88 protein-coding genes (1 of these 88 only partly in view) are annotated in these 115,343 nt (G+C 67.3%); 34 read left to right on the top strand and 54 right to left on the bottom strand.

Features of this window, described 5'->3' with window-relative positions:
* Together arsB and AC5P68_RS11670 are read left to right on the top strand one after the other, a co-directional pair.
* Positions 1 to 849, top strand: the 3' portion of a protein-coding gene (arsB, locus tag AC5P68_RS11675; protein ID WP_033834622.1) for an ACR3 family arsenite efflux transporter. It extends 183 nt beyond the left edge of the window; only the last 849 of its 1,032 coding nucleotides appear in the window; the start codon falls outside the window, past its left edge; the stop codon is at positions 847 to 849.
* Positions 850 to 1,339: 490 nt separating this feature from the next.
* A complete protein-coding gene (locus AC5P68_RS11670) occupies positions 1,340 to 1,714 on the top strand; it encodes a hypothetical protein (RefSeq protein ID WP_414497742.1) in 375 nt (124 codons plus the stop codon).
* Between the two features lie 60 nt (positions 1,715 to 1,774).
* On the opposite strand, the gene AC5P68_RS11665 is transcribed toward AC5P68_RS11670, so the two are convergent.
* The gene (locus tag AC5P68_RS11665) at positions 1,775 to 2,449 is read right to left on the bottom strand and encodes an Ivy family c-type lysozyme inhibitor (RefSeq protein WP_111109052.1); all 675 of its coding nucleotides are present in this window, start codon (positions 2,447 to 2,449) and stop codon (positions 1,775 to 1,777) included.
* A gap of 136 nt (positions 2,450 to 2,585) precedes the next feature.
* On the opposite strand from AC5P68_RS11665, the gene AC5P68_RS11660 reads away from it, so the two are divergent.
* Positions 2,586 to 3,041, top strand: coding sequence for a YybH family protein (locus AC5P68_RS11660; protein WP_049402854.1), 456 nt, complete (start codon positions 2,586 to 2,588; stop codon positions 3,039 to 3,041).
* Positions 3,042 to 3,165: 124 nt separating this feature from the next.
* Here AC5P68_RS11660 and AC5P68_RS11655 read toward each other — a convergent pair whose 3' ends face one another.
* From AC5P68_RS11655 to AC5P68_RS11635, 5 genes are all read right to left on the bottom strand, one after another.
* Positions 3,166 to 4,191, bottom strand: coding sequence for an NAD(P)H-dependent glycerol-3-phosphate dehydrogenase (locus AC5P68_RS11655; RefSeq protein ID WP_012478742.1), 1,026 nt, complete (start codon positions 4,189 to 4,191; stop codon positions 3,166 to 3,168).
* Positions 4,192 to 4,211: 20 nt separating this feature from the next.
* Positions 4,212 to 4,730 carry a protein-export chaperone SecB gene (secB, locus tag AC5P68_RS11650; protein ID WP_005407596.1) on the bottom strand — a complete coding sequence of 173 codons (519 nt, stop codon included), beginning with the start codon at positions 4,728 to 4,730 and terminating at the stop codon, positions 4,212 to 4,214.
* Positions 4,731 to 4,829: 99 nt separating this feature from the next.
* Complete coding sequence (locus AC5P68_RS11645; RefSeq protein WP_005411869.1) at positions 4,830 to 5,267, bottom strand: rhodanese-like domain-containing protein; 438 nt, start codon at positions 5,265 to 5,267, stop codon at positions 4,830 to 4,832.
* A gap of 57 nt (positions 5,268 to 5,324) precedes the next feature.
* Positions 5,325 to 5,750: a hypothetical protein gene (locus tag AC5P68_RS11640; RefSeq protein WP_005407594.1), complete on the bottom strand. Its 426-nt coding sequence runs from the start codon at positions 5,748 to 5,750 to the stop codon at positions 5,325 to 5,327.
* A gap of 32 nt (positions 5,751 to 5,782) precedes the next feature.
* Positions 5,783 to 6,250, bottom strand: a complete 468-nt coding sequence (locus AC5P68_RS11635; protein ID WP_005407593.1) for a YiiD C-terminal domain-containing protein — start codon at positions 6,248 to 6,250, stop codon at positions 5,783 to 5,785.
* 35 nt (positions 6,251 to 6,285) lie between these two features.
* On the opposite strand from AC5P68_RS11635, the gene AC5P68_RS11630 reads away from it, so the two are divergent.
* The 3 genes from AC5P68_RS11630 to AC5P68_RS11620 all read left to right on the top strand — a co-directional run bounded on the left by AC5P68_RS11630 (position 6,286) and on the right by AC5P68_RS11620 (position 9,479).
* The gene (locus AC5P68_RS11630) at positions 6,286 to 7,095 is read left to right on the top strand and encodes a uroporphyrinogen-III synthase (RefSeq protein ID WP_049402855.1); all 810 of its coding nucleotides are present in this window, start codon (positions 6,286 to 6,288) and stop codon (positions 7,093 to 7,095) included.
* Positions 7,096 to 7,199: 104 nt separating this feature from the next.
* Positions 7,200 to 8,177, top strand: coding sequence for a uroporphyrinogen-III C-methyltransferase (locus tag AC5P68_RS11625; protein WP_012478740.1), 978 nt, complete (start codon positions 7,200 to 7,202; stop codon positions 8,175 to 8,177).
* Positions 8,178 to 8,183: 6 nt separating this feature from the next.
* Complete coding sequence (locus AC5P68_RS11620) at positions 8,184 to 9,479, top strand: heme biosynthesis HemY N-terminal domain-containing protein (RefSeq protein WP_012478739.1); 1,296 nt, start codon at positions 8,184 to 8,186, stop codon at positions 9,477 to 9,479.
* 119 nt (positions 9,480 to 9,598) lie between these two features.
* On the opposite strand, the gene AC5P68_RS11615 is transcribed toward AC5P68_RS11620, so the two are convergent.
* Positions 9,599 to 10,894 carry an acetyl-CoA C-acetyltransferase gene (locus AC5P68_RS11615; protein ID WP_012478738.1) on the bottom strand — a complete coding sequence of 432 codons (1,296 nt, stop codon included), beginning with the start codon at positions 10,892 to 10,894 and terminating at the stop codon, positions 9,599 to 9,601.
* A 93-nt stretch (positions 10,895 to 10,987) separates the two neighbouring features.
* On the opposite strand from AC5P68_RS11615, the gene AC5P68_RS11610 reads away from it, so the two are divergent.
* Together AC5P68_RS11610 and AC5P68_RS11605 are read left to right on the top strand one after the other, a co-directional pair.
* Positions 10,988 to 11,875: a hypothetical protein gene (locus tag AC5P68_RS11610; RefSeq protein ID WP_033834616.1), complete on the top strand. Its 888-nt coding sequence runs from the start codon at positions 10,988 to 10,990 to the stop codon at positions 11,873 to 11,875.
* A 98-nt stretch (positions 11,876 to 11,973) separates the two neighbouring features.
* The gene (locus tag AC5P68_RS11605) at positions 11,974 to 13,041 is read left to right on the top strand and encodes a TonB family protein (protein WP_229295647.1); all 1,068 of its coding nucleotides are present in this window, start codon (positions 11,974 to 11,976) and stop codon (positions 13,039 to 13,041) included.
* Between the two features lie 100 nt (positions 13,042 to 13,141).
* Here AC5P68_RS11605 and AC5P68_RS11600 read toward each other — a convergent pair whose 3' ends face one another.
* The 18 genes from AC5P68_RS11600 to glnA all read right to left on the bottom strand — a co-directional run bounded on the left by AC5P68_RS11600 (position 13,142) and on the right by glnA (position 47,403).
* Positions 13,142 to 13,768, bottom strand: coding sequence for a superoxide dismutase family protein (locus tag AC5P68_RS11600; protein ID WP_012478735.1), 627 nt, complete (start codon positions 13,766 to 13,768; stop codon positions 13,142 to 13,144).
* Positions 13,769 to 13,799: 31 nt separating this feature from the next.
* Entirely contained in the window at positions 13,800 to 14,369 is a 570-nt protein-coding gene (locus AC5P68_RS11595) for a superoxide dismutase family protein (protein WP_005407586.1), read from the bottom strand.
* A 93-nt stretch (positions 14,370 to 14,462) separates the two neighbouring features.
* Complete coding sequence (ntrC, locus tag AC5P68_RS11590) at positions 14,463 to 15,911, bottom strand: nitrogen regulation protein NR(I) (RefSeq protein WP_062606390.1); 1,449 nt, start codon at positions 15,909 to 15,911, stop codon at positions 14,463 to 14,465.
* Complete coding sequence (locus AC5P68_RS11585; protein ID WP_005411862.1) at positions 15,904 to 16,965, bottom strand: two-component system sensor histidine kinase NtrB; 1,062 nt, start codon at positions 16,963 to 16,965, stop codon at positions 15,904 to 15,906. The genes ntrC and AC5P68_RS11585 overlap by 8 nt, the downstream gene beginning before the upstream one ends.
* 114 nt (positions 16,966 to 17,079) lie before the next feature.
* Positions 17,080 to 19,125 (bottom strand): TonB-dependent receptor, encoded by a 2,046-nt coding sequence (locus AC5P68_RS11580; protein WP_049402858.1) that lies wholly within the window; start codon positions 19,123 to 19,125, stop codon positions 17,080 to 17,082.
* 107 nt (positions 19,126 to 19,232) lie between these two features.
* Entirely contained in the window at positions 19,233 to 19,547 is a 315-nt protein-coding gene (locus tag AC5P68_RS11575; RefSeq protein ID WP_049402859.1) for a hypothetical protein, read from the bottom strand.
* A 108-nt stretch (positions 19,548 to 19,655) separates the two neighbouring features.
* Positions 19,656 to 20,822, bottom strand: coding sequence for a murein transglycosylase A (mltA, locus tag AC5P68_RS11570; protein ID WP_049402885.1), 1,167 nt, complete (start codon positions 20,820 to 20,822; stop codon positions 19,656 to 19,658).
* A 67-nt stretch (positions 20,823 to 20,889) separates the two neighbouring features.
* Positions 20,890 to 21,636, bottom strand: coding sequence for an N-acetylmuramoyl-L-alanine amidase (locus AC5P68_RS11565; RefSeq protein WP_322534883.1), 747 nt, complete (start codon positions 21,634 to 21,636; stop codon positions 20,890 to 20,892).
* Between the two features lie 258 nt (positions 21,637 to 21,894).
* Positions 21,895 to 22,302, bottom strand: coding sequence for a hypothetical protein (locus tag AC5P68_RS11560; protein WP_141097868.1), 408 nt, complete (start codon positions 22,300 to 22,302; stop codon positions 21,895 to 21,897).
* A 196-nt stretch (positions 22,303 to 22,498) separates the two neighbouring features.
* The gene (locus tag AC5P68_RS11555) at positions 22,499 to 23,317 is read right to left on the bottom strand and encodes a VENN motif pre-toxin domain-containing protein (protein ID WP_053451608.1); all 819 of its coding nucleotides are present in this window, start codon (positions 23,315 to 23,317) and stop codon (positions 22,499 to 22,501) included.
* A gap of 74 nt (positions 23,318 to 23,391) precedes the next feature.
* Positions 23,392 to 23,844, bottom strand: coding sequence for a hypothetical protein (locus tag AC5P68_RS11550; protein ID WP_033834609.1), 453 nt, complete (start codon positions 23,842 to 23,844; stop codon positions 23,392 to 23,394).
* A gap of 395 nt (positions 23,845 to 24,239) precedes the next feature.
* A complete protein-coding gene (locus tag AC5P68_RS11545; RefSeq protein WP_049452638.1) occupies positions 24,240 to 24,914 on the bottom strand; it encodes a hypothetical protein in 675 nt (224 codons plus the stop codon).
* 722 nt (positions 24,915 to 25,636) lie between these two features.
* Positions 25,637 to 26,188, bottom strand: a complete 552-nt coding sequence (locus AC5P68_RS11540; protein ID WP_197572800.1) for an imm11 family protein — start codon at positions 26,186 to 26,188, stop codon at positions 25,637 to 25,639.
* Positions 26,189 to 26,216: 28 nt separating this feature from the next.
* Positions 26,217 to 41,744: a hemagglutinin repeat-containing protein gene (locus AC5P68_RS11535; protein ID WP_414497743.1), complete on the bottom strand. Its 15,528-nt coding sequence runs from the start codon at positions 41,742 to 41,744 to the stop codon at positions 26,217 to 26,219.
* A 106-nt stretch (positions 41,745 to 41,850) separates the two neighbouring features.
* Positions 41,851 to 43,575: a ShlB/FhaC/HecB family hemolysin secretion/activation protein gene (locus AC5P68_RS11530; protein WP_414497744.1), complete on the bottom strand. Its 1,725-nt coding sequence runs from the start codon at positions 43,573 to 43,575 to the stop codon at positions 41,851 to 41,853.
* Positions 43,576 to 43,879: 304 nt separating this feature from the next.
* A complete protein-coding gene (gene amt, locus AC5P68_RS11525; RefSeq protein WP_033834605.1) occupies positions 43,880 to 45,310 on the bottom strand; it encodes an ammonium transporter in 1,431 nt (476 codons plus the stop codon).
* 21 nt (positions 45,311 to 45,331) lie between these two features.
* Entirely contained in the window at positions 45,332 to 45,670 is a 339-nt protein-coding gene (locus tag AC5P68_RS11520) for a P-II family nitrogen regulator (RefSeq protein WP_004134334.1), read from the bottom strand.
* Between the two features lie 323 nt (positions 45,671 to 45,993).
* Entirely contained in the window at positions 45,994 to 47,403 is a 1,410-nt protein-coding gene (gene glnA, locus AC5P68_RS11515; RefSeq protein WP_005407550.1) for a type I glutamate--ammonia ligase, read from the bottom strand.
* A gap of 223 nt (positions 47,404 to 47,626) precedes the next feature.
* Here glnA and AC5P68_RS11510 point away from each other — a divergent pair, with 223 nt between their 5' ends.
* The 3 genes from AC5P68_RS11510 to AC5P68_RS11500 all read left to right on the top strand — a co-directional run bounded on the left by AC5P68_RS11510 (position 47,627) and on the right by AC5P68_RS11500 (position 49,932).
* Positions 47,627 to 48,421, top strand: a complete 795-nt coding sequence (locus AC5P68_RS11510; protein WP_024956253.1) for an undecaprenyl-diphosphate phosphatase — start codon at positions 47,627 to 47,629, stop codon at positions 48,419 to 48,421.
* A 73-nt stretch (positions 48,422 to 48,494) separates the two neighbouring features.
* Complete coding sequence (locus AC5P68_RS11505; protein WP_005411853.1) at positions 48,495 to 49,322, top strand: META and DUF4377 domain-containing protein; 828 nt, start codon at positions 48,495 to 48,497, stop codon at positions 49,320 to 49,322.
* 142 nt (positions 49,323 to 49,464) lie between these two features.
* Positions 49,465 to 49,932, top strand: coding sequence for an META domain-containing protein (locus tag AC5P68_RS11500; protein WP_414497746.1), 468 nt, complete (start codon positions 49,465 to 49,467; stop codon positions 49,930 to 49,932).
* Positions 49,933 to 49,968: 36 nt separating this feature from the next.
* Here the strand turns inward: AC5P68_RS11500 and AC5P68_RS11495 are convergent, their stop codons facing one another.
* The 9 genes from AC5P68_RS11495 to AC5P68_RS11455 all read right to left on the bottom strand — a co-directional run bounded on the left by AC5P68_RS11495 (position 49,969) and on the right by AC5P68_RS11455 (position 58,938).
* Entirely contained in the window at positions 49,969 to 50,580 is a 612-nt protein-coding gene (locus tag AC5P68_RS11495; protein ID WP_005407546.1) for a YbhB/YbcL family Raf kinase inhibitor-like protein, read from the bottom strand.
* Between the two features lie 10 nt (positions 50,581 to 50,590).
* Entirely contained in the window at positions 50,591 to 52,660 is a 2,070-nt protein-coding gene (locus tag AC5P68_RS11490; RefSeq protein WP_049402862.1) for a tetratricopeptide repeat protein, read from the bottom strand.
* 56 nt (positions 52,661 to 52,716) lie between these two features.
* On the bottom strand, positions 52,717 to 53,706 hold the full coding sequence (locus AC5P68_RS11485; protein WP_024956257.1) for a YheT family hydrolase: 990 nt from the start codon (positions 53,704 to 53,706) through the stop codon (positions 52,717 to 52,719).
* 52 nt (positions 53,707 to 53,758) lie between these two features.
* Positions 53,759 to 54,550, bottom strand: coding sequence for a lysophospholipid acyltransferase family protein (locus AC5P68_RS11480; protein ID WP_024956258.1), 792 nt, complete (start codon positions 54,548 to 54,550; stop codon positions 53,759 to 53,761).
* A 120-nt stretch (positions 54,551 to 54,670) separates the two neighbouring features.
* A complete protein-coding gene (locus AC5P68_RS11475; RefSeq protein WP_005407542.1) occupies positions 54,671 to 55,105 on the bottom strand; it encodes a hotdog fold thioesterase in 435 nt (144 codons plus the stop codon).
* A 10-nt stretch (positions 55,106 to 55,115) separates the two neighbouring features.
* A complete protein-coding gene (locus AC5P68_RS11470) occupies positions 55,116 to 57,164 on the bottom strand; it encodes a phospholipase D family protein (protein ID WP_005407541.1) in 2,049 nt (682 codons plus the stop codon).
* Positions 57,161 to 57,778, bottom strand: a complete 618-nt coding sequence (locus tag AC5P68_RS11465) for a YceI family protein (protein WP_005407540.1) — start codon at positions 57,776 to 57,778, stop codon at positions 57,161 to 57,163. Before AC5P68_RS11465 ends, AC5P68_RS11470 begins: the two co-directional genes overlap by 4 nt.
* 4 nt (positions 57,779 to 57,782) lie before the next feature.
* The gene (locus tag AC5P68_RS11460) at positions 57,783 to 58,259 is read right to left on the bottom strand and encodes a SixA phosphatase family protein (RefSeq protein ID WP_005407539.1); all 477 of its coding nucleotides are present in this window, start codon (positions 58,257 to 58,259) and stop codon (positions 57,783 to 57,785) included.
* A 49-nt stretch (positions 58,260 to 58,308) separates the two neighbouring features.
* Positions 58,309 to 58,938: a nucleotide-binding protein gene (locus AC5P68_RS11455; protein WP_005407538.1), complete on the bottom strand. Its 630-nt coding sequence runs from the start codon at positions 58,936 to 58,938 to the stop codon at positions 58,309 to 58,311.
* A 123-nt stretch (positions 58,939 to 59,061) separates the two neighbouring features.
* On the opposite strand from AC5P68_RS11455, the gene AC5P68_RS11450 reads away from it, so the two are divergent.
* Positions 59,062 to 60,546, top strand: a complete 1,485-nt coding sequence (locus AC5P68_RS11450) for an AAA family ATPase (protein WP_049402863.1) — start codon at positions 59,062 to 59,064, stop codon at positions 60,544 to 60,546.
* Between the two features lie 122 nt (positions 60,547 to 60,668).
* Here the strand turns inward: AC5P68_RS11450 and AC5P68_RS11445 are convergent, their stop codons facing one another.
* Positions 60,669 to 61,304, bottom strand: a complete 636-nt coding sequence (locus tag AC5P68_RS11445; RefSeq protein ID WP_005407536.1) for a tetratricopeptide repeat protein — start codon at positions 61,302 to 61,304, stop codon at positions 60,669 to 60,671.
* Between the two features lie 171 nt (positions 61,305 to 61,475).
* Here AC5P68_RS11445 and AC5P68_RS11440 point away from each other — a divergent pair, with 171 nt between their 5' ends.
* Positions 61,476 to 65,162, top strand: a complete 3,687-nt coding sequence (locus AC5P68_RS11440) for an indolepyruvate ferredoxin oxidoreductase family protein (RefSeq protein WP_049402864.1) — start codon at positions 61,476 to 61,478, stop codon at positions 65,160 to 65,162.
* 73 nt (positions 65,163 to 65,235) lie between these two features.
* Here AC5P68_RS11440 and AC5P68_RS11435 read toward each other — a convergent pair whose 3' ends face one another.
* Positions 65,236 to 65,850 carry a DUF938 domain-containing protein gene (locus AC5P68_RS11435; protein ID WP_231522465.1) on the bottom strand — a complete coding sequence of 205 codons (615 nt, stop codon included), beginning with the start codon at positions 65,848 to 65,850 and terminating at the stop codon, positions 65,236 to 65,238.
* Positions 65,851 to 66,276: 426 nt separating this feature from the next.
* On the opposite strand from AC5P68_RS11435, the gene AC5P68_RS11430 reads away from it, so the two are divergent.
* From AC5P68_RS11430 to AC5P68_RS11390, 9 genes are read left to right on the top strand one after another with little or no spacing between them, the layout of a single operon-like run.
* The gene (locus tag AC5P68_RS11430; protein WP_231522466.1) at positions 66,277 to 67,908 is read left to right on the top strand and encodes a TldD/PmbA family protein; all 1,632 of its coding nucleotides are present in this window, start codon (positions 66,277 to 66,279) and stop codon (positions 67,906 to 67,908) included.
* Between the two features lie 30 nt (positions 67,909 to 67,938).
* Positions 67,939 to 69,573, top strand: coding sequence for a TldD/PmbA family protein (locus AC5P68_RS11425; protein WP_033834597.1), 1,635 nt, complete (start codon positions 67,939 to 67,941; stop codon positions 69,571 to 69,573).
* A 21-nt stretch (positions 69,574 to 69,594) separates the two neighbouring features.
* Positions 69,595 to 70,929 (top strand): TldD/PmbA family protein, encoded by a 1,335-nt coding sequence (locus tag AC5P68_RS11420; protein ID WP_005407529.1) that lies wholly within the window; start codon positions 69,595 to 69,597, stop codon positions 70,927 to 70,929.
* Positions 70,929 to 71,636: a DUF4159 domain-containing protein gene (locus AC5P68_RS11415; RefSeq protein WP_231522467.1), complete on the top strand. Its 708-nt coding sequence runs from the start codon at positions 70,929 to 70,931 to the stop codon at positions 71,634 to 71,636. The genes AC5P68_RS11420 and AC5P68_RS11415 overlap by 1 nt, the downstream gene beginning before the upstream one ends.
* Positions 71,637 to 71,652: 16 nt before the next feature.
* Positions 71,653 to 72,636 (top strand): AAA family ATPase, encoded by a 984-nt coding sequence (locus AC5P68_RS11410; RefSeq protein WP_049402866.1) that lies wholly within the window; start codon positions 71,653 to 71,655, stop codon positions 72,634 to 72,636.
* A gap of 7 nt (positions 72,637 to 72,643) precedes the next feature.
* Entirely contained in the window at positions 72,644 to 73,540 is an 897-nt protein-coding gene (locus AC5P68_RS11405; RefSeq protein WP_033834594.1) for a DUF58 domain-containing protein, read from the top strand.
* Positions 73,537 to 74,658 carry a BatA domain-containing protein gene (locus AC5P68_RS11400; protein ID WP_033834593.1) on the top strand — a complete coding sequence of 374 codons (1,122 nt, stop codon included), beginning with the start codon at positions 73,537 to 73,539 and terminating at the stop codon, positions 74,656 to 74,658. Before AC5P68_RS11405 ends, AC5P68_RS11400 begins: the two co-directional genes overlap by 4 nt.
* Complete coding sequence (locus AC5P68_RS11395; RefSeq protein ID WP_033834592.1) at positions 74,655 to 76,820, top strand: membrane protein; 2,166 nt, start codon at positions 74,655 to 74,657, stop codon at positions 76,818 to 76,820. The genes AC5P68_RS11400 and AC5P68_RS11395 overlap by 4 nt, the downstream gene beginning before the upstream one ends.
* Positions 76,817 to 78,625: a hypothetical protein gene (locus AC5P68_RS11390; RefSeq protein WP_049432538.1), complete on the top strand. Its 1,809-nt coding sequence runs from the start codon at positions 76,817 to 76,819 to the stop codon at positions 78,623 to 78,625. The genes AC5P68_RS11395 and AC5P68_RS11390 overlap by 4 nt, the downstream gene beginning before the upstream one ends.
* 59 nt (positions 78,626 to 78,684) lie before the next feature.
* Here the strand turns inward: AC5P68_RS11390 and AC5P68_RS11385 are convergent, their stop codons facing one another.
* Complete coding sequence (locus AC5P68_RS11385) at positions 78,685 to 79,359, bottom strand: hypothetical protein (RefSeq protein WP_033834590.1); 675 nt, start codon at positions 79,357 to 79,359, stop codon at positions 78,685 to 78,687.
* A 40-nt stretch (positions 79,360 to 79,399) separates the two neighbouring features.
* Positions 79,400 to 79,918 carry a hypothetical protein gene (locus AC5P68_RS11380; protein ID WP_049402868.1) on the bottom strand — a complete coding sequence of 173 codons (519 nt, stop codon included), beginning with the start codon at positions 79,916 to 79,918 and terminating at the stop codon, positions 79,400 to 79,402.
* Between the two features lie 211 nt (positions 79,919 to 80,129).
* Here AC5P68_RS11380 and AC5P68_RS11375 point away from each other — a divergent pair, with 211 nt between their 5' ends.
* Both AC5P68_RS11375 and AC5P68_RS11370 read left to right on the top strand, forming a co-directional pair.
* Positions 80,130 to 82,619: a DEAD/DEAH box helicase gene (locus AC5P68_RS11375; RefSeq protein WP_049402869.1), complete on the top strand. Its 2,490-nt coding sequence runs from the start codon at positions 80,130 to 80,132 to the stop codon at positions 82,617 to 82,619.
* Positions 82,616 to 83,653 carry a ribonuclease H-like domain-containing protein gene (locus AC5P68_RS11370; RefSeq protein WP_049402870.1) on the top strand — a complete coding sequence of 346 codons (1,038 nt, stop codon included), beginning with the start codon at positions 82,616 to 82,618 and terminating at the stop codon, positions 83,651 to 83,653. Before AC5P68_RS11375 ends, AC5P68_RS11370 begins: the two co-directional genes overlap by 4 nt.
* Before the next feature lie 27 nt (positions 83,654 to 83,680).
* On the opposite strand, the gene AC5P68_RS11365 is transcribed toward AC5P68_RS11370, so the two are convergent.
* Positions 83,681 to 84,232 carry a hypothetical protein gene (locus AC5P68_RS11365; protein WP_065428036.1) on the bottom strand — a complete coding sequence of 184 codons (552 nt, stop codon included), beginning with the start codon at positions 84,230 to 84,232 and terminating at the stop codon, positions 83,681 to 83,683.
* A 184-nt stretch (positions 84,233 to 84,416) separates the two neighbouring features.
* On the opposite strand from AC5P68_RS11365, the gene AC5P68_RS11360 reads away from it, so the two are divergent.
* Both AC5P68_RS11360 and AC5P68_RS11355 read left to right on the top strand, forming a co-directional pair.
* Positions 84,417 to 84,740, top strand: coding sequence for an I78 family peptidase inhibitor (locus AC5P68_RS11360; protein WP_049402871.1), 324 nt, complete (start codon positions 84,417 to 84,419; stop codon positions 84,738 to 84,740).
* A gap of 82 nt (positions 84,741 to 84,822) precedes the next feature.
* Complete coding sequence (locus AC5P68_RS11355; RefSeq protein WP_181454334.1) at positions 84,823 to 86,103, top strand: SGNH/GDSL hydrolase family protein; 1,281 nt, start codon at positions 84,823 to 84,825, stop codon at positions 86,101 to 86,103.
* A 67-nt stretch (positions 86,104 to 86,170) separates the two neighbouring features.
* Here AC5P68_RS11355 and AC5P68_RS11350 read toward each other — a convergent pair whose 3' ends face one another.
* Both AC5P68_RS11350 and AC5P68_RS11345 read right to left on the bottom strand, forming a co-directional pair.
* On the bottom strand, positions 86,171 to 88,159 hold the full coding sequence (locus AC5P68_RS11350; RefSeq protein WP_111173317.1) for a M56 family metallopeptidase: 1,989 nt from the start codon (positions 88,157 to 88,159) through the stop codon (positions 86,171 to 86,173).
* A gap of 3 nt (positions 88,160 to 88,162) precedes the next feature.
* The gene (locus AC5P68_RS11345) at positions 88,163 to 88,549 is read right to left on the bottom strand and encodes a BlaI/MecI/CopY family transcriptional regulator (protein WP_019661969.1); all 387 of its coding nucleotides are present in this window, start codon (positions 88,547 to 88,549) and stop codon (positions 88,163 to 88,165) included.
* 191 nt (positions 88,550 to 88,740) lie between these two features.
* Between AC5P68_RS11345 and AC5P68_RS11340 the strand changes: the two genes are divergently transcribed.
* Entirely contained in the window at positions 88,741 to 89,838 is a 1,098-nt protein-coding gene (locus AC5P68_RS11340) for a serine hydrolase domain-containing protein (RefSeq protein ID WP_033834629.1), read from the top strand.
* On the opposite strand, the gene AC5P68_RS11335 is transcribed toward AC5P68_RS11340, so the two are convergent.
* The 3 genes from AC5P68_RS11335 to AC5P68_RS11325 form a co-directional block, all read right to left on the bottom strand.
* On the bottom strand, positions 89,797 to 90,438 hold the full coding sequence (locus AC5P68_RS11335; protein WP_231522469.1) for a hypothetical protein: 642 nt from the start codon (positions 90,436 to 90,438) through the stop codon (positions 89,797 to 89,799). The genes AC5P68_RS11340 and AC5P68_RS11335 overlap by 42 nt on opposite strands.
* A 174-nt stretch (positions 90,439 to 90,612) precedes the next feature.
* Positions 90,613 to 92,028: an XVIPCD domain-containing protein gene (locus tag AC5P68_RS11330; RefSeq protein WP_049402874.1), complete on the bottom strand. Its 1,416-nt coding sequence runs from the start codon at positions 92,026 to 92,028 to the stop codon at positions 90,613 to 90,615.
* Positions 92,029 to 92,151: 123 nt separating this feature from the next.
* Entirely contained in the window at positions 92,152 to 93,270 is a 1,119-nt protein-coding gene (locus tag AC5P68_RS11325; protein WP_049402875.1) for an SDR family oxidoreductase, read from the bottom strand.
* A gap of 218 nt (positions 93,271 to 93,488) precedes the next feature.
* Between AC5P68_RS11325 and AC5P68_RS11320 the strand changes: the two genes are divergently transcribed.
* Positions 93,489 to 93,797, top strand: a complete 309-nt coding sequence (locus tag AC5P68_RS11320) for a putative periplasmic lipoprotein (RefSeq protein WP_005407511.1) — start codon at positions 93,489 to 93,491, stop codon at positions 93,795 to 93,797.
* Here AC5P68_RS11320 and AC5P68_RS11315 read toward each other — a convergent pair.
* Positions 93,775 to 94,830 (bottom strand): DNA topoisomerase IB, encoded by a 1,056-nt coding sequence (locus AC5P68_RS11315; RefSeq protein WP_049402876.1) that lies wholly within the window; start codon positions 94,828 to 94,830, stop codon positions 93,775 to 93,777. The two genes, AC5P68_RS11320 and AC5P68_RS11315, sit on opposite strands and share 23 nt — an antisense overlap.
* Before the next feature lie 111 nt (positions 94,831 to 94,941).
* Between AC5P68_RS11315 and AC5P68_RS11310 the strand changes: the two genes are divergently transcribed.
* The 3 genes from AC5P68_RS11310 (at position 94,942) to AC5P68_RS11300 (ending at position 101,491) form a co-directional block, all read left to right on the top strand.
* The gene (locus AC5P68_RS11310; RefSeq protein WP_005407509.1) at positions 94,942 to 95,331 is read left to right on the top strand and encodes an I78 family peptidase inhibitor; all 390 of its coding nucleotides are present in this window, start codon (positions 94,942 to 94,944) and stop codon (positions 95,329 to 95,331) included.
* Between the two features lie 174 nt (positions 95,332 to 95,505).
* Positions 95,506 to 99,960: a glutamate synthase large subunit gene (gene gltB, locus AC5P68_RS11305; RefSeq protein WP_111173318.1), complete on the top strand. Its 4,455-nt coding sequence runs from the start codon at positions 95,506 to 95,508 to the stop codon at positions 99,958 to 99,960.
* 85 nt (positions 99,961 to 100,045) lie between these two features.
* On the top strand, positions 100,046 to 101,491 hold the full coding sequence (locus tag AC5P68_RS11300; RefSeq protein WP_099530027.1) for an FAD-dependent oxidoreductase: 1,446 nt from the start codon (positions 100,046 to 100,048) through the stop codon (positions 101,489 to 101,491).
* Here AC5P68_RS11300 and AC5P68_RS11295 read toward each other — a convergent pair.
* On the bottom strand, positions 101,477 to 103,885 hold the full coding sequence (locus AC5P68_RS11295; RefSeq protein ID WP_111173321.1) for a response regulator: 2,409 nt from the start codon (positions 103,883 to 103,885) through the stop codon (positions 101,477 to 101,479). The genes AC5P68_RS11300 and AC5P68_RS11295 overlap by 15 nt on opposite strands.
* A gap of 167 nt (positions 103,886 to 104,052) precedes the next feature.
* Here AC5P68_RS11295 and AC5P68_RS11290 point away from each other — a divergent pair, with 167 nt between their 5' ends.
* Positions 104,053 to 104,919, top strand: coding sequence for a methylglyoxal synthase (locus tag AC5P68_RS11290; protein WP_033834579.1), 867 nt, complete (start codon positions 104,053 to 104,055; stop codon positions 104,917 to 104,919).
* Positions 104,920 to 105,140: 221 nt separating this feature from the next.
* Here AC5P68_RS11290 and AC5P68_RS11285 read toward each other — a convergent pair whose 3' ends face one another.
* The 3 genes from AC5P68_RS11285 to ttcA are packed head-to-tail and all read right to left on the bottom strand — an operon-like array spanning position 105,141 to position 107,842.
* On the bottom strand, positions 105,141 to 105,920 hold the full coding sequence (locus tag AC5P68_RS11285; protein WP_033834578.1) for a M48 family metallopeptidase: 780 nt from the start codon (positions 105,918 to 105,920) through the stop codon (positions 105,141 to 105,143).
* Between the two features lie 59 nt (positions 105,921 to 105,979).
* Positions 105,980 to 106,885: a recombination-associated protein RdgC gene (locus AC5P68_RS11280; protein WP_005411825.1), complete on the bottom strand. Its 906-nt coding sequence runs from the start codon at positions 106,883 to 106,885 to the stop codon at positions 105,980 to 105,982.
* Between the two features lie 36 nt (positions 106,886 to 106,921).
* Positions 106,922 to 107,842: a tRNA 2-thiocytidine(32) synthetase TtcA gene (gene ttcA / locus AC5P68_RS11275; RefSeq protein WP_171968688.1), complete on the bottom strand. Its 921-nt coding sequence runs from the start codon at positions 107,840 to 107,842 to the stop codon at positions 106,922 to 106,924.
* Between the two features lie 90 nt (positions 107,843 to 107,932).
* Between ttcA and AC5P68_RS11270 the strand changes: the two genes are divergently transcribed.
* Positions 107,933 to 108,136 carry a YdcH family protein gene (locus tag AC5P68_RS11270; protein ID WP_005411823.1) on the top strand — a complete coding sequence of 68 codons (204 nt, stop codon included), beginning with the start codon at positions 107,933 to 107,935 and terminating at the stop codon, positions 108,134 to 108,136.
* 88 nt (positions 108,137 to 108,224) lie between these two features.
* On the opposite strand, the gene plsB is transcribed toward AC5P68_RS11270, so the two are convergent.
* The 4 genes from plsB to AC5P68_RS11250 form a co-directional block, all read right to left on the bottom strand.
* Positions 108,225 to 110,861 (bottom strand): glycerol-3-phosphate 1-O-acyltransferase PlsB, encoded by a 2,637-nt coding sequence (plsB, locus tag AC5P68_RS11265; protein WP_005407500.1) that lies wholly within the window; start codon positions 110,859 to 110,861, stop codon positions 108,225 to 108,227.
* On the bottom strand, positions 110,861 to 111,814 hold the full coding sequence (locus tag AC5P68_RS11260; protein ID WP_049402878.1) for a hypothetical protein: 954 nt from the start codon (positions 111,812 to 111,814) through the stop codon (positions 110,861 to 110,863). Before AC5P68_RS11260 ends, plsB begins: the two co-directional genes overlap by 1 nt.
* 424 nt (positions 111,815 to 112,238) lie before the next feature.
* On the bottom strand, positions 112,239 to 112,964 hold the full coding sequence (pyrF, locus tag AC5P68_RS11255) for an orotidine-5'-phosphate decarboxylase (RefSeq protein WP_231522471.1): 726 nt from the start codon (positions 112,962 to 112,964) through the stop codon (positions 112,239 to 112,241).
* Positions 112,961 to 113,884, bottom strand: a complete 924-nt coding sequence (locus tag AC5P68_RS11250) for a 5'-nucleotidase, lipoprotein e(P4) family (RefSeq protein WP_049432499.1) — start codon at positions 113,882 to 113,884, stop codon at positions 112,961 to 112,963. Before AC5P68_RS11250 ends, pyrF begins: the two co-directional genes overlap by 4 nt.
* Before the next feature lie 101 nt (positions 113,885 to 113,985).
* Here AC5P68_RS11250 and AC5P68_RS11245 point away from each other — a divergent pair, with 101 nt between their 5' ends.
* Positions 113,986 to 114,642 (top strand): YceH family protein, encoded by a 657-nt coding sequence (locus AC5P68_RS11245; RefSeq protein ID WP_088470644.1) that lies wholly within the window; start codon positions 113,986 to 113,988, stop codon positions 114,640 to 114,642.
* 77 nt (positions 114,643 to 114,719) lie between these two features.
* On the opposite strand, the gene AC5P68_RS11240 is transcribed toward AC5P68_RS11245, so the two are convergent.
* Complete coding sequence (locus AC5P68_RS11240) at positions 114,720 to 115,244, bottom strand: GNAT family N-acetyltransferase (RefSeq protein WP_033834574.1); 525 nt, start codon at positions 115,242 to 115,244, stop codon at positions 114,720 to 114,722.
* Positions 115,245 to 115,343: the final 99 nt, after the last annotated feature.

The raw sequence follows: 115,343 nt of genomic DNA, 5'->3' as shown, positions 1-115,343 counted from the left end.
TTCACCGCAATGCGCCAGTTGCAGCAGCACTGGAAGGGCATCGGGGTAACACTGTTCATCAACTGGGCGGTCAAGCCGTTTTCGATGGCGCTGCTGGGCTGGCTGTTCCTGCGCCATGCCTTCGCGGACTGGCTGCCCGCAGCACAGATCGACAGCTACATCGCCGGGCTGATCCTGCTGGCAGCGGCGCCCTGCACTGCCATGGTGTTCGTCTGGAGCAACCTGTGCCGCGGCGATGCCAACTTCACCCTGAGCCAGGTGGCCTTGAACGACGCGATCATGGTGGTCGCATACGCACCGGTGGTTGCGCTGTTGCTCGGCCTGTCGGCGATCACTGTGCCGTGGGACACGCTGCTGTTGTCGGTGGGCCTCTACATCGTGGCGCCGGTGCTGGTGGCCGCCCTGCTGCGGCGCGGAATCCTGTTGCGTCGTGGCGAGGCAGCATTGCAGCGGGTGCTTCACAAGCTTGGGCCCGTCTCGCTGTCTGCGCTGCTGCTCACGCTGGTGCTGCTGTTCGGGTTCCAGGGCCAGCAGATCGTGAAGCAACCGCTGGTGATTGCACTGATTGCAGTGCCGATCCTGATCCAGGTCTATTTCACTTCCGGCCTGGCCTACCTGCTCAATCGTCGCCTGGGCGTGGCGCATTGCGTGGCCGGCCCTTCGGCGTTGATTGGTGCCAGCAATTTCTTCGAACTGGCGGTAGCCACCGCGGTGGGACTGTTCGGCGTGCATTCGGGGGCTGCGCTGGCGACGGTGGTGGGTGTACTGATCGAGGTGCCGGTCATGTTGTCTGTGGTGCGGATCGTGAACCGTACTCAAGCCTGGTACGAGAGACGCGAAGAGCACTGACACACCGGAGTGCGCCGAAGTCGATTTACGTTCTTCGCCCCGCACTGTCGTCATCGGCCTGGTGGAGTGCCCGTACGCCACGTCATCAACTTCGACCCATGTCGCATATTCCCCATGCCGCTACGGACGTTGCGGCGCCTGCGTCTGCGACGGCTTAACAGCATGCAAAAATGCCAGAAGCGTCTTTGATCCAGCGTTGAATGCAACTCTTCTGATTGGCGTTGCGCAGCGACGGCGGTACAGATGGTGGGCCGCCGGAAAATGGGTGGCCGGGCCTCGAAAACCCGTTAGATCACGAACGTTGTTTGCGCTTGCCAGCCGGCGTCACCCCGCGTGGCGCCGGCTGGCATTCCGTCTGCCGGCTATGGCGGGCGGAACGTGGAGGCCTTGCGCCTGCCGGTCTCGTTCGTGATCTCCCGGTTTTCGAGCCACGTCTCCGCCCGCCACCTCTATGTGGCGGTTACCGTCTGTCCTGCACGGAGCCCTTGCCATGAGCACACACGAATCCTCCCGCCTGCGCGCGCAGTCCGTGCCCGCCAACGCGGACGCGCCCTCGGAAGCACTGCACCCGCACGATCCGCACGGTTTCATCGCCACGCTCGACCGCATCGGCAAGGGCGCCGCCGCCGACGGCCAGCCCTGGCCGGAACGTCATCAGATGCCCGGCCGCCGCATGGCCTTGGCCGACGCGGACTGCGCATTGACCGGCCTGCGCGTGGCGCTGGAAATGCTGCTGGCTGCCGAGCGCGTGCGCCAGAACGGACCCGACGAGGAGTACGTGGGCGACCGGTTGATGGAGGGCCTGATGATGGTCAGTCTGTCGCTGACAGCACAGGTCAGCGCACGCATGCGGCCGGAAGGGTGATACGGGGAACAACGCTCACTGCAACGCCGGGCACGGCCCGGCGCTGCGGCGCGCGCCACATCACTCGCAGAGTGCGCTGTCCTCCTTCAACGCGGCATCCTGCAGTGGCTGGCGCTGTTCGATCTGCGCACGTTGTTCCGCCGTCGGCTCGCCCAGCCACCATACACGGCAGCGCGCGGTAAGACGGCCAACCATCTTCGACTGATCGGGCGAATACAGCATCGCCAACGCCGTGCCGGGGCAGTCGTGGGCCTGGCAGGCGGTGTAGAACCACCACGGCTCACCCTGCAGCACTACCAGTTCGCCAGGACCGCTGGGCCCGCTCAACAGGCGTTCGCGCAGCGATGGAATCTCCTTGTCAGCGGATTCGGCTGCGGCCGTGTTCTTCATCAGGGCGTTGAACGCGGCCAGCACCTTCGGATCCTTGCGGCCGCAGTCGTCCACGGTATTGCCGCCCACCAGGGTGAAGAAATGCGTCGCCAGCGGGTTGTCCGCGCAGGTGAGTTCCCCGCCGGCGCTCGGGTCTTCCGGTTCGCCTTCGTTGTCCCACACCGAGGGGTCCACACCGTCTTCGGCGGACGGTTCCTTCTCGACCACCGCCGCCGCGGCGGCCGGTGCTTCGGCGGTCGGCGCTGGCGCCACAGCAGGTGCAGTCTCGCCAGTCTTTTCCGGTGCCTGTCCGCAGGCTGCCAGCAGCGCGGCCATCATCGCCATCCCTGTGATTCGCATCTTCATTCCGTGTCCTTGTCTGATCTGCGCTGCGTCCGCCGAATCGGCGGCCGCGTGATTCTAACCAGCGGCGCGCTAGGATGCGTCTGAAGCCTTCCCGTCATCGCCAGAGCCTGGACGCATGCGCCGCACACGACTCGCCATGATCTTCTGCAGTGCCCTGCTGATGGCATCGCCGGCAACTGCCCACGATGCAGAAGGCGCGAAGCCCGCACAGCCGCTTCCCGATATCGCGCTGCCCGCACCACTGGACCGTGTACTGCGCGACTACGAGCAGGCGTGGCGCACGGGTGATGTCAAGGCATTGGGTGCGCTGTTCGCCGAGGATGGCTTTGTGCTGCAGAGCAACCAGCCGCCGGTGCGCGGCCGCAGTGCGATCGAGGCCGCGTATGCCGGCCAGGGCGGCAGCCCGTTGCGGCTGCGTGCGCTGGCGTATTCGATGGAGGGCAACACGGGCTACATCGTCGGTGCGTACAGCTACGGCAACAACGTGGGCGATACCGGCAAGTTCACGCTCACGTTGAAGCGCGTGGGCGATGGGCCGTGGCTGATCTTTTCGGACATGGACAACACCAGCGCGCCGCCACGAGCGCGGTGATTGCTGCCGCTGGTTGCCAACCAAGGTTGGCAGCTACCAGAAGCGGGGTCCGTCGTAGATCCACGCCATGCGTGGATGGGGCGCGCACAAAAAAAACCCCGGCATGTAGCCGGGGTTTTTCGATTCACTTGAACAGCGTGTCCGGGTATTCCGGTTTCTGTTCCCGCGCCAGCAATGCGCGCAGGCCTTCTTCCGGCGTCTGCTCGCCATGCAGCACGGCACGCACGCGGTCGGAGATCGGCAGGTCGATGCCATGGCGGCGCGCCTGTCGCATCACTTCGTCGGCGGTCTGCACCGACTCGACCACCTGGCCGATTTCGCGCACGGCATCCTGCAGCGTCTGGCCACGGCCCAGGGCCAGGCCCAGGCGGCGGTTGCGCGACAGGTCGCCGGTGCAGGTCAGCACCAGATCGCCCAGGCCCGCCAGGCCCATCAGCGTTTCCGGCTTGGCACCGATGGCAGCGGCCAGGCGCAGCATCTCGTTGAGGCCACGGGTGATCAGGCCGGCACGGGCGTTGAGGCCCAGCTGCATGCCATCGGCCACGCCGGTGGCCACGGCCAGCACGTTCTTCATCGCGCCGCCCAGCTCGGCACCAACCATGTCGTCGCCGGTGTAGGCGCGGAACGCCGGGCCATGCATCGCCTCGGCCACCATCTGCGCGAACTCGGGCACGTCGCCGTGCACGGTGATCGCGGTCGGCAGGCCCTGGGTCACTTCCTTGGCGAACGACGGCCCGGTGACAACGGCCAGCGGCACGTCCTCACCCAGCACTTCGCGCGCCACTTCATGCAGGAAGCGGCCCGAACCGGGTTCGAAGCCCTTGGTGGCCCAGGCCACGCCGGCACCGGCAGGACGCAGCGGCGCCAGCGCACGCACGGTTTCGCCGAAGGCATGCGAGGGGGTCACCACCAGGATCCAGGCCGCGCCCTCCACCGCCGACGCCAGGTCGGTGGTGGCACGCAGGCTGTCCGGCAGCGGGATGCCCGGCAGGTAACGCGGGTTCTCGTGGCGCTGGTCGATGGCTTCGACCACGGCAGCATCGCGCCCCCACAGCACGGTCGGATGACCGTGCCGTGCGAGCAGGCTGGCCAGCGCGGTTCCCCAGGAACCGGCGCCAAGCACGGCGATCTTGTCAGCGGTAGTGCTCATCCGTGACGTCGCGGCAGGAATCAGGCGTTGCCAGCCGGCTCGGAGTCAGCCAGCGACGGTGCGTCGCCCTGCTCCTGGCGCTGGCGCAGGGTTTCTGCGTACAGGCCTTCGAAGTTGATCGGCTGCAGGAAGAACGGCGGGAAGCCGCCGGCCTGGATCAGGTCGCTGATCAGCTGGCGCACGTACGGGAACAGGATATTCGGGCACTGGGTGCCGAGCAGCACGTCGATCGACTGCGGGTCCAGGCCGACCAGGCCGAACACGCCGGCCTGCTTCACTTCGGCCACGTAGGCGGTGCGCTCACCGGCCTGGCAGGTCAGGGTCACGGCCAGCACGACTTCGAAGGCGTTCTCACCCAGGCGCTGCACCTGCTGGTTCAGGTTCAGCTGCAGCTCCGGCTGCACCTGGTCATTGAAGATGGTCGGGGCGTTCGGCGACTCGAAGGAGACGTCCTTGACGTAGATCTTCTCGACGGTGAAAGCGGGGCCGGTGGCGGCATCGACCGGCGCAGCAGCGCCGTTGGTGATCTCTTCGGACATTTCCAGTAACTCCAATGAATGCAATGAAAACGATGGTCGAATTACTGCGATGGGGGCGGGATCAGGCCCATACAAGGCCGGATCCGCCACCCGCGGCAATCAGTTGCGGCCCTTGACCAGCGGCAGTTCGGCCTGCTGCCAGGCGGGAATGCCGCCGTCGAGCACGTAGACCTTCTCGAAGCCGGCCTTCTTCAGCGCCTTGGCGGCGGTTTCCGAGGCGTTGCCGCTGCGGCACACCAGCACCACCGGCGACTGCTTGGCGTTGGCCACCAGCTTGTGGTCCGGGCCGAAGGCACTGGCCTGGGCGTTGCGGCTGCCGGCAATGTGGCCCTTCTCGAAGTCACCGCTGGCCGACAGGTCGACCACCACCGTGCCGCCCGCGTTCATCAGCTGGGTCAGTTCGGCGGGCTTGATGCCCTTGAAGCCCCGGAACAGGCGGCGGATCTCGGTGACGATGATGGCCACGGTCAGGCCGACCAGGGCCGCGGACAGCATCGGGTTTCGGCCTGCAAAGGCCAGCAACTCTTCGTAATTCACTCAGGTCACGGGTCGATTAAGCGGGCGCCGATTGTCGCACAAGCCGGACGCGGCCCGTCACTGCCCCTTCCACAGGTCCGGCAGGCCGGCGGTCTGCCACCAGCGCTTGGCCTCCGGATCCCAGCGCCAGCGCTCGACCACCATCACGGTGCGTTCGGCCTGGGTGTTCTGGTTGATCACCCCGATTTCGACCCGGCGCTCGACCAGGCCGCCTTCCAGCGCCGCGCTGCTGCGCTCGCGGTAAGACGACACGCGCAGCTGCGCGTAGCGGTTGAGCTCGAACTCGGTAGGCGGCTTTTCCTTGCGCAGCTTGGGGTCCAGATAGCCGATGGCATCGTCCATGCTGCCCCAGCGGATGGTGGCGCCGTAGGCGATCTGGGTCTCTTCCAGCAGCTTGCGCTGCTTGCGGCTCAGGTCGTCGGCCGAAGCCACGGCGCTGACCAGCAGCAGGGAACACATCAGGAACTGGATGAGGCGGCGCATCGGTGGTTTCCCCAGAACGTCAGCCTGCCATCCTACCCTTTGGCGAAGGCAACAAAGCGACCGCTGAACTCTGCGGCAGGCTTGCCATCGGCACCGGGCTGGGTGGCGATGATGCTGATGCGGGCCTTGCGGCGCTGGCGGAAGGTGTTCAGGAAGGCGTCCCAGCCGGTGGCCTCGGCCGCTTCGGCGTGGGCGTGCAGGTCTTCGTAGACCGGCGCCAGGTAGCGCAGGTTGCTGTCGGCCACGTAGACCTCGGCATCGTGGCCGGCCAGGCGCAGGCGCAGGCTGACCAGCGCCCAGCCGGACAGGGTCAGCACCGAGGCCAGGCTGCCACCGAAGGCGTTGCCCTTGTCGTTGACGTTGGCGGCCAGCGGCGCGGTGATGCGCAGCACGCCATCGGCATAGCCGTCGAGCTGGATCTGCATGGCGCGGACCGCCGGCATGCAGTCCAGCACGTCCTGCAGGGCGGCCAGCGAGGAAGTCAGAGCATCAACGGACATCGGAGCAGAGACCACGACAACGAAGGGCCCGCATAATGCAGGCAATGGCCGACCATACGATACCCACTGGCGCCGCCGGTTCCGAGCCGGGCTGGACCTTCATTTCGCTGCGACCGCAGGGCCAGAATTCCGCGCTGCGCCGCGCCGTTGCTGGGCTGGGCGGGCATGTGGTGGCCCTGCCACCCTGGCGCCTGCAGCGCTTGAACGGCATGCCAGTGGTGCGTCAGCTGCAACGCGCGCTGAACTGCGATCGGGTGGTGTTCACCAGCCCGGCCGCCGTTGCCGCAGCCGCGTCCCTGCTGCCACTGGCCGAGGCGCAACGCAGCCCGTGGCTGACCGTGGGCGAAGGCACCGCGCGCGCACTGCGGGCGCAGGGCGTCGGCGAGGTGCATGCACCGCAACGGATGGACAGCGAGGGCCTGCTGGCGTTGCCGGTGCTGGCCGAGGCGCGGGGCCTGCGCATCGGCCTGGTCACCGCGCCCGGCGGACGCGGGCTGATTGCTGCACACCTGCAGGCCGCAGGCGCCACGATCGAACGTGCCGATGTCTACCAGCGCCGCCTGCTGCGACTGCCCCCGCGAACGCTGGCGCGATTGGCGCATTCAGCACAGCCGTGGGTACTGGCCGTGAGCAGTGGCGAAGCGCTGCAGCATTTCTGGCAACAGCTTCCGCCGGCCGGGCAGCAGCGCCTGCGGGCGTCTGCCCGCGTGGTGGTTGCCAGTGACCGCCTCGGCGAACAGGCGCAGGCGCTCGGCCTGCAGCGCATCACACGCAGCGCCGGCCCCACCGCTGCGCAGCTGGTGGCCGCTGCACACGCCACGCTCACCGTCCCGGCAGCGACCTGAACAGGGACGTGGGTCACGCTTGCCGCTGTGGTCGGCAACAGTGATGCTGTGCACAACGCGGCCTGCCGGATCCTGACCGGCGACGTTGCCGACAAGGAAGCCCCATGAACGAGACTCCGCCCGTTTCCCCGCCCCGTCGACCCGTGCGCTGGCTGCTGCCGCTGGCCGGGGTGGTCGTGCTTGGCGTGGGCGGCTATGCCGGCTGGTACGTCTGGCAGCAGCAACAGCACGAACAGGAGGCGCAGGCACAGACCATGGCCGTGCAGCTGCAGGGCCTGGAGGCGACGCTGGATGCACTGCGCCGCGACCAGCGCGCGACCAGCCAGCGGCTGCAGGATGCGGCGACCACCAACCGCGTGCTGCGCGACGAGATGCTGGGCCTTTCGCAGCGCAGTGCGCTGCTGGAAGAGAACCTGGCCAAGCTGGCCGACAGCGCCAACCAGGGCCGCCAGGCGGTACAGCGCGATGAGGCCGAACTGCTGCTGACCCAGGCGGCGCAGCGGCTGAATTATGCCGACGACGTGGAAGGCGCGCGCCGCCTGTATGCACAGGCCGCCACCGCGCTGGCCGATCTGCCCGACAGCGATGGCCTGAACCTGCGCCAGGCATTGGTGCAGGAGCGCGATGCACTGGATGCGCTGGGCGCCGGCCCGCGCGTGCAGTCGCTGCAGCGGCTGGACGCCCTGGCCAGGGCACTGCAGGGGCTGCCGTCGCAGGTGACCGGCAACGCTGCGACCGACACCGCAAAACCGTGGTGGCAATCGACGCTGGCCCCGTTCGTGGACATCACCCCGAGCCGCCAGAATGGCCCGCTGACCGCCGCCGAACGTCGCAATGCCGACGACGCCCTGCAGCTGGAACTGACCCTGGCGCGCGCCGCGATCGAACGCGGCGACCGCACGGGCCGCGATACCGCACTGGAACGCGTGGAGCACTGGGCACAGCGGCGCTGGCCGGATTCACCGGCCCTGCGCGCGCAACGTGCTGAACTGAAGGCCTTGCGCGAGCTTCCGCTGCAGGCCAGCAACACCGTGCTTGGCAGCACCCTGCAGCAACTGCGCACCCAGACCGACCGGAGGTAATCCCGCATGAAACCCCTGCAATCCCTGGTTGTGCTGTTGCTGGCGGTGGCCATCGGCGTGGTGGCCGCGCAATGGCTGGGCGCCGATGACCTCAACCGTTTCGGTGAAGTAACCCTGCGCTACGGCGGTTACGACTACCACAGCAACCTGCCGAAGGTGGCGCTGCTGTCGGTGATCGCAGTGCTGGTGCTGTGGCTGCTGTGGAGCCTGATTGCCGCACCGTTCCGCGCCTGGGGCCGCTACCGCCGCAAGCAGGGCCGGGTGCGCCTGATCGACGGCCTGCAGGCCTACGAGCACGGCCAGTGGCAGCGTGCCGAGAAGCTGCTGGATGGCGCTGCCAAGGACCCGGAAGTGAGCGCGGTGGCGCTGGCCAATGCCGTGCGCAGCGCACAGGCACGTGCCGACGGCCCCGCCGGTGAAGCGCTGCTGCAGCGTCTTGGCGAGAGCGATGCCACCCTGCAGGCGCTGCTGCGCGCCGAACAGCTGCTGGCGCGCGATCTGCCGGTGGATGCGATCAACGCATTGGACGTGGCGGCGATCCAGCCGCTGCCGCCGCGCGGCCTGTGGCTGCGTACCGAAGCGCTGGCGCGTGCCGGCCGCGCACACGAGGCCTATGGCCAGCTGGGTGCGCTGCGCCAGAGCAAGGTACTGCCGGCCGAATCGAACAGCGAACTGGAAGCCCGCCTGGCCGCACAGGCGCTGCTGGAAGCGGCCGACGTCAATGCATTGGCCGCACAGTGGGAAGCCACGCCGAAGGCGCTGCGGCCGACCCCGGACGTGGTGGGCGCCTATGCCAGCCGTGCGGTGGCCCTGAACTGGGATGAGCCGGCGCTGCTGGCGCTGGAACAGGCGCTGGACCAGCGCTGGGACGACGAACTGGTCGCGCTGTACGGCCGCCTGCCGGCCGAGCGCCTGGCCACCCGCCAGGCCAACCTGGCGCGCTGGCGCAATGTGCATGATGGCTCGGCCGCACTGCATCTGGCGCAGGGCCGCGTCGCCCTGGCCCAGCAGCAGTGGGATGCTGCCGATACGTTCCTGCACGAGGCCATCGCCGCCGGCGCCGGTGCCCCGGCGTGGGAGGCACTGGGTGAACTGTTCGCGCAGCGTGGCGAGCACGCGCTGGCCGCGCAGTGCCTGGCCAATGCGCTGCGACTGCAGCGCGGCGAGGACAGCGTGGCGCTGGTGCGCGGCAGCGAGGCACCATTGCGTGCCACGGTGGAAGAGCAGCCGATCGCGGTGCAGCCGCCGGTGTATGACGCCAATGAAGAGCGCGACGAGTTCGGCAACCCGCGGTTGCCGTGAGGCGTGCCGACCAACGGTCGGAGCCCACCGGAGCAACAAAAAAACGCCGCCCATTGGGCGGCGTTTTCATGTGTGGAACCCGGTAGTCGCCAACCTTGGTTGGCGCGCGGTCGCAACGATCAGCGTTCGACGATCGCCACCACGCCCATGCCGCCGGCGGTGCAGATCGACACCAGCGCGCGGCCGCCGCCACGTTCGGCCAGCTGCTTGGCTGCGGTAGCGATCACGCGGGCGCCGGTGGCGGCGAACGGGTGGCCGGTAGCCAGCGACGAGCCCAGCAGGTTGATCTTGTCCGGGTCGATACGGCCCATCGGCGCATCCAGGCCCAGGCGGTTGCGGCAGTAATCCTCGCTCTCCCACGCACGCAGGGTGCACAGCACCTGTGCAGCGAAAGCCTCGTGGATCTCGTAGATGTCGAAGTCCTGCAGGGTCAGGCCGTTGCGCTTGAGCATCTCCGGCACGGCCACGGTCGGTGCCATCAGCAGGCCTTCGCCATGCACGAAGTCCACCGCAGAGACGTGCGCATCGCGCAGGTACGCCTGCGGCTCATGGCCGTGCGCACGCGCCCACTCTTCACTGGCCAGCAGCACCGCGGCGGCGCCATCGGTCAGCGGCGTGGAGTTGGCGGCGGTCAGGGTGCCACGGCCGGAGACCTTGTCGAAGGCCGGCTTCAGCGTGGCCAGCTTTTCCAGCGAGGTATCCGGACGCAGGATGTTGTCGCGCTCGACGCCACGGAACGGTGCGATCAGATCGTTGAAGAAACCGCGCTCATAGGCAGCGGCCAGCTTCTTGTGCGAGGACACCGCCCACTCGTCCTGCGAGTCGCGCGAGATGTTCCATTCCTTGGCCATGTCCTCGCAGTGGTCGCCCATGCTCTTGCCGGTGCGCGGCTCGGCCACACCCGGGAACTCGGGCTTGAGCTCGGAGAACTTGAAGCCGGAAGTGAGCGCGCGGATCTTGTCGCCGGTGCTCTTGGCACGGTTGGCGGCCAGCAGGCGCGCGCGCAGCTTCTTGCCGTAGACGATCGGCACGTCGGAGGTGGTGTCCGAACCGCCGCCGATGCCCGATTCGATCTGGCCCAGCGCGATCTTGTTGGCGACAGTGATGATGCTGTCCAGCGAGGTGCCACAGGCGCGCTGCAGGGTGATGCCCGGGGTCAGCGGCGACAGGCCGGACGACAGCGTGGCTTCACGGCCCAGGTTCCAGTCGCTGGAGTGCTTGATCACCGCACCCATCGCCACTTCACCCAGCTGCTGGCCGTGCAGGCCGAACCGTTCGACCAGCGCGCCCAGCGTACGGACCGACATGCCGAGGTTGCCGACATCCGAATACGCGGTGTTCTGGCGGCAGAACGGAATGCGGACGCCACCGAGGATGGCGACGGGACGAGCGTTGGGCATGGAGATACCTGGCATGGATGAGGGTGTCTGCAACATGGCCTGCACGGCGGAGCAGGCATAATGGAGCCAAGTGTAGCTGCCGCCCTGTGATGGGCCAACCGTGGAACCATGAGCAAACCCGACCCCGCGATGAATGCCCTTGGCGTGCTGGCCCTGGAACTGGCCGGCGGTGAAATCCCCCGCCAGGCGGTACTCAGCGCCGAACAGGCCGGTGAACTGGCCGATCGCGTCGGCCGCGACCTGTCCAAGCTGGTGCCGCAGGTGGCCGAGCTGGACCTGGTGTTCGCCGCCGCCCATTTCGACCCGGCCGAAGTGCTGCGCCCGGGCTGGCCGATCCACCGCCGCCTGGAAGAACTGCAGATGCGTGCCCCGGGCCGCAACCAGGGCCCGCGCCTGCTGGCCTTTGGTACCGACGCCCAGGGCGACGTGCCGCTACCGTTCCAGGCCGACGCCAGCCTGGTGGGCGGCGGCCTGCGCGTGGTGCCGTTCCTGCTGACCGGCAGCGACGTGGCGACGACCAATGCGGTGGCCGAGGCGCTGGAAGACACGCTGCTGGCCAACGGCATGGCCCATGCCGACACCGCGTTGATGGCGCAGAACACCTTCGGTGCCCGCATCGAGCACGCGCGCTATTTCACTGTGAATGATCTGGCCGCGATGATGTCGATGCAGTACGACAACCAGGGCCTGGCCGCACTGTGGCCGCTGATCGAGACCGCGATCATGGCCCCCGGTGAAGACGAATGGCTCAACGCCGCGCCCGAGCCGCTGCTGCGTTACACGCATGGCGAAGCACGCATGGCGCTGTTCGATCCGGCCGGCTGGTGCGCGCACTACGATTACGGCAAGAACGATTGCGACCGCCTGAAGGGCATCTACGAGCAGTTCCTGATGCGCCAGCGACAGATGGCCGCGGTGCTGGAAGCACATGGCGTGCCGGTACTGTTCGTGCACTGCGAGGCCGGCCAGGACGCGCGCGAACTGCTGGCGCGCTGATCAAGCCGCACCACGCGCCGCCAACCGGTTCGGCGGCGCGATGTGCCACCATTGCGGGCTTGTGCATGGATACTCATGCGCGATCAAGGACGAACTGCATGCTGTATACACTTCAATGCGCAGGGCTGACCCTGCTTGCCACAGCCGTCTGTGGCCTTCCGATCATGGCCCAGGCAGCGGCACCGGTTGCCGCGACACCCACCTGCACAGTTGCGCCGGCCTTCGCTGCTGCCGTGGCGGAGCCCGAGGTCTATGACAGCCATATCAGCTTCAGCAACACGGTCAAGGTGCAGGTCAACGTCGATGCGCAGGGCCGCGCCCACGATGCGCGCGTGCTGAACGGCTCCCGCAACCGGGTGCTGGATGATGCAGCCCGGCAGGCGGCCCTCAGCTGGAAGTATCAGTGCACGGGCCCGGGCGGCATCGCGCAACCGGTCGTGCCTGTTCCGGAACCGGCTTGCCGGCTGGACCGCCTGAGCTGGGCGGACAACGAACCCAGGTTCTCCAGCGCAGTGCGGTCCAGCGGTTTGCGCGGCTCGGCGGAAGTCTGGTTGCGCCCGGTGGCCGGCGATCCGGCAAAAACGGAGGTGAAGATCGGCCGGAGCAGCGGGGATGCACGCATTGATGACACGCTGCTCAACGCCGCACGGAACTGGCGGCTGACCTGCCCGCCGGACGCGCCCGTGAAGCACCCCTGGATCAGCTTCACCCAGTCATTCAACTTCGAACCGCGGCGCCAGCCAGCGGCCACGGAGGCATCAGAGCCGGAGCCAGATGATGTGGTGATTGCAAATGATGCCCTGCTGGAATTCGGCACCGTCGCCGGCTTCGTCGAAGCGCTGCCGAAGATGAAGGGTGTAGATCTTGCGCCGGATCAGTCGAGTCAGCCGGGGATGACGCTCTACAACACCAGTCTTGGCGCGATCATGCGGGAAATCGAGATGACCGAGGGACGGTTGAAGCCGGTGACCATGACCCACTGGCTGGTGATGGTGCCGCCCCACCGCACGGCACCGGCCGTGGTGCGCACCTTCAAGCGCGAAGTGATCGATGCCAAGACGGGCAAGGCCCACATGCAGACCGATATCTCGATCCTGTGTGAAAGCGGCCCTGCCGAATGCGCTGAACTGCGGCGGCGACGCGACACATTGCTGCGATCCCCCTGACCGCAGCAAAGGCAGCCGAGCATCGGCTCGGCTCTACAGGAAGGGATGCAAGAAAAACGCCGGCTTGCGCCGGCGTTTTCCATTTCCAGCAGGAGCGCGCTTACTGCGCCTTCTGGATCACCGCACACGCCAGGCGCGCGCCGGCATTGCCGGTCGGCTGGGTCTTGTAGTCATCCGCATCGGCGTGGACGATCAGGCCACGGCCGATGATGTCGAAGTCATCACCCTTGCCGATGTTGACGTTGCTCGACACCGGGCCGTCGATGGTGGCCACGCCCTTGTCGTCGGCCTTGATGTTGGGCATGTCGCCGCCGTGGTGCGGATCGGTGGCGACATTGCCGTGATCCTGCTTGCCCGGGTTGAAGTGGCCACCGGCACTCATGCCGTCCGGGGCGCTGCAGTCGCCCTTCTCGTGGATGTGGAAGCCGTGCTCGCTGCCCGGCTTCAGGCCGCTGATCTGGCCGGTCACGTGGACCTTGCCATCGACCACCTTGAAGGTGACGCTACCCTTGGTCTCGTTGCCCTGGGTCGGTGCCAGCTCGGCGCTGGCCGTAGCATCGGCAGCCGGTGCAGCCGCCGGGGCCGGCGTTGCAGCCGGTTCGGTGGTGGCACCGTCGGCCGGCGCGGCCGGCGGGGTTTCAGCCTGCGGCGCGGCCGGCTGCTGGTTGCAGGCCGCCAGGCCCAGCGCAGCAATGGCTGCGAACAGCGAAGTGTGGATCAAGCGCATGGAATCTCTCCCTGGATGATGCCTGCAGTGATCAGCGGACAACCCGGATCACGCCACAGGCGATGCGGACGCCGGCATTGCCGGCGGGCTGGCTGCGATAGTCGTCGGCGTTGGCATGCACGACCAGTGCACGTCCGGCGATATCGGTGGCGGCGCCTCCGCCAAGGGTAACGCCCTTGAGGTGGATATCGACGTTGGCGCGGCCTTGGGCGTCGGCACGCAGATTGTCCATGTCGCCCAGGTGGTGCTTGCCGGTGCCGGCGCGGCCATGCGCAGCGCCACCGGGATTGAAGTGATTGCCGGCACTGCTGGCATCCACCGCACTGCAGTCGCCGCGCTCGTGGATGTGGAAGCCGGCCTGCTGCATCGGCTGCAGGCCACCGATCAGGCCGGTGATGTGGATGCCGCCGGGCTCCACCATCAGTGCGATGCGGCCACTGACAATGCTGGCCGAGGCCGGCGCAAGATTGGCCTCGCCCTGCTTCGCTGCGCTGACCACGGTCGGCGGCGGCGGAGTAGGTTCGGTCTTTTTCGGCGCGCTGCCGCAGGCAGACAGCAGCACGGCGGCGGACAACGGCAGGATGGCAAAGGACAGACGCATCAAAGACTCCTTGCAGATGACACTAAGCGTTGCATCGTCCATGAACGATCAACAGTTCGGCAAGCGGGCGCGAGGATCGCGTGCAGGGGCCGTTCAATGGCCCCCGCGGCGGCGTCCGGCGCCCAGCTTGCGGGTAAGGGTATTGCGGCCAAGGCCCAGGCGGGCCGCGGCTTCGGCACGGCGGCCGTGGGTGATCTGCAGCGCGGCCTCCAGCAGGGCATGGTCGACCCGCTCGCGCACCTGCGCGTGCAGCCCTTCCACGCCTTCGGCCAGCTGACGGCGTGCCCATTCGGCCAGCAGCGCTTCCCACTGCCCTGGATCGGCGCTGGTGGTGCTGCTGCGACGACCGCGCGTACGGTTGAGCGCGGTATCGACGTCGGCCACGCCGATGGTGTCGGCGGCCGCCAACGCCGCCATCCGCCAGCACACGTTTTCCAGTTCGCGCACGTTGCCCGGCCAGTCGTGTTCGCGCAGCGCCTGCAGTGCGGCCGCGGTCAGCCGCTTCGGCGGCGTATCCAGCTTGCGCGCGGCGGCGGCCAGGAACGTACTGGCCAGCTGTGCGATGTCCTCGCGGCGCTCGCGCAGCGGTGGCAGCTGCAGGCGCACCACGTCGAGGCGGTGCAGCAGGTCGGCGCGGAACTTTCCTTGTGCAACCAGCCCTTCCAGGTCCTGGTGGGTGGCGGCGACCACGCGCACGTCGACGCGGATCAGTTCACGGCCACCGACGCGGAAGAACTCGCCCTGCGCCAGCACGCGCAGCAGCCGGGTCTGCAACGGCAGCGGCATGTCGCCGATCTCATCCAGGAACAGCGTGCCGCCATCGGCCTGCTCGAAGCGGCCGATATGGCGGCGCTGTGCGCCGGTGAAGGCGCCGGCTTCGTGGCCGAACAACTCGCTTTCCAGCAGCTCGGACGGGATTGCAGCGGTATTGAGCGCGACGAAGGGCCCCTGCGCGCGCGGTGATTCGCGATGCAGCGCATTGGCCACCAGCTCCTTGCCGGTGCCGGTCTCGCCGGTGATCAGCACCGCCAGCGGTGCCTGCGCCAGGCGACCGATGGCGCGGAACAGCGCGCGCATCGGCGGGGTATCGCCCACCAGTTGCGGCGGTTGGTCGCTATGCGCTTCGGCCGCAGGTGTGGCCGCCGCCAATGCCGGTGCGACGGCCGGCAGCACCCGTTGCGCCAGTGCCACCGCATCGTCCAGATCGAACGGCTTGGACAGGAACTCATGCGCGCCACCGCGGAACGCGCCGGCCGTGCTGGCTACATCGGTATAGGCCGACATCACCACCACCGGCAGCTGCGGCAGCGCGGCCTTGAGCTTGTCCAGCAGCACCAGGCCATCGTCGCCGGGCATGCGCACATCGGTGAACAGCAGCGCCGGTGGCGGGCCTTCGCTCAACGCCTGCAGGGCGGGTGCGGCGCTGTCGAAATCGACGACCTGGTAGCCCGCCTCGCGTAGCGCGGTGCACAGCACGAAGCGCACGGCCCGATCGTCATCGACCACCCAGATGCACTGCGGGGACGAAGAGGACTCAGACATCGCGCGGGGCCTCCTCGGCCGGGGCGGCGCCGCTGACGATCGGCAGCAGCAGGGTGAACACGGTATGGCCCGGGCGCGAGCGGTAGGTCAGCGTGCCGCGATGCTCGCGCGCCACCTGCTGGGCCAGCGCCAGACCCAGGCCAGTGCCTTCGGCACGGCCACTGACCAAGGGCAGGAACAGGTGTTCAGCCAGTTCCTCGGGAACGCCACGGCCGTCGTCGGCGATTTCCAGGCGCAACGCCAGCGTGTGCAGCTGTTCGGCAATGCGCACGCCATGCTCCACGCGGGTACGCAGGGTGATGTTGCCGGCGCCGGCCTGGATCGCGTTGCGCACCAGGTTCCAGACCGCCTGGGTGAGGCGGTCGGCGTCACCATGGAATTCGGGAATGCTGGGGTCGTAGTCGCGCTGCAGGCGCACCGCCCAGCCGGCTTCGCTCTCGGCCAGGCGCAGCACGCGCTCCAGCGCGGCATGGATGTTCAGTTCGGCGTGGGGCGCCGCCGGGGCCGGCGACAGCAGCTGGTCGAGCAGGCCGTTGAGGCGCTCGATCTCCGAGCCGATCAGTTCGATCAGCTCACGTTCGCTGGCGTCGCGCTGCGCCGCGCGGCGGGCCAGCAGCTGGGCCGCGCCCTTCAGCCCGGCCAGCGGGTTGCGCAGCTCGTGGGCCAGCCCCTTCAGCGCCGCGCTGAGCGCGCTGGGCAGCGCCTGGGTGGGATCGAGTCCTGGGAACTCATCGACCGGATGCGCCTCCAGCAGCCAGCCGCCATCGTCGCGCCGGCTCATCCAGCCCTCGGCGAAGCGCGGCGCCTCGCCGGGCACCGCCAGCGCCAGCCGGTTCAGGCGCAGGCTGTCGCGCTCGTCGCGGGCCAGGAAATGGGCCAACGCCTCGCCCTGCACTTCCAAGGCGGCCAATGGCCGACCCAGCAGGCGCCGGACGCTGACGCCCAGCCAGCGGGCGAAGGCCGGATTGCAGCCGGCAATGCAGCCATCGGCCCCGGCCCAGGCCAGCGGCGTGCCCAGGGCATCGAGGGACGGCGGGGGTGCGGGGTCGGACATTGCACCAATGTAGTGCAAAACGCGGATCCGGGGTCGGATCCCATTCCGTCAGGAAAGGGCTCTGACCCCTGCCGCAGGTCGAGCAAGCTCGACCACTACCAGATGCGTGGCCGGTTACAGCTTCATGTTCAGGCCGACGAACACGCTGCGGCCCGGGGCCGGCGAGAACATCGGGCGGGCGCTGTCCCAGAAGAAGCTGTCGTACCAGGCGTAGGCGTACTGGCGGCCGGTGACGTTCTTCAGCTGCAGGTCCACGCTGAAACGCGGGGTGAGCTGATAGGCCGCACTGAGGTCGAGCACGGCGAAGCCACCGAACTTGCCGGCCACGTTGCGTTCTTCCAGGTAGTAATCGCCCTGTGCACGGGCCTGCAGGCCCAGCCGCAGCGCATCAGCGGCGCGGTAATCCACACCCAGATTGCTGATATGGCGCGGGGTGGCAGCCACTTCGCGGCCCTGCAGGGAAATGCCGGCATCGCGGTCGTCGCGGGTGATCTTCGCTTCCTGGTAGGCGTGCGAGGCCCATACCGTCCAGTCGTCGCCCAGTTGCAGGCTCAGCTGCGCATCCACGCCGCGTCGGCGGGTCTTGCCCAGGGTGACCGTGGTGCCGGTGGCCGGCATGTTGGATACCTCGTTTTCCGCGTCCTGCTGCCACACCGCCAGGCGTGCCTGGCTGCCGGCAAACGGCTGGAATTTCAGGCCCAGCTCCATGCCGGTGTTGGTGGACGGCTGCATCGGTGCCTGCCCGGGGGTGAGGTAGGCCGGCGCGGTGGACCCGGTCAGTACCTGGAAGGTGCGGCCCCAGTTCGCGTAGACGTGGGTGGTCTGGCCCAGGCTGTGGATGACGCTCAGCTTGGGCTGACCGATGGTGCCGTAGTCCTGCAGGCGTCCGCGGACGCCATTCATCAGGTGCGTGCTGCCACTGAAGCGATCGATACGATAGGCCGGCACGATCTTCCAAGCCTCGACCGGCTGGTAGACGGCCTGCACGTAGGCACCCCAGTTGTCGAAGCTGTGGCGATCGTTGTTCTGCACCCGCGCCGGCGGCTGGCTGAAATCGGTGGGTTCGGCGTAGGCGTAGCGCTCGCGGATATAGCCGTTGTCCTGCTGCTCGTAGTTCAAGCCGCCTTCAAGGGTAAGCGCTGGGCTGGCCTGCCAGGTCAGCGTGCTGAACAGGCCAGTCTGGCGCTCATCCCACACGCGGCGCTGACGCGGCAGGTTGCCGGTGGGCAGGTCGCTGAAGGTCACGCGGCGGTCGTCTTCATAGCGGTTGTAGTAGAGCCGCGTGCCGAAGGTGAGTGCGTCGGACAGCTTCAGGTCGACGTGCGCGGCGATCTGCCGCATGTCGCGGTCATCGCCATCATTGCCGTTGCGCAGCTCGCTGCCACGGCGGTGCGTGCGCAGTTCCTCGGCGGTCATGAAGCCGGGTTCGTCGGCCTCATGGTGATAGGCGCGCGCCGTCAGGCCCACGCGCAGCCCTTCGTCCAGCGTGCCGAAGAACCACTTGCCGCCCAGCGAGTACTTCTTCGAGGTGTCGTGGTCGCGATAGCCATCGCTGGCCTGGGTGCCGACGAAATAGTTCTGCGCGAAGCCATTGGCTTCGCGGCCAACCGCCAGCTGTGCATCACGGGTGTTGTAGCTGCCGTAGGCCAGGCGCGCATCGGTGTAGCTGCCGCCCTGACGCGTACCGAAGTTCACGTTGCCACCGATGTTGTGCAGCCCATAGCGCGGGTCGTTGGTCCCGCGCACCACTTCGATGTAGCTGATGTCCAGCGGGAACAGCATGTCGATGAAGCGCTGGTTGCCACTGTTGACGTTGCTGGGGATGCCGTCGATGAGGGTCTTGATGGCGTTGAGGTAGCCCTCGCCGTTGAAGGCGCGGAAGCTGACCTTGCCCGATTCGGCCCCCTGCCGCGTTTCGGTGAGCTGGATGCCGGGCATCTGCCCCAGCAGCTCCCAGCTGTGCGAGACGTTGCGGTCTTCGATCTGGTCCGCGCCGAGCACGTCCACCGAAGTCAGCACCTGGCGCGCGCTGAGCTGGCCTTCGCCATGCTGGTGCACCTGCACCTTGCCGAGGGTGAGCGCGGCATCGGCGGACTGTGCGAAAGCTTCAGGGGCGAACGGAGCGGCCGCGAGGGCGGCCACAAGGGTGGGAGTCTTCATGGGAAGGGGCGGCTGCGGTGAAATGTAATCATATAACATTTCACATGCCCGCTTTTGCAGCGTCGAGCAAGGCTCGGCGCTACAAGGGCGGGTGCCGGGGGCTGGGATTACACCGGGTAGCCGGTGGCTTCCCGTGCCTTCTTCCAGGCGGCTTCGAATTCACGCGCGGAGATTTCGTCGTCCTCGTCGAAATCCAGGAACGACACTGGCTGGTCGGCCAGCAGGAAGCGGTCGTCGCTGTGGGCCTGCTCGTCGGCCCAGACCATCTTGGTGCCGTAGATTTCCACCTGGCGCACGATCTTCTCGCCACGGGCTTCCATCAGCACGTTGCCCTTGCCCAGGCCCGATTCGGCCCAGTGCTTGTAGTACTTCTTTGCGGCGGACTTCGCGCCGGGTTTTGCGTTGTGCTTTGCGTAGGTCATTGCAGGGGTCCTGGCCGCAGGCGCGGCCGGAAAGTTCGGAATGGCGCCATTATCAGGCATCCGGGGTCAGAGCCCTTCCCTTTGGAAAGGGATCCGACCCCTGCTGGTTCAGTTCGGGAGGGGCACGCCCTTCGGCCACAGCATCCAGATATTGCCCTTCTGCTTCATGTCGCCGGCCAGCTTGCCGGCGGCATCGCCGCTGCCCCAGTACAGGTCGGCGCGCACCTCACCGGCGATGGCGCCGCCGGTGTCCTGCGCGGCCACCGGGCGCACCACCGGGGTGCCGTCCGGGCGCGTGGTGGAGAGCCACAGCAGGCTGCCCAGCGGCACCACGCTGCGGTCCACCGCCACGCTGTAGCCGGCGGTGAGCGGCACGTTCAGCGAACCACGCGGGCCTTCCGGGCTGTCCGGGTTGCGCACGAAGAACACGTAGCTGGGGTTGCTGCGCAGCAGTTCCGGCACGCGCGCGGGATTGGCCCGGGCCCAGGCGCGGATCGCGTCCATGGTGACGTCTTCCTTCTTCAGCTGGCCCTGGTCGACCAGCCAGCGCCCGACGGCGCGGTAGGGGTGGCCATTCTGTTCCGCATAGGCCAGCCGCACCTGCTTGCCATCGGCCAGGCGCACGCGGCCGGACCCCTGGATCTGCAGCAGCTGCAGGTCCATCGGGTCGGTCAGCCAGGCCAGCACCGGGGCGTTGGCGCCCTTGGCCGCGATGGTGCCGGCGTCGTCATAGGGCTTGAGCACCTTGCCTTCGACGCGACCGCGCAGGCGCTTGCCCTTCAGTTCCGGGTAGAGGCTCTCCAGCTGCACCACCACCAGATCATCGGGAGTGCCGTAGACCGGCACCGTCGCCTTGTCGGTGCGGGTCAGGCTGCCGGCATAGATCGGCTCGTAGTAGCCGGTAATCAGTCCGTCGGCCTGGTGGCCACCGGCACGCAGCGCATAGGCATCAAGGTCGCGCTGCAGGAACTGGCGGATCGCGGCCGGGTCCTTGTCTGATACCGCAGCGGCCGTGGCGCAGGGTCTGGCCCAGACGGCATCGTTCTTCAGGCGGGTGCAGCTGCTGCGCCAGGCAACGAAACCGGCCTGCAGATCGCTGTTGGAGACCGCTGGCAGGGCTTTCCAGTCGACCCTGGCGTAGGTGGCCGCCGGCGGTGAGGTCGGCGTGGGCGCTTCGGAACCCGTGCGGGGAGCGGTGGTGGCGCAACCGGCGAGCACCGCCGCTGCCAACAGGGTCCAGTGCCTGCGCTTGAAGAAGGTAGCGGAATCGATCATGCCGCCATGGTGGCGGGCCGGCCGCTGGGCGGCAACCCAGCGCGGGGCCAAGCGTTCATGCGCGGGGTCACGGCGTCTGCAGCAGCAGCGAGTACAGGATGCGCGCGTCTTCGGCATCCAGCGTCTTCGGCAGGTCGTCGCGGCCACGGAAACGGCGGTGGAAGGCGGCGACGGTGGCTTCGCGGTTGTCCAGTGGATAGCCGAAGCGGGCCAGCGCATTCCACGCGTCGAAGCCTTCCGGTGCTGCCCCGTCGGCCGCGCGCGGCCAGACGCCGAAGCCGGCCTCGGCCAGCTCCTGCCACGGGAAGAAACGGCTCGGATCCTGCTTGCGCGTCGGCGCCAGGTCGGCATGGGCGATGACCTGGCGCGGCGGGATGTTCAAGCGGGTGGTGAGGTCGCGCAGCAGCACGATCAGCGATTCGATCTGCGCCGCACTGAACCGGCTGCGGCCATCGTTGTCGAGCTCGATGCCGATCGAAGCCGAGTTGAGATCGGTGATGGTGCCCCAGCGCCCGGCACCGGCGTGCCAGGCACGGCGCTCATCGGCGACCAGTTGATAGCGATGGCCATCGGCGCCGATCAGGTAGTGCGCACTGACCGGCCCACCACTGTTGGCGGTACGCAGCGTATGCAGGCTCTGCTGCACCGACTTCTGCTCGGTGTGGTGGATGACGATGATGAGTGGCGTGCGCGCGTTCTGGTTGGGTGACGGCACCCAGGTGGCGAGCGGGTTGTGCTGCACGGGCGCGGTGGCGGTGCAGGCCGTCAGGGCGAGCGCCAGCAGTGCGGAAACCAGAAGGCGGGGGCTGATCATGGACGGATTGTAACCATGGACTGCAGCAGTCGTTCGGCGCGAAGTGCCGATCTCCCAGACACCCCTTGGCCCTGAAACCGGATATTCGACAACCACAATTCGCCTAATGACCCGCACGAGCCCATAGAAACAATTGCACGCAAACACCTCGCCCGACACTAGACACAACCCCACTCTCCAATGACAACCAAAATAATCAAAAACCCACAACCTCAATCAGACCACAAAGTACCAATCAGTATCCGCAAACAACCAACATCAAACTATCACTTCAAACACCAATTCATCCCTGAAAAGTGTAAGTCTTGAAACTTCCGCAATGGACGCAAGGTCTCTCCGGGTCGTCGCTTCGCGAACTACTCCCGATATGAGGATCTCATCAAAGTATGAGGAAACACCACCAACCCATCCCCCCACTGCCTCATCAAGCAACCTTTCGAGACCAGGTGAACACACATCCATCCTAAGATCAGAAAATTGATGATCACGACTATCCACCAGAAAGCATTCCCTACCACGAACAACAAGAAAAGCCCTCAACGAAACCACACTTCCATACAGAGCCGTAAAATCAATGCAAGAGAATTTTTCGAAACTATCCGACATTAAAAGCCACCCACTTTCCATTAATAATTTCTTCGCCAGAGAATTTTCTTCCAAACTCATCATCGCAGTGCTTCAGAACTGCCCGCCTTCGCACCCTTCCCGAGGCCTCCGCTCCCTTCGATTATGGTAACAGCGCCATATTTTCGAAGCAGTACCTTCGAAAGTCCAAGCCCCAGCTCAGCTGATGATTCCTTCGAGAAGAGGCCGTACTGATCAATCGTCCTGTCAAGATTCCCGGCCTACTCCGCCAGTGCAGCTACAGTGTGTTCTTGAGGCAGGATATAGACCGGCTGGAGCCCCCACTCTCAAAAATCAGCTCACGATAGGCACGTCCGTTCAGGGAGTGGCCGAACGAGGAAAGCGCCTCGCTACTGTGACCAAGTTCATCGAACAGCCCAAGCACTCCGGGCCACGAGCCGTACTTGTAGGAGACGGCCGCATTGACAAACACCTGACACGCAGGGCTCGACGAGTTCGCGCTACACACCGATAGCAGCCCGTAGTCCATTCGCTCCGACAGTTGCTTAACAACATCACGCACCGTCTTCTGGCATGAAGTGTCGCCGCCGCACTCGTCGAGCTGCTGCTTCATTGCACGAGCCTGTTCTTCCGCAAGGAAGTTGTTCTCAACCGAATTCTTGGCAATCCCCGCATTCAACGTGATCCCAGCCAGATCCTGCGCTAACAAGCCACCCGCCAGTACTCCGACCGCGTGCGACAGCGCCAGCGCCACCTCCTTCTGTTCCGGGCTCAGCTTGGCGGGGTTTCCGCCGGTCAACGAATTGGTCAGCACTCTCGCGGCCAACTCGCCGCCGGTCGCGGACACCGCTTCGGTTCCCGCGCTGCCTCCATTGGCTTCCGCCAGCGGCGCACCCAACACCGTATGCGACAGAAAGTGCAGAGTCGCATTGGGATCGCTGCCGTGGCTCGGGTCCAGCTTGCTGCCGATGAAGTAAGCGGCATATGGCGCCAGTGCATTGGGCGCGACCTGACCAGCGCCCTGTCCCGCCACACCACTCACCAGCGCCGTCGTCACTGCGTTCAGTGCACGGTTGTAGTCATCGAGGCGCCCCACTTCCCCGCGCCGCTGTATGCCTGGCTGTCAGCCGCCGCCACCTTGCTGCGCACAGGCACCCGATTCCATCGCCCTCAATCACAGGCCGTGTTGACCTTCATCATTCGTCCAATCCGCGGCCAGATCAACATGTAGAAGGCACCCGCGGCCAACCCAATGAAAAGCATGATGCCAGCGCGCCTGGGAGCCCACTCAAGCCAAAAGGAAGGACTGGTCCAGACCTTTATCCAAGCGCCAGGAGAGAAGGCACCCTCGAACGCGAGCCACGCCAACAAGGCACAGACTGGTGCAGCTACAACATGGCGAGCTTTGAGCCGCGGAAGAAATTTATCCACAAGCATAACCCCAGGCACACCGAAGATGAGGCCCAACACAGCAGCTATGGCGCAAACCAGCGATGCGAAAATTGCAGCCTGCGAAAGACTGCCTATCCGATAACTCAGCGGAATGCCTATGAATAAAGCCCCTCCAAGCGCGGAACTGGCAATCACGGACACAATCTTTGCCCCCAACTCACGCTCACTCACTGGCAGACCTCCACCATCTTTCCATCAGGGCCCCGGTAGCTCATGCGTTTCTGCCTCGAGGGAAAAGTACTCCAAAGCCACTGCAACTTGCCAATTTCGCTACCAATATCGCGCGTACTGGAACTCCACACTTGTCTATCGGCCCACGAATTCTAGTTGAACATTGGACTCGAACCCGTACCCCAGCCTCTGGTTGAGACTGAGAATCCACCGGATCCATTCGTATGCACCTGTCGGATCACAAAGCCCGGATCCAATGCATGTGCTCCAGGCACCGTGATGTTGATCAGACTACTGGTGCTCGGATCGATGAGGTGCGTTACGTAACCCGTCGGGTCATCCCGTCACGCTCCGGACTACTGCAAACCCAGAAGCGCTTTTGCGCGGCGATTGAACTACAGATACTCCTCATAGGAAAGATCAACCTTGTCACTCAGGAGAATGTAGACACCACTCGCTGTCAGTTCCACCTTATCAACCTTACCTTCAAGGCGGGAGGAAACCTCCTCGGGTCCAAATCCAAGTGCGTCGCTGCAAAGCCGGGCATCCCAGAACTGGGCAGGGTACATCGTCAGGATGTTCTTCCTGCCGTCGAAATCCTTGACTCCAGCAGCTTTCAGATCCTCAAGGGTTGGCCCCTCTCGGCCCACACCGTCCTGATAGTCCATCGAATGCATGCCGTACGTGACCTTCACTCTGTACGCACCGAACGCCTCGGCAACAGAAGCGACGCAGTTCGTCAGAACGCTCGGATAGTCCCGTGCCTTGTTGCTGCTTCTGAACCCATACAGAATGATCTCGTCCAACGCAGCCACATCCGCGTAGTCGTACCCGGTCCCCCTGAAAGCGTATGTACCGATGATCGACAGACCTTTCAGTCCAGTCTTGATCTCATAGCTTGCCAGCAATTCTCCTCCACAGTCGGGTACAGGCGGCAGCTCGAGAGCATGGAATCCCAATGGGCACTCGATTGCCGACATCCTATCCATGACATGGAGATGCCTCTCGGCAATCGAGATGGCTCTGTCAGGCCGTGCCTGAAGATGGATTGCAATGCCCTCAGTACTCACTGATTCCTCGTCCTCACAGAAATCACATCATCCATTCCATCCGGCGTGTGCGCGTTCTGGTTCGGCGACCACACCCAGGTGACGAACGGGGTGTGCTGCACCGGCGCGCTAGCCGCGCAGGCCGCAAGGGCCAGTGCCAGCGGTGCGGAAACAGGGAGGCGGGAACTGATCATGGACAAATCGTAGCCAGTACACTGGCGATTGACAGAAGCGCGATCGACCACTTCGTCATCTTGCCCACATTGCTCATATCGCTACTGCCGAGCTGATTGAACCTGTTTCATTCATATGGAGTCTGCACTTGCCGGACGCCGATCACCCGAAGCACCGCTGCCCCCCCCCTTGGCCCTGAGCGGATATCCAGCAGGAAGTGAAGTACGTCGCGGAAAGTCCGAAAACAACCAACGAACAAATAAGCAAAATAGTTCAGGACGCCCGCAGCTGCGGTGCCGCATGAAGCGCACGATCGCCACGATACTCAGGACAGGTAGGGTGACCAACCCAAGCATGAGGATACAGCGAACCAAACCCCACAGTAGATCACATGGAATGAGTGCCACCACGCGCATCTGACCGCAGCGGAGGGAGCTGATTCGGAACTCAGAATCGAGGAAGACAATCGCCCCTGCGACCAAGCACGCCGACCAGATGGATAGATACATACCCATAACAGGTCGGTAGCGCCACGCATTTTGTCAACTTTCCATGTACTGATTGATTACTCATTCAGTAACAGGATCGTAGACCGCACCAACCACCCCAGCCTCATCCAGGCGACGCCTCACCTCTTCACTCACGATCAACGCGCCCATGAATTTCTCGATTCGGAAAATATGCCTCGCGCCGATCCTCTCTCGATCGACAATGAGTTTCGTGAACGCCCTGTACTGACCCGCGAGATCCGGTCTGACCGGATCATCCTCTTCAAACTTCATGAAATCGGAACGACCTTCGTCTACGCAGTCAACGCGCGTCTCCACGATCAATACAGAGTACTCGCCACGAACATCCTGACCCTCGATGATCAATGGTTCGACAACGACATTCATATAGGGCTCATCGAACTCAGGCAAGCCAACAAGCGCATCTCGAAATCTCGCACTTACCACTGGAACACTTGCATACCCGGCAAGAGAGTAATCGACCTCAACCCCACAATTCACGAGATCAAGGCTGTAGGTCCCAGGTTCCATGAAGTTGACGGGAGGATCTATGAAGAGCCAGTTATCCACATGATTGATATTCCCTAGAGTCCATCGCTCTGCAATGCTCATGTCGGGCCTGATGCGAAAGTATTTCAACTCAACTCCTCGTCAACCACTTGTTGACCTGACTTCCCACGATAACCGCTTCTGCCTTCATCCTCTCCAGCGTTCTTGTGACTGCAGAGTTGTACGCTGCCGTGCCAGGCTTCAAGCCACTGGTCGCTCTGTCAAGATTATCATATACGTACTGATGGTATGCCTCAGGGTGCGGCCCACGATGGCCCTTGACTGCAACCAGATTCTCTACAGACTTGTTTATATCAAGCCCTGCGCCTTCGAAGAACCGCATGTACTCTTTGGTCCACGCGACCTTTCCATTGGCCCCCACAAGACATTTATTGGTGCAAATATGATGCTTGGGAGCAGACTCGAAATCGACGGGAGCGGGGACCGATGAACGCGCACCATCCAAGGTGACGTAACCCCCACTATTGTCTTTGAAGATCGGCTTGCCTTCATCCGTATATCTCCCGGTCGAGGTGTAGGTTCCTCCTCGCGGACCAGTAACGCTGGCCGTGCCATCGGCGTTCTTGACCAGCGTGTAACCGTTGGGAACATTGAACTCTGGCGAAGGCAGTGCCAACGGCTTGTTCACAGGCGCCGGGACGTCTGCCGGCTGTCGCGGGGGGACCAGATCGGGTGCCACCGGCTTTGCAGCGGCGCCTGACTCCAACGCCGCCAGTTTCCTGGCCTTCGCGGCCGCCCGCATCGCGGTGACATCACCCAGGCTGATCACAGCCAATGCGACGTCCAGCCCCATGTCACCCTTGGTGAATCCGTTTGCGGCCACATCGGCCAGGTTCCATTTCTGGTTCAGGCCCAGCTCGTAGGTCGCCGCATCCCAGCCGTTCCCGAAGTAGCCTGAAATGGACGACCAGGCGCCGGCGCCCTTTTCCTTCATGACACCCCAGCCGCCAATTTCACCGATGCGCTGGAAGTCGTTCAAGGCCTGCTTGGTGCTCTCAATGGACATGTAGATGGCATTCATCTTCGCCATGTCCATGACCATTCCACCCGCGTTGGTCACCACGCCTGCTCCCGAGCCCGCCTTGTCGAACAGCAGATTCAGTGCCGCGTTGGCCGCCGCCTCCTGTGTCTTCCCATTCAACGCGAGCATGCCGGCGGTGAATGGATCGCAGCGCCCTGCCGCTGCACAGGTGATCTTGTAACGGGCATCCAGGGAAGACGTATGCGTCAGCAGATCGGAGGCGAGCTGGCCACCATTGCCCTTCGTCAGTGCCGCCTGGGCCAGATCAAGGCCATTGTCGTTGATCCATCGCAGATAGGTGGAATCATTCTGGGTAAGTGACCAATAGGCGTCACCCAGTTTCGACTGCTCTGCGCGGCAGGCAGGCGAATCGGCAGCCGCGGTACATGCTGCAATCAGTGCCGTATTGCGCGCATCCGACAGCGCTGCCAGCTCCTTCTGTTCGCCGCAACGCTCCCCGCTCTTCATGCAGCTAAGCATGGCGTCCAGGAACTGCATGCGCTCTGCATGATTCAGGTAGTTGTTCTCGACGGAGTTCTTGGCGATGGTGGCTCCCAACGCCGCACCCATGGCTCCGTCTCCACCAATCCCACCAGCCATCGCGCCGACCGCCTGGCCCAATGCCTTGATCTGCTGTTCCTGCTCCGGAGTCAGCTGCCCGCCATTCTGCCGCGCGTAGTAGTCACCCAGGAATTTGGCTGCCAGTTCACCACCTCCTGCAGCAGCGGCTCCGGTACCCGCCGAACCCCCATTCGCCTCCGCAAGCAGCGCGCCAAGAAGCGCGTGCGAGAGCATCTGCATCGCCTCACTTGGGACGGCGCTCTGCTTGTTTGGATCGAATGTCTTTCCAATCAGCTCAGCGGCGTAGGGCGCGAGTGTGTTCGGGATGACCTGACCACCTGCCTGCCCTGCCACGCCGCCGACCAGCGCGGTGGAGACCGCGTTGAGCGCACGGCCGTAGGTACCGTCGGGTGCCCACTTCTGCTGCGTGACCAGTGCATCAGGGTAGGAGCTGTCAAATCCGGCAAGGGCGGCGTACTGGTCCTTGGAACTGAGGTTGGCAAACGCCTCCTTCTCTGCGGCGCTCTTCCCTTCCAGGTAGGCATCAGTGATCTTGTTGATCCCGTAGCTTCCAATGTCCGATGCGATCTGCTTGCTGGTGGCCAGTACCGTGCCTGCTGCATTCGCCATCGCCTGCTGATCGGCCAGCATCTTGTTGGCATCCGGCATTGCCTCCAGCGCGCGGTGTGCCGCAGCTGCATCGGTATTGACACCAAGTTCGGCCGCTGTGGTCTTCCTGCCGCCGATGGTGATATTGCCCTCGGTCAGTGTTGCACGCGTGCTTGAACTGTCGCTGCCACTTTCATGCATCGGCAGTCCACCGCCGAACCCGACACCATCCACGCCGCCGAACGTTCCGGATTTGATGCTGCTGCCGATACCCTGCAGCTGCTCAACCGCTCCCACACTCTTGTCCGTCGGGCCCTTGCCACTGCTGCCGAAGCCACCGCTGATGCTGCCCGACGTGGCCTTGTAGTCCATATGGTTCTGCAGGTCGGTAAACGTCAGCGAATCCGCAGTCAGCTCGCTGTTTCCTGCATTGGTGCTGGCGATCGCGCCGCCCACCAGATTCACGTGGCCAGCATCCACGTGATAACCACCATTGCCGGCAAACAGGCCGCTCTGCTGGCCAACGCCCTGATAGCTACCGTTGGCCTTGCCTCCGCTGGCGTAGCCGTCGGCGTTCCACGCGGTGCCGAACGAGACCTGCACGCGGCCGCCCACCTGGCTGTTCTTGGACATGCTCTCGGCGACGTCCTGCAGCGATTCGATGGTCAGCGTGCCCCCCGTCTTGACGTCGATGCGGTCGGCGGTGGCGGTCGCGCCGCGAAGGGTGGTATCGCCCTCGGCCTTCATCGAGATGTTCTTGCCGGTCAGCGTGGTGTTCTGCCAGGTGCTGCTCTCGGCATTGGACTTGCTGCTGCCCACACTCGCTTCGGCGTAGACATACACACCGGTCTGCGCACCCACCGCAACGCCCACGCCGACTTCGGCGCCGGCATTGCTGCTCTTGCTACGGTCGGCCACATGCGCCTTGCCGGCTTCCAGCAGGATGTCACCGGCCGAATCCAGACTGAGCGTGTTGCCCGCGCTCAGGTTGCCCTGCACCACGTGGATGTCGCCCTGGGTGCTGGTCAGGTTGACGTTGCCGCCGCCCTGGATGGTAGAGCCACGCGAGACCTGGCTGCTGCCGTCGGCACTGCTGCTGGAGGTCTTGAAGCCAACGCCGGCCTCGGCACTGATCAGTGCCCCGCCTCCGCCCTTGCCGGCCATGCTGGAGATGGCACTGGCGGCCTGATAGGCATTGGCACCAGCAGCAAGCCCCTGCATCTTCTGCAGGCGGTCGTCGGACTTGCGGGCGGCGTCGACGTTGTTGAGCAGATCGATCAACGGCGATTTCACCCGCGCGAAGGCGCCGATCTTCAGGTCCTTGTCGCTCTGCGAGTAGTGACCGCTTTCGTCAGCGGTCAGCAGCTCGATCTCAGCGGCAGTGATGTTCACGTCCTTGGCCGCCACCACATTGCTGGCGCTCTGCGTGTACTTGCCACCGGCGGTGAGGTTGACGTTGCCGCCGAGACTGCCAATGGTGCTGGCTACCTGCGAGACCTGCGCGCTGTCATCGCGATGCTGCTCGCGATGCCAGCCGGAGAACTTCTCGGTATCGGAGATCTGCACAGTGCCGATCGCCTTGCTGTCCGAGCGGTTGGCATTGCTGACCGTGTCCTGCCCACTACGGATCGTCAGGTCGCCCGCAGCGCGGATGCTGACGTCCTTTTCCGCCGCAATGTTGGCGGCGGTCAGGCTGATATCGCCCTCTGTGGTGGCCATGCGTACACCGCCACCCACCGACAGCTGTGTGCCGGTGATGGTATCGCTCTGGCCGGCGCCCTCGCTGCGCGAATTGTTGGTGCCAAACGGCAGACCGGCGGAGTTGGTGGCGATACCCCAACCCTTGCCCCGGCTGTCGCTGTCACTGCGCTCGGTGTTGTGCGCGACATCGAACACGATGTCCTTGGTGGCCAGCAGGACAGCATTGCCCTCGGCCGTCATCTGCGCACCCTGGCTGGTGATCGAGCCGCCATTGGCGATCAGCGAGAGATTGCCGCCAGCATTGAGGTTGCTGACCCGGGCGTCACTGGTGGAGTGGCTCTGGTTGCTGTTCGAGCGCTGGCTGCCGGCCGTGATCGCCGGCAGCACGGCCGCCGACACGCCGGCCGCTACGCCTTCAGCGGTACGCGTGATCCGGCCCATCATCGTGCCACTGTCGGCCATGCCTTCGGTGGCGTTGTCGCGTGCAGTGCGGTACGCCTTGGCCGGGTCGTAGGTGACGCCCACCGAGAACCCGCTGGACTTGCTCGACTGGCTGGCCTGGGTATCCACCGTATCCTGGCGGGCAATCAGGTTGATGTCCTTGCCGACCAAGGTCAGGTCCTTGCCTGCGGCCACGTCGGACGCGGCGATCGTCAGCTGGTTGCCGGCGTTGATCAGCACGCTGCCTTCGCGCGAGGCGATGGCGGAGCCGACCTGGGTGGTCGACTGCTCGGCAGAACTGCTGCTGTTCTTCGAGCTGCCGTAGCCGATCGAAGCGGTTCCATTGGAGAAGCCACCGGTGAAGCCGGACTTCTTCCTGGTCTCGCTGGACTCACTGCTGTGATGGTCTTCCGCAGAAGTGATCAGCACATTGTTGCCCGCACCGAGGACCACTGTGCCGGTGGCATCAACCACCGCGCCTACGGCGGTCAGATCGCGGCCGGCGGTGACGCTCACGCTCTCGCCCATCAGGCCGGTGCCAATGGCGTAGCTGTCGCTGCTCTCGGCGTGGCGGGTGGTGGTGGTGCTCGACAGGGTTTTCTTTTTCTTGTCGTAGCTGTCCAGGCTGAAGTCATGCGTTTCGTTGGCCGAAAGCAGGTTGACGTCGCGACCGGCCGCCACACTCAGCGTGCCATCCGAGCTGGCAACCTGGGTGGCAGTCAGGTTGATATCGCGGTTCGCTCTCAGCACTACATTGTCGCCAGCCTGCAACTGGCTGCCACGCACGGTCTCATCACTCTGGCTGATCTGCAGCGAGCTGCGCTTGCCACCTGCATTGAAGTCGCTGCTGCGGCTGTCCACCAGCGCCTGGCTGTTGATATCGCCACCGGCCTGCAGGGCCATGCCGCCATCGGCCTTGATGCGGGTTGCAGCCAGGTTGATGTCCTTGCCCGCCGCCAGCACCACATCGCCAGCGCCCTCAATCGACGTCACCGCATGCGTGGTCTGGCTGTTGCTGGTGTGGTTGCGGCTGTCGTGGTTCAGCGCACTGCTCTGGCCCAACGTCTGCGCACCCAGGTCCAGGTTGCCACCGGCAACCAGCTGGGTGATGCCGTGGCTGCCGGCATTGCGGATCTCTGCAGCCTTGAGGCCGATGTCACCGCCGGCCACCACCGACAGCACGCCATCGCCACCGGAGTTGGTGACATACAGGCCCGCCACGCGATCCAGCGTTGTCTTCTGCTGCGACAGGCGGTCGCCCTGATCCTTCCATTCCGTGGTGGTCGAGGCCACGGTGATGTTGCCGCCGGCCTTCAACGCCAGCGCATCGGTAGCCTTGACGGTACTGCCGATGATGTCGATGTCCTGCCGCGCCGACAGGCCCACCTGGGCACCGCTGATCTGGCCGCCGGACAGGTTGCGGATGTTGCCGGCATCGATGCTGACCAGCTGCCGGCCGGCAATCGTGCCGCTGTTGACCAGGTCACCGCGCAGTTTGACGTCCACCTCCGCGCCGGCCAGCAATGCGCCATCGTTGCCAAGGTCGCCCGGCAGCACCCGCAGGTAGACCTGCGGGACCAACGCGCGAACCACCGAGCCATCGGCCAGGGTGACGTCCTTTTCCACCAGCCAGACGATGTCGCTGGTCAGGCGTGCCATCTGCTCGGCGGTGAGCGCTACGCCTGGGCGCAGGCCCCATTCGCTCGCCACCGTGGCACCGGCCTCGAGCAGCGCGCGGTACTGGTCCTCGTCGCTGGCATGGCCGGTAAGGAAGCGGCGGCCGGTGAGTTCGCCGATCTGCTCGCGCACCAGCTTCTGCTCGTAGAAGCCGTCGCCCAGGCGCTTCTGCGTCTGCGAGGGATCGAAGCCTGCGCGCTGCAGCAGGTAATCCGAGCTGAGCCAATCGCGATAGCTGGCAAAGCGCGGGTCGGTTTCCACGATGTGGTTGCCACGGTTGGCGTCCACATTGAACAGGCTGGCGGTGGGTGCACTGGCATTCGGGCTGGTGGTGATCACCACGCGCGGATCAGCACCGGTTGTCGTCGTGGCCTGCTTGCCATCCACTGCGGCATTGCCACCACTGCCGGCATGCTCTCCGGCGCGCACCGCCGCCGGGCCGTTGGCATTGGCCTGCCCGGCCTGGGCGGCATTGATGTCCTGCGCCGTGCCAGCACCCGCCCCGGCGTTGCCGGCCTGGCTCGGGCCCTGGGCACCCGTCGCGTCCGCGCGCACGCCGTCGGTCTGGGCGACCGCCTGCTGATGACCACCGTTGGCGCCCTGCGCCGCGCCAGCGGTGCCCGGCCCCTGTGCGTCCACGCTGCCGGCACCCTGGCCTGTGCTCTGGCCGGGCCCCTGCACGCTGCCCGCGCCGGGGCCGACCGCACCTGCACCGCGGCCGTTGGTATCCAGCTGCGCGGTGCCCTTGCCACCACCGGCGTTGGGGTTGCTGCCCCCGTTGTTGTCGTTGCGCAGGTTGCCGACATCGATGGTGAGCTTGCCACCGGCGGTTATCGACGAACCCAGCGCGCCGGTCTTCTCGGTGATCGGTGCCGCCTTCCAGCGGCTGGAGGAGCCACCGTAGGTGATGGACTGGTTGTCGAAGGTGCTGGTACGGGTCAGCTGCTCGGCAGCATTGATCACCTCGGACTGATCGCGGTTCAGGCCGACGATGGCCAGGTCGCGACCCGCGGCGATGTTGGCGAAACGGTTCTCCAGCCGATCGGTGCTGATCCGCATGCTGCCGCCCGCGTTGATCACGGCGTTGTTTCCTGCCGAAACCACCACGTCTTCCACGGTGGTGCGGGTGGCAATGCGGGTCTTCTCGTTGCCGCTGGTCTCCTGCGGGTGACGCTGCATGTTGATCAGCGTCGCGTCCGGATTGTCATAGTCCGGATAGGTGATGATCTGCACGCAGGTCGTGGTGCAGGTGCCGTAGGCGTTGTTGTACCGAAGGGTATCGGTCACGTACTCGATCGGCGGCGACCCCGGACCACGGGTGGACAGATCGCGGAAGGGATCTTCCGCGCCTGCGCCAAGCTGATCGGGATTGTTGCGGTTGTCGGCGCGGCTGACGTAATAGATCGTGACCGTGCCGTCCTGCACGCTCAGGCGCTCACGTGACGCGCGTGCGCCATGCACGCCACCGCGGGCGAACGCATAGGCGCTGGTGTTGCTGGACAGCCGGATCACCGCCTTGCGGATCTGCTGGCCATCCGGAGTGACATAGGGGGTGTCTTCGAGGATGTCCGCCGGGTTGAGGTAGTAGATCTCATACGGCTGGTAATTCGAGGTAGCGCGGAAATCCCGGTTGTTGTTGTTGGCGTTCTTGAACCAGCCGGGTTGTTCCAGCCGCACCGGTGCATGCACGGTGGTGACCTTCTCCACGACCACGTTCTCGCGGATGTTGTTCACCGCCAGCGCGGACAGGTCCAGGTTGCCGCTGACCTCGATGGTGGAGCCGATGTTGTCCACCTTCTGGGCGCTGCCTACCGCGCCCAGGCCGTTCAGGGCACCGCCGATGGCAGCGTCGCCATCGCTGAAGATCAGGCTCTTGCCGCTGTTGGTCAGCGTGCCGACGCCGAGGTCCAGGCGCTGGCGCGCGGCGATGGTACCTGCACGGTCCACGCCGCCGATGTTGGCTGCCAGGTTGTTGAGCGAACTTGCCTGGATGGCGACGCGGTCACCGTAGATGCGGCCGCTGCCGATGTTGTCGACGGTCGCGGCGGTAATATGGGTGACGTTGCCGTCCAGCAGGCCGTAGTTGACCAGTGCGCCGCCCGCTGCAAGGCGGGTCAGGCCGATGCTGCTGATCTCGCCGGTGGAGGCGTTGGTGATGTTGCCCGCATTGATGTTGACGTTGGCGCCGGCCAGCTTGCCGGTGTTGTCCAGGTTGCCCTGGATGGACAGGCTCAGCGTGCCGTTGGCCACCATCTCGCCACGGTTGGTGTGGCTCTGGCCCAGCTCCAGAGTCATGTCACCCTGCGACATCAGCCGGCCATCACCAATGATCTCGCGGGTGCGGAGGGTCTGCTGCCTGCCGGCCACCAGGGTGCCGCCGCTGTTGACCAGGGTATCGGCGCGGACATCGGAGCCCAGCGCCGCCGACACCAGGCCACCGCTGTTGTCCAGGCGCTGGTTCACCTGCAGCACGAGGTTGTCGGCAATCACCTGGCCGTTCTGGTTGTCCAGGTTGCTGGTGGTCACCTGCAGGGTCTTGCCCTGCAACCCCAGTGCAGGACCATTGCCCGGGCTGAGCGTATTGCGGTTGTCGACATGGCCGGCCTGCAGGTCGAGGCGGCCGGTCGCGGCCACCAGGCCGCCACTGTTGAGCAGCGCGCCCTGCAAGCTGATGTCGGCATTGCCACCGGCGGTCACGCTGCCACCGGTGTTGGCCAGCTGCTGCGCGCGCAGCAGCAGGTCGGCCGCACTCACCAGCGAGCCGCCGCCACTGTTGTCGATGTTGATGGCCTGCACGTCGGCACCGGCCTTGGCGGACACCGCGCCACCACGGTTGTCCAGATCGCCGCTGCGGATCTGCAGCGTGCCACTGCTGACAATGCCGTTGCCGTTGGAACCGGCATTGATCAGCCGCTGTCCGGCGGTGTTGATGCTGAGGGCTGCCGCCGACTGCAGCAGGCCGCCTGTGTTGTCCAGGGCACCGCTGCGCAGCTCTGCGTTTCCGGAAAGGCTGGCAATGATGCCGCTGCGGTTGTCCAGTGCCTGGCCGCGGGTATCCAGCTGCAGATCGTTGGCGATGATCCGGCCACTGTTGTTGTTCAGGCCGCTGGCCGAGACCTGCAGGTGCTTGCCGGCCTGGACCAGGCCGCCCTGGTTGCGCAGCGCATCGGCGCTGGTCAGCTGCATGTCCTGACCAGCAGCCACGGTGCCACCATCGTTGTTGATGGACTGTGCCTCGGCCAGCAGTGCGCCTCCGGCAGACAGGGTGCCCTTGTCGCTGTTGTCGAGCAGGCCGTCGACGCGCACGGTCAATGCGCTGCTGCCATCGCTGTGCACGATGCCGCCGCGATTGTCGAACGCGCCTGCGGTGAGGGTGGCGTCTCCTGTGGTCAGGATGCGGCCACCGCGATTCTCCAGCGCGTGGATGATCGCCAGGGTGCTGATACCGCCGCCGGCAGCCTGGATCGTGCCCCGGTTGTTGAGCAGCTGCGCGCTGCGCAGATCCAGCGTGCCATTGCCGGCAAGCGTGCCACCGCTGTTGTCCAGCCTGTCGCGCGCGGACACCTTCAATGCATCGCTGCCAGAGGCGATGATCGAACCGCCCGCGTTGAGCAGCGTGCCTGTATCCACGGCGATGCGGGTAGCCGACAGCGTGCCGTCACGCAGGTCGGTGGTTTCGCCGGTCAACTGCAGGGCGCCATTGCTGAGCAGCTTGCCGCCCTGGGCATTCAAGGTGTGTGTGTTGATGGCCAGCATGCCGGTGCCAGCTTGCTGCACGGTGCCGCCGGCATTGCCGAACACTGCACTGGTCAGTGTCAGGTCGCCATTGCTGGCGATCAGGCCGTTGCCACCGTTGTCCAGTGACGTGGTGGCCTGCACGGTACTGGCCTGCGCGCCCGTCGCCAGCAGCTTGCCGTTCTGGTTGTCGAAGCGGTCGACGTTGAGGGCGAAGTGATCGGCAGTGAGGGTGGCGCCGCGATGGTCCACGGTCACTGCATCCAGCTGCAATCCGCCTGCCGTGGCGATGCTGCCGCCGGCGCCGTCCAGCTGGGTGGCCTGTACGGTCAATACGCCCTTCCCTGCATGGACGATGCTGCCCGCGGCATTGACCAGTTGCCCGGCATCGACACGCAGGTTGCCGGCATTGCTGGCGAGGGTGCCGCCGCCGTTGTTGAAACGGCCGGTGACGGTGATCCGGCTGTCGGACGTACCTGCCGAACTTAAGGTACCGCCCGCATTCGACAGCGAACCGGCGCTGATCTGCTGCGCACCGTTGGCAGCGATGGTGCCGCCGTCATTGCCCAGCGCGCCGCGTACCTGCAGCGACATCGCCTGGTTGCCGGTAGCGGTCAGCGTGCCCGCCGTGTTGTCCAGCTGGCCGGCCTCGACGCTGACCTGCTGCGCGGCCGTGGTGCCCGCACTGAGATCGATGGTCTCGCCCTTCAGTTGCAGCTCGCCATTGCTGACGATGCGGCCGGCATGACCCTGCAGCGTGTCGGCATCGATCTGCAACAGGCTGTCGCCCGCCTGCTCGATGCTGCCGGTGCGGTTGTCCAGCGAAGCCGCTGACACGCGCATGCCCGCACCGCTGGCGATGACACCCTTGTTGCTGTTGTCGAGCAGGCCATCGGCCTTTGCCACCAGGCGTGCTGCGCTGTGCAGCGTGCCGCCCTGGTTGTCGATGCTGCCTGAGGTGATGCCGAGCCCACCGTTGGCCAGAATGCGGCCGCCACGGTTGTTGAGGTCCTGGCCGATGCTCAGCTGGCTCGCTGCGGTGCCGGCGGACTGCAGCGTACCGCCAGCATTGACCAGCACGGCGCTGCGCAGGTCCAGCCCACCGTTGCTGGATACGGTGCCGCCGCTGTTGTCGATGCGTTCGCGCGCGCTCAGTCGCAGCATGTCGCCGCCGGTCGCGGTCAGCGTGCCGCCGGCGGTGATCAGGGTGCCGGTATCCACCTCGATCCGCTTGGCCGAGGTGACACCCGCCCGCAGGTCGGTGGTGGTGCCCTTGAGCAGCAGGCTGCCATTGCTGACCAGCGTGCCGCCCGTACCGTTGAGCGTTCCAGCATTGATCGACAGCACGCCTTCGCCAGCGTGCTGCACGGTACCGCCGGCATTGCCGAACACCGCCGCCTGGATGCCCAGGTCGCCATTGCTGGCCAGCAGGCCACCCCCGCCGTTGTCCAGGCTGCCGACCACGTCGATCCGGCTGCCCTCCGCACCCGTCGCCATGACCTTGCCGGCCCGGTTGTCGAAGGACTGTGCGTCCAGCGCGATGCGCTCGGCCTGCAGGGTGGCGCCGCGATGGTCCACGCTGCCCGCCTGCAGGGTGATGGCGCCCGCGCTGGCGATGGTGCCGCCCTGGCCATCCAGTTGCCCGGTGCGCAGCAGCAGGCCCTGGCTGCCGGCATGGCTGAGCGTGCCCTTGACGTTGGCCATGCTGCCGGCGTCGATCTTCAGCGCCGCACCATTGCTGGCCAGCACGCCGTTGCTGTTGTCGAACAGGCCATCCACGTGCAGCTCGGTGGAAGCGCTGCCTGCCGAACTGAGCGTGCCGCCGCGGTTGGAAAGCTCGCCGGCTTGAATGTTCTGGGCACCGTTGCTGGCGATGGTGCCAGCGTCGTTGGCCAAGCGACCGCTGATCTGCATCGCCAGCGTTCCACTGCCCGTAGCGCGCAGCGCACCCGCACTGTTGTCCAGGCTGCCGGCCACGATGTCGAGCTGCTCGGCCGCCACGGTACCGCCGCGCAGGTCCAACGACCCGCCCTGCAGATCCAGCGCGCGGGCAGTACCGATGCTCCCGCCCTGGCCCGACAGTGTTTCCGCCTCGATGTGCAGGTTGCCGTTGGCAGAGATCGAGCCGCTGCGGTTCTCCAGCTGTGCAGCCCGGATCGCAGAGGCCGCTTCACCGGCCGCAATCAGCTTGCCATGGTCGTTGACAAAGCGCCCTGCGCGTACGTCGATGGCGCCATTGCTGCCCAGCGTTCCGCCGGTATTGTCTAGCAGGCTGCGGGCCTGCAGCTGAAGGGGCTGGGCGCCCAGCGCGCTCAACTGACCACCTGCCGTGATCACGCTGTCACCATCGATGCTGATGCGTTGCGCCGTCGTGGTGCCCTCGCGCAGATCGAGGCTGTCGCCCTGCAGGTCCAGCGAACCATTGCTGAGCAGGGTGCCGCCGGCACCGGTCAGGTCCTGCGTGGTGATGGCCAGGCTGCCGGAACCGGCCTGCTGCACGGTTCCCCCGGCATTGCCGAAGGTGCGCGCGTGGATATCCAGGTTGCCGTTGCTGGCGAGGGTGCCGCCATTGCCGTTGTCCAGCGTGCCCTGCACGCGCAGCGTATTGCTGCCGGTGCCAGTGGCGACGATGCGTCCGCCCCGGTTGTTCCACCCGGCTGCCGTGATGTCCAGTTGCGTGGCGGTCAGCGACGCGCCCTGGTGATCGACTTCGGCCGCGTTGAGCTGCAGTGCGCCGGCGGTGGCGATCTGTCCCTTCGCGCCGTCCAGGCGCCCGGTGTCGATGTCCAGGCCGGCGGTACCTGCATGGCTGAGCGTGCCACCTGCGTTCATCAGGGCGCCGCTCTGCAGCTGCAGGTTGCCCGCATTGCTGGCAATGCTGCCGCCGCTGTTGTCGAGCGTGCCGTCGACCCGGATCTGCGACGCCGCGGTACCGGCCGAGTTGAGCGCGCCGCCGCGGTTGGACAGCGCGCCCGCGTGGATCTGCTGGGCGCCGTTGGCACTGATGCTGCCGCCGTCGTTGCGCAGCAGGCCCTGCACCTGCAGCTGCATCGCATTTTCGCCCAGTGACAGCAGGCTGCCGCCACTGATGTCCAGCCCGGCAGCATCGATCTTCACGTCATGGGCGCGGGTGCTGCCCTTCTGCAGGTCCAGCTGCTGCCCGCTCAACTGCAGCTGACCGTTGCTGGCAATGCTGCCACCGGTCCCCTGCACCGAGGTCGCGTTGATCTTCAGCGTGCCGGTGCCGGCGTGGTCGATGCTGCCGCCCTCGTTCAGCAGGCCATCGGCCGTGATGTCCAGGTCGCCATTGCCGGACAGCAGGCCGCGCTGGTTCTGCAGCCGCTGGCTGGCATGGATGCGGCTGGTGCCGGTGCCTGCGGCGATCAGCTTGCCGCCATCGTTGATGACGGTGCCGCCGTTGATGTCCAGCGCACCATTGGCACCCACGGTGCCGCCGCTGTTGTCCAGGGTGCGCGCGACCTGCAGGCGCAATGCATCACTGCCCGTCGAGGTCAGCGTGCCGCCCGCGGTGGTCAGGTCGCCGGCACGTACATCGATGCGCTGTGCAGCGGTGGTGCCATTGCGCAGGTTGAGGGTATCGCCGTGCAGCTGCAGGGTACCGTTGCTGAGGACGGTGCCGCCCTGGCCCTGCAGGTTGGCGGTGGTGATGCGCAGGTTGCCGGTACCCGCCTGCTGCACGGTACCTGCGGCATTGCCAAAGGATGCTGCGTCGATCTGCAGGTCGGCATTGCTGGCCAGCAGGCCACCGTCGCTGTTGTCCAGATGATTGCGCACGCTGAGCGTACTGGCCTGCTGGCCGGTGGACAGCACGCGGCCGCCACGGTTGTCGAAATCCCGTGCCGTCAGCTCGAGCTGGCGGGCGACCAGCTGCGCGCCGCGGTGGTCGGCACGGCCCAGCAGCAGGTCTGCCGCGCCTGCGGTAGCGATGCTGCCCTGTACACCCTCCAGTACCTCCGCTCGCAGCAGTAGCCCTTCGCTGCCGGCGTGGTTGATGTTGCCCTTCGTGTTGACCAGGGTGCCGATGTCCAGACCCAGGCGCGTGGCATTGCTGGAGATGCTGCCCTCGCCGTTGTCGAGCTGACCGATCGTCCAGGTCGTCGCCGCGCTGCCACCGTGGGCAAGGCTGCCGCCACGATTGATCGCCGACTGCGCCTTCAACTCGAAGCCACGGGCGAAGGTCATGCGGCCGGCGCTGTTGTCCAGCTGCTGCACCTGCGCGCTGGCCGCACCCTGGACCTGCAGGGTGCCGCGCATGTTGCGCAGCGCCTGTCCCTGTACCTGCAGGGTACTGGCGCCCAGCGTACCGTCGCTGTTGTCGAGGCTGTTGCGGGCGCTGAGCTGCAGGTCACCGCTGGCTTCAATGCGGCCACCGTCGTTGCTCAGGGTTCCGGCGATGTTGAGCATGCCGGTTGCCAGGGGCGGGAGCGGCGTGACCGGCGGGGTGCCGGTGCCCGGAGAGCCGGTGCCCGGGGTACCCGTGCCGGGCGTGCCGGTGCCCGGCGTCCCGGTTCCGGGCGTACCGGTGCCAGGCGGGGTACCGGTGCCGGTACCCGGCGAGACGCTGGCCACGTTGCCGATGCGGCCCTGCAGATTGCTGACATCGGCCGCCTGCAGCTGCAGCGCCTGCGTTCCGAGCTGTTCAATGCTGCCGCCACGATTGCGCAGCGCATCGGCGTTCACTTCGATGCGGCGCGCATTGAGCGTGCCACCACTATTGTCGACGTCTACCGGGGTCTGCACGCGCAGCTCGCGCTCGGCACTGAGCGTGCCGGCATTGGCAATCCCGCCGCTGGCGTCGATGCGGGTGTCCTGCTGCGCATGCATCGCGCCGACATTCTCCAGCCAGCCATCGGCGGTGACCACCAGTTCACCGGCCTGCGCGCCAATCTTGCCGGCGTTGCGCACGCCCACGCCGTGTTCGTTGCCGACCAGCCAGATCCGATTGGCGTACATGCCGCCCAGTGCGCCCACGTCCAGCGCGAAGACGGGCGCCGCAGAAGCCGGCTTCTGCGCCTGGACACTGCTGTGATCGGCACTGACCACGTTGCTTCCCAGGCTGGCCTGCAGCTGGTTGGCCCAGATGCCGGCGTTGACCTGCAACGAACGGGTGATGATGTCGGTGTAGTCGGCGCGACTGGTATCCAGGCCTGCACCACCGACTCCGATGCTGCCGCCTTCCACGCGATACCCGTCCAGCACGCCATTGGTAACGATCGGCGTGCCGGTGGTGAGGGTCACCCGGCTGGCGTTGAGGAAGCCTGCGCCATTGACCTGGATGCCGGCCGGGTTGGCGATGACCACCTGCGCCCGCGCACCCGCGACCTCCACGTAGCCATTGAGGTGGCTGGGGTTGCTGCTGTTGACCTCGTTGAGGATGACACGCGCGGTACCGGTGGCCAGCCACGGATTGCCCTGCACCCAGCCACCCAGCTGGGTCTGCACGTCGCCGCGCGAGTTGTTGAGGATGACACCCTGCTGGCCGACGTCGAACTGCTGGTAGGTGTTGCGCGACACACCGCCGGCGCTGGGCGTGGTGATGTTCACCTGCGGCGTGCCGTTGGCCGAGGTGATCACCGTCGGGCGCTGGTTTGCCGGTGCGCCGGGGTCGGCGGCAATACGGCCGCGATCAGCCGGCGCCTGCTGCGCGGACAGCGGCTGCACCAATCCCACCCAGCCCAGCACCAGCCAGAGCGCGAAACTGATCGGCCGCAGGGTGCCGACGGTATTGCCGCCGTGGTGGTCTATCCCGCCGTGCGCAGCGTTGACCAGCTCGGAGGCGACCTGCATGACGCCGAGCGTACGGTTGAAGACCAGACGGTAGACTTTGTTCACGGCGCTGATTCCTTTCGGTGCTGTTGGGTTGTATGCGCAGCAGGCTGCGCGGTACCGCATCGTGTTGGCCGCGCAGGGGACTGCGCAGGCCGGTCATGTGCAGGCGTCAGAACGAGACGCCCAGGTTCATTCCGAAGGTGGTGTAGGCGGTCTGGAAGCCACGCGGCTTGGACAGCGGGCTGCCGACGAACGCATCCCAGTTGATGTGGCGGGTGCCACCGCGAAGCCCGAGGGCCGTACCGGTGAGCCGGTCGCCCAGCAATCGGGCCGTGGACGGGCCGGCGACACGCCCGTGATCAACGGCGACGTAGGCCTCCACACCGCCGCCTAGGGGCACGCCCACTTCATTGCGCAGCAACCAGCCACGCTCACCGGTCAGCGACATTTCGCCATCAAAGCCACGCACGGTGTGGCGGCCACCAATGGAGAACCGGTCCTGCGGCACCAATGGCGAGCGGTTCCACTGCGCACGCCAGCTGCCGATGTAGCGCAGGCTCTGCTTGCCCCACTGCAGCGGCAGGACCAGCTGCGCGTCCGCGGTATAGATGCGGCCATGCGCCGTGCCTTCGCCGAACGCCTCTTCCGGCGCACGCAACGCGTTGAAGGCACCGGTACCCTTGCGGTAAGCCAGGTTCACATCCAGTGTCGCCTTGCCGATGAAGTGACGGTGGCCCAGGCCCAGCTCCCAGCCAGCCATGCGCCGGCGCTGCACTTCAATCTCGGTATCGTTGATGAAGTTGTCCGATTCGCGGTACCAGCCACGCGCGTACATGCTGGTCTTGGCATGCGCGTTGCGGAACAGCATGCGGGTCAGCCGCAGTTCCGCATTGCGGCTGGAGCCGCTGTAGACGTAGTTCTCGAACGCACCGGCAACGGTCTGCTCATAGTCGTACTTGCTGGCGTTGGCACCCAGCAGCCAACCGCCCAGCGGTACGCTGTAGTGCGCCGCCCAGCTGTCGGTGCCACGTTCGCTGCCGTTGAACACCGATCTGCCCACGTTGACGTAGAACAGATCGCTCAGGCCCGCAGGGTTGTCCACCGACACCGTGGCACCGGCCTGCATCTTGCCCGTGCTCTGGCTGCCGGCATCGTCCAGGGTCAGGTTGACGCGTACCGGACGCGCCTGCTTCCAGCTGATCACCAGGTCGCTTTCGCCGGGTTTGGCGGCCGCGCCATCGGCCGGTGGCGCGATCTGTATGTCCACTGAGGCGGTCGGCACGCGCTGCAGGTTCTCCAGCGCCTGCTCGATGTCACGCAGGTTCAGCACCTCGCCACGCTTCACCGGCATCGCATTCCAGAGGGCGGGGGTACGGCCTTCTCCGTCAGCGAAGCGGATGGCGTTGACGCGCCCTGGCACGACCGTGAGCGTCAGCACGCCGGCCTTCAGGTCCTGCGGTGCGGCAAGGATGCGGGTGGTGACGTAGCCGCGCTCGATGATCGCGTTCTGCACGCGCTTCATCACGATGTCCACGCCCGCCGTACCCAGGCAGCGCCCGGTGGCGGGGTTGCTCCGGGGATCGGCTGCCGCCAGCGCCCAGCGGAAGCGGTCGGCAAGCTCGCCCTGCAGCGCGATGGTGGTGATGGTGAAACAGGGCGACTCATCAACCGGCAGGCGGCCGAGGTCTTCGGTGGCTGGCTGCAGGCGCACATCCGGTGTGGATTCCTGCTGTTCACGCAGCACGCGCTCGCGCTCCTGCTGCCGGAGCAGTTCCTGCTCCGGTGACACCGTCTGTGCCCATGCCGGCGCTTGGAGGCCAGTAATGGCCAATGCCACGCCCACGGACAACCGCCACTGCAACACCCGGCTGCGTACTTTACGTCCCTGTTCCACGATGCTTTTCCCTGCTGATGACTGCCAGACCGACGAAGATGCGGCTGGAAGAGGCAGCACTGTAAGGGAATCGTGTGGCAGGAAAAAGCACCAGCGAACCACGCTGGCGCAAGCCTTCAAGGCAAAGTGTGATGTCTGACGGAGGGCATTCCGCCAGCGGGCAGAGTCCTGGATCTACACTGGAACCAGCAGAGCTCCGTCATTGCGTCCACTGATGCCGGTGGCACAAGGAAAACCTGTACCTGACGCCCGCCACTGCGTGCAGCGCAGCAGTGGCGGGACGCCCTTGAAACCGTGAAACCGGTCAGGCCTCGTAGGCCGATTCACCATGCGAAGTCACATCCAGGCCGGTGCGTTCGGCCTCCTCGGTCACGCGCAGGCCGACCACGACCTTGACCACCAGCAAGATGACCGCGGTCACCACCGCCGACCACACTACGGTGAGGCCGACGCTGACCACCTGCACCCAGACCTGATGGGCGATATCCAGATCCGCCTTGGTACCACCCAGCGACTGTGCACTGAACACGCCGGTGAGAATCGCGCCGACGATGCCGCCGACACCATGCACACCGAACACGTCCGCCGTGTCGTCCACCTTCAGCAGGCGCTTGAGGCCGGTCACCCCCCAGACGCAGACCACGCCGGCGACAAAGCCGATGATGATCGCGCCGAGCGGGCCGACGGTGCCGCAGGCCGGGGTGATGCCGACCAGGCCGGCCACCGCACCCGAGGCAGCGCCCAGTGCCGACGGCTTGCCCTTGCTGATTGCCTCCACCAGCGTCCAGCCCAGCACCGCTGCGGCAGTAGCCAGCACGGTATTGAGGAAGGCCAGCGAGGCCACGGTATCGGCCGCTGCCGCCGAGCCTGCGTTGAAGCCGAACCAGCCCACCCACAGCAGCATCGCGCCGATGTAGGTGAACGGCACGTTGTGCGGCTTCAGCGCGGTCTGGCCGTAGCCCAGGCGCTTGCCGACGAACCACGCGGCGACCAGGCCGGCGACGCCCGCGTTGATGTGGACCACGGTACCGCCGGCGAAGTCGATGGCACCCAGCTCACCCAGGTAGCCGCCACCCCAGACGATATGTGCCATCGGGATGTAGCTGAGGGTGAACCACAGCGCCGAGAACAGCAGCACCGCGCGGAACTTGATGCGCTCGGCGAAGGCACCGACGATCAGCGCGGTGGTGATGCCGGCAAAGGTCGACTGGAACGCGACGAACAGATAGTCCGGCAGGCCCTTGATCGGTGTGTTGCCGACCGACTCGGGGGTGAAGCCCTTGAGGAAGGCGAACTCGGTGAACGACCCGAAGAAGGGATTGCCCGCGCTGAACACCGCGCTGTAGCCGTAGGCCACCCACAGCAGCAGCACCAGCGAGAACACCACCAGGATCTGGCTGAGTACCGACAGCACGTTCTTCGAACGCACCAGGCCACCGTAGAACAGGGCCAGGCCCGGCACGACCATCAGCAGCACCAGCAGGGTGGAGGTGAGCATCCAGGCCACGTCGCCACGATCATAGGCGGCGGCCGCTTCGGCCACGGCCGGCGCAGCGGCTGCAGCTGCAGGGTCCTGCAGCGGTTCGACCGCAACGGTTTCGCTCGGCAGCGGCGACACCTGCGCCTGGGCGTGGGCATTGCCCGGCCAGGCACCCGCGGCCAGCGCACTCAGCAGCATCAACAGCCACACGACATGGAACCGGGCTTGCCACCCGGTGAGAAGGCGCATCTTCATGGGGGAGTCTCCGGAAAGGGGTTACAGCGCGTCGGCACCGATTTCGCCGGTGCGGATGCGGATGACCTGTTCGACGGCGGTGACGAAGATCTTGCCGTCACCGATCTTGCCGGTGCCTGCCGACGATTGGATCGCTTCGATCACCGCATCGGCACGCTCGTCGGTGACTACGGTTTCGATCTTGATCTTGGGCAGGAAATCGACGACGTACTCGGCGCCGCGATACAGCTCGGTGTGGCCCTTCTGGCGGCCGAAGCCTTTCACTTCGGTCACGGTAATGCCCGACACGCCTGCGTCGGACAAGGCCTCGCGGACCTCGTCGAGCTTGAACGGCCGGATGATGGCGGAGATCAGTTTCATGCGCATGTCCCGATGGTGGATGGGGCCAGCGCGCCAGCGCGCGTTGGCATCAGGCAACCACGGGTCATCAGGATGATGACCGTGGCTGTTGCACCGGACACGTACAGGGCCGGGACGGCCGTGCCTCTCTCCTTGCACGACCGACGCGGGAGGGAGGGCGGCCCTGGTCGCGTATCCGGTCTCTCTCTTGCCCCTGGATCAGGGGTCAGAGCCCATTCGTAAACGAACTGGATCCGACCCCGACCTGACCGCGGCTCCCCAGCCGCGAAAACGGAAGCGATGGCGGCGGGTGGGAGGGGGAAACCCACCGCCATCGCATCCGGTCAGCTGGCGTAGTACAGCTGGTATTCCAGCGGGTGGGTGGCCGCGCGGAACTTGGTCACTTCCTGCATCTTCAGCGCGATGTAGCCGTCGATGAAGTCATCGCTCATCACGCCACCGGCCTTCAGGAACTCGCGGTCCTTGTCCAGCGCTTCCAGCGCCTGGTCCAGCGAGGAGCAGACCTGCGGGATCAGCTTCTCTTCTTCCGGCGGCAGGTCGTACAGGTCCTTGTCGCTCGGTGCGCCCGGGTCGATCTGGTTCTTGATGCCGTCCAGGCCGGCCATCATCAGCGCAGTGAAGGTGAGGTAGCCGGACTGGATCGGGTCCGGGAAGCGCATTTCGATACGGCGCGCCTTCGGGTTGGAGACCCACGGAATGCGGCACGAGGCCGAACGGTTGCGGGCCGAATAGGCCAGCATCACCGGCGCTTCGAAGCCCGGCACCAGGCGCTTGTAGCTGTTGGTGCCCGAGTTGGCGAAGGCATTGATGGCCTTGGCGTGCTTGAAGATGCCGCCGATGTACCACAGCGCCAGCTGGCTCAGGCCGCCGTAGCCGTCACCGGAGAACAGGTTGGTGCCGCCCTTGGACAGCGACTGGTGCACGTGCATGCCGCTGCCGTTGTCGCCGACGATCGGCTTGGGCATGAAGGTGACGGTCTTGCCGTTGCGGTGCGCGACGTTCTTGATCACGTACTTCATGCGCAGCAGTTCGTCGGCCTTCTGCACCAGGGTGCTGAACTTGGTGCCGATCTCGCACTGGCCGGCGGTGGCCACTTCGTGGTGCTGCACTTCCACTTCGATGCCGACCTGTTCCAGGGTCTTGCACATCTCGGCGCGCAGGTCGTGCAGGGTGTCGGTCGGCGGAACCGGGAAATAGCCGCCCTTCACGCCCGGACGGTAACCGCTGTTGGCGCCGTCGTACTTGGCGCCGCTGTTCCAGGCGGCTTCTTCGGAATCGACCTTGAAGAAAGTGTTGCCCATTTCATTGGCGAAACGGACCGAGTCGAAGATGAAGAATTCCGGCTCCGGGCCGAAGAACGCGGTTTCGGCAATGCCGGAGGACTTCAGGTAGGCCTCGGCGCGCTTGGCGATGCCGCGCGGGCAACGGCCATACGGCTGCATGGTGGCCGGGTCGAGGATGTCGCAGCTGATCACGATGGTCGGATCGGCGTAGAACGGGTCGACGTAGGCGCTGGCGGTATCCGGCAGCAGCACCATGTCCGACTCGTTGATGCCCTTCCAGCCGGCGATCGAGCTGCCATCGAACATCTTGCCTTCTTCGAACAGCGACGGTTCGACGATGCTGACCGGGAAGGTCACGTGCTGCTCGACACCACGCATGTCGACAAAGCGCAGATCGACGAATTCGATCTGGTTGTCCTTGATCAGCTTCTCAACGTTTTCCACGGACATCGGTACGACCTCGGATGGGGATGAATGCCTGCTGAGGTAGAGCAACGACCGTGCCAACTTTTCAGATGCCGCAAGTCATTGATTTCATGAGGGCCGCCCCGTGCGGGTGCAGAACGCGGCGCACCAAACGAGTGCACCGACCACCAGACGCACCCGTTTGGTGCAGCGCGGATCGTCTATCCTCTCGCCCTTCCTCCTTCCGCCGCGCGTGCACGCACCGTCCATGTCCGACCTGCTCTCCGCCCTGCTGCTGGGCATCCTCGAAGGCTTGACCGAGTTCCTGCCGATCTCCAGCACCGGCCACCTGCTCATCGCCCAGCACTGGCTGGGTGCCCGTTCGGACTTCTTCAACATCGTCATCCAGGCCGGCGCCATCGTGGCCGTGGTACTGGTGTTCCGCCAGCGCCTGCTGCAGCTGGCCACCGGCTTCAACCAGCGCGGGAACCGCGAGTACGTGTTCAAGCTGGGCGCGGCGTTCCTGGTCACCGCGGTGGTCGGCCTGGTGGTACGCAAGGCCGGCTGGTCGCTGCCGGAAACGGTCAGCCCGGTGGCCTGGGCGCTGATCATCGGTGGCGTCTGGATGCTGCTGGTGGAGGCCTACACCGCGCGCCTGCCCGATCGCGACCAGGTGACCTGGACGGTGGCGATCGGTGTCGGCCTGGCGCAGGTCGTGGCCGGCGTGTTCCCCGGCACCTCGCGCTCGGCCTCGGCCATCTTCCTGGCCATGCTGCTGGGCCTGAGCCGCCGCGCGGCCGCCGCCGAGTTCGTGTTCCTGGTCGGCATTCCCACCATGTTCGCCGCCAGCGCCTACACCTTCCTGGAAATGGCCAAGGCTGGGCAGCTGGGCAGCGAGAACTGGACCGACGTGGGCGTGGCCTTCCTTGCCGCGGCCGTCACCGGCTTCGTCGTAGTGAAGTGGCTGATGGGCTACATCAAGTCGCACAGGTTCACCGCCTTCGCCATCTACCGCATCGCGCTGGGCGCGGCGCTGCTGCTGTGGCTGCCGTCCGGCAGCTGAACAGCACTGGGGCACGGCAACCCCGTTGCCGGCCCTACCCCGTTTCCCCCACGGTTCCCCAAGGAGAATCACCATGAACCGCAAGCTCACCCTGCTCCTCCCGCTGGCCCTGATGGCCGCCTGCAGCCAGACCCCGGCACCGGCCGGCACCGGCGGCGACGACGTGGCCCCGGCCGCGGCCAAGGCAGCAGACCAGCAGACGCTGGCGCACCTGGATGCGCAGCGCCTGCAGAGCCAGCACTGGCTGCTGCAGCAGGCCACCGGCGCCGACGGCAAGCGCATCGACGCGCTGTTCGCCCGCGAAGACAAGCCGGTCACCCTGGACTTCGCTGATGGCCGCCTGTCGGTCAGCAACGCCTGCAACCACATGGGTGGCGGCTACACCCTGGCCGACGGCAAGCTGACGGTCAGTGCGATGGCCTCGACCATGATGGCCTGCAACGACAAGGCGCTGATGGCGCTGGACGAGGCTGTGTCGAGCCGCCTGCAGGGCGAGCTGAAGGCCGAGCAGGATGCCGATGGCAAGCTGACCCTGACCACCGCCAAGGGCGACGTGCTGGTGTTCAACCCGGAACCGACCGCTGAAACCCGCTACGGCGGCGCCGGCGAAACCGTGTTCCTGGAAGTGGCTGCGAAGACCGAGAAGTGCTCGCACCCGCTGATCCCGGACTACCAGTGCCTGCAGGTGCGCGAAGTGAAGTTCGACGACAAGGGCCTGAAGCAGGGCGAGCCGGGCAAGTTCGAGAACTTCTACGGCAACATCGAGGGTTACACCCACGAAGACGGCGTGCGCAACGTGGTGCGCGTGAAGCGCTACGAGGTGAAGAACCCGCCGGCCGATGCGCCGTCGCAGGCGTACGTGCTGGACATGGTGGTCGAGTCGGCCATCGAGAAGAAATAAAACGATGGAAGGGCGGCCGCGAGGCCGCCCTTCTTCATGGTCGGTAGGGCCGGCCGCTGGCCGGCTGCCCTGCGCGGCACTGCCAACACACGGATGCGGCCGGCCAGCGGCCGGCACTACCCGGATGCATCGGGAGATCGGCATGAAGCACGTCCCCGTCCTCATCATTGCTGCGCTGCTCCTCATGTCCGCGAATGTGGCCGCTGCCAGCACGCCCAGCACCGATCAGCTTGAAGCACACCTGTGGCAACTGGTGCGTGCCACCAACGCGCAAGGAAAGCGCATCGACGCGTTGTTCGTCCGCGGTCGCGCGCCCTACACACTGCGCTTCCAGTCCGGTTTCATGAGCGAGTTGAACCTGTGCAACCACGTCAGCAACGAGTACCGGCTGCAGGGCAACCTGCTGATCCTGCGCAACGGCGTGCAGACCACAGCGCTATGCGTCGATCAGAGACTGCCCACGCAGCAGAAGCTCGCCGGAAAGCTGATGCACGGCGAAGGCTCGGCACCGACGCTTGCGCTTGACGACCGCGGCGCGCTGGTGCTGCGCAACGCGAGGGGCGACACCGCAATGTTCGAACCGGCGGCGCTGCAAGCGGATGGAAGGTAGGGCCGGCCGCTGGCCGGCATCTTCCCTGTGTGCTGCTCAGCCCAGCGCCGGGTTCAACGTGTAGGTGCCGTGCAGTGCGGCTTCGGCCAGCACGTGGCCGTGCATGGCGCGGTACGCGTCGGCGGCGGTGAAGCGCTGCGGCAGGTCCAGCGACGCCACGTCCAGCGCGAATACCCGGAAGAAATAGCGGTGCATGCGCTCGTCGTTGAACGGCGGATACGGGCCGTCATAGCCCAGGTAATCACCGGCCATGTCCGGGTTGCCCGCGAACCAGCCGGTGAAGTCGTTCAGGCCCTGGCGGCTGCCGGCTGGGCCGGCGGGTGCGGGCTTGCCCTTCACCACGAAGCCGTCGCTGCAGCTGCCGGCGGCGATCTCCTGCACCGTGGCCGGGATATCGGCCATCACCCAGTGCACGAAATCGCAGCGCGGCTGGTCGCGCGGCACGCTCATGTCGCTGCGGCCAACCGTCTCCGGCACGGTCGGTACGTCCGGGTCCACGCATACCAGCAGGAACGAACGGGTGCCGGCCGGCGCCCCGCTCCAGGCCAGGTGCGGGTTGCGGTCCGGGGCGAAACCATTGGCGTCGCCCGCGGCGAACTCACGATCGATCGGTGCGCCGTTGGTCAGGCTGTGGCTGGTCAACTGCATCGGACTCTCCTCACTCTTCCGGGTAACCCAGGCGCACCGCAACCGGGGTGAGCTGGGCGAAGGCGGCGCTCATCACGTCGCGGTAGTTGCGCCAGTGGCCGGCCGGCAGGCGCGGGGCTCCCAGCTGTGCCGCCGGCGGCATCGGCCGCTCGAACAGGCGGCCCAGCAGTTCGGCCATCGCCTGCGGATCGTTGCCGATCTGGTCGATGCGCAGCAGCACGTGCGGGTACAGGTCGTCCTCATGCAGCGTGGCGATCTGGGTCAGCGCGCGGGTCAGCCATTCACTGGCTTCGGCCAGCGACGTCATCGCCAGCGGCGCGGCGGCACCGTAGGCCACCCAGTCCAGCAGCATGTCGCGCGGGTCGCGCAGCACCAGCACCAGGCGGCCCTGCGGCAGCTGCGGGCGCAGCGCCCACAGCAGGGCGTTGTCCCACCACAGCAGCCAGTCGATCACGGTGTCGCTCTGCAGGCCACGTGCCGGCAGCTGTTCACGCCAGCGCTGCACCAGCCGCTCCGGCGTCAGCACGCCTGAGGCCAGGTCCTGCAATGTGTTGTAGTTCTGGAACGCATCATCGGGCGGCGTGTTGGTGTAGCGGTCGCTGCGCAGCACCGGGCTGGCAGCAGCCAGGCCGGTCGCCACCCGCTCAACGCCCGAACCCGGCGGGCCCCAGAGGAAGATCGGCGCGGAGCTGGCATCGCCGTCGATGCTGCCCTTGTCCGGCCAGCTCGGCGGGGACTTGGCCTGTGGCGGCAGTGGCAAGCGCCGCGGCGCCTGGTCAGCCTGCAGCGACAGCCAGGTGCGCAGGGCGTCCTGCGGCTGCCCGGCGCGGTCCTGGATCTCGCCCATCCACGTCCGCAGGTCGGCGCGATGCTCTTCCGGCGCCAGCTCGATCAGCGCCTGCACGCGGGCCACGGCGGCGGCGGGATCGCGCTGCAGCAGGCCTTCGACCAGCCGGGTCTCGCCGCTGACGCGGCCCGGTTCCAGGCTGACGATGCGTTCGGCGATCGCTTCGGCCTGAGCATGTTCGCCGGCCATGTCATGCAGGCGCAGGCGCGCCTCCAGGGCCGGCAGATGCGCGGGCATCGCCGCCATCCAGCGCTCGACCACGGTCACGGCGCTTTCACTGCCCACCTGCTCGATGGCCAGCCGTGCCAGCCACACATCGTGCAGCTGGTCATTGGTATCCAATACCGCATCCAGGCGTGCACGCGCTTCATCCTCGCGCCCCAGGCGCTGCCATGACATCAGCAGCAGCTGCAGCACCTGGCGGTCTTCCGGCTGCGTCTCCAGCAGCGGCAGCAGGTAGTCCAGGGCCTGCAGCGGCTGGCCATTGCGCAGCGACAGTTCACCCGCCAGGCGTCGCATCGACGGTACGTCCATCTCCGGCTGCTGCAGGGCCACCTGCATGGCTTCGGCGGCGGCCGGTACGTTGCCCTGGCGCAGTGCCAGCTGCACCACCAGCCCATGCAGCGAGGACAGCGACGGATTGAGTTCCAGCACGCGGCGGAACGACTGCTCTGCAAACGCCAGCATGTCCTTGCCCAGGTAGGCAAAGCCCAGCGCGTACAGCACGCGGGTATCGTCCGGCAGTGCCTTGCTGGCAGCCGACAGCAGCGCCAGTGCACGGTCGGCGTCACCGCGGCGCAGTGCAACCATGCCGTCGATGGTCAGCAGTTCCGGATGGTCCGGCTCCACGCGCGCGGCCAGGGTGGAGATGCGCTGCGCTTCGTCGAAGTCATTGCGGCCGATCGCCAGGTGCGCCTGCATCAGATAGGCGGAGAACGAGTTCGGATCGAGGCCGGTGGTGCGCACCAGTGCTTCGTCGGCACCCTCGAACTGGCGCAGTGCCAGCAGCAGGCCGGCATGCTGCAGGTGCAGCTGGGCGTCGTCCGGGGCCAGCCGCAGCGCCTGCTGCAGGGCCTCCATCGCCTCCTCGGCGTTGCCCTGCTGCTGCAGCGCAAGCGCCAGCCAGCGGTGGGCGTTGGCCTGGCCGGGTTCGTCACGGGTCCACGCCTGGGCCAGCTGCACGGCCTGGTCGGCCTGGTTCTGGCGCAACGCTTGGATGATCTGGTCTTGCATGGCAGTCCGGTTCAAGTGCAAAGCCGCATTGTAGCGGGCTGCGCGCTGTCGCCGGTTCAGGCCTGCAGGACCCGCTGCAGGCGCTGGGCGACCCAGCGCTCGGAGAAGCCGTCGCCGCGCCAGTTTTCGATGAACCCGCAGTGGCCGCCCCAGCAGGCGGTTTCCAGGCGCGCCTGGCCCGGCAGCTGCCAGTTGCTGAAGGTCGCGTACGGAATCACCGGGTCATCCTGCGCCATCAGGATGTCGGCCGGTACCTGCAGGGACGACAGGCGGTCGCCGGCGATCGAGTAGCCGTCGAAATAGGCCTGCAGCGAACCGAAGCTGGTGTGGCGCTCGACCAGCCAGGCGGTCAGCGCGCGGATGTCCAGCTTCAGCACGCGGTCGTCGCAGTCGCTCAGCTCGGGGAACAGATCGCGCTTGCGGCGCAGCGAGCCGGCCCATTTGCGGCGGAAGTACCAGTCGTACATCGCCGGGCCGTTCTCGATGCTCTCCATCGTCAGCGCCGGGTCCAGCACCGGGCACACCGAGGCGACGCGCAGCAGCGGCACGCCGGCCGCCGGCGCGCGCAGGGCCAGGCGCAGCACGAAGTTGCCACCCAGCGAATAACCGGCGGCCACCAGCGGCAGCTGCGGCCAGCGCTGGGCGATATCGCCCGCGGCGTGCACCACTTCATCGATGAGATTGGAGTGGAAGATGCCGGGGTTCAGGTGATGGGTGTTGCCGTGGTCGCGGAAGTTCAGCCGCACCACGTCGAAGCCCTGCTCGATCATGCGCGCGGCGGCCATGCGCATGTAGCTGGATTCGGCACTGCCTTCCCAGCCATGCAGCAGCAGCGCGATGCCCTTGGGCTCGCGGCCTTCGACATGGCTGTGCCAGCCCTGCAGGCGCACGCCATCACCACCATCGAGGATCAGCTCTTCGCTGACCGCACCGGTGGCCGCCAGCAGCAGCAGGCCGCGCTGCAGGCGCATGCGGCTGGAGCTGAGCATCGACTGCAGGTGCGGATTGCGCAGCCAGCGCGGCGGCTGATAGTCAGCCGCATGCAGCGTCGGCGTACCGGCGTCCAGGACAGGTGGCGGGATCAGGGCCACCGCAGCCTCACCCGGCGCTCATGGCCGCCACGATGCGCGCGCGCGAGGTTTCCGCGATGCGCCGACGGCCTTCCAGGTCCTGTGCACCGATCGGCGCCAGGAAGTGCACTTCCGCACGTCGCGCCGGCTCGCCGAGCAGGCGCAGGAAATTGGCAAAGAAGCTCTCGTTCGGACCGAACGCGACGATGGTCTGCGCGTCGCCCTTCGCCCCGTACACCAGAGCCACCGGCTGCACCGGCACGCCGGTCTCGACCGCGGCCTGGAAGATGCGGGCGTGGAACGGACCCACTTCGTGACCGCCGCGGGTCCGCCCTTCCGGGAACACGCCCACGGCCTTGCCCTCGCGCAGGCGGTCGGCCATCACCTGCATCACGCCACCGAGCGATTCGGTGTTGCCACGCTGGTGGAAGATGGTCTGGCCGCGCGCGGCCAGCCAACCCACCAGCGGCCAGCTGGCGATCTCGCGCTTGGCGACGAAGCCCATCATGCGCTGGCTGTGCAGGATGCAGATATCGACCCAGCTGACATGGTTGGCCACGAACAGCACGGCACCGGGCAGCGGCGCGCCGACCTGCACCAGGCGGAAGCCGAAGATCCACATCAGCCCGCCCTGCCACCAGTTGACCACCTTGGCGCCGAAGGTCGCCTCGCCCACGCGCAGTTCGCCCCACGGCGGAAGCATGCCGATCAGGATGAGCGGCAGGAACACGATGATGTGGACCAACAGCAGCGGTACGCGGTACAGGTAACGGCACACACGCGCCACGCCGCCACGGGGGGCCGGAGTGGGGGAAGTCATCCGCGCACGATACCGGAGGGCCGTCATCGCTGCCAGCCGATTTAGGCCATAACCGCCATCGACCGGGGCAATCGGCGGGGAACGCTGGGTTCCGCTGCCGTCAACGAGCCCCAGGGGGGCTCAGCCGTGACCGGCAGCCACCACCGCCAGGGTCAGCCGCGAAATGCATACCAGGCGGCCCTGCTCGTCCTCGATGCGGATCTCCCACAGCTGGGTGCTGCGGCCGACGTGCAGCGCGCGGGCGGTGCCGGTGACCGTGCCCGAGCGCACGGCACGCACGTGGTTGGCATTGATCTCCAGGCCCACGCAGACCTGCTTGCCGGTATCCACGCACAGGTTGCCGGCGCTGCTGCCCAGGGTCTCGGCCAGCACCACCGAGGCACCGCCGTGCAGGATGCCGTAGGGCTGGCGGGTGCGCTCATCCACCGGCATGGTGGCCTGCAGCCAGTCCTCGCCGGCGGCACTGAAGACGATGCCCAGGGATTCAATCGCCGTGTTGCGGCTGAGCGCGTTGAGCTGCTCGATGGAAACGGCTTCGCGGAACACCTGGGCCATGCGGGTACCTTCAGAGGATGGGAACGAGACCGGCGCCGAATGCGGTCAGCATGCGCACCAGCAGCCACTTCGGGCCGACGTTGACTTCGGGGAAGTCGCCGACGGCGACGTAGCAGCGATGGAAATCAGGATCCTGCCGCGGCAGCGGCTGCGGGCACTCCGGGCCGGGCTTGAACTCGTAGTCGGTGGCGTAGCGCCAGGGCCAGAAATCAAGGATGGGCAGCGCTTCGGAGGCCTTGCCGACGCTGTAATTCAGCCCCGACAGCACCGGTGGCTTCGCCCGTGGCGCCACCGTCCAGGAGTTCTGTGGGTGGGTGTCACGCAGGATGCTCTGCGCCAGTTCCTCGGCAAAAACCGGGTCGTCGATGATCACCGCGCCTTCGGTGTTGTAGTTCTCGCTGCGCGGATCGAAGTTGTGGGTGCCGACCACGCCGATGCGGCGGTCGACCACCAGCGACTTGGCGTGCAGGCCCATGCGCGCGCCCTTGCGGGTGACCGGCAACGGCTTGTTGACCGCCTTGCTGCCCAGGAACGACGGCCGCGTCTCGGTGCGCAGCAGGCGCGTTTCCACCTCGCTGCCGGCGGCGCGACGGCGTGCGCGTGCGTTGTCGTAGGCACCATCGCTGTGGCGATTCAACGGGCCCTGCCTGCTGCCGGCATCCGAACCACTGCTGCTGCCACCGCGTGCGTTGCTGCCGGCAGCACTGCCACCGATCAGCGGATTGCGACCGCCTTCGTCTTCCCCCCCGGGCGCAGCGATCGGGTCGGGCAGCAGGTTGCGGTAGTCAACCGGCGCGTCCAGCGGGAACGGCTTGTATTCGAAGATGTTGAAGCCCAGTTCGCGCATGTTGCGCCGCTTGTACTTGTACGACAACGCATACACGATCGGGTTGTCAGTCGCCGCCAGGCTGTTGCTGGACACCACCACGCGCGGTGGCTGCGGGCGCTTGCGCAGTTCACGGAACAGCTTCTGCGCCGGCTTGGACAGCACCAGGTACGGCGTCTGCAGGATCACTTCCTTCTGCGCACTGGCGATCAGCGCATCCAGCTGGGGCTCGGTCACATGCTGGCCGGCCAGCGGTGCATCGGCCTTCTCGCGGCGATGCTTGCGTGGCAGGTCGGCCACGTAGCGCACCGAAGCCACCGGTAGCGCGGTATCCACGAAGGAACGGGTGACGAACTCGGTGTCGTTGGCTTCGGCACTGACCCGCTGTACCCGTTCCGGGCGGCGGAAGCTGGCCGGCGGCAGCGTTGGCACGCCCTCGCGCAGCAACGTGCGGCCCACGTCGTTGAGGCGCTCGGCCGGCACGCTGCGGTGTGCGCGCCAGAACGCGTCGAAGTTGGCCGCCATCGCACGTGCTTCCGGGCCGGCGATCAGTACATCGCGGTCGCGGAAGTTGTACTCGCGGTCCCAATCGTAATAGTCGTCCTGGTAGTTGCGGCCACCGACCACGCCGATCGCATCGTCGATCACCAGCAGCTTGTTGTGCATGCGCTGGTTGAACCGGCGGAAGCAGCACAGGACGCTGCCGGCATAGTCGAAGTAGTTCAGCCGGGCCTTGCCGAAGGTCGGGTTGTAGACCCGCAGCTGGAAGTTCTGGTGGGCGCCGGACAGGGCGCCGAGGATCTGCAGGTCGGAGATCGCCGAGAGCTGGTCGATCAGCAGCCGCACCTTCACCCCGCGCCGCGATGCGGCCAGCAGTTCGTCGATGACCAGACGGGCGCTGTCGTCCTTGTCGAAGATGTAGGTCTGCAGGTCGATGCTGCGGGTGGCGCTGCGCAGCAGGTTCAGGCGTGCGACCAGGGCGCCCTCGCCCTCATCGAGCAGGGTGGCGTAGTGGCGCGGTCGTTCCGGGGTGGATTCGGTGAACGCCCGGCCGGCCAGCGCCCGCAGCGGCGAATCCTGTGCACAGCGGTCTGCACGCTGGCAGTCGACCACGGTCGAACGTGCCTGCACGGCGATTGCCTCGGCGCGGTCGCGCTCGGCATTCGACAGCGATGCACAACCGCTGCCCAGCAACACGGTTGCCAGCGCCAGTACACGCAGCAGGAGGTTCACGGTTTCGGCGCCTCGCTCAGACGCGCACGCAATACGAAAGTCACTCGGTCACTCAAGGCAAGCTGCCAGCTGTCCATGCCATACCGGCCTCGCTGCACGGTACCGCGGCTGACGACGTCGCAATCATAGCCGGGTCGGGCGCACTCCGCCTTCTCGACCTTCAGTGTCTCGGGGTGGCTGATCCCGCGCAGGGTCAGCCGGCCGTTGATGTCGCCACCGCTCTCCACGGTTTCCGGCCAGTACGGCAGCGAGTCGAACTCGACCACCGGATGGCGGCCGGCATCGAAGAACTCCTCGCCGCGCATCCATCCGGTATAGCGCGCCTTGCCGGGGATCTCGACCGAGCGCGTGAACATCTTCAGATGCACCTGGTGGCGGCCGTCGGAGAGGATCTCGATGCGCCCTTCGAAGTGCGGGAACAGGCCTTCGATACGCTGCCCGAAACGGGTGCGCACCTCGAAGCCGATCTGCGAACGCTGGGTATCCAGGCGCATTACCCGGTGCGCTTCGGCGACCACCGGTGGCAGGGTGGTCGGCGTGGGCACGGCCGCCCAGGCCGGGCCGAGTGCCAGCAGCGCGGGCAGCAGATAGCGGCTGCGCCGCGCCAGGCTCATCGGATCACGGCCACCAGAATGCGTTCAGGCTGGCCACGCCTGGCTCGATCGAGGCCTCGCGCGGGAAGCCGAGCACGGCGATGCCGGCCGGCGGCATGCCGCGGTAGTCGCTGCTGGTGCCCTCGGTCATCAACGCCACCAGCCGCTCCAGGCCCGGGTTGTGGCCGACGATCAGCACCCGGTCGAGATCACGGCGGTCGTCCACCAATGCCGCCAGGGTGCCGGGGGTGGCTTCGTAGATGCGGTCTTCCAGGCGCTTTTCCACGTAACCGATGGTGCCGAGCACGGCTTCCAGGGTTTCGCGGGTACGCCGCGCCGGTGAGCACAGCACGCAGTCCGGCAGCAGGTTGTTCTCCTTCAGCCACTTGCCGGCGGCTTCGGCTTCGGCGAGCCCCACCGGCGACAACGGCCGGTCGAGGTCGGCCTGGCCGGGGGTAGCCGGTTCGGCATGGGCATGGCGCAGCAGGATCAGTTCACGCATCGCGGGTTTCCATGAAGAAGAGGATGCAGCAGGAAGAGTGACGCAGGCATCAAAGCTTGAGCCAGGACAGCAGCGGCTCCCAGTCGGCCTGATGCTCCCGCACCTGGGCCGAGCGGTAGTCGAACAGGCTGCGGCCGAGGCCGGTCATGACCACGTAGCTCTGGCTGTCACGCAGCTGCGCGACCACCGGGTACGGCCATTCGGCCAGCATCTGCAACGCCTGCTGCGAGGTCTGGGTCCAGGGCTTGGTGCGGTTGAGGACCAGCCCCACCGGCAGCTTGCGGCTGTGCACCCGCGGGTTCTGGGCCAGGCTGTTGAGGAAGCCGACGATGGCTTCGATGTCGAGCGCCGAGGGCAGCACCGGCACCACCACCGCGTCGGCAGCGTCAAGGAAATGGGGGATATCGTCGGCCAACGCGCCCGCCGGTGCGTCGATGATGACGGTTTCGGTGCCATCGGGCAGCTTCTGCGCCCACTGCTTCTTTCGATACACATCAATGGGGAGCACCGCGCTTTCCAGCCCGGCCCGCCGTTGCGCCCAGCGGGTGCTGGAGCCCTGAGGGTCGGCGTCGGCGATCACCGTGGCCCTGCCCTGCAATGCCGCGTACGCGGCCAGGTGGGTGGCGACGGTGGTCTTGCCCACCCCGCCCTTGGAACCGGCCACCAGGATCGTCTTCATGCCAGCCTCGCTTCCGGGTACGTGCCCCGAGCGTACACCGGCGGTGGTGACGGGAGGTAGCACCGCGCTGAACCTGCGGCCATCGCCTTTGCTATCGTGGCGCCCCCGAAGGATCGAACCGGCATGAGCGAGCTGCAGGACCTGAGCGCACTGATCCGCGCCAACACCCCCCTGATCGTGATCGAGACCCAGGACGAGGGTCGCATCGTCGACCTGTTCCGGCAGACGCTGATGCACGTCTGGCGGGCGCTGCACCGGTGGTCGATCACCGAGGGCCTGCGCCGCATCGACCTGGACAGCGAAGATCCGCCGGCCGGGCCACCCGACGCCAGCGCGGCCCTGCAGATGATCCGCCAGGCCGGGCAGCGCGGGGTCTACCTGCTGCTCGATTTCCACCCCTACCTGGGCTATGCCAGCCACCAGCGCGCCCTGCGCGACCTGATCCAGCGCCGCCACAGCGAACCGCACGTGCTGGTGCTGATCGGCGCCAAGGTCGAACTGCCGGCCGAGCTGGAAGCGCTGGCGGTCCGCTTCAACCCGCGCCTGCCCGATGCCAACGCCCTGCTGAAGATGCTGCGCGAGGAGGCCGATGCCTACGCCCGCGAACACGGCGGCCGCCGCGTCGAAGTCGACAGCGAGGCGGTGAAGAAAATCCTGAAGAACCTGCAGGGCCTGAGCCTGGTCGATGCCCGGCGCATCGCCCGGCAGCTGATCTACGCCGACGGCGCGCTGCGCGACGACGACCTGCCGCAGCTGGCACGGCTGAAGTTCGAGCTGCTCAACCGCAGCGGCCACCTGTTCTTCGAGCATGACAGCGCGCGGTTCGGCGACGTGGCCGGCGCCAACCGGCTCAAGCGCTGGATCAACCAGCGGCGTGTGGCGTTCATCGCTGGCTCCGCACCGGCCGGGCTGGACCCACCGCGCGGCATGCTGCTGCTGGGCGTGCAGGGTTGCGGCAAGTCGATGCTGGCCAAGGCCACCGCCGCCGGTTTCGGCGTACCGCTGCTGCGCCTGGACGTGGGCGCGCTGTACAACAAGTACCACGGCGAGACCGAGGCCAACCTGCGCCAGGCCTTGACCTCGGCCGAGCAGCTGGCGCCCTGCGTGCTGTGGATGGATGAAATCGAGAAGGGCCTGGCCAGCGGTGGCGAGGACGGTGGCGTGTCACGCCGCGTGCTGGGCTACCTGCTGACCTGGATGGCCGAGCGCAAGGCACCGGTGTTCATCGTGGCCACCGCCAACCAGGTGCACGAGCTGCCCGCCGAGCTGCTGCGCAAGGGCCGCTTCGACGAGATCTTCTTCGTTGACCTGCCTTCGCCGGAGGTACGCGTGGAACTGCTGCGGCTGCATCTGGGTCGGCGCCAGCTCAATGCCGACGACTTCGCGCTGCCAGCGCTGGCGGCCGCGGCGAATGGTTTCTCAGGTGCGGAGATCGAGCAGGCGATCGTGGCCGGGCTGTATGCGGCGCACGCCGAAGGCCGGCCACTGGATACCGAGCTGCTGATGAACGAGATCCGTGCGACGCGGCCGCTGTCGGTGCTGATGGCCGAGCAGGTCGAGGCGCTGCGGGCGTGGGCATCGGGGCGGACGGTTTCCGCGGACGATTGAGGGGTTTCCAGCGAACGGCGCAGCCCCTCGTGGCGGCTGGTTGGCTGTGAACATCAAAAGCCGCGCTTGGCCGGGCGGGGTGGATTCGCGGGGGACGCCGTAAACCCGGCCGAACCCCTCCCTCAGGGCCACGCAGGCGGGGCCGCCGCCCAGGCCTGCTGCACCTCGGCCAACGACGCGCGCTCATCCTCGCGCCACTGCGGCAGCAGCTGCGCGTAATTGGCACTGGTGCTCCATTGCGACGGCTCGGTACGCACTGCTGCGGCATACCACTGCACGGCCTCCTGCTTCTGCCCCATCCGCCATAGGGCCAGCGCGTACGTGGGTGGCACCCAGCTGGGCTTGCTGCGCGCATTGCCGGCCGACGACAACCATTGCTCCAGCGCCGCCTCCGGCTTGCCCTGGCGCAGCAGGTCCCAGCCATAGTTCCAACGCACGCTACGGCCCGCGCTGCTCTGTGCGGGCGCCTCCTTCAGGGCCTCGCCATACAGCTGGTCGGCCAGCTCGGCACGGCCCTGGGTGCTGGCCACCGAAGCCAGCTGCACGGTGGCTTCCACCGCGCGCCGGCCGCGCTCGCGCAACCTCACCAGCTGGGTGACCAGCTCATCGCCTTCGCCCTGCATCGCCACCATCGGTGCCGCCGCCAGGTCGCTGTCGAAGTAGAACTCCTGTGGTGCCGGCATGGCCGGCGCGGCCCACGCCGTGGCCGCTCCCGAGGCCAGCAGCACGCTGGCCAGGATCTTTCCTGGAACTGACATCCCTTCTCCCCAGGCTGCACAACCGCAGCCTCCCTCTCTCGCCCCGATCCTAACCCCAGCAGCGGCGCGGGCGCGAGTGCCGGGCCCACCACGGCCCCGCTGCTACAATTCGCGCCTTTCCCGCCGCGTGCCCGCACGCGGCCGGTGCCAGCCGATCCTACCGGGCCAGCCATGACCAGTACCGCGCAACTCACTTCGCCCTCCTCCGCCGACCTGCTCGACCGTGATTACACGCTCGACCACAAGTACACCCGCAACGAGGGGCGGATCTACCTGAGTGGCGTGCAGGCGCTGGTGCGGCTGCCGCTGATGCAGCGCCTGCGCGATGCCGCCGAAGGCATCGACAGCGCCGGCTTCGTCAGTGGCTACCGTGGCAGCCCGCTGGGTGGCTTCGACCTGGAACTTTGGCGCGCGCGCAAGCATCTGGAAGCGGCCAAGGTGAAGTTCACCCCCGGCCTGAACGAGGACCTGGGCGCCACCATGGTATGGGGCACCCAGCAGACCAACCTGTTCCCCGGCGCCAACGTGCAGGGCGTGTTCGGCATGTGGTACGGCAAGGGACCGGGCGTGGACCGCTGCGGCGACGTGTTCAAGCATGCCAATGCGGCCGGCACCTCGCGCTATGGTGGCGTGCTGGCACTGGCCGCCGATGACCATGCCTGCCGCAGTTCGACCCTGCCGCATGGCAGCGAGGACGAGTTCGTCAGCGCGATGATGCCGGTGCTGAACCCGGCCGGCGTGCAGGACATCCTCGACATGGGCCTGCTGGGCTGGGCGATGAGCCGCTATACCGGCCGCTGGGTCGGCTTCAAGACGATCGCCGAGACGGTGGAATCGTCGGCGTCGGTGCAGGTCGATCCGATGGCGCGCCGCATCGTGCTGCCGGAAGACTTCGAGATGCCGTCGGGTGGCCTCAACATCCGCTGGCCGGACCCGCCGCTGGACCAGGAAATGCGCCTGCACCGCTATGCGGTGAAGGCCGCGCAGGCCTTTGCCCGCGCCAACGGCATCGACAAGGTGGTGATGGATGCGCCGCGCGCGCGGCTGGGCATCGTCACCACCGGCAAGAGCTACCTGGACGTGCTGCAGGCGCTGGAGTACCTGGGCCTGGACGAAGCCGCGTGCGCCGACATCGGCATCCGCGTGTACAAGGTCGGCATGACCTGGCCGCTGGAACCGCAGGGCATCGCGCGCTTCGCGCAGGGGCTGGAAGACATCATCGTGGTGGAGGAGAAGCGTGCCTTCATCGAGCGCCAGATGAAGGAACAGTTCTTCAACTGGCCGGCCAGCTGGGGCCAGCGCCCGTCCATCGTCGGCAAGTACGACGAGAGTGGCGAATGGATCCTGCCGTCCACCGGCGAACTGACCCCGGCCACCATCGCCGGCGTGATCGGCCGCCGCATCCAGAAGTTCTTCAACAACGAATCCATTGAACAACGCCTGCAGTGGATGCAGCAGAAGGAAGCCGAGCTTGCGTTGCCGCGCGCCAGCTTCCCGCGCGTGCCGCACTACTGCTCCGGTTGCCCACACAACACCTCCACCCAGGTGCCGGAAGGCTCGCGGGCACTGGCCGGCATCGGTTGCCATTACATGGTGACCTGGATGGACCGCAGCACCGACACCTTCACCCACATGGGCGGCGAAGGCGTGACCTGGGCCGGGCAGGCGCCGTTCACCGATACCCCGCACGTGTTCCAGAACCTGGGCGACGGCACCTATTTCCACAGCGGCTCGCTGGCGATCCGCCAGGCGGTCGCGGCCGGCGTCAACATCACCTACAAGATCCTCTACAACGACGCGGTGGCGATGACCGGCGGCCAGCCGGTGGACGGCCCGCTGAGCGTGCCCGACATCGCACGGCAGATGCGCGCCGAAGGCATCCACACCATCGTGGTGCTGTCGGACAACATCGGCAAGTGGACCGGCCAGCGCGAGCACTTCCCCAGCGACGTGGAGTTCCACGACCGCAGCGAACTGGAGGAGGTGCAGAAGCGCCTGCGCGAAGTGAAGGGTGTTTCGATCCTGATCTACGAACAGACCTGCGCCACCGAGAAGCGTCGCCGCCGCAAGCGCGGCAAGCTGGAAGATCCGCAGAAGCGGGTGCTGATCAATTCGCTGGTCTGCGAAGGTTGCGGCGACTGCGGCAAGAAGAGTTTCTGCGTGTCGGTGCTGCCGAAGGAAACCGAGTTCGGGCGCAAGCGCGAGATCGACCAGTCCAACTGCAACAAGGACTATTCGTGCGTGAACGGCTTCTGCCCGAGCTTCGTCACCGTACACGGTGGCCAGCCGCGCAAGGGCAGCAAGCGCGATGCCTCCACGCTGCTGGACAATCTGCCGGCACCAACCATCCGCGGCACGCTGGAACAACCCTGGAACATCCTGATCACCGGCGTCGGCGGTACCGGCGTGGTGACCATCGGTGCACTGCTGGGCATGGCCGGCCACCTGGAAGGCAAGGGCGCGACCGTGCTCGACCAGACCGGCCTGGCGCAGAAGGGTGGCGCGGTGACCACGCACATCCGCATCGCACGCCGCCCGGATGACATCCACGCCGTGCGCATCGCCGCCGGTGAAGCCGACCTGGTGCTGGGCTGCGACATGGTGGTGGTCAACGACTACTGGGCGCTTTCGAAGGTGCGCGCCGGCCGTTCGCAGGTGGTGCTGAACACCTACGAAGCGATGCCGGGCACGTTCACCACCCGTCCGGACATGCAGTTCCCCGCCGCCGACATCATCGCCGGTGTGCGCGTAGCCCTGGGCGGCCAGGAGCCGCTGCTGCTCGATGCCACCCAGCTGGCCACCGCGCTGCTGGGCGATGCCATCGCCGCCAACCTGTTCATCCTCGGCTACGCCTGGCAGCAGGGCCTGGTGCCGCTGTCGTTCGAGTCGCTGATGCGCGCCATCGAACTCAATGGCGCCGCCGTGGCGATGAACCAGCAGGCCTTTGCCTGGGGCCGCCTGGCGGTGGTCGACCCGCAGGCCGTGCAGCAGGCCGCCGGCCTGGTGCGCAACCGCCACACCGATACCGAGTCCACCCCCGGCCCGTTGCACCCGCTGCCGCCGGGCGAGTGGGAAGGCAATGAATGGGGTGCGACCGCGGCACCGCGCAACACCGGCGACGAACGCGAGCTGCGTGGCCTGCCCTCGCACGGTGGCGACGTGGCATTCCTGCCGCTGGACGACGCACGCCTGTCGCGTTCGCTGGACGAAATGATCGAGCGTCGCGCCGCCTTCCTGGTCGATTACCAGGATGCTGCCTATGCCAACCGCTACCGCAGCCTGGTCGAGCGCGTGCGCGCCGCCGAAGCCGAGCGCATCGGCGGTTCCACTGCGTTGACCGAGACGGTAGCCCGCTACCTGTTCAAGCTGATGGCCTACAAGGACGAGTACGAAGTGGCCCGCCTGTACACCAGCGGTGACTTCCAGCGCCGCCTGCAGCAGCAGTTCGAGGGCGATTACCAGCTGCGCTTCCACCTGGCGCCGCCGCTGTTCGCGAAGAAGGACGAGCAGGGCCGGTTGCTGAAGAAGGAATACGGCCCGTGGATGTTCAAGGCGTTCGGCCTGCTGGCGAAACTGAAGTTCCTGCGTGGCGGCCGACTCGACGTGTTCGGCCGCACCGAGGAACGCCGCATGGAGCGCAAGCTGATCGGTGACTACGAGGCGACCGTGCAGGTGCTGCTGGATGGCCTGGATGACGACCGCCTGGCGCTGGCGGTGGAGATTGCCAGCATCCCCGAACACATCCGCGGCTTCGGCCACGTCAAGGAAGCCCACTTCGCGCAGGCCAAGGCGCGGGAAGCCACGCTGCTGGCGCAGTGGCGGAACCCGAAGGCACTGCACATCGTGCAGGTGGCCTGATGGTCGTGCCGGCTGCTGGCCGGCATCCCTCCTGGCAATCGGTTGCCGGCCAGCGGCCGGTACTACCGGCGGTTCAGCCCAGCCGCCACAGCAACAGGCGGTTGTTGGCCGGCATCGCCACATCCCCCAGTCGGGTGAATCCGTGGTCGGCGGCCAGCGCCTGCACCGCTTCGCTATCGCGGATGCCGCTGCGCGGATCACGTGCCTTCAGCCAGGCATCGAACTGCGCGTTGCTGTCGCTGGTGTAGCGGCCGCCGTAGTTGAGCGGGCCATACACCGCCAGCAGCGCACCATGACGCAGCGCCGGTGGCAGCGCGACGAACAGTGCCTGCACGTGTTCCCAGCTCATGATGTGCAGCGTGTTGGCGCTGAATGCGGCGTCGAACGTGCTGCCCTGTGGCAGGCTGAGCCCAGGCGCCGGTGGCAGTTCCACCTGCAACGCCAGCGGCGGCAACAGGTTCAGCAGCGCGGTCTCCGCACGCCAGGCCTCGATGCCGGGCAGATGGTCCGGATGATCACTGGGCTGCCAACGCAGCCACGGCCAGCGCTCGGCGAAGAAGGCCGCATGCTGGCCGGTGCCACTGCCGATCTCCAGCACCCGACGGCGGTCGCCCATCCACGGGTCGAGTGCGGTGGCGATGGGTTCGCGGTTGCGCTCGCAGGCTTCTGAATACGGCTTGCTCGACATCAGGACGGGGTCCAGGCGGGGTCGGCTCCATTGTGCACGAGGGGGTGTTGCTCGGCAGGGCTGCGCCCTGCACCCGCAGAAGCCGGAGCAACGGCAACAGCCAAAGCAACAGCAACAGCGGACTTGCTGTGGGATGGCGGGGTAGGTGGGCAGGACCGTTGGCGCCATGGAGGGCGCCATCGAGCCCCAGGGACGGGTTTACGGCGTGTCCTGCCCACCCACACCGCCCCGCCATCCCTCAGCAAGCCCGCTGTTGCTGTTGCTGTTGCTCCGGCTCTGAGCAGGTGCAGGGCGCAGCCCTGCCGAAACACCCCCAACCATGACTGCAGTCACTTGTCCCCACGCCCCGCGCTGGCGAAAGTCGAGGAGTTGACGTGATCGGTCCGGCCCATTGCCAACCGCACGCAAGCGAGAGAGAGAAGCGCTGTGCAACGACGTGAGTTCCTGGCTTTTTCCGGTCTGGGCCTGGCGGGCCTGCTGCTGCCGCATTCCCGTGCCATCGCCGCCGAGCAGCTGCTTGCCCCGGTCGATACCGCCCAGCGCAGGCGCCTGGCGGACGTGGCGCTGGCCGCCGCACGCACCGCCAAGGCCAGCTACTGCGATGTCCGCATCGGCCGCTATCTCAACCAGTCGGTCATCACCCGCGAACACCAGGTCGGCAATGTGACCAACCGCGAGTCGTCCGGCGTGGGCGTGCGCGTGATCGTCAACGGCGCCTGGGGCTTCGCCGCGACCCATCAGCAGACCGAGGCCGCCGTACGCGCTGCGGTCGAGCAGGCTGCGGCGATCGCCCGTGCCAACGCCAGCATCCAGACCCGGCCGGTGCAGCTGGCGCCGACACCCTCGGTCGGTGAGGTGCGCTGGCAGACGCCCGTCCGCAGGAACGCAATGGCGGTGCCGATCCAGGACAAGGTCGAACTGCTTCTGGCGCTCAACGCCGCCGCGCTGAATGCGGGTGCCGACTACATCAATTCCACCCTGTTCCTGGTCAACGAACAGAAGTACTTCGCCTCCAGCGACGGCTCGTTCATCGACCAGGACATCCACCGCATCTGGCTGCCGTTCACCGCCACCGCCATCGACAAGGCCAGCGGCAGGTTCCGTACCCGCGCTGGCCTGTCCTCGCCGATGGGCATGGGCTACGAGTTCCTCGATGGCGATGCGAGTGGCAAGGTGCAGCTGCCCGGCGGCATCACCGCCTACCGCGATTCCTACGACCCGGTCGAGGACGCCATCGCGGCCGCCCGCCACGCCCGCGAGAAGCTGAAGGCGCCGTCGGTAAAGCCCGGCAAGTACGACCTGGTGCTGGACCCGTCCAACCTGTTCCTGACCATCCACGAGAACGTCGGCCACCCGCTGGAGCTGGACCGCGTGCTCGGCTACGAAGCCAACTACGCCGGCACCAGCTTCGCCACCCTGGACAAGCGCGATGCGGGTTTCCGCTGGGGCAGCGACATCGTCACCTTCTTCGCCGACAAGACCCAGCCGGGCAGCCTCGGCGCCGTCGGCTACGACGATGAAGGGGTGAAGACGCAGCGTTGGGACCTGGTGCGCGACGGCATCCTGGTTGACTACCAGGCCACCCGCGACGAGGCCCATATCCTCGGCCGCGATGCATCGCATGGCTGCAGCTATGCCGATTCCTGGTCCAGCGTGCAGTTCCAGCGCATGGCCAATGTCTCCCTGGCGCCGGGCAAGCAGCCGCTCAGCGTCGAGGACATGATCAAGGACGTGGAGAACGGCATCTGGATCCACGGCCGCGGTTCGTATTCGATCGACCAGCAGCGCTACAACGCGCAGTTCGGCGGCCAGCTGTACTACCAGATCAAGGACGGAAAGATCGCCGGCATGGTCGAGGATGCGGCCTACCAGATCCGAACGCCGGAATTCTGGAATGCCTGCACCGCCATCTGCGATGAACGCGACTTCCGCCTGGGCGGTTCGTTCTTCGACGGCAAGGGCCAGCCCGGCCAGGTCTCGGCGGTCTCGCACGGTTCGTCCACCACCCGCTTCAACGGCATCAACATCATCAACACCGCGCGCAGTCTCGGCGCTTGAGCCACCCATCCTTCGACATGGAGAGCAGCCTTGCAAAGACGTGACTTCCTGGCCCTGACCGGGCTTACCGCGGGCGGGCTGATCGTGCCCTCCTTCTTCGGCAAGGTGATCGCCGCCGAACAGCTGCAGAGCTCGCTGGACCTGGGGCTGAAGAAGCGCCTGGCCGATGCGGCGCTGGCCGCCGCCCGCCAGGCCGGCGCCACCTACTGCGACGTGCGCATCGGCCGCTACCTGCGGCAGTTCGTGATCACCCGCGAGGACAAGGTGCAGAACGTGGTGAACACCGAGTCCACCGGCGTGGGCATCCGCGTGATCGTCAACGGTGCCTGGGGCTTTGCCGCCACCAATGCGCTGGGTACGGCCGATGTGGCCAAGGCCGCGCAGCAGGCGGCGGCGATCGCCAAGGCCAATGCCGGCGTGCAGACCGCGCCGGTGCAGCTGGCCAAGGCGCCGGGCGTCGGTGAGGTGAGCTGGCGCACGCCGATCCGCAAGAATGCGATGGACGTGCCGATCAAGGACAAGGTCGGCCTGCTGCTGGACGTCAACGCCGCCGCAATGGGCGCCGGTGCCAGCTTCGTCAACTCGATGCTGTTCCTGGTCAACGAGCAGAAGTACTTCGCCTCCACCGACGGCTCCTACATCGACCAGGACGTGCACCGTATCTGGGCGCCGATGACGGTCACCGCCATCGACAAGTCCAGCGGCAAGTTCCGCACCCGTTCGGGCCTGTCCTCGCCGATGGGCCTGGGCTACGAGTACCTGGATGGCGCCGCCGCGGGCAAGGTGGTCGGCCCCAATGGCGTGGTCAACTACAGTTCTTCCTACGACATGAAGGAAGACGCCATCGCCGCTGCCAGGCAGGCGCAGGAAAAGCTGAAGGCACCGTCGGTGAAGCCGGGCAAGTACGACCTGGTGCTCGACCCGTCGCACACCTGGCTGACCATCCACGAGTCGATCGGCCATCCGCTGGAGCTGGACCGCGTGCTTGGCTACGAGGCCAACTACGCCGGCACCAGCTTCGCCACCCTGGACAAGCGCGAACAGCATTTCCAGTACGGCAGCGAACTGGTCAACATCTTCGCCGACAAGACCCAGCCGGGCAGCCTCGGCGCAGTGGCGTACGACGATGAAGGCGTGAAGTGCAAGCGCTGGGACCTGATCAGCAACGGCAAGCTGGTGGACTACCAGACCATCCGCGACCAGGCCCACATCCTCGGCAAGACCGAGTCCGACGGCTGCTGCTATGCCGACTCGTGGTCCAGCGTGCAGTTCCAGCGCATGGCCAACGTGTCGATGGCACCGGGCAAGAAGCCATTGAGCGTGCCGGACCTGATCAAGGACGTGGAGAACGGCATCTACATCATCGGTGATGGTTCGTTCTCGATCGACCAGCAGCGCTACAACGCGCAGTTCGGCGGCCAGCTGTTCTACGAGATCAAGAACGGCCAGATCACCCGCATGCTGGAAGACGTGGCCTACCAGATCCGCACGCCGGAGTTCTGGAACGCCTGCACCGCCGTGGCCGACGAGCGTGACTACCGCCTGGGCGGTTCGTTCTTCGACGGCAAGGGCCAGCCGGGCCAGGTCTCGGCGGTCTCGCACGGTTCGTCCACCGCGCGCTTCAACGGCATCAACGTCATCAACACCGCACGCAGCCTCGGCTGATCGGTCAGGAGCCCTTACACCATGAGTATCTTCACCGAAGCCCAGGCCAAGGCCATCCTCGACAAGGTCATCGCCCTGTCCAAGGCCGACGAATGCACCGCCGTGCTGGCCGGCGCGATCGACGGCAACATCCGTTTCGCACTGAACAATGTCTCCACCAGCGGCATCGTCGACAACACCGAACTGGCGGTCACCGTTGCCTTCGGCAAGCGCGTCGGCACGGCCTCGATCAACGAGTTCGACGATGCCGCGCTGGAACGCGTGGTGCGCCGTGCCGAAGACCTGGCCCGCCTGGCCCCGGAAAACCCGGAGTTCATGCCGGCCATCGGCAAGCAGACCTACCGCGCCAGCCCCACCTTCAGCGAATCCACTGCCGCGATCGATCCGGCGTTCCGTGCCAAGGTTGCCGCAGATTCAATCGCGCCCTGCCGTGGCCATGGCCTGATCGCCGCCGGCTTCCTCGAAGACGGCCAGGGCTTCCAGGCCACTGCCAACAGCAACGGCAACTTCGCCTACCAGCGCACCACCAACTTCAATTACACCTGCACCGTGCGCACCGAGGATGGCCGTGGTTCGGGCTGGGTCGGCCGCAACCTGAAGGATGCGGCTGACTTCAAGGCGGACCAGGACATCCGCATCGCCATGCGCAAGGCCACCGAATCGGCCGAAGCCAAAGCGCTGGAACCGGGCAAGTACACGGTGATCCTGGAGCCGGCTGCGGCGGCCGGCCTGATCAGCTTCATGATGAACTTCTTCAGCGCACGCTCGGCCGATGAAGGCCGCAGCTTCCTGTCCAAGAAGGGCGGCGGCAACAAGCTGGGCGAGCAGGTCTACGACCCGCGCGTGACCATGATCGCCGACCCATGGCACCCGGACGCACCGGTGCTGCCGTGGGACAACGAGGGCCTGCCCCGCGAGCGCATGGCCATCATCGAGAACGGCAGGATCGCCAACCTGGACTACTCGCGCTTCTGGGCGCAGAAGCAGGGCAAGACCGCCAAGGCGTCGCCGGGCAACCTGCTGATGAGCGGTGGCGACAAGAGCACCGCCGAACTGGTTCGCGGCACCCAGAAGGGCATCCTGGTCACCCGCACCTGGTACATCCGCATGGTCGATCCGCAGACCGTGCTGCTGACCGGCCTGACCCGCGACGGCACCTTCTACATCGAGAACGGCCAGATCAAGCATCCGGTGAAGAACTTCCGCTTCAACGAATCGCCGGTGATCATGCTCAACAACATCGAAGAGCTGGGCAAGCCGGTGCGCGTGGCCGGTGATGAATCCAGCTACGTGATGATGATCCCGCCGATGAAGCTGCGCGATTTCACCTTCACTTCGCTGTCCGACGCGGTCTGATGGATCGCCGGGCCTGCCTGCGCTGGTTGGCCGCTGCCGCTTCGGCGGCGGCGCTGCCAACCTGGGCACAGGCAGGCCCGCGCAGTTCGCGCTACGACTTCTGGTTCACCCGCCTTCAGTACGACTCCGGTGACTGGGACGTGGACGCGCGCATGCCGTCCAACCTGATCACCTCGCTGATCGACTACACCTCGCTGCGCGTGGACCCGCAGGAACACGTGGTGGCGCTGGCCGACCCACGCATGCTGGAAGCGCCGTTCTGCTACCTGGCCGGGCACACGCTGGTGGAGTTCAACGCCGCCGAGCGGCAGAACTTCGTGCGCTACGTGCGCAATGGCGGCTTCGTCTTCGTCGACGACTGCAACCACGATATCGACGGCCTGTTCGCTACCTCGTTCGAGGCGCAGATGGGTCGCCTGTTCGGGCCCAGGGCATTGCAGAAGCTGCCCAACAGCCACCCGCTGTACCGCAGTTTCTTCCGCTTCCCGGATGGCCCGCCTGCCACCAGCTTCGAACTCAACGGCTGGGGCGACGACCTGGTGCACGACTACCTGAAGGGCATCGAGGTCGAGGGCCGCCTGGGCCTGCTGTACAGCAACAAGGACTACGGCTGCGAGTGGGACTACGACTGGCGCAACAAGCGCTTCCTGGCCGAAGACAACACCCGCTTCGGCGTCAACATCGTGATGTACGCGTTGAACAACTGATAGGACCTGCACGCCCATGACCTCCCCCGACCTCGATTCCCTGCTGCCGCGCCTGGATGAGCTGCGCGCCGCGCTCGCACGCGCCGTGGTGGGCCAGAACGCCGTGGTCGAGCAGCTGCTGATCGGCCTGCTGGCCGGCGGTCACTGCCTGCTGGAAGGCGCACCCGGGCTCGGCAAGACCCTGCTGGTGCGCTCGCTCGGCCAGGCACTGGAGCTGCAGTTCCGGCGCGTGCAGTTCACCCCCGACCTGATGCCCAGCGACATCCTCGGCACCGAGCTGCTGGAGGAAGACCACGGCACCGGCCATCGCCACTTCCGCTTCCAGCAGGGCCCGATCTTCACCCACCTGCTGCTGGCTGACGAACTCAACCGCACCCCACCCAAGACCCAGGCCGCACTGCTGGAAGCGATGCAGGAACGCACGGTCAGCTACGCTGGTACCACCTACGCGCTGCCCGCGCCGTTCTTCGTGCTGGCCACGCAGAACCCGATCGAGCAGGCCGGAACCTACCCGCTGCCGGAAGCGCAGCTGGACCGCTTCCTGCTGCACGTGCTGGTGGATTACCCCAGCGAAGACGAGGAGCGGCAGATCCTGGAACAGACCACCGGCGGTGCCACCGACGCGGTGCCGACGGTGATGGATGCCGACGCGGTGATCGCGCTGCAGGCCGCGGTGCGCCAGGTGCATGTCAGCCCGGATGTGCTCGCCTGGATCACCCGCCTGGTGCGCGCCAGCCGGCCCGGCGACGGTGCTCCGGCGGCGATCAACCAATGGGTGAAGTGGGGCGCCGGCCCGCGTGCCGGCCAGTCGCTGGTGCTGGCAGCGAAGGCACGCGCGCTGCTGCAGGGCCGTTTCGCCGCCACCCGCGAGGACGTGCAGGCGCTGGCCGCGCCGGTGATGCGCCATCGCCTGCTGCTGTCGTTCGCCGCCGAGGCCGAGCAGAAGCGTGCCGACGACGTGGTCGCCGCGCTGCTGCAGGCCGTGCCCTTCCCGGGTTGAGCCACGCGTGAACGCAGGTACGCCGTTGACCCTGCCGCCGGAACTGCGTGCGCGCTTGCGCATGTTGCGGCTGCGACCGCGCCTGGCCAGCGGTGCCAGTGGCATCGGCCAGCACGCCAGCCGCAGCCGCGGTGCCGGCCTCGAATTCGCCCAGTACCGTGCCTATGAGCCTGGTGACGAACTCCGCCAGATCGACTGGAAGCTGTATGCACGCTCGGACCGCTTCTTCGTGCGTGAGTCCGAGCGCGAAAGCCCGATCACGGTCTGGCTGCTGCTCGATGCCACCGCCTCGGCCGGCCAGGCTGATCGCGCGGTACCGCAGCGCACGCGCCTGGACCACATGCGTGGCGTGGCCGCGTGCCTGGTTGAACTGGCCCTGCAACAGGGTGATCGCTTCGGCCTGCTGGCGATCAATGGCGCTGGCCTGCAACTGGTGCCTGCGGCGAACGGCGCGCGCCAGCGTGATCGCGTGCATCTGCAACTGCACGCCCTGCAGGCGCGCGGCGCCTGGCCTGCGGCCGATCGCCTGCGCCCGCTGTGGGAGCGCGTGCGCCCGGGCGACCTGCTGCTGGCAATCGGTGATGGCTTCGACGACGCCGGCATCGTGCTGCTGGAACAACTGGCCAGCGCGCGCCGCGAAGTGGCACTGCTGCAGATCCTCACCGCCGACGAGCGCGACTTCCCGTTCGACGCCGGCCACCGCTTCCGCGACCCGGAGACCGGCGAGGAACTGCTGGGCGATGGCGCGGCGATCCGCGCTGACTACCTGCAGCGCTTCGCCGACGCACGCAGCGCATTGCATGCGCGCCTGCAGGCCAACGGGATTGCCAGTGCCACAGGCTGGCTCGACCAGCCGCTGGACCAGGCGCTGCAGGCGTTGTTTGGCCGTGGGGGCGATGCATGACCCTGCTGTTCCCGCTCGGCCTGGCCGCGCTCGCTGCAGGGTTGCTGCCGCTGCTGATCCACCTGGCCCGTCGCCATCCCTACACGCCACTGGATTTCGCCGCGCTGCGCTGGCTGCGCGCGCAGATGCGGCCGCGCCAGCGCATCCGCTTCGATGACTGGCCGTTGCTGCTGGTGCGCCTGCTGTTGCTGGCCGCGCTGGCCCTGCTGCTGGCACGACCTGCGTTGACTGGCCCGACGGCGCCTCCCGCTGCATGGACCGTGGTAGCGCCGGGACTGGATGCTACGGCCCTGCGTGGAACGGCCGAGGATGGCAACTGGCACTGGCTGGCACCCGGCTTCCCCGGCATCGATCAGGCGCCATCTGCATCAACCGCCCCCCTGCCCAGCCTGTTGCGCGAACTGGACGCGCAGCTGCCCGTTGGCACCGCATTGACCGTGCACGTTCCCGATCCCCTGCCCAGCCTGGATGGGGCCCGCCTGCAGCTGTCGCGCGACGTGCAATGGCACACGCAGCCGATACCGGTCACTGCGCAACCGAGTGCCGCGACGTCGCCGCGCCTGCGCGTGCACAGCGATGCTTCGGCCACTGCCCAGCGCTGGTTGAACGCACTGCAGCGCGGGTGGGGCGTGCAGGCACCGCTTGCTCCGCTGCCGGCGGATGCCCTGCCGGAGCGCGGCGAGATCGGCGTGTGGAGCCGCAGCGATGCACTGCCGGCGAACTGGCAGGCGTGGCTGCGCGGCGGCGGTCGTGTCATGACTGCCGGCAAGCCTGCTGCCAGCACGAGCATCCTGCTGCGCGATGCCGAGGGCGCACCGCTGCTGTGGCAGCAACGCATCGGCCACGGCTATCTGCTGGCGCTGCCGGGTGGCTGGAATGCCGCCAGCAACCCTGCGCTGCGCGATCCGCGCCTGCCACGTGCCCTGCTGCTGGCGCTGCAGCCGCCTACGGCCCCGCGCCTGGGCGATGCACGTGACCAGGCACCGCAGCGGGCCGCATTGCCTGCTGCAACACCACCGCTGCGTGAGCCCACGCCTTGGCTGTTGCTGGCCGTCGTGCTGCTGTTCGCGCTGGAACGCTGGATGGCCAGCAGCACCCGGCGCAGGGTGGCCGCATGAACACCCTGCAGCACGCCTGGCAACGCGCACGCCGCCGCCGTGCGCTCATCACCCTGCTGTTGGGCCTGCCATGGGCATTGGCCGCCGCGGTGCTGGCCCTGCGTCTTGCAGGCTTCGATATCGCCTGCGTCGTCGGCACGGTCAGCCTGCTCACCTGCGCGGTCTTCGTCACTGCGCGTGCCCGCCAGCTGGACCGGCAGTGGCTGCAGCGCCAGCTCGATGGCAGCGGTGCCAGCGAGGACAGTGCCGATCTGCTGTTCGCCGACACAACCACACTCAATCCGCTGCAGCAGCGCCAGCGTGTGCATGTGCTGGCCATGCTGGAACACGCGATGCCGGAGCTGCGTCCGCGCTGGCCGCGTGGGGCACTGGCGCTGTACTGGATCGCAGGCCTGGCCATTGTTGTGCTGGCATTCGGCTGGCCACTTTCCAGCCCCGGCTCCGTGCCTGTCCGCACGCCGACGCCTGGCAGCGCTGCTGCTGCGGGCCCGCTGCGCCTGCAGTCCACCCGCCTGCGCATCGACGCGCCGGCCTATACCGGCCAGGCCACGCTCACCCAGAATGCGCTGGATGCGAAGGTTGCCGCCGACAGCCGGCTGTCCTGGTCCCTGCGCTTCGACCGCGCCCCGGACAAGGCATGGCTGCAGTTCCACGATGGTCGCCGGTTGGCACTGAGCGAGCGCGAAGGACAGTGGCAGGCGCAGGATGTGGCACGTATGCCGCTGCTGTACCGCGTGGTGAGCGAACCGGCACTGGCAGAGACCCGCCTGCATCGGCTGGATGTGGTGGCCGACCGTGCACCCAGCGTGCGCGTACTGGAGCCCACGGCCAGCCTGGTGCTGGGCACGCCGGGGCAACGGCAGTGGGCACTGCGCTTCGAGGCCAGCGACGATTACGGTGTCGCGGCGCAGGCAACGCTGTCGATCACCACTACCCAGGGCAGCGGTGAGAACATCACCTTCGTGAAGCGCAGCGTCACGCTTGCCGGCAGCGGCGAAGCCACCGCGCGGCGTTTCGCCCACACCCTTGATCTGGCTGCGCTGGGCGCGCAGCCTGGCAACGATGTGATCGCCCAGCTGGAGGTACGCGACAATCATGCACCCACCCCGCAGACCGGGCGCAGCAGCAGCGTGATCCTGCGCCTGCCCAGCGCCGAAGTCGCGCTCGGTGCAGAGCTCGAGGGCCGCATCAAGAAGACCCTGCCTGCGTACTTCCGCAGCCAGCGGCAGATCATCATCGATGCCGAAGCGCTGATCCGGCAGCGACGCAGCCTGGCCGCCGAGGACTTCGTGAAGCGCAGCGATGCGATCGGTGTCGACCAGCGCATCCTGCGCCTGCGCTACGGCCAGTTCCTGGGCGAGGAAAGCGAAGGTGCGGCGAAGCCGCCGCCGACCAGCGACCTGCCCACCAGCGATGCGCCGACCGCAGACGGCCACAACGACGATCACGGACACGACCATGGCGCGCAGGCCGGCGCGCAAGACGACCATGGCCACGATCATGGCAGTACAGCCAACGCAGATATCCCGCCGGTGTTCGGCAGCGAGACCGACGTGCTTTCCGAATACGGGCACACCCATGACCACGCCGAGGCGACCACCCTGCTCGACCCGCAGACCCGCGCCACGTTGAAGGCCGCGCTGGACCAGATGTGGTCGGCCGAAGGCGAGCTGCGCCAGGGCCGCCCGGAGCAGGCGCTGCCATTTGCCTACAAGGCGCTGGGCTTCATCAAGCAGGTGCAGCAGGCCGAGCGCATCTACCTGGCCCGGGTCGGGCCGGAGCTGCCACCCATCGATGAAAGCCGCCGGCTGGGCGGTGATCGCGCCGGACTGGCCAGTCGTGAACTGCCGTTGGCCGCGCGAACCCCGCCGGACCCGGCCATCGTTGAAGCCTGGCAACGCCTCGGTGAAGACAACGGCGCACCGGATCTCGATGCGCTGGCGGCCTGGCAGCAGCGCAACGCCGCCTACCTGCCCGATGCACTCGATCTGGCTGCGGCCATCGAGCAGCTGCGCATCGAGCCCGACTGCGGCGACTGTCGCCAGCGCCTGCGCGCACAGTTGTGGCGGGCGCTGCAGCGTCCGCTGCCACAGGCGATGCGGCGCAGTGCCGCCGATGCGATGGGCCAGCGCTACCTCGACGCGCTGGAGGCGCAGCCATGAACGCCTCCGCTGTGAACCTGTGGATTGCACCGGCACTCGCCCTGATCGTGGTCATCGCCAGCGTGCGCCAGCTGCGTGCGGACACAGCGCACCCCGGCCGCCGGTGGGTCGTGATCGCACTGCAGATCGTCGTCGCCACGCTGCTGTATTTCTGCCTGGCGCCCCCCAACCGCCAGCAACCCGCAGGCGGGCTGGTCGTGCTTGGCGTCGATGCCGGCAAGGCCGGCGCACTCCCGGCCAGCGAAGGCCCGCTGTTGCTGTTGCCGGAAGCTGCCGATGTGCCCGGCGCACAGCGCGTACCCGACCTGGCCACCGCGCTGCGCCAGCATCCGGCCGCCACGCTGACGCTGGTCGGTGCGGGCCTGGTCGCACGTGACCGCGACGCGGTGCTGCCGCCGGATGTGCGTTGGCAGGCTGCACCGGAGCCGCGCGGCTGGATCGCGCTGCAGCCGCCGGCCGATGTCGCACCCGGTGCCCGCTTCGACGTGCAGGCACAGGCGCGTGGCGCGGCCAAGGCGAAGGCCGAACTGCTCGACCCGGCCGACAGCGTGGTCGATCGCACGGAGGTTGCCGACGACGGCCGCGTGCAGCTGAGTGGTATCGCCCGCGCCGAAGGCCGCAGCGTGTTCCAGCTGCGCCTGCTCGATGCCGACGGCCATGTGGTGGACAGCGTACCGGTGCCGCAGCAGACCCTGCCGTCGGCACCGCTGCGCCTGCTGGTGCGCGCCGGCGCGCCGGGTCCAGAGCTGAAGTACCTGCGGCGCTGGGCAGCCGATGCAGGCATCCGTGTGCAGGTGCAGGCGGATACCGGGGCCGGACTCAGCATCGGCGATGGCGCGGTGTCGATCAATGCAGCATCGCTCACGCGCAGCGATCTGTTGCTGCTGGACGAGCGCAGCCTGGCGGCATTGAGTGCGGGCCAGCTGGCCGCCGTGCGCCAGGCGCTGCGCGATGGACTGGGCGTGCTGGTGCGCAGTGCGGGCGCACCTTCGGCCAGCGCGCGGCAACGCCTTCGCGATCTGGGCCTGCCAGTGCAGGGTGATGGCAGCAGCCACCCCCTCGAACTTCCCGGCGATGGCGAAAGCGCGATCCTCGCCGCACGCCGTGGCCCGCTCGCCGCTGGCACATTGCCGACCGGCTACGGCGAAGAGGCCGACCGCAGCTCGCACAGTGCCGCGCTGCCTTCGCTGGAAGCACTGGCGTTGCAGGCGCCGGGCAGCAACGCGCTGCTGCACGATCGGGGCGGCCAGGCCGTCGGCGGCTGGCGCGCGGTCGGCAAGGGCCGCATCGGCCTGCTGCCGCTGACCGACAGCTGGCGCTGGGTGCTGGCAGGCCGTGATGACCGCCACGGCGAACTGTGGAGCGACGTGGTTGCCACGCTGGCACGCGCGCAGGGCAGCGGTGATGCGCTGTGGTCACCACAGCCCATCAGCTGGGCAGGCGAACGGCAGGCGCTGTGCGGCGTGCAGGCGCCGCTGCAGGCCTTCAACCCGCGTGGCGACAGCGTGCCGCTGATCGCCGATGATGCAACGTCGGCGCTGCGCTGCGCCGGCTGGTGGCCCCGTGAGGCAGGCTGGCAGCGCCTGCAGCATGGCGACAGCGTTGTCTGGCGCTATGTGTTCGACCCGAAGCACGCACCCGCACTGCATCGACAGGCGATGATCGATGCGACCACGCAGGCGTTGGCCTCCAGCACGTCGGCGAACGCGTCGGTGATGCAGCCCGTGCCGGGCTCACGCTGGCCGTGGTGGCTGGCGTTCGTGTTGTGCGCATCGCTGCTATGGTGGCTGGAACGGCGGCGCTGACCCGGGGTCGGATCCCTTTCGCCCGCGAAAGGGCTCTGACCCCCTCCGTCAGGCGTTCTTCAACGCGAGCCCGCGCGCCGGTACACGCCGTTGAAGCGCACGTTCATGCCACCGCATTCGCTGTTGTCGGCCACGATCAGCACCTCGCCCAGCGAATGCACGCGTACCTTGCAGGTATCCTCGACGAACTCGACGTCGGCACCGCGCGGCGCGGCGCGCGCTTCCACCTGGCCCATGTTCGGTCCGTAGGGACGCTGCTCCGGCGTGGGGTTGGCGGAGGGCCAGTAGGCGTCCCCCTCCACATGCAGTTGCCCACCCTGCACGGTGATGCGCAGGCCGTTGTCGCCGTCCTTCCAGTTGCCCGCCCAGTCCTGCAGCGACGGCACGGCCACCGGCAATGGCTGCAGCTTGCTGCGGTCCACCCAGCCGGCACTGCCACCCACCCTGTTCGGGAAGAACGCGCAGCGATAAGCGCCCAGGTCGCGCCCGGTCACCACCGTATCGCCGTTGACCACATAGCTGCGCTGTCGGCAGGCCGGCTCGCCCTTGGCCGGGCAGCCGTCCATGTCGCCAAGCAGGTACAGGCGCGGTGCATCGACCACCCGCGCCAGTGCAAACCGGCTCTGTTCGGACGGGAACGCGCCATTGCGGCAGGCGCCGTCATCGGCGATGCCGGAAGCGAAGGCGGAGGCCGGCAGCAACGCGGCCATCAGGCAGATCGAACGCAGGAACATGGCAGCACTATTGGTGGGGAAGCCGGCAGGATATACCGGCCTACTTCACCGGCGACGCATCACCCGCACCTTGCTCCTGGGAGAACCGCAGCGCACGCTGCTGCTGTTCGGCACTCAGCTCCGGCGGTGGCCGCGCCACCGCGGCCTGGATCTGCGAAGGCCCGCCGGTGAGTTTGTTGATCCCCTTGGCCGCCGCCATCACACCCTTGACCACGCCCATCATGATGTAGCCGCCGCCCATGCTCACCTGCTCCGGCGATGGCGGTTCGCTCCAGTCACGGCTGAAGCGGTTGTCGCCGAACTTCACCGGGTTCTTGAAGCGGTAAAGATCCAGCGGCTCCTCTTCCGGCTTGAGCGCACGCACTTCGCCGAGGGTGGTGACGTTGTCCTGCGGCAGAGCGGTGGAGATCGGTGCGGTGGTTGCCGCCGAAGCATCCACCGGGGGAACGGGCGCAGGATCGGGCACCGCCACCGGCGTGGCCTGCTGCGCCTGCGCGATGCCGGCCAGCAGCATGCCGGCCAAGAGGGCTCCCTGCGTTCCACGTCGTGCCACAGCCATCCACCTGTTGGTTGCGTCCAGCGCCCAAGGATACGGATGCCGGCTTCAGATTTCGTTGCTGCACTGGCAGCTGTTCAGCCAGGGGAGATGCGGCGACGCCACGGGACGCGGGCACTGAACGGTTCACGCCCTCCGTGTGCGGTGTCTCACATCCTGAGACGTGAGTGTGGTGCCATGTGACCCCTCGCAATCCGTCCCGGCTCCATCTTCCATGGCCTACGAACTCGCCAAGCGCACCGCCGATGCCGAGCAGAAGCTCGCCACGCGCGACGGCCTGCCCGCCCGCGACGGCGCCCTGCTCAGCGCGCGCCTGCAGCGCCGCTACCAGGACCGCATCACCGGCAGCTTTGCCATTCCCGGCCGCGAAGGCCGCTATGCGCCCATTCCCGATTCAGTTCCGCCTGCCCTGGCCGCCGCCCTGAAGGCGCGTGGCATCGAACAGCTCTACAGCCACCAGGCCGAAGCCTGGGAGGCCAGCCAGCGCGGCGAGCACGTGGCCATCGTCACCCCCACCGCCAGCGGCAAGTCGCTGTGCTACACCCTGCCGGTGGTCAGCGCGGCAATGCAGGACAAGGCCAAGGCGCTGTACCTGTTCCCGACCAAGGCACTGGCCCAGGACCAGGTGGCCGAGCTGCTGGAACTCAACCGCGCCGGCGATCTGGGCGTAAAGGCCTTCACCTTCGATGGCGACACGCCCGGCGATGCACGACAGGCCATCCGCCTGCATGGCGACATCGTGGTGTCCAACCCGGACATGCTGCACCAGGCCATCCTGCCGCATCACACCAAGTGGGCGCAGTTCTTCGAGAACCTGCGCTACATCGTCATCGACGAAGTGCATACCTATCGCGGCGTGTTCGGCAGCCACGTCACCAACGTGCTGCGCCGGCTCAAGCGCATCTGCGCGTTCTACGGCGTGAAACCGCAGTTCATCCTGTGCTCGGCCACCATCGGCAACCCACAGGCGCATGCCGAGGCGCTGATCGAGGCCCCGGTGACTGCCATCACTGAATCCGGTGCGCCCAGCGGGCCGAAACAGGTGCTGCTGTGGAACCCGCCGGTGATCAATCCGGACCTGGGCCTGCGCGCCTCGGCGCGCTCACAGAGCAACCGCATCGCGCGCATCGCGATCAAGTCCGGGCTGAAGACCCTGGTGTTCGCGCAGACACGTTTGATGGTGGAAGTGCTGACCAAGTACCTGAAGGACATCTTCGACCACGACCCGCGCAAACCGCCGCGCATCCGCGCCTACCGCGGTGGCTACCTGCCCACCGAGCGGCGCGAGACCGAGCGCGCGATGCGTGCCGGCAACATCGACGGCATCGTCAGCACGTCGGCGCTGGAACTGGGCGTGGATATCGGCAGTCTGGACGTGGTCATCCTCAACGGCTACCCCGGCAGCGTGGCGGCCACCTGGCAGCGCTTCGGCCGCGCCGGCCGCCGCCAGCAACCCGCACTGGGAGTGATGGTGGCCAGCTCGCAGCCGCTGGACCAGTATGTGGTGCGCCACCCGGACTTCTTCGCCGAGGCCTCGCCCGAGCACGCGCGCATCGCGCCGGACCAGCCGCTGATCCTGTTCGACCATATCCGCTGCGCGGCCTTCGAGCTGCCGTTCCGGGTCGGCGATGGCTTCGGCCCGATCGATCCGGAGGTATTCCTGGAAGCGCTGGCAGAGACAGAAGTGATCCACCGCGAAGGCGAGCGCTGGGAATGGATCGCCGACAGCTATCCGGCCAACGCGGTCAGCCTGCGTGCGGTGGCCGACGGCAACTTCGTGGTGGTCGACCGCAGCGATGGCCGCCAGCAGATCATCGCCGAGGTCGATTACTCCGCCGCCGCGCTCACCCTGTACGAGGGCGCCATCCACATGGTGCAGTCCACCCCGTACCAGGTGGAGACGCTGGACTGGGAGGGGCGCAAGGCCTACGTCACCCGCACCCACGTGGACTACTACACCGACAGCATCGACTTCACCAAGCTCAAGGTGCTGGACCGTTTCGATGGCGGCGTGGCCGGCCGGGGCGATTCGCATCATGGCGAAGTGCACGTGGTGCGCCGCGTGGCCGGCTACAAGAAGATCCGCTATTACACCCACGAGAACATCGGCTACGGGCCGGTGAACCTGCCCGACCAGGAACTGCACACCACTGCGGTGTGGTGGCAGCTGCCGCAGGCGCTGCTGCTGCGCGCGTTCGCCAGCAAGCAGGATGCGCTGGATGGCTTTCTCGGCGCCGCGTATGCACTGCACATCGTCGCCACCGTGGCGGTGATGGCCGATGCGCGCGACCTGCAGAAGTCGGTGGGCAACGGCGATGGTTCCTGGTTCGCGATCGCCGACCAGAGCGGCCGCGGCCAGCTGCGCGGCAGCGAGGGCGATCCCGGTGGGGTGGAGCTGCTGCAGGAGTTCGTGCCGACCGTGTACCTGTACGACAACTTCCCCGGCGGCGTCGGCCTCAGCGAACCGCTGTGGCAGCGCCAGGCCGAACTGGTGCAGCGCGCGCGCGAACTGGTGCAGCGCTGCGACTGCAGGGCCGGCTGCCCGGCCTGCGTGGGCCCGGTGCTGGCCGCGCAGGAAGACGATGAGACTTCGCCGCGCGCGCTGGCGCTGCGTGTGCTCGACCTGTTCGATGCCGACGCCTGCCAGCACGTGCCCGACGTGGTGGTGACCACGCGCGACCCGATGGAGCTGCTGGCACCGTGAGCCTGAGCCTGGACAAGCTGCGCCTGCTGCGCCGGCAGGCCGGCGACCCGAAGGCGAGCACACCGGCCGCGCCGGACGTGCCCCCTGCACCACCGGCACCCGTGGCCGCGAACGATGCGCGGCAACCACCGGCCGAACGTTCGGTGTTCGCCTGGGTCGAACAGGAGATCCGCCACAAGCCGACCGGCGCTGCGGTTTCCACACCGGCACCCGCACCGCTGCGTCGGCCGGAAGTGGGCGGTCTGCATCGCCTGCTCGGCCTGCGTTCGCGCGGTGGAGCCGCGCCGGCGCGCGCCAGTGCACAGGATCGTCAGCTGCCCGGCGAGGAGATCGCGCCGGGCCTGTTCCTGATCGAATCGCTGCAGCCGCAACCAATCCCGACTGCGCCGCTGTCATTGGCCTTCGCCAAGCGCGAGGACCAGCACGTAGCTGCGCGCGACCTGCTGTTCTTTGATACCGAGACCACCGGCTTGGCCGGTGGCACCGGCACGCGTGCCTTCATGATCGGCGCGGCCGACTGGTACGTGTGCCCGCAGCGTGGCGCAGGCCTGCGCATCCGCCAATTGTTGATGTCCACCATGGCCGCCGAGGACGCGATGCTGGCCACCTTCGCCAGCTGGCTGCAGCCCTCCACCGTGTTCTGCAGCTACAACGGCCGCAGCTACGATGCGCCGCTGCTGAAGGCGCGCTACCGGCTGGCGCGCCAACGCGATCCGATCACCGCGCTGGACCATGTGGACCTGCTCTACCCCACCCGTCGCCGCTATCGCGGCACCTGGGAGAACTGCAGGCTGTCCACCATCGAGCGCCAGCTGCTGCGCGTGGTGCGCGAGGACGACCTGCCCGGCTCGGAAGCGCCCGGCGCATGGCTGCGCTTCCTGCGCGGCGGCGACGCGGTGAACCTGCGCCGGGTGGCCGACCACAACCACCAGGACGTGGTAACCCTGGCCCTGCTGCTGCAACGGCTGGTGCACGAGGAGCAGCGCGAGCGCGAGACGCTGGCGCTGGTCGCCAGGCAGGACGACTCGCGTTGACCGCAGCGCCCGCTTTTTCCCCGCGATTCACTCAGTCAAGAACTTCCGCAGTCGTCCAGCAAACCCACTGGGCGCGGGCACGTCGCTGCTGGACGAATCGACAGCGGCGGCCTTGATGCGCTCGGCAATGGCGAAGTGATCCAAGGTCGCTTCCAGGTTTGCGGCCCGTTCGTCTACGGCGACCAGCAGCCGTTCCAGGTCCTGCTGTGGGTCAGCATGGAACCAGTCGACGGTGAACTTCAGGGTCTGGCCAAACTGCTGCTCCAGGGGGGGCAACGCCAGGCTGCGCAACTGCATCAGTGCTCCACTGCGCGCAGCGTCACGCACCCACCACGACAGAAACTCCAGCGCCAGCAAGCCTGCCGGGCCGCCGTCCAGTTCAAACTCGATCCCAATCAGCACCTCATGCGACAGAGTACCTTCGCTACGCCGCAATACGGCCAGCGGTAGATCCGCGTAGGGCAATAGCGACAATTCGTCTACAGCCAGCTCCGACAAATCCTGCTTGGTCACCGAAGCGGTGCGCACGCCAGGAATGGACGAAACCGCATTGATCAGGCGTTGAACGCGCTCAACCATCGGACATGCGCCTTGAGTTGACTGGGTGCAAGACACTAACCGCTGCCCGCACAGGCATCAATCCGCTGCTCTTCGACGACTTCACACACTGTGGCGCTTGCCAGGCACGGATTCAGGCCGCGTTGACACCACTGACACGCGCAGCGGCGACACTGCCCCCTGTCCCTTCACCGGAGCCGTGCCCATGCGCCCTACCACCCTGTTGCTGCTGGCCAGCATCCTGCCGCTCGCGGCCTGCAGCCATGCCGGTGCCAACGGCACCGCCGATACCGGCAGCCTGCCGGCCAAAGTCTCCGATGGCCCGCACGAATGCCGCCCCGAGGCGCTGGAAGCGTTCACCGGCAAAACCGCCGACGAAGCCACGATCAAGAAGCTGGTGGCTGACAGCGGCGCGCGCGGTGCACGGGTAGTCAAACCCGGCATGGCGGTGACCATGGACTTCCGCCAGGACCGCGTGACCGTGCAGGTGAATGCGCAGAACCGCATCGAGCGCGCCAGCTGCGGTTGATGTTCCTTACCGATCCCGCTGGCACCGGGTATCCACCCGCGCCAGCGGGATAAGCTTCCAGCCACACTGCAAGGAGTGCTGTATGCCGAGGTTCCGCAACGGGAAACCGTATCGACGGTGGTTGGGCTGTCTGTTCGCCACTCTGCTGTGCGTGGCCGCCCCCCCGCTGGCGGCACAAGAGGGCCGGCCCCCATGGTCCGCCACCTGGTTCGCCGCCCAGCAGGACTACGGCGTTACCTTTCCGGACAACATCGTTCCCCCGCCCCCACCCGTCACCCTGGCCGACCAGACCGTACGCATGACCGTACGTCTTTCGCGCGGCGGAGAAACACTGCGCGTTCGCTTCTCCAATCGGTTCGGCAAGGCCCCGGTCACATTGGAGGACCTCCGTATTGCGCCAAGCATGGGCGCCGATGGTATCGTCCTCCACAAGCAGCGCTCATTGCGTTTCAGTGGTGCAGCACGCTTGACGCTCGCCCCCGGCGAAGAGCGCTGGAGTGATCGGATCAACCTGCATGTGGCTGACCAGACGGAACTGTCCGTCAGCCTGTACGTCATGGCACCGACGCCGGTGGTCACCACGCATTCGGTCGGCCTGCAGACCAACTACCGCGCGCCCGGCAACCAGGTCGGCGCGGCCCTGCTGCGCTTCGCCGACCCCATGCGGGCCTATTATTGGCTGGACGCCATTGACGTTGCCGGAAACCAGCCATCGGCGGTACCAGCAGCTGGCGGCAAGCCGGTGGTCATGGTCGCCTTCGGTGACTCGATCACCGATGGTGCCGGCTCTACAGTGGATCGCAATTTCCGCTGGCCCAACCTGCTTGATGACCGTGTCCGCAGTGCAGGCCTGCGCAAGGTCAGCGTAGTCAATGGCGGCATTGCCGGCAATCGCTGGCTGCATGATGGAGTCGGGCCAGCAGGCGTGTCGCGCTTCGGGCACGATGTGCTGGCGGTGTCCGGTGCCAGCCATGCCGTGCTGCTGCTGGGCATCAACGATATCGGCATCGGCCAGCTGCATCCGCCGCAGGCGGTGTCTGCAGCGCAGTTGATCGACGCCCTGCGCACGTCGGTGCAGCGAGCCCGGCAACGTGGGATCAGGGTGATGCTTGGAACGTTGCTGCCCTATGGAGGATCAGGCTACTTCGACGCCGCCGGAGAAACCAAGCGGCAAGCCGTGAACGATTGGATCAGGGCAGCACAGGGCGTCGATGGTGTCATCGACTTCGATCGCATCATGCGCGATCCACAGCGCCCGACCCATCTGCGTCCCAGCTATGACAGCGGGGATCATCTGCATCCCAGTGATGCCGGCTATGCAGCGATGGCGGACGCGTTCCCGATACGCTGGCTGCAGCACTGATTGCCCCAGGGTAGTGCCGGCCGCTTGCCGGCACCCCCCATTGCCGGCCAGCGGCCGGCACTACCGATCAGAGTCGGTCGGCCTTGCCACTGGCCAGTGCGCGCGCGATCACCTGCTGCGCCTGCTGCGATGCCTGCGCATGCACGCGTGCCTGGCGCTCGCCCAACGCGGCCTGTTGGCTGCCCAGCGCCGCCTGGCGGCTGGCCAGTTCAGACTGCTGGCTGGCCAGGCGCTGCATGGCGCGGGTGCGGCTGGCACGCGCGGTTTCGTTGTCCACTTCCTGCATCGCACGACGCGCCTCGGCGGCAGCCTCACGTGCGGCCTCACGTGCAACCGCCGCGTCGTTGGTCGCGCCCCGCGCCGCCTTCGCCGCTTCGGCCGCCGCTTCGCGGTTGATGTCATGCGCGGCCATCGCACTGCGCGCGGCCTCCGCTGCGGCCAGTGCCAGGCGGCGCGCCTCTTCACCCTGCAGACGCCCCATCTCACCCATCTGCTTGCCCAGGTCGCCCTGCTGGCGGCCCAGCGCACTCTGCTGGCGGCCCAGTTCGCTCTGCTGGCGACCAAGGTCCGCCGCACCGGCATAGGCGCGCTGCAGCGACTGGATCAACATCGGGTCGCGCACCACATAGCGCTTGTCGCCCTGGCGGAACCACAGCGCCGGGCCCTTGCCGAGCTGCCGGCGGGCCACCATCACGTCGTCCATGCCGCCGTTGGCGAAGGTCGAATCACCATCGACCAGCACGAAGGCCTCCCGGGGCGACTTGCCCAGATCGAGGCGACCGTAGGTCGTGATGGAGGAGGTGGTGGTCGTGCCGTCATGGTCCTCATCCATGCCAGCGGCATCGTCGACATCGGCCACATCGGCATCGTCAGGACCGGAGGGTTCTTCCATATCGGCCGGTTCTGCGGGCGGTGCGGGAGCCACCGGCTCGGCCGGAACGCGCGCGGCCGAGGCTGGTGCGGGCGGCGCTTCCGGGGCCTTCGGCGGCCGCGGCACAGCAACCTTCGGTGCGGCCGGAGGCGCAGGCGGTGCCGGCGGCACCGGCGCTGCGACCAGCCGCATCGGCGCCACGCCCACCACCACCACGACGGCGGTCAACGCCATCGCCAGCAGACGCGGGCAGGACCGGTGCGACTGCAGCGAAAGCAGGCGACGCTTGAGGCTGGTGGTGCTCGGTGCGGCACTGGCCACGCCCAGATGCGGCTGCGCTGCCACGCCCAGCTGCAGCAACAGGCGGCCATAGGCCTGGCGGCTGGCGCCATGCTGGCCGACCACGGCCGCATCCACTGCTTCCTCGCGGGCCTGGGCGTATTCGCGCACCGACAGGCGCAGCAGCGGGTGGAAGAAGAACAGGTGCTGGGCCAGCGCGGGCAGCAGGCCCCATTGCAGGTCACGGCGCTGCAGGTGCTGCAGTTCGTGGGTCAGTGCCAGGTCCAGCGCGTCACCCTGCAGGGCGTTGTCGCCGGCCGGCAGCAGCAGCACCGGGCGGAACGGCCCGACCAGCTGCGGCGAGTCCACCTGCGCGCTCATCCACAGCCGCGGCGCAGGGCGCACGCCGTGCGCGTCGGAGGCCAGCTGCAGGGCCTGCACCAGCGCCTCGTCCTCGCAGGGATACGCCGCAGCCAGCAGTGCGCGGCAGCGGCGCCACTCACCGAAGGTGCGCAGCGCCATCACCAGCACGCCGGACAGCCACAGCGCGGCCAGTGCGACCGCCCACCATGCAACTGCCGGTACATCGGCCGTGGGCAGCGGCATCGCGGCCAGCAACTGCGCAGAGGCCTCCGGGGCCAGCGGGTAGACGATGTCAGCGGCCACGTCGGTCGCGGTCATCGCCACCGCCTGCGGCGCCGGCAGCCAGGCCAACTGCAACGGCTGGCTCCAGAACAGGCCGAGCACGGCCTGCAGCGAGACCAGCCACCACAGGCGGCAGCGGGTCGCCGCCGACAGCGACGGCAGCGCGCGGCACAGGCCGTACACCAGCGCCACCAGCAGCACGGTCTGCAGGCTGGTCCAGCCCAACCGTTCCAGCATCGGAATCAGCATCGTGGTGTCCATGGCTCAGCCCTCGTGGCGACGCGATTGGAGTTGGGCGACCAGCGCTTCCAGCTCGGCCAGTTCGTTGTCGCTGACCTGCTGGCGCTGCGACAGGTAGGCCACGAACGGCGACACCGAGCCCTGCAGGGTGTTGTCGACGAACTGGGCCACGGCACCCTGCAGCACGCTCTGCGGGCCACGGGTGGCCTGGTAGCGGTAGACGCCGTCCTGCTGCCGGCGCTGAAGATACCCCTTCGCCCGCAGCCGCTCCATCATCGTCAGCACGGTGGAACGGGCCAGGCCGCGGGCCTCGCCGTAGCCACTGGCGACCTCGCCGACGCTGGCCGGCGCATGTTCATCGATGTACTGCAGCAGGGCCAGTTCCTGGTCCCCGATGGTCTTGCCACGCATGACACCACTCCCTTGACTACACGTGTCGTCACTGTCAGCTTGACGACAACTGTAGTCAACCCCCCGGAAGTCATGGGCCGACGAACGGTAGGCACCACCGAGCGCTTAAACCTTTGATCCGCCCGCTGCATCCGATCCGCAACGCCCCGCTGGAATTCCGCATGTCCCGCCCAATGCTCCGAGTCCTGCTCATGCTCATCAGTGCACTGCCCTTCGCCGCCGTCTCTGCCAGCCAGGACCAGGCCAACGACCAGACCCGCCGCCTGATCCGCCAGATCATGCTGGAGCAGCGCATCCCGGGATTGCAGATCGCGGTGGTCAAGGACGGGCAGACGGTGTTGTCCGAGGCCTACGGGCTGGCCAACGTGGAGAACGGTGTGCTTGCCTCGCGCGACACCCGCTTCCCGCTCAATTCGGCCACCAAGGCGTTCACCGGCGTGGCGGCCGCGCAACTGGCCCAGCAGGGGCAGCTGGATCTGGACGCACCGGCCTCGCGCTACCTGGATGGCCTTCCGCCAGCGTGGAGAGACGTACGCGTACACCAGCTGCTGGCGCATACCTCCGGCCTTCCCGACATCCTTGATGCGAAGGGACTGCTGGGCGGTGGCTCAGAAGCGCAGGCGTGGGCGGCCGTCACTGCGCAGCCGCTCGAAGCCGAACCCGGGCAGCGCTTCGCCTACAACCAGACCAACTACGTACTGCTGGCACGAATCATCGCGAAGCAATCCGGCATGCCCTACGAACGTTTCCTCGCCACCGGCCAGTTCAGCAGCGCGCGCATGGCCCGCACCACCTTCGGCGACAGCTACGACCTGATTCCCGATGCGGCGACGATGTACAGCCTGGCCCCGCGTGCCACCGACGCTGCGGATGCACCGTCCCGCCTGTCGCACTGGTTCTACGACATACCGCCTTCGCTGTGGGCCGGTGGCGGCATCCTCACCACCGCCGACGACACCGCGCGCTGGCTGGTCGCGCTGATCGAAGGCCGCCTGCTGCCGGAGACCGCCCTGCGGCGGATGTGGAGCGCAGAGCGCCTGGCGGATGGCCGTGCCGGCCCGTGGGCGGGGGGCTGGCCGGTACTGCGCGCATCGCCCGACCTTCAGGTGGCCGGTATCGGCGGTGCGCGCTCGGCGTTCGTGGTCTATCCCGAGCGCGGCGTGGCGGTGGTGGTGCTGACCAATCTTGTCGGTGCCAATCCGCAGCAGTTCATTCCACGCATTGCCGATTTCTATGCGCGCGATGCCTCAACGCCCAGTCACGAACGGGTCGCCCCTGCACGGCAATAACGGGCTGTCATCGCAGGGCCATAGCCCGGCCGGCACGGTCCTGGCCACTTCGAAGTGATCCTGGTTCCAGCGCAGGAAACCGCCGTGGATGGCATTGCCATGGTCGAAGCTGCGCGCATCGTCGGCTAATGGCTGCTCAGGGTCGGCTTCGGCCACCCAGCGCACCACCGGTACCTTGTCCAGCTGCGCGATGAAGGCGAACAGATCGCCCGCGCCCCTGTCCTGGTAAGCCGTCATCGTCACCGCATCAGGCAGCTCGGCCTGCGCCAGCAACGACGCGGTGACATCCTGCAGCGGTGCGGCTCCCTGTGCGATGTAGGCGCGCATGCCCGTGGTGGTTGCTGGGCAGTCCTGCAGCTGCACGAGATACCCGGTGGTACCGCCACTGCTGGAGAACGAGCGCATCCAGTAGCGGAAACGCGGACCGCTGCGATCGGTGACCATGAAATCCTGCTGGCCACCCTGCGCGGGAATGGAAAGCACCTGCGCATTGCCGGCACTCTCCACGTTGCACTTCAACTGCGCCAGCACCCGCCTGGCCGGTTCGGGCAGCACAGCGTAGCGGCCGCCGGGATGGGCGCTGCCGGAAGCTTCCGGCAATGCAGGCAATCCGCGTTCAGTGGGTCGTGCCTGCGCAGGCAAGGTCTCCGGTTTCGCCTCAGGCTTCGCTGCGCGTGCGACCGGCACGGTGTGCTCCCCGGCGGGTGCACATGCGCTGCACGCCAGCAGCAACACCCACGGCAAACCGGACATCAAGGGTAGACGGATCATCCTTCAACGTACTCCCATCGCGGGTGTTTCGTGCTGCTGTGCCGGCGCGGGCACGGGTGCACCCTGTTCGCGCGCTTGCTGCTGCAGCTGGCGCAGGCTGGTTTCCACCGCAGTCTCGCGCACCTCGGCTGCGTTGACGCCTGCGCGCACGGCCGCCGGGTCGCCCGGAGTGCCCTGCACCAGGAACAGTGTCTCACCCGCAGCGCGGCCGCCACTGGGATTGCTGGCCACGATCTGGTCGACCCGGGTGATGCCTGCGGCCTTCGCTTCGCGCAGCATCACCAGGCTGTAGTCATCGGCGTGCTCGGCGTAGCGCCCGCCCAAGGCCTGCAGGTGCGTGCTGATCTGCTGCTGCAGGGCGTGGTCGCGATGCTGCGGCTGCCGGGGATCGTCATTGGCCGCGAGCGGTGTGTCCTGTCCCAGCCCGCGCGCCTGGCCCGGCGCAACCGAGGTCAGCACATACTGCCAACGGTTCTGCCCGGGGGTGCCGCGTACCGTCGCCACGAAGTCGTCGTACTCACCGCCGCCGATGGTCTGGCAGCCCGCCGAATCGGTATTGGACCGGCTGCCACGATGGATCTTGAAGGTGTCGTTGAGGTCCTGCACGCCCTGGGTATCGCGCGCATCGAACCAGCCATCACCATTGCTGTCGCGCTCCACCCGTCCAGCGCGGGCGGTGATGGCCGCCTGCGAAGGGCGCAACGCGAACTCATCGGGATGGCCGTTGCGCGGATGCGTGGTCGCGCGCATCTCGGTGGTGCCTTCGCCCAACCGTCCAAGATCCTTGACCCGGTCGCCGTTGACGTCCTCGCCCTCGGTCTTGGTACGCGGCGCCACGTTGCCGAAGCCAGGGCTGCGTGGCGTGGTCTTGGCGTGTCCGTCGTACTGGGCGGTCGGTTCTGTCGTGGCCTGGTTGAACTCGCGCACATGGCCGTGGCCCTGCGCATCCTTCCACAGCACCACGATGCGGTCGTCGTAGACACCACGTCCTCGCGCCTCGGTGGTGCGGTTCTCGTCGCGCAGCCCCAGCACCACGCGATCCTGCGTGGCCATCGCATCGTTCGCGGCGGCGTTGCCGCGCTGGGCCACGATGCTGCCATACACGTCGTACTGCTGGGCCTGGCTCAGGCCCGCAGTCTCCGCGGCGTCGGGCATGCGCGGTGGGCGCGTCGCGTCGCTCAGGCGATCCAGCATCGGGTTGACCATGGCCGCGTCGGTGGCGGATACGCCACCGCTCTGTCGCAGCGCCTCAAGCTCGGTGGCGCCCCGCGCCGCGATGTAGCGATCCAGCGATTCCTGCACCACCGCACGCTGGCCGTTGTGCAGGGCCTCCAGGCGGGCGGCCGCGCCACGGGCATCGTTCTGCCGCAACAGGGCGACGACTTCATCGGCCGCTGCGCTGATATCCATCTCCGGCATGATCTTTCCCTGAACGTGATCGGTATGGGAGTCCAGCCTACCCCACCGCACCGGCGCAGCCGTTGACACACGCCACACGCCTGCGCGAAGCCCCGTTCAGCAGACGCCACGCCGTAGTGCTGTTCACCCTCGTGGCCCGCCCATCACCGGCAGGATCACCCCGCTGATGTAACTGGCACAGGCCGGCGAGGCCAGGAACACGTAGGCCGGCGACAGTTCCTCGGGCTGTGCAGGCCGGCCCATGTCGCTGTCCTTGCCAAATTCCGCCACGTCCTGCGCCGGCTTGTCGGCCGGGTTGAGCGGCGTCCATACCGGCCCCGGCGCCACGCAGTTGACCCGGATGCCGCGCGGCAGCAGCTGGCTGGCCAGCGATTTGGTGAACGCGTGGATCGCGCCCTTGGTCGCCGAGTAATCGATCAGCGCCTTGCTGCCGAAGATTCCCGTTTCCGAACCGGTGTTGATGATGCTGGCGCCCTCGCCCAGATGCGGCAGCACCGCGCGCGCCATCTGGACGTACCCGCCGATGTTGGTCTGCAGGGTCTCCTGCAGGTGCGCGTCTTCCAGGTCTTCCAGCCGCTCGCAGTGCAGCTGGAACGCGGCGTTGTTGACCAGGATATCGATGCCGCCGAAGGCCTTGGCCACCTGCTTCACCGCTTCGTCGCAGAAGCGCGGATCGCGCACGTCACCGGCGATCACCACGCAGCGACCGCCTTCGCGCTCCACGTGCTGGCGGGTGATGTCCGCGTCCTCGGCCTCGTCCAGGTGCAGCACGGCCACGTCGGCACCTTCGCGTGCGAACAGCACCGCCACCGCGCGGCCGATGCCGGAATCGCCACCGGTGACGATCGCACGCATGCCCTGCAGTTTGCCGCTGCCGGTGTAGTCGGGTGCAAGGAAACGCGGCGCCAGCTCCAGTTCGTGTTCGTGCCCGGGCTTGGCCAGCTGCTGCGCCGGCATCGCCTCCGGCTGGCGTCGTGCTCCGGCCTGGGTCGCGGTCTTCTTTGTTGCCTTCTTGGTTGCCTTCTTGGCCGCACGGGCGTCCCTGGCCTTCTCCTGGTCCTGCAGGCGCCGCTGCCGTGCCGCAACGCGGGCGGCGCGGGGATCGCTGGCGGCTGCCTTGCGGGTTGCAGTCTTCACCACGCGCGGGCGATCGGGGTCGGCGATGGTCCTGGTTGCAGTGCTGCCTTTGCGCACCTTGGGTGAGGCTTTGCGGCGGGCGGGGGTTTTCCTGGTGGTGGCCATGCAGGTCTCCTCGGGGGGGGGAATGGGATTGCCGGCCAGCGGCCGGCACTACCGGGCGCATGCGCCGCAGTACCGGGGGCGGCATCCGCCGCTCCTGCAGTGTCTCCACCCCTGCTGTTGGCGGCAGTGAGTGCGCCGTGTCCATGATGTGCACGGCATTCATTCCGCCACCACGTGCGCCGTCGCACCCTGCACGCAATCACACAAGGAACGCCTTCATGAAACACGCCATCGCCACCGCCGCCGTCTGCTTTGCCCTCGCCGCCTGCAGCAGCACACCGGTGGCCCAGGTACAGCCGATCGACGGTGTGATTTCCGGCCAGTGCCACAGCGACAGGGTGCGCGGCGCACTTGGCCTGGCCGCGTCGGACGCCACCGTCGCACGCGCACGGGTGGACAGCGACAGCCTGCACGTACGGGTGCTGCGCCACGACGGCCCGCGGGTGCCGCCGGCCAGCGAAGGCGGCGACCGCCTGACCATCGAAAAGGGCCGTACCAACAACATCACCGCGATCTACTGCGGCTGAGCCGGCGCGCCCTGCGCAGCACGCGCAGGGTCGCCTGTTCCCACTGGCGCGGCCCACGCAGGCCGGCCAGCGTGGCCAGTTCGCCGCGCTCCCAGCCGGCGAACACGCAGGGGTCGATATAGGCCTTGCGGCATACCGCCGGGGTATTGCCCAACAGCGACGCCACTTCGCACACCACCGCGCGCTGCGCCTGCGACAGTGCGCGCTGGCTGGCCGGTTCCGGCAGTTCGGTGGCGGCGAACGCCTGCACCGCCGCAACCGTCCCGCCCCAGGTGCGGAAATCCTTGGCAGTGAAGTCCTCGCCCATCACCTCGCGCAGGTAGTCGTTCACCGCGCCGGAGTCGACCGGCTGCAGCGCACCGTCGTCATCGCGGTACTGGAACAGGGCCTGCCCCGGCAGCTGCTGCAGGCGCCGCACCAGCAGCCCCAGCCTGCGGTCGCCCACGGTGACCTCCTGCAGCTGCCCGGACTTGCCACGGAAGCGCATGCGCACGCGGCCACCGCGCAGCAGCTCCAGATGCCGGTTTCGCAGTGTGGTCAGTCCGAACGAACGGTTCTGCTGCGCATAGGTCTCATTGCCGACCCGCACCAGCGTGTCCGCCAACAGTGCGACCACCATGGCCAGCACCTTCTCCTTCGGGAAACCGGGGCGCTTGAGATCCCGCGACAGCCGCCGCCGCAGCGTAGGCAACGCCTCGCCAAAGGCGATGATGCGGTCGAACTTGCCGGCATCGCGCTCCCGGGCCCAATCGGGGTGGTAACGGTACTGCTTGCGACCGCGCGCATCACGACCGGTGGCCTGCAGGTGGCCGTTGGCATGGGCGCAGATCCACACCGCGGTGTAGGCCGGTGGGATCGCCAGTGCGCGGATGCGTTGCAGGGTGGTGGCGTCGCGTATCGCGTGGCCATCAGCATCGCGGTAGCTGAAGCCCTTGCCGGCGCGGCGCCGGCTGATGCCCGGCTGGGTGTCGTCGACATAGCGCAGGCCGGCCGCGCGCGCTGCCTGTCGTTCGGGGGTGGAGGGAGTTGGCATGTCTCCAGTGTCGCCGTCGCCATGCCGCGATCCTGTCGATAACACAAGACAAACACGTGAGGGCCGGTTCGCCGCTATGCTCGGGTCTTCACAACCCCTTCCGGAGTCATGATGTCGTTCCCGATTCGCGCCCGTTCGCTCTCCGCCCTGTTGCTGCCGGCCGTGCTGGCCCTCACCGCCTGCCAGGCACCGGCGCTGGATGAACAGGATTCGGCCACCGCCCACGCCCAGCAGGCCGCCGAAGCAGCCAAGGCGCCGGCCGACGACGCCGGCAAGGCTACCGAGGCTCCGCCGGTCGGCACCTGCGATGCCAGCCAGGTACAGAGCCTGGTCGGCCAGGCCTACACCGATGCCCTCGGCAAGCAGGCACAGGAAGATGCAGGTGCCAGCCAGGTGCGCGTGCTCAAGCCCAATGATGTGGCCACGATGGAGTTCCTCGGCGACCGCCTGAACATCGAAGTGGACGACAAGGGCGCCGTCAGCGGCGTGCGTTGCGGCTGAGTCCCGCCCCGCGCCGGCACTGGGTTGCCGGCGCGTTCCGTTGCACCTGCAACCGTGTATTGCGGCGTTGCAGCAACCTGTGATCTAGTCGAGGCATCCGGTGGCCTCACGATGCGCTCCAGGGAATGAGCGGGGACGAGTGTCGCCGCCAACCCTATACGCATCGAGGTAGAGATGGCCCCCCGCAACCGCCAAGGGCTTTACGACCCGCGCTCCGAGCGCGATGCCTGTGGCTTTGGCATGGTCGCCCAGCTCGACGATCAACCATCGCGCCTGTTGGTTGATACCGCCATCGCCGCGCTTTCGCGCATGACCCACCGTGGCGGTGTCGCCGCCGATGGCCTGACCGGTGATGGCTGCGGCCTGCTGCTGCGCCGCCCCGATGCGTTCCTGAAACTGCTGGCGAGTGAGGCCGGCATTGCCGTCGCCGCGCGCTTCGCCGCCGGCCTGGTGTTCCTGCCGCACGACGCCGACGCGGCGCAGGCCTGCCGCGCGCAGCTGCAGGCGCAGGTGGAAGCGGTGGGCTGCAAGGTCGCCGGCTGGCGCGAGGTACCGACCGACGACAGCGTCTGCGGCCAACTGGCGCGCGACACGCTGCCGCGCATCGAGCAGGTGTTCGTCGATGCCGGGGTTGGCCAGGATGATGCCGGCTTCGCACTGGCGCTGTTCCTGGCCCGTCGCCGCAGCGAACAGCAACTGCGCGAACACGCCGACTTCTACGTCGCCACCCTCACCCCGGATGCGATCAGCTACAAGGGCATGGTGCTGCCGGACAAGCTCAGCCGCTTCTTCCCGGACCTGCAGCGCCGCGAGCTGGCCTCCAGCGCGATCGTGTTCCACCAGCGCTTCTCGACCAACACGCTGCCGCGCTGGCCGCTCGCCCACCCGTTCCGCATGCTCGCCCACAACGGCGAGATCAACACCATCGAAGGCAATCGCCGCTGGGCGCAGGCGCGCAGCAAGGTGTGGAAGACGCCGCGCTTTGACATCGCCGAATTCGACCCGGTGATCTCCATGCACGGCTCGGACTCGCAGAGCCTGGACAACATGCTGGAGCTGATGGTCGCCGGTGGCATGGAGCTGATCCAGGCGCTGCGCATCCTGGTGCCGCCGGCCACCCAGTCGCTGGAGTTCAAGGACCCGGACCTGGCCGCGTTCTACGAGTTCCACGGCCTGAACAGCGAGCCGTGGGATGGCCCGGCCGGCATCGTCGCCTGCGACAGCCGCTATGCGGTGTGTACGCTGGACCGCAACGGCCTGCGCCCGGCGCGCTGGATGCTGACCGCCGACCGCCACTTCCTGGTCGCCTCCGAGGCCGGCGTCTGGGAAGTGCCAACCGAGCGCGTGGTGCGCAAGGGCAAGCTCGGCCCCGGCGAGATGGTCGCCATCGACCTCAAGCGCGGCGACCTGCTCGACTCCGACGCGGTGGACCGCATCAACCGTGGCCGTGCGCCGTACAAGCAGTGGCTGCAGCAGGGCGTCACCTACCTGCAGACCGAGCTGATCGATCCCTCGCTGGTGGAGGAACCCTTCGACGAAGCCACCCTGCGCAGCTACCACAAGCTCTACCAGCTCAGCAGCGAGGAAGTGGAGCAGGTGCTGCGGCCGCTGGCCGAGACCGAGCAGGAAGCCACCGGCTCGATGGGCGACGACACGCCGATAGCCGTGCTGAGCCAGCGCAGCCGCCCGCTGTACGACTATTTCCGCCAGGCCTTCGCGCAGGTCACCAACCCGCCGATCGATCCGCTGCGCGAAGACTGCGCGATGTCCCTGTCCACCCAGCTCGGCAAGGAGACCAACATCTTCCATGCCGGCCCGGAGACGGTGAACCACGTCATCCTCAACTCGCCGGTGCTGAGCCAGCGCAAGCTGCGCCAGCTGCTGAAGATGGAGCAGTACGTGCAGGCCAACCGCCTACTCGACCTGTCCTACAGCGAGGACGAGGGCCTGCGCGCCGGCATCGAGCGCATCTGTGCCGAGGCCGAACAGGCCGCGCGCGATGGCATGGTGATGCTGCTGCTGTCCGACCGCTACCCGGTGGCCGGTCGGCCGATGGTGCATGCGCTGCTGGCCACCAGTGCCATCCATCACCACCTGTCGCGGCTGGGCCTGCGCTGCGACGTGAATCTCATCGTCGAGACCGGCACCGCGCGCGACCCGCACCACATGGCCTGCCTGCTCGGCTTCGGTGCCACCGCGGTATACCCGTACCTGGCCTACCAGACCCTGTTCGACCTGGGCCGCCGCGGCATCCTCAAGCTGAGCAAGGGCGGTGAGCAGTCGCAGATCGGCCGCCGCTACCGCAAGGGTGTCTACAAGGGCCTGTCGAAGATCATCTCGAAGATGGGCATCTGTACCGTGGCCAGCTACCGCGGCGCGCAGCTGTTCGAGATCATCGGCCTGGAACCGGAAGTGGTGGACCTGTGCTTCCCGGATACCGCCTCGCGCATCGGTGGTGCTGGCTTCGCGCGCCTGGATGCCGACGCACGCGAGCTGTGCGTGCAGGCCTGGGACGCGCAGCAGGACGTGGACGTGGGCGGCCTGCTGAAGTACGTGCACGGCGGCGAGTACCACATGTACAACCCGGACGTGGTCACCACCCTGCAGCGCGCGGCGCGCAGCGGTGACCCGCGTGCCTGGCAGCAGTACTGCGATGCCGTGCACGCACGGCCGCCGTCGGCGCTGCGCGACCTGCTGGAACTGGTGCCGGCGGCCACGCCGGCACCGCTGGACGAGGTGGCTCCGGCCAGTACCCTGTTCCCGCGCTTCGATACCGCGGCGATCAGCCTGGGCGCACTGTCGCCGGAAGCACATGAAGCATTGGCCATTGCCATGAACCGCCTCGGCGGCCGCAGCAATTCCGGCGAAGGCGGTGAGGATCCCGCCCGCTATGGCACCGCAAAGCGCAGCAAGATCAAGCAGGTGGCCTCCGGCCGCTTCGGCGTCACCGCCGAATACCTGGTCAACGCCGAAGTGCTGCAGATCAAGGTCGCGCAGGGCGCCAAGCCCGGCGAGGGCGGCCAGCTGCCGGGCCACAAGGTGAACGAACTGATCGCGCGCCTGCGCTATGCCCGGCCCGGGATCGGCCTGATCTCGCCGCCGCCACACCACGACATCTATTCGATCGAAGACCTGGCGCAGCTGATCTACGACCTCAAGCAGGTCAACCCGACCGCGCTGGTGTCGGTGAAGCTGGTCAGCCATGCCGGCGTGGGTACGATCGCCGCCGGCGTGGTCAAGGCCGGTGCCGACCTGATCACCATCTCTGGCCACGACGGCGGGACCGGTGCTTCGCCGGTCAGCTCGATCCGCTACGCCGGCGTGCCGTGGGAACTGGGCGTGGCCGAAGCGCACCAGGCGCTGCTGGCCAACGACCTGCGCGGGCGCACCCTGCTGCAGACCGATGGTGGCCTGAAGACCGGCCTGGACGTGGTCAAGGCCGCGCTGCTGGGCGCGGACAGCTTCGGCTTCGGCACCGCGCCGATGATCGTGCTGGGCTGCAAGTACCTGCGCATCTGCCACCTCAACAACTGCGCCACCGGCGTGGCCACCCAGGACGAGCGCCTGCGCGAGAACCACTTCACCGGCCAGCCCGAACGCGTGGAGAACTTCTTCCGCCTGCTGGCCGAGGAAGTGCGCGGCTGGCTGGCGTACCTGGGTGCACGTTCGCTGGAAGAGATCGTCGGCCGTACCGACCTGTTGCGGCAGATCGAGGCTGCGCCGCGTGACGGCGTGCGCGTGGACCTGTCGCGCCTGCTGGCCGATGCCCGTTACGAGGGCAGCCACTGCGCCGCCCAGCGCCTGTACGAATCGCCGGACAGCCTGGCCACGCAGATGGATGGCCTGCTGGCGCCGGCCATCGAGCACAAGCGCGGCGGCGAGCATCGCTTCCTGATCCACAACACCGACCGCAGCATCGGCACCCGACTGGCCGGTGCGGTGGCGCGCGCGCACGGCAACCAGGGCATGGCCGAGGCGCCGCTGGAACTGCGCTTCCGTGGCAGCGCCGGGCAGAGCTTCGGCGCGTTCAACGTGGGCGGCCTACATCTGGAAGTGGAAGGCGAAGCCAACGACTACGTCGGCAAGGGCATGGCCGGCGGCCGTCTGGTGGTGCGCCCGCCGCGTGGCGCGCGCTTCGAAGCGCGCAGCACCGCGATCATCGGCAACACCTGCCTGTACGGCGCCACCGGCGGCGAGCTGTTCGCCGCTGGCCGCGCCGGCGAGCGTTTCGCGGTACGCAATTCCGGCGCGCTGGCGGTGGTGGAAGGTGCCGGTGACCACTGCTGCGAGTACATGACCGATGGCGTGGTGCTGGTACTGGGCAAGGTCGGCCTGAACTTCGGTGCCGGCTTCACCGGTGGCCTGGCCTACGTGCTGGACGTCGACCGCGATTTCGTCGACCGCTACAACCACGAGCTGATCGACATCCATCGCGTCTCCGCCGAGGGCTTCGAGAACTACCGCCAGCACCTGCACCGCCTGATCGGCCGCCACCGCGAGCTGACCGGCAGCATCTGGGCGCAGCAGATCCTGGACGAGTTCCGCGATTACATCGGCAAGTTCTGGCTGGTCAAACCGAAGGCCGCCAGCATCGAGTCGCTGACCGAAACCCTGCGACGCGCCGCGTAACGGTAGTGCCGGCCGCTGGCCGGCAACCCAGGACCACGTAGTGCCGGCCGCTGGCCGGCAACCGCAAAACACCACAGAGCCCGCCATGAGCCGCAAGCACGCCTTCCAGTTCCTCGACCTGCCCCGCACCATGCCGCAGCGCATTCCGGTGGAACTGCGCACGTCCGGCGACTGGGGTGAGTTGTACGGCAAGTTCGGTAAGGAAGATGCCCAGTACCAGGCTGGTCGCTGCCTGGACTGCGGCAACCCCTACTGCAGCTGGAAGTGCCCGGTGCACAACGCCATTCCACAGTGGCTGCAGCTGGTGCAGGAAAACCGCATCCACGAAGCGGCCACGCTGTGCCACAGCACCAACCCGCTGCCGGAAGTGTGCGGCCGGGTCTGCCCGCAGGACCGGCTGTGCGAAGGCAGCTGCACACTGGAGGAATTCGGCGCAGTCACCATCGGCGCGGTCGAGAAGTACATCGTTGATACCGCGCTGGCCACGGGCTGGCGCCCGGACCTGGGCGCGGTGCAGCCGACCGGCCACAGCGTGGCGGTGATCGGCGCCGGCCCGGCCGGGCTGGCCTGTGCCGACCGTCTGGCGCGCGCCGGCATTGCCGCCGTGGTCTACGACCGCTACGAGCAGATCGGCGGCCTGCTGCAGTTCGGCATTCCCAGCTTCAAGCTGGACAAGGATGTGATCCACCGCCGCCGCGAAGTGCTCGAGGGCATGGGCGTGCAGTTCCGCCTCGGTGTGGAGATCGGCCGTGACCTCAGCGTGCAGCAGCTGCTGGACAGCCACGATGCGGTGTTCGTCGGTACCGGTGCCTACCGCTATACCGACGGTGGCCTCGACGGCCAGGACCTGAAGGGCGTGCTGCCGGCACTGCCGTTCCTGGTGCAGAACAGCCGCATCGTCGGCGGCGATGATCCGAAGGGCCGGCCGATTGCCGGCTGGGAAGACACCATTGCCCTGCCCGACCTCAACGGCAAGCGCGTGGTGGTGCTGGGCGGCGGTGATACCGGCATGGACTGCGTGCGCAGCGCGGTGCGGCTGGGCGCGGCCAAGGTCACCTGTGCCTACCGCCGCGACGAAGCCAACATGCCCGGCAGCGCGCGCGAAGTGGCCAATGCGCGCGAGGAAGGCGTGCGCTTCCTGTTCAACCGCCAGCCGCTGTCGATCGAAGCCGGCGCCGACGATGAGGTGATCGGCGTGACCGTGGTCGAAACCCGGCTGGGTGAGCCCGATGCCAATGGCCGCCAGAATGCGGTGCCGATCGACGGCAGCGAATCGCTGCTGGAGGCCGATGTGGTGATCATCGCCTTCGGCTTCTCGCCAACCGTGCCGGCGTGGCTGGCCGAGCACGGCGTGGAAGGCCGGTCCAACGGCCGCATCGTGGCTGGCGGCAAGGACCGCCTGCCATTCCAGACCGCGCACCCGCGCCTGTTCGCCGGCGGTGACGCAGTGCGTGGCGCCGACCTGGTGGTGACCGCCGTGGCCGAAGGCCGCGACGCCGCCGCCAGCATCATCCGCCTACTGGCGCACTGATTCCGGCGCCAGCAGCACGGCCAGCAAGCCCCGCAGTTCCTGCGCCGCCACCGGCTTGGCCAGGAAATGATCGATGCCCGCTTCGCGGCAGGCCTCGCGGGTGCGATCCAGCGCGCTGGCCGTGAGCGCGATGATCGGGACCTGCGCGCGAACCGCGCAGGCGTCGGCGCGGATGGCCCGTGCCAAGGCAAAGCCATCCATGTGCGGCATGTGGCAGTCGGTGATGACCAGGTCGAACGCCCGCGCCTGCCAGGCCTCGAAGGCCTGGCGACCATCGGTGCAGGCGTGCACCTGCAGACCCAGATCATGCAGGCGCTGCTCCAGCAGGTGCAGGTTGGTGGGGTGATCTTCAGCTACCAGCACCCGGGCCGACGACAGTGGCCGCGCCGCCTCTGCCGGAAGCGGCAATGCCTCGGCAGGCAACTCACAGGCGTCCAGATCCAGTTCCAGCCACACGGTGGTGCCCTTGCCTGGCGCGCTGCGCAGGCACAGTTCTGCTTCCATCGATGCAGCCAGTTCACGGCAGATCGCCAGGCCCAGGCCGCTGCCGCCGAAACGGCGCGTTGTCGATGCCTCGGCCTGGGTATAGGCAGCGAACACCGCCTGTTGCCGTTCCGGGCTGATGCCCACCCCGCTGTCACTGACCTGCAGGCGAAGACGTTGGCCGCGATCGTGCTGCTGCAGCACCTGCACCTGCAGATCCACGCCGCCATGCTCGGTGAACTTGAGCGCGTTGCCGGCAAGGTTGAACAGGATCTGGCGCAGGCGCAGGCCGTCGGCCAGCGATCCGGCCTGCAATTCCGGATCAAGTTGGATCCGCAGATGCAGGCCCCGGCTGGCCGCCACCGGCATCAGCAACTGCTGCACCGCGCGCACCAGTGCCGCCAAGCTCGTGGGTCGCAGCTGCAGCGGCAGTGCCTGCAGCCGTTGGCTGTGCAGCACGTCGTCCAGGATCTGCCGCAGCATCTGGGCAGCATCACCCACGGTCACCAGGACCTGTTGCTGGCGATGATCCAGATCGCTGTCCTCCAACCGCTCGAGCATGCCCAGCAGGGTGCTCATCGGCGTACGGATCTCGTGGCTCATGGTTGCCAGGAAGTGGGCCTTGGCCAGCGCTGCCTGCTCGGCCGCACGGCGCGCCTCGGCCAGCGCATGGGTGCGCGCCTGCACTCCGCTTACGTCGATCCAGTAGCCACTCCACTCGACGTCGCCGCTGTCCAGGGACAGCGGCCGTCCATGCGAGTGGACCCAGCGCCAGCCTAGTGGCGAGCGCGTGCGGAAGGTGACATCGATCGGGCCCCGCGCCAGGGCAGCGGCGTCGACGGTGTCCATCAGCCGCGAGCGATCATCGGGATGAACCGCTGCCAGCAGGCGCTGATGATCGATCAGGGCGGTTTCCACGCTGATTCCGAACAACGCCTGCACGTCGCCTGCGATCTGGGAAAAGCTGTAGTGGCCGGTGGCAGAGCGACGCGCCTGATAGACCACCGCTGGCAGGTTCGAGGTCACCTCCTGCAGGCGTTGCGCAGCCACGCGGCGACGCTCGCTCTCGCGATGCACGCGCCAATAGCCGAAGGCGTACACCAGCATGAGCGCCAGCAGGGTCAGCGAGGCCGGCACCAGCCAGCGCAGGGGGGACGCAGGGGGCGGGTGTCGCGGCTGGTTCGGCAGCCAGGCCGTGCGGATCGCCTCGCGTTCGTTCGCGGTCAGCTGCGACACGGCCCGCTCGAACACCGGGATGACGTCGGCGCAGGCGGGCACGGTGGCCAGCACCGGCGCGTCGTCGATTCCGGCCGGCGCAGCGATTACCAGCGGCTCGCCCCGATAGTGGCGCAACGCGGCCTCGACCTCTCCAAGATTGGCGACCACGGCATCGACCAGGCCCGTGCCCAGCAGTGACAGGGCGTCGTCGATGGGGGCGGGGGGCAACAGCTGCACGCCAGATGCCTGTTCGGTCAGCGCCCCGACCAGCGACAGCGGGTCGGGACTGGCCACGGTGCCTCCGCGCAACGCCTCCAGACCCAGCACCGGCGATGCATCCCGGCGCCGCACGATGACCTGTGGCAGCTGCACGTAGGGCGCACTGGCCACCCACCCCGTCGGCAACTGCGAGCGCGACCAGCCCAGCAGTGCCTGGACGTCGGGCGGCACCGTTCCCTCCGCGATGGCGGCGGTTGGCAATGGCTGCATCTGCAGTGGTCGCTGCGCGCCCAGCAGCTTCAGGTACTGCGCGCTGAGCCCGCGCGGCTGGCCCTGCTCGCTGGAGGACAACGGCGCGCGGTCGGCGGGCCAGGCAATGCGCAGCGGCGTCCTGCAATCCGCAGCGGCGGCCAGGGCAGGCAACAGCAGGCCGGCCACGACCGCGGTGGCGGCACGCAGGCCAGCGGCGTTCACGATGGGCATCCTCTTCTGGCGGGCGGAATGAACGGCCGCGCAGCGGTACCGCTGCCTCTTACGCTAGCGGCGCGTGGACGGGGCGCAATGAAGAAAGTTGTAGAAACGCCAAGATAGGTGAATGGCGACATACACTGCCGCTTTCACCCGTCTCTGCGGAGCATTCGATGCGCATCGGCCTGGCTGCCAACCGTCTCCATCACCACGACGCGCGCGCCGCCCTGTTCCGCTGGCTGCGCGTCAGCGAACCCGGCCTGCGCGAGCTGGGCGTGTCGCTGCACGCGGTCGGCCGCACCCATGACGCGATACAGCGTCAGGGCTTCCTGACCGGATACGCGGGCCTGCATCGCTACCCCTACGGTCGCGAGGGTGGCTTGATGAAGCTGGTGGCCGAGGTGGTTGGCATGGGGCCGGATCGGACACTGGATGGCGCGGTCTACCTGATCGATCCGGTCGATCCATCCTCGGTGTTTCCGGAAGCCACGGCGCTGAAGCGGCAGTGCGTGATCCACGGCAAGCCTTTCATTTCCACCGTGGCCACCGCGCGCGACTGGATCGAGGTGGAACGCATCCATGCCGGACTGGTTGCCGATGCTGGCGCCGACGACCTGCATGCGTTCGAAGGACAGACGCTGGCGCTGATCGCGCACGACGCGATGAAGCCGGCGATGCTGGCCTTCGCCGATGAGCACTTCGATGTGCTGGCGCGGTTCGGTGAGCGGGTGGCAACCGGAACCACCGGCCAGCGCTTGAACGAGCTGGCGTGGAGCCGTGGCTGGCCCAGCGATACGCCCTGGGTGACGCGCTACCAGAGCGGCCCGATGGGCGGCGATGCGCAGATTGCCGACCGGGTACTGGAAGGGCGCTGCCAGCGCGCGATCTTCTTCGAGGATCCGCACGTGGCGCGCCAGCATGAGGCGGATATCCAGCTGCTGGAGCGCGCGGTGACGACGGTGACCGACCAGGCGGTGTGCATTACGGCGCCGCGGGTGGCGGCGCGCTGGGCGGCGGCGGCGGCGTTGCGGGCGAGGTGAGGATTTCGGCCAACGGCTGAGTCCCTCGTGGTGGGTGGCATCCGAAGGCAAAGCCGTGCTTGGCCGGGCGGGGAATGCTCATCCTCTGCGCAGACCCTGTGCAGCGTCGAGCCTGCCCGACTGCCCGGCCCACTCTCTGGAGGAAAGCCCTTTCTGTTGAAGGGGCGCGCCGAAGGCGGGGGTAGAGGAAGAATGCGTGGGCAACTGCTGTAGCGCTGGCGCTACAGCAGTTGCCGCAGCATCGCCTTCAGTCGGCGCCCTTCGAGCTGGAAGTAATCGCGCTGTTCGCGCCAGGCGGGGAAGCGTTGTTCCACTTCGTGCCAGAACGCGGGCGAGTGGTTGGGCTGGATCAGGTGGCAGAGCTCGTGCACCAGCACATACTCGAACGCTTCCGAACGACCGAGCACGAGGGCCAGGTCCAGTGCCATGCTGCCATCGGGGGCGAGCGAGCCCCATTGCGAGGACATCACCTTCAATCGCAGGCGGCTGGGTGCGCGCGGCAGTGTGGGCAGGTACTTCGGCAGCCAGCGGCCGACGTCGGCGCGGGTCTGTGCTTCGTAGAACTCGCGCAGCAGGCGACGCAGGGTGGCGTCACCACCACGTGTCGGCCACTGCACGCAGGCGCCGTGTGCGTCGATCTCCAGGCGCGCGTAGCGGCCTTCCTGCCAGCGCAGCGGCAACAGTTCGCCGCGCAGGGGCAGCACGCCGTCTTCGCCCGGCTGCAGCGGTGCCGGCAGGTCCTGGCCCTGGTACTGGCGCAGCTGCAGTGCCAGCCAGTCGCGGTGCTGTTCCAGGAAGCGTTCGCCCATCACCAGGCTTGCGCGCGGCGGCAGGGTCAGGCGTGCACCGCGTTCGTCCACGCTCAGCTTGATCCGGCGCGCACGCGGATCACGCACGCGCAGTACCTCGATCTCGGCATCCTCCAGGCGCAGGCGAACAGTGTCGCGCTGTACGGTGGCGGGCGGGGTCGGGCTGATCAGGCGGCGCAGCAGACGGCTCATGCGCCCAGCATAGCGCCGCTTCGGGCCGCCGGATGACCGGCGGCCGTCGGGCTGCCTGTTCAGTCAGCCTTGCTGAGCTTGAAGGCTTCTTCCAGCAGCAGGAACAGACGGCGGATCTCGGCGCTCTGCAGGGCGAAGCGGGCGTCGAACTCGGCGCGGCGGCCGTCTTCGTCGGCATGCTCCAGCTGGTCCAGGGCACCGTCGAGGAACTTCAGCTTGCGCACGATCAGGTCGTCGCCGATGACGAAGGACAGGTTGTCTTCGAAGATCAGCGCCAGCTTGGTCACCTGCTTGCCGGCGTCCAGGTGCTTGTCGATCTCGTCGCAGCGCAGTTCCTGGTGCTGGCACTTGACCACCGCGCCGCCTTCCACCGGGTCCTTCATCTCGCACTCTTCGCCCAGGCTCAACCCGGTCGGCAGCGGCTCGCCGGCGATCCAGCCGGTCAGGATCGAACGCGGCGCGACTTCGGCGTTCAGCGGCATCGCCGGGAAGCTGCCGAGCAGGCCGCGGATGTCGGACATGAAGTACTCGCCGGTCTTGCGGCTGGAGGTATCCACCGCCACGTAACCGTGCTGCAGGTCGATGAAGGCGTCGTTGCGCGAGGACTTCACGAAGGCGCGCGGCAGCAGTTCATGCAGCAGGTCGTCCTTCATCCGCTTGCGCTCGCGGCCACCCGGGCGGCGGCCTTCCTTCTCCTCGATCTCCTCCAGCTTGCGCTCGAGCAGGTCGTTGACCACCGCCGCCGGCAGGATCTTGTCCTCGCCGCCCACGGTCAGCCACAGGTGTTCGGCGATGCGGTGGGAGAGCAGTTCCTTCTCCTCGCGGCCGAACGGCGAGATGAAGCCGCGCGAATTCATTTCCAGTGCGCCGACCGGCTTCAGCAGGGCGTGCGGCAGCAGCGTGTCGACTTCGGAAAAATCGGTGGTGGTCGGGAAACGGAAGAACGTCAGGTTGCGAAAGAACATGGAATTCCGGATGGCAAAGAGGAAGGGCGACCGACCTTAAACGGTGGGCGTCTCGGGATCTGCGTCGGCGTCGGCCGTGGAACCGGCCAGCCAGGCATGGGCGTCAGGCAGCGGCGCGTCGTCGCGACGGCCCAGCGCCATGAAGTCGAACAGGGTGGTGTCGGCCAGCTGCGAGGGCCGGACTTCGCCCATGGCGCGCGCGATCTGCTCGATGCGGCCCGGGTGGTCCTTCTCCCACTGCTTCAGCATCAGGCCGACCTGGCGGCGCTGCAGGTTCTCCTGGCTGCCGCACAGGTTGCAGGGAATGATCGGGAACTGGCGTGCCTGCGCGTAGTCGACGATGTCGCTCTCGCGCACGTAGGCCAGCGGCCGGATCACCACATGCTTGCCGTCATCGCTGCGCAGCTTCGGCGGCATGCCCGACAGCTTGGCGTGGTGGAACAGGTTCATGAAGAACGTGGCCACCATGTCGTCGCGGTGGTGGCCCAGCGCGATCTTGGTGAAGCCGTGGGTCTCGGCGTAGTTGTACAGCGCACCACGACGCAGGCGCGAGCACAGCGAACACATGGTCTTGCCTTCCGGGATGACCCGGCTGACCACCGAATATGTGTCCTGCTCGATGATGTGGTACGGCACGCCCAGCCCGGCCAGGTACTCCGGCAGCACGTGCTCGGGGAAGTCCGGCTGCTTCTGGTCCAGGTTCACCGCCACCAGCTCGAACGGCACCGGCGCCTTCTTCTGCAGCTGCAGCAGCACGTCCAGCAGGGTGTAGCTGTCCTTGCCGCCGGACAGGCAGACCATCACCTTGTCGCCGGCCTCGATCATGCCGAAGTCGGCAATCGCCTCGCCGACCTGGCGGCGCAGGCGCTTGGCCAGCTTGTGCTGCTCGCGCTCGGCCACGCGCGGATCGCGGGCGGCGCGCGGCTGGGGATCGGGGAGGGAAATCACGGCACTCATGGGCTCCATTCTAACGGCTCGGAGCGGCCACGGCCGGGGGTCGGGATTCCCCTCTCCCGGCGGTCATCATCGCTGTGTATCCTCGAAGCCGTGGATACCTACGACCCCGCCGAGATTGTCGAACGCCTCGCCGCCCTGCGCGCCGAGCACCGCCTGCTGGATGAACAGATCACCCGCATGGCCGCCAACGGCGAGGATGAACTGGAATCCAAGCGCCTGAAGCGGCGCAAGCTGCAGTTGAAGGACTGCATTGCCAGGCTGGAAAGCCTGCAGATTCCCGACGAACCGGCCTAAAGACCGTCCTGGTGGGTGCCAACCCTGGTTGGCACGGCTGGGAGGTGTGGACCAAGGTCCACACCCGCCGCATGGCCCGGCGCTGCCTTCAATCCTGCGGCGCCGGCTCGTCCGGGCGTGCCGCTTCCGGGCTGACCCGTTCGATGGTGTGGCGCAGTTCGCGGCCAAGGATGAACTTGGCGTCCTTGGCCCAGGCATCCAGGCGCTCGTCGAACAGCAGCTTGCTGTTCTCGTCCGGCCACACCAGGCGCAGTTCGCGCAGCTTCTGGATGAAGCCGCGGAACAGGGTGCGGTCGAAGAACTCCGGCGCGGCCGGTGCATAGAGCAGGCTCAGACGCTGCGCCGCCTGCTGGCACAGGCTTTCCAGCTCGGCCGCGCCCAGCACGCCCGGGCCGTTCTTCACCAGCACCGAAATGGCGATGTAGTAGCGCTCGAACGCCTGCTGCAGCGAGTGGCCGATCGCACGCAGGCGGAACACCTCGTCGGTCTGCCCGGTGTTGCGCGCCAGGATGCCGCCGTCGTCATCATTGACGTTCTGCAGCAGGCCCTCACGCACGAACACGTTGATGGTCTGGTCGATGCGCTGTGCGAATTCGTCCTCGCTCCACGGCAGGAACAGCTCGGCCTGCAGGAATGGGTACACCGTGCGGCCCAGCTGGACCAGGCCGGTACGGCTCATGCGGCGGTTGTTCTGGAAGCAGCAGGCCACCCACGACGAGGCGGTGAACAGGTGCAGCACGTTGTTGCGGAAGTAGCTGAGCAGCACCGCGGTATCGCCGCTGACGCTGAGCACGTCGCCCAGCGGGTGCTTGATGCGGGTGAGGACGTTGATTTCCTCGGCGTGGGCGATGATCCGCTCCGGCGAGTGCGGGGTCACCGTCACCCGGTCCGAATACGGCATCTCGACCAGCAGCGTCTTGCACAGCTCGATCTGCGCGATCAGGTCGGCCTCGCCCATCGCGTGCTTCGGCGTGGACAGCAGCGCCAGCGCCAGCAGGTTGATCGGATTGACGTCGGCGGCGCCGTTGATGCGCACCTGGATGCGTTCGGCCAGCGTGTCCACCGTGGTCGACAGCCACGCCGGTTTCTCGTCCTCGGAGACCGCCTCGCCCTTCCACTCCGGCGCCTTCTCGGCCAGTACGTCGTTCAGTGCGATCGGTTCGCCGAAGTTCACCACCACCTGGCCGTAGTTCTGCTTGAGCACCTTGGGGATGCCCCACAGCAGCGACCAGATCGATTCCTTTTCCTTCGGCCGGCCGGACAGTTCGTCCAGGTAGCTGCCGCCTTCCATCAGCTTCTCGTAGCCGATGTAGATGGGCTGGAACAGCACCGGCTTGCGCGGCTGGCGCAGGAACGCACGCAGCGTCATCGAGATCATGCCGCCCTTGGGCTGCAGCAGTCGGCCGGTACGCGAGCGGCCGCCTTCGACGAAGTACTCCAGCGAGTAGCCGCCAGCCACCAGCTGCGCGACATACTCACTGAGCACGGCCGAGTACAGCGCGTTGCCACGGATCGAGCGGCGGATGAAGAACGCACCGCCCTTTCGCAGCAGGGTACCGACCACCGGCAGGTTCAGGTTGATGCCCGCCACGATGTGCGGCGGCACGATGCCACGGTCGTACAGCAGGTAGGACAGCAGCAGGTAGTCCATGTGGCTGCGGTGGCTGGGCACGTAGACCACTTCGTGGCCCGGCGCGGCGGCCTTGAACTTGTCCAGATGGTGCACCAGCACGCCCGCATAGATGCGGTTCCACACGTGGCTGAGCATGAAGCTGGCCGAGCGCACCACCGGGCTGGAATAGTCCGCGGCGATTTCCCAGGCGTAGGCGTGTGCCTTCTTCCAGGCATCGGCCGTCTTCGAATTGTCGCGCTTGGCCTGCGCGGCGATCGCTTCGCGCACCGGTTCGGCGGCCAGCACCTGGTCCACCAGCAGGCGACGGGTCGACAGGTCGGGGCCGATCACCGATTCACGGATGCGGCGGAAATGGGTGCGCAGCACGCGCTGCAGCTTGCGTACCGTGCGTTCCGGCTCCAGGCCTTCGTCGATGATGGAACGCAGCGAGATCGGCGGCGCGAAGCGGACGATGGTGCTGCGGCCATTGAGCAGCACCGCCAGCAGGCGGCGGAAGCGGCCGACCAGCGCCCAGTTTTCCGAGAACAGCACCGCGAACCAGCCGCTCTGCTTGTCCGGCGCGCGGCCGACGAAGATCGACACCGGCACCAGGTGCACGTCCAGGTCATCGCGCACGCGATGTGCCTGCAGGACCTTGGCCAGCGAGTCGGAATGGGTCTTGGCACCGCGCTGCTCGGGGATCAGCGAATTGCTGGAGCTGCGCCGCGACAGCGCCAGGTAGGCGCGCTTGCGGCCGGTCGGGTCACCGGCCAGCGGCACCAGCGGCGACGGCAGGCCGGCCTGGCGGCAGGCCTTGTCCAGGATCAGCGCGTTGGACAGGCCGTAGTCTTCCAGCACGTACATGACCGGGCGGCCATCGTTGTACTGGCCCGGGTCTTCCGGCTCGATCTTCAGCGACAGCCACGGCTCGACCAGGCGGCCCAGCAACCGTGCCCACAGTGGGCGTCGGCCGGCCGGACGCGCGTGCGCGGGCGGCGGTACCGGGTTCGGGCCGGTACCGGTCGAGGGGGACGCCGGCACCGTATCGGCGGGCGTCGACTGGGATTCTTCGCCGGGGAACGGCAGCGGGTTCTGTTTCGACATCGGCGCCATTATGGCTTAGGCGGCGGCGTTGCCGCTTCCCCACCCTCGGCGGGGGCTTCAGCCGGTGACGGCGACGCAGCGGCGCGGGCCGCATCGGCCTTGCGCAGCAGGGCGTCGGTATCGGCCAGGGTGCGGGTCAGGTACCAATGGCCTTCGCGGCGGCTCAGCGGCAGCTGCAGGCTCATCTCGCGACCGGCGAGGTCGTAGCGCAGGCGTACCAGGGCGTTGTCACCTTCCACCGACAGCAGTTCGCCGCGCACGCTGCGCAACGCGTCGTCCACGCCCAGCCCGTAGCTGCCCAGCACCGCCTTGAGGGTGTGGATGAACGGCGCCAGCTGCGCCAGGCTGCCTTCCATGCCCGCGGCCTGCAGGCCGGCTTCGTCGTCGAAACCGACCTTGTTGGCGGCGCCGACCAGCGCGGCGATGGTGCTGCGTGCGCGGGCCCGGTCACTGATCGGGGCACCCTGCGCCCAGCTGGCCAGGGTTTCGACCAGGGCGATGTAATGCGCCTGTTGGCCAGGCGTATAGCCCTTCTGGTGGCGCAGGTACTGCACACCGAAGTTGCCCATCGATTGTGCGGCCTGGCGAACGGCGCCGGCCTGTCCGGCCAGCTGGCGATCGAAGCTGCGCTGCAGTTCGGCGCTGGCATTGGGCCTGCGCAGTGCGGCCAGCATCGGCAGCAGCTGGTCACCCAGCGGCAGTTCGGTCAGCGGCCATTGGCTGTGGCCTTCGGTCCAGGCCTGTTGCAGGCGCTGGTACTGACTGGGCGGCACCGACAGCTTTGCGTAGCCGACCAGATCGTCCTCGGCCAGGCGCAGCGCCATGGCCTGCACCGCCGCGACCGGCTCGGCCGCCGGCTTGGCCGGGTCCTGGGCCGATTCACGACACGCCGCCACGGCCAGCAGCAGCATGGCTGCCAGCCCCCATCCACGCGCAGACCTTCCTCGCACTGCCACGCTCATGCACTCGGACTCCCCGGACCGGTCCGCATCTTGCGGCCTGTGACGTGACAGCGGCAAGCCGGGACGTCACGGTTTCCGCTGTTGCTTGTGCAAGTCACTGATGGGAATAAAAAAAGAGCCGGGATCACGGGGATCACAGGCTCTTCAAACCGACGCAGGGCCGGTGGACAGTGTTGTGGCACATGTCCGGTCCGAGGACCGGATGGCGGCGATCCTACGCTGCCGCTCAAGTTAAGGCAACACTTCACCTATCGTCGTATAAATCATTGATTTTATTGATTCACCTGATGATGGGCGTAAAAGCAATGAAATCTACGGCAGGTTTTGCGGCGATTCGGGCACAACCGCTTGCTGGACGGATGCAGAAACGCCATCCCGCGCGGGTCGGGATGGCGTTCGGGCCTGCAGCCTGCGCAACGGAATCTCAGCGCGCAGCCAGCGCCGACGCGATTTCCTGCTGGATGGCCCGCGCCGCGGCCTGCGGATCGGTGGCCAGGCGGATCGGACGGCCAACCACGATGGCATCGGCGCCATCGGCAAAGGCCTGGGCCACGCCAACGGTACGCTTCTGGTCATCGCTGACCGGGCCACCGGGGCGGATGCCCGGGCAGACGATCGAGAACCCGGCGCCGGTAGCGGCACGGATGGGGCCGGCTTCCTGGCCCGAGGCGATCACGCCATCGATGCCGGCCGCCTGCGCGGCCAGCGCGCGTTCGACCACTACGTCCACCGGTTCACGGTCGATGCCCATCTGCGCCAGGTCCGGGCGGCCCATCGAGGTCAGCACGGTCACCGCCAGCAGGCGCATGTCGCTGCTGTTGGCGGCGGCGCAGGCTTCCATCATCGCCGGGTGCCAGCCGTGGATGGTGGCGTAGCTGACCGGCCACTGCGACAGGCGCCTGATCACCGCCGCGGCAGTGGCCGGGATATCGAAGAACTTCAGGTCAACGAACACGCGCTTGTCGCGGCGGGCCAGCTCGTCCAGCACCTGGAAGTACTCGCCCGACGCCAGCAGTTCCATGCCGATCTTGTAGAACGCCACGCTGTCGCCGAGGCGGTCGACCCACTCCAGCGCCTGCGCGCGGTCAGGCACGTCCAGCGCGAAGATCAGGCGCTCGTCATCGCGCAGCGGCAGCGGCGCGCGGCTCACGGCGCGTAGTCCAGGGCAGCGCGCTTGGCGTCGTGGCGGGCCTGGCGCGACTGGCTGTAGTCATTGTTGAACTGCGCCGGCTCGAAACCGCCGTAGGTCGGGTTCGGCAGCATCCACCAGCGCTCGCCGAACCAGTCGTGGTACTGCTGCAGCAGGGCGTCACGGCCTTCGTTGGTGTTGGCGGTCACTTCCACGAAGTCGCCCAGCTGGTCGCCGAACTGCATCAGCACGCGGTACTTCTGCCCGGCCAGGCGGCGGCGGCAGTTCTTCTCGCTGCCGGCCTGCTCGCAGCCTTCGACCACGGTGCCCAGGCCCAGGAACACGCTGTCATCGGCCACCGGCAGGCCCTGCTCGCGCAGGTTGGCCAGGGTTGCGTCCTTCAGGTGCACGGCGCGGTTGGAGATGTACAGCAGGGTTACGCCCTTGGCGTTGGCGGCCTTGGCGAAATCGACCACGCCCGGAATGGCCTTGGCCTTCTTTTCGGCCACCCACTGGTCCCAGCTCAGCTCGTCGTATTCCTTGCCGTCGCGCACCAGGCGCGCCTGGTAGGGCGAGTTGTCCAGCACGGTCTCATCCACGTCCAGCACCACGGCCGGCTTCAGGCCCTTGGCCTCGTTGCCGCGTTCCTCCGGCACCAGCGCATCCCAGTGCGCTTCCTTCAGCGCGGCGTCCAGGTGGTCGGCGGCGGCACGGTAGGTCTGCTCGGTGATTGCCTTGTACTCCTGCGCGCGCTGCATCCACAGCACGGCGTTGAGATTGTCGTTGGCGGTTGCATCAAGCGCGCCATCAGCCTTGGCAGCGGCGGCCGGGGCCTCCGGGGCAACGGCTTCGGCAGCAGGCGCATCCACGCGCTTGCAGGCGGACAGGCCCAGCGCCGCAGTGGCGAGCAGGGTCAGGGACAGGGAAACGGGACGACGCATGGATTCACCGGCAATCAGATATACCGGCGCATTTTACCGGCAAAGGCGGCCCCGGGACGGCTATGCTTGGCGGTTGACCCGTTGCCCTTCCGGAGGCCGCCATGACCGATTCCGTCCAGACCCCCGACGTCCCCCTGCTCGACGCCGTGCAGGCCCGCCTGCTGGGCTGCCTGGTGGAAAAGGAGGCGACCACGCCGGACACCTATCCACTGACGGTCAATGCCGCCCAGTCGGCTGCCAACCAGAAGACTGCCCGCGAGCCGGTGATGAACATCGATGCCGGCAGCGTGCAGCACGCGCTGCGCCAGCTGGAGGCGTTGGGCCTGGCCCGCCAGCACTTCTCCTCGCGCGCGGACCGCTACGAGCACCGCCTGCAGGCCGCACTGGACCTGACCCGGCAGCAGACCGTGCTGCTGGCGCTGCTGCTGCTGCGTGGGCCGCAGACGCTGGGCGAACTGATCACGCGCAGCGAGCGCCTGCACCGCTTCGCCGACGCCGATGAAGCCCGCCACGCCATCGAGCGCCTGCAGCAGCGCGCGCTGCTGGTGGTGCTGCCGCGTGCCAGCGGCCAGCGCGAAGACCGCTACATGCACCTGCTGTGCGGTGAAGTGGACGGTGCGGCGCTGGCGGCCAGGTACGCCAGCAGCGGCGGCGGCGGCAGCAGCGATGCAGCCGACCCGGGCCTGGCCGAGCGCGTGGCCCAGCTGGAAGCGGCCGTGGCCGAGCTGCAGGCGCAGCTGGCCGAACTGCGCGGCTGAGGGGGTGGGTGCCGACCGTGGTCGGCACTGCATCTGAATCGTGCCGACCAACGGTCGGCACCTACCAACATCAGGGGTCAGACCTGCGCCGCACCCGGCGTGGCATACAACCTGCTCGGGCTGTCCACGCCCGGCAGCTGGATCACCCCGCGCTCCTGCATGCCCAACCCCAGCAGGATCTTCCCGGACACCACGTTGTCCAGATCGGTGATGCCATACAGATCGTGCAGGCCCAGCCCAGCGCGCGCATGCGCGAACACCGCCCGCGCCGCCTCACCGGCATAGCCCTGCCCGGCGAATTCCGACAGCACCGCATAGCCGATGTCCGGACCCGGCAGCCCATCACGCCGTACCAGTCCGGCATTGCCCAGCCAGGCACCATCGGACAACCGCTCGATGGCATACATGCCAAAGCCATTCAACGCATAGCTGTGCAGCACACGCAGCGCGATGTAGTCCCGCGCCTGCTCCTCACTGCGCACATTGCGGTCGCCAATGAAGCGCACGAAGCCCGGATCATTCAACAGCGCCAGCATCGGCGCCGCATCGCGATCAGGCTCGATCGCACGCAGGCGCAGGCGTTCACTCTCGATCGGTTGCACAGGTGGACCTCCAGCCGAAACCCCGATTCTGCCTCAAGCCCGGCTGCTGCTTTTGATTTTCTTTTTCTTTTCCGTGGCTGGCGCGCACGGAAACTGTCA

The organism is Stenotrophomonas sp. YJH_SMC_58 (genome assembly GCF_059369635.1).
The sequence above is the reverse complement of the archived record's forward strand: the minus strand, read 5'-3'. Positions and strand labels throughout refer to the sequence as shown.

What these genes read in the sequence shown, in the direction of transcription:
- AC5P68_RS11600 (WP_012478735.1), bottom strand. Translation starts at nt 13,768, where the DNA reads ATGCGCTTGATCCACACTTCGCTGTTCGCAGCCATTGCTGCGCTGGGC.
- AC5P68_RS11410 (WP_049402866.1), top strand. Translation starts at nt 71,653, where the DNA reads ATGACCTCCCCCGACCTCGATTCCCTGCTGCCGCGCCTGGATGAGCTG.
- AC5P68_RS11510 (WP_024956253.1), top strand. Translation starts at nt 47,627, where the DNA reads ATGTCCGACCTGCTCTCCGCCCTGCTGCTGGGCATCCTCGAAGGCTTG.
- AC5P68_RS11415 (WP_231522467.1), top strand. Translation starts at nt 70,929, where the DNA reads ATGGATCGCCGGGCCTGCCTGCGCTGGTTGGCCGCTGCCGCTTCGGCG.
- AC5P68_RS11285 (WP_033834578.1), bottom strand. Translation starts at nt 105,920, where the DNA reads ATGAGCCGTCTGCTGCGCCGCCTGATCAGCCCGACCCCGCCCGCCACC.
- AC5P68_RS11620 (WP_012478739.1), top strand. Translation starts at nt 8,184, where the DNA reads ATGAAACCCCTGCAATCCCTGGTTGTGCTGTTGCTGGCGGTGGCCATC.
- AC5P68_RS11625 (WP_012478740.1), top strand. Translation starts at nt 7,200, where the DNA reads ATGAACGAGACTCCGCCCGTTTCCCCGCCCCGTCGACCCGTGCGCTGG.
- AC5P68_RS11325 (WP_049402875.1), bottom strand. Translation starts at nt 93,270, where the DNA reads ATGGCCACCACCAGGAAAACCCCCGCCCGCCGCAAAGCCTCACCCAAG.
- AC5P68_RS11595 (WP_005407586.1), bottom strand. Translation starts at nt 14,369, where the DNA reads ATGCGTCTGTCCTTTGCCATCCTGCCGTTGTCCGCCGCCGTGCTGCTG.
- AC5P68_RS11330 (WP_049402874.1), bottom strand. Translation starts at nt 92,028, where the DNA reads ATGCCGGAGATGGATATCAGCGCAGCGGCCGATGAAGTCGTCGCCCTG.
- AC5P68_RS11640 (WP_005407594.1), bottom strand. Translation starts at nt 5,750, where the DNA reads ATGCGCCGCCTCATCCAGTTCCTGATGTGTTCCCTGCTGCTGGTCAGC.
- AC5P68_RS11605 (WP_229295647.1), top strand. Translation starts at nt 11,974, where the DNA reads ATGCTGTATACACTTCAATGCGCAGGGCTGACCCTGCTTGCCACAGCC.
- AC5P68_RS11400 (WP_033834593.1), top strand. Translation starts at nt 73,537, where the DNA reads ATGACCCTGCTGTTCCCGCTCGGCCTGGCCGCGCTCGCTGCAGGGTTG.
- AC5P68_RS11260 (WP_049402878.1), bottom strand. Translation starts at nt 111,814, where the DNA reads ATGAGCGTGGCAGTGCGAGGAAGGTCTGCGCGTGGATGGGGGCTGGCA.
- AC5P68_RS11345 (WP_019661969.1), bottom strand. Translation starts at nt 88,549, where the DNA reads ATGCGTGGCAAGACCATCGGGGACCAGGAACTGGCCCTGCTGCAGTAC.
- gltB (WP_111173318.1), top strand. Translation starts at nt 95,506, where the DNA reads ATGGCCCCCCGCAACCGCCAAGGGCTTTACGACCCGCGCTCCGAGCGC.
- AC5P68_RS11290 (WP_033834579.1), top strand. Translation starts at nt 104,053, where the DNA reads ATGCGCATCGGCCTGGCTGCCAACCGTCTCCATCACCACGACGCGCGC.
- AC5P68_RS11540 (WP_197572800.1), bottom strand. Translation starts at nt 26,188, where the DNA reads ATGAGCATTGCAGAGCGATGGACTCTAGGGAATATCAATCATGTGGAT.
- AC5P68_RS11310 (WP_005407509.1), top strand. Translation starts at nt 94,942, where the DNA reads ATGTCGTTCCCGATTCGCGCCCGTTCGCTCTCCGCCCTGTTGCTGCCG.
- AC5P68_RS11390 (WP_049432538.1), top strand. Translation starts at nt 76,817, where the DNA reads ATGAACGCCTCCGCTGTGAACCTGTGGATTGCACCGGCACTCGCCCTG.
- AC5P68_RS11495 (WP_005407546.1), bottom strand. Translation starts at nt 50,580, where the DNA reads ATGCAGTTGACCAGCCACAGCCTGACCAACGGCGCACCGATCGATCGT.
- AC5P68_RS11355 (WP_181454334.1), top strand. Translation starts at nt 84,823, where the DNA reads ATGCCGAGGTTCCGCAACGGGAAACCGTATCGACGGTGGTTGGGCTGT.
- AC5P68_RS11475 (WP_005407542.1), bottom strand. Translation starts at nt 55,105, where the DNA reads ATGGCCCAGGTGTTCCGCGAAGCCGTTTCCATCGAGCAGCTCAACGCG.
- AC5P68_RS11635 (WP_005407593.1), bottom strand. Translation starts at nt 6,250, where the DNA reads ATGTCCGTTGATGCTCTGACTTCCTCGCTGGCCGCCCTGCAGGACGTG.
- AC5P68_RS11445 (WP_005407536.1), bottom strand. Translation starts at nt 61,304, where the DNA reads ATGTCAGTTCCAGGAAAGATCCTGGCCAGCGTGCTGCTGGCCTCGGGA.
- AC5P68_RS11380 (WP_049402868.1), bottom strand. Translation starts at nt 79,918, where the DNA reads ATGGCTGTGGCACGACGTGGAACGCAGGGAGCCCTCTTGGCCGGCATG.
- AC5P68_RS11505 (WP_005411853.1), top strand. Translation starts at nt 48,495, where the DNA reads ATGAACCGCAAGCTCACCCTGCTCCTCCCGCTGGCCCTGATGGCCGCC.
- AC5P68_RS11480 (WP_024956258.1), bottom strand. Translation starts at nt 54,550, where the DNA reads ATGACTTCCCCCACTCCGGCCCCCCGTGGCGGCGTGGCGCGTGTGTGC.
- ttcA (WP_171968688.1), bottom strand. Translation starts at nt 107,842, where the DNA reads ATGAGTGCCGTGATTTCCCTCCCCGATCCCCAGCCGCGCGCCGCCCGC.
- AC5P68_RS11615 (WP_012478738.1), bottom strand. Translation starts at nt 10,894, where the DNA reads ATGCCAGGTATCTCCATGCCCAACGCTCGTCCCGTCGCCATCCTCGGT.
- AC5P68_RS11365 (WP_065428036.1), bottom strand. Translation starts at nt 84,232, where the DNA reads ATGGTTGAGCGCGTTCAACGCCTGATCAATGCGGTTTCGTCCATTCCT.
- AC5P68_RS11455 (WP_005407538.1), bottom strand. Translation starts at nt 58,938, where the DNA reads ATGAAGACGATCCTGGTGGCCGGTTCCAAGGGCGGGGTGGGCAAGACC.
- AC5P68_RS11435 (WP_231522465.1), bottom strand. Translation starts at nt 65,850, where the DNA reads ATGTCGAGCAAGCCGTATTCAGAAGCCTGCGAGCGCAACCGCGAACCC.
- AC5P68_RS11500 (WP_414497746.1), top strand. Translation starts at nt 49,465, where the DNA reads ATGAAGCACGTCCCCGTCCTCATCATTGCTGCGCTGCTCCTCATGTCC.
- ntrC (WP_062606390.1), bottom strand. Translation starts at nt 15,911, where the DNA reads ATGTCTGAGTCCTCTTCGTCCCCGCAGTGCATCTGGGTGGTCGATGAC.
- AC5P68_RS11420 (WP_005407529.1), top strand. Translation starts at nt 69,595, where the DNA reads ATGAGTATCTTCACCGAAGCCCAGGCCAAGGCCATCCTCGACAAGGTC.
- AC5P68_RS11350 (WP_111173317.1), bottom strand. Translation starts at nt 88,159, where the DNA reads ATGGACACCACGATGCTGATTCCGATGCTGGAACGGTTGGGCTGGACC.
- AC5P68_RS11585 (WP_005411862.1), bottom strand. Translation starts at nt 16,965, where the DNA reads ATGTCCGACCCCGCACCCCCGCCGTCCCTCGATGCCCTGGGCACGCCG.
- AC5P68_RS11385 (WP_033834590.1), bottom strand. Translation starts at nt 79,359, where the DNA reads ATGTTCCTGCGTTCGATCTGCCTGATGGCCGCGTTGCTGCCGGCCTCC.
- AC5P68_RS11440 (WP_049402864.1), top strand. Translation starts at nt 61,476, where the DNA reads ATGACCAGTACCGCGCAACTCACTTCGCCCTCCTCCGCCGACCTGCTC.
- mltA (WP_049402885.1), bottom strand. Translation starts at nt 20,822, where the DNA reads ATGATCGATTCCGCTACCTTCTTCAAGCGCAGGCACTGGACCCTGTTG.
- AC5P68_RS11630 (WP_049402855.1), top strand. Translation starts at nt 6,286, where the DNA reads ATGCAGGCAATGGCCGACCATACGATACCCACTGGCGCCGCCGGTTCC.
- plsB (WP_005407500.1), bottom strand. Translation starts at nt 110,861, where the DNA reads ATGGCGCCGATGTCGAAACAGAACCCGCTGCCGTTCCCCGGCGAAGAA.
- AC5P68_RS11395 (WP_033834592.1), top strand. Translation starts at nt 74,655, where the DNA reads ATGAACACCCTGCAGCACGCCTGGCAACGCGCACGCCGCCGCCGTGCG.
- glnA (WP_005407550.1), bottom strand. Translation starts at nt 47,403, where the DNA reads ATGTCCGTGGAAAACGTTGAGAAGCTGATCAAGGACAACCAGATCGAA.
- AC5P68_RS11375 (WP_049402869.1), top strand. Translation starts at nt 80,130, where the DNA reads ATGGCCTACGAACTCGCCAAGCGCACCGCCGATGCCGAGCAGAAGCTC.
- AC5P68_RS11300 (WP_099530027.1), top strand. Translation starts at nt 100,046, where the DNA reads ATGAGCCGCAAGCACGCCTTCCAGTTCCTCGACCTGCCCCGCACCATG.
- AC5P68_RS11280 (WP_005411825.1), bottom strand. Translation starts at nt 106,885, where the DNA reads ATGTTCTTTCGCAACCTGACGTTCTTCCGTTTCCCGACCACCACCGAT.
- AC5P68_RS11655 (WP_012478742.1), bottom strand. Translation starts at nt 4,191, where the DNA reads ATGAGCACTACCGCTGACAAGATCGCCGTGCTTGGCGCCGGTTCCTGG.
- AC5P68_RS11460 (WP_005407539.1), bottom strand. Translation starts at nt 58,259, where the DNA reads ATGCGTGAACTGATCCTGCTGCGCCATGCCCATGCCGAACCGGCTACC.
- AC5P68_RS11250 (WP_049432499.1), bottom strand. Translation starts at nt 113,884, where the DNA reads ATGCGTCGTCCCGTTTCCCTGTCCCTGACCCTGCTCGCCACTGCGGCG.
- AC5P68_RS11610 (WP_033834616.1), top strand. Translation starts at nt 10,988, where the DNA reads ATGAGCAAACCCGACCCCGCGATGAATGCCCTTGGCGTGCTGGCCCTG.
- AC5P68_RS11360 (WP_049402871.1), top strand. Translation starts at nt 84,417, where the DNA reads ATGCGCCCTACCACCCTGTTGCTGCTGGCCAGCATCCTGCCGCTCGCG.
- AC5P68_RS11340 (WP_033834629.1), top strand. Translation starts at nt 88,741, where the DNA reads ATGCTCATCAGTGCACTGCCCTTCGCCGCCGTCTCTGCCAGCCAGGAC.
- AC5P68_RS11520 (WP_004134334.1), bottom strand. Translation starts at nt 45,670, where the DNA reads ATGAAACTGATCTCCGCCATCATCCGGCCGTTCAAGCTCGACGAGGTC.
- AC5P68_RS11560 (WP_141097868.1), bottom strand. Translation starts at nt 22,302, where the DNA reads ATGAGTTTGGAAGAAAATTCTCTGGCGAAGAAATTATTAATGGAAAGT.
- secB (WP_005407596.1), bottom strand. Translation starts at nt 4,730, where the DNA reads ATGTCCGAAGAGATCACCAACGGCGCTGCTGCGCCGGTCGATGCCGCC.
- AC5P68_RS11660 (WP_049402854.1), top strand. Translation starts at nt 2,586, where the DNA reads ATGATCTTCTGCAGTGCCCTGCTGATGGCATCGCCGGCAACTGCCCAC.
- amt (WP_033834605.1), bottom strand. Translation starts at nt 45,310, where the DNA reads ATGAAGATGCGCCTTCTCACCGGGTGGCAAGCCCGGTTCCATGTCGTG.
- AC5P68_RS11245 (WP_088470644.1), top strand. Translation starts at nt 113,986, where the DNA reads ATGACCGATTCCGTCCAGACCCCCGACGTCCCCCTGCTCGACGCCGTG.
- AC5P68_RS11665 (WP_111109052.1), bottom strand. Translation starts at nt 2,449, where the DNA reads ATGAAGATGCGAATCACAGGGATGGCGATGATGGCCGCGCTGCTGGCA.
- AC5P68_RS11580 (WP_049402858.1), bottom strand. Translation starts at nt 19,125, where the DNA reads ATGAAGACTCCCACCCTTGTGGCCGCCCTCGCGGCCGCTCCGTTCGCC.
- AC5P68_RS11490 (WP_049402862.1), bottom strand. Translation starts at nt 52,660, where the DNA reads ATGCAAGACCAGATCATCCAAGCGTTGCGCCAGAACCAGGCCGACCAG.
- AC5P68_RS11450 (WP_049402863.1), top strand. Translation starts at nt 59,062, where the DNA reads ATGAGCGAGCTGCAGGACCTGAGCGCACTGATCCGCGCCAACACCCCC.
- AC5P68_RS11565 (WP_322534883.1), bottom strand. Translation starts at nt 21,636, where the DNA reads ATGATCAGCCCCCGCCTTCTGGTTTCCGCACTGCTGGCGCTCGCCCTG.
- AC5P68_RS11575 (WP_049402859.1), bottom strand. Translation starts at nt 19,547, where the DNA reads ATGACCTACGCAAAGCACAACGCAAAACCCGGCGCGAAGTCCGCCGCA.
- AC5P68_RS11465 (WP_005407540.1), bottom strand. Translation starts at nt 57,778, where the DNA reads ATGAGCCTGGCGCGGCGCAGCCGCTATCTGCTGCCCGCGCTGCTGGCA.
- AC5P68_RS11320 (WP_005407511.1), top strand. Translation starts at nt 93,489, where the DNA reads ATGAAACACGCCATCGCCACCGCCGCCGTCTGCTTTGCCCTCGCCGCC.
- AC5P68_RS11315 (WP_049402876.1), bottom strand. Translation starts at nt 94,830, where the DNA reads ATGCCAACTCCCTCCACCCCCGAACGACAGGCAGCGCGCGCGGCCGGC.
- AC5P68_RS11670 (WP_414497742.1), top strand. Translation starts at nt 1,340, where the DNA reads ATGAGCACACACGAATCCTCCCGCCTGCGCGCGCAGTCCGTGCCCGCC.